The following is a 115,343-nucleotide window of genomic DNA, read 5'->3' as shown; positions in this document are numbered from 1 at the left end:
TCCCCCGCGAACGGCTGAAGGAGGTCGGCCAGCACTACTTCCTGTTCGGCGGGGTCAGCCCGATCAACGAACAGAACCGGGAGCTGCTGCGGGCGCTGCGCGAGGACTTCGCCCAGAACGGCCTGGACCTGCCCGTGTACTGGGGCAACCGCAACTGGGCGCCGTACCTCACCGACACCCTGCGCGAGATGGTCCGCGACGGGCACCGCCGGGTCCTCACGCTGGCCACCAGCGCGTACGCGTCCTACTCGGGCTGCCGGCAGTACCGCGAGAACCTCGCCGACGCGCTCGCCACCCTCGCCGACGAGGGCCTTGAGCCGCCGCGCGTCGACAAGATCCGGCACTACTTCAACCACCCGGGGTTCGTCGAGCCGATGGTGGACGCGACCCTCGCGGCGCTGGCCGAGCTGCCCGCGGCGGCCCGCGCCGAGGCGCACCTGGCGTTCACCACCCACTCCATCCCCACGGCCGCGGCCGACACCTCCGGCCCGGTCCCGGTGCACACCGAGGGCGGGGAGGGCGGCGCGTACGTGGCCCAGCACCGGGACGTGGCCCGGGTGATCGTGGACGCGGTGCGCGAGCGGACCGGCGTCGAGTACCCGTGGCGGCTGGTCTACCAGTCGCGCAGCGGCGCCCCGCACATCCCCTGGCTCGAACCGGACATCTGCGACCACCTGGAGGAGTTGCACGGCGCCGGGGTGTCCGGGGCCGTGATGGTCCCGATCGGCTTCGTCTCGGACCACATGGAGGTCAAGTACGACCTGGACACCGAGGCCCGGGCCAAGGCCGCCGAGCTGGGCCTGCCGGTGACCCGGGCGGCGACGGTCGGGGCCGACCCGCGGTTCGCCGCCGCGGTGCGGGACCTGGTCCTGGAGCGGGCCGCCACCGAGCGGTTCGCCGCGGCGCCCACGCCGGGCTCGGCCCCGCCCGAGCGGTGCGCGCTGGGCGCGCTCGGGCCCAGCCACGACGTCTGCCCGGTGGGCTGCTGCCCGGCGCGCACCCCACGGCCGGCCGCCGCCGGAGCCGAGTGACCGGCCGGCACCCGAGTCCGGCCGCGCCGGCCGCGGCGCCAGCGGCGCGGCCACCATCGAGGAACATCGTTGTCAGCCCAGCGCGAGGAGCACCGTGAACGACCAGCCGACCGGCCAGCTCAAGGCCGAACTCCTGACCGTCGCCCTGGAGGCGGCCCGCCGCGCGGGCGCGCTGCTGCGCGACGGCCGCCCCGCCGACCTGGGCGTGGCCGCCACCAAGACCAGCCCCATCGACGTCGTCACCGAGATGGACATCGCGGCCGAGCGGCTGATCACCGACTTCGTCGGCGAGCGGCGCCCGGACGACGGGCTGCTCGGCGAGGAGGGCGCGAGCCGGGCGGGCACCAGCGGCGTGCGCTGGGTGATCGACCCGATCGACGGCACGGTGAACTACCTCTACGGGCTGCCCTCGTGGTCCGTCAGCATCGCCGCCGAGGCGCACGGGCAGACCCTCGTCGGCGTCGTGGAGGTGCCGATGCGCGGCGAGACCTTCCGCGCCGTGGCCGGCGCCGGCGCCCACCTCGGCGACCGGCCGATACGGGTCCGCCCGGCGCCCCCCTTCGAGCAGTCGCTGGTCGGCACGGGCTTCAGCTACCTCACCGAGCGCAAGGTGGCCCAGGCCGAGGTCGTGCGGGCGCTGCTGCCGCAGGTGCGGGACATCCGCCGGGGCGGCTCGGCCGCCATCGACCTGTGCGACGTGGCCTGCGGCCGGCTCGACGGCTACTACGAGCGCGGGCTCAACGCCTGGGACTACGCGGCGGGCGACCTCATCGCCCGGGAGGCCGGCGCGCACACGGGTGGCCGCCCGGGCGAGCCGCTCTCCCCGGACCTGGCCGTAGCCGCAACGCCGGGCTTCTTCGGCCCCCTCCAGAGCCGCCTGGAGGCCCTGGGCGCCTGGCACGACTAGCCGCCCGGAGGGCGCCGCGCCCCGCGTCCGGACACCACGACGCCCCGGTACCGGGCGGGTACCGGGGCGTCGGGTCGGGTCAGGCGGTGGCGGTGGCGGTGACCTGGACGCCGTGCTCGGCGGCCAGTCGGCGGAGATCGTCCAGTTCCGCCTGCTCCACCTCGACCAGGAAGTCATCGCCCGTCTCGCGGGCGTGGGTCAGGTCGGTTTCGGTGGCCTCTATGCGCTGCAGAAGTCCTGCGGTGAACGCGTCCATGGTGCGCCCCCTCGTCGGTGGGTCGGCTCGGTGGCACGGGCTGTGCCCTGGAGGTCCCCGCTCGCTGGCGGGAGAACGATCACGTACGCCGTCCCTGAAAGCGGCGAACGCTGTGAAAACGACAAACGCAGTCGAGTGCCACAGTCAGGGCGTGATCGCGGGGTGTGCAGTCGTCTTCCCCAGCCCTCCACGCCGAGAAACCTCGCCCTTCCAAAGAAATCCTCGGCGCTTGCTCCGGCCCGAAGGGCCTCTTCCGGGCCCCCGCCAGGTCGTCCCTTACCGCCGGTTTATCGGGCTTGGGGGCAGGATGGAGACGCTCACCGGGCGTTTGCGTGGTGCGCCGCCCACCGGCAGATGTCCGTGGGGCGAGCGCGCGGCGAACGTCGGGCCAGCAGGCGGCGAACGCCGAGCACATTCAGTCGGCCCCAGCGGGCCAGCCGCCCCATCGGGGCGTAGGGAAAGGACAGCACCGTGCGTGTACTCGTCGTCGAGGACGAGCAGCTTCTCGCGGACGCGGTGGCCACCGGGCTGCGTCGCGAGGCCATGGCCGTCGACGTCGTCTACGACGGCGCCGCCGCACTGGAGCGGATCGCCGTCAACGACTACGACGTGGTGGTACTCGACCGCGACCTGCCCCTGGTGCACGGCGACGAGGTGTGCCGCAAGCTCGTCGACCTCGGCCTGCCCACCCGGGTCCTGATGCTCACCGCCTCCGGCGACGTCAGCGACCGGGTGGAGGGCCTGGAGATCGGGGCGGACGACTACCTCCCCAAGCCCTTCGCGTTCAGCGAGCTGATCGCCCGGGTGCGGGCGCTGGGCCGCCGGACGACCGTGGCGCTGCCGCCGGTCCTGGAGCGGGCCGGGATCAAGCTGGACCCCAACCGCCGCGAGGTCTTCCGCGACGGCCAGGAGATCCAGCTCGCGCCGAAGGAGTTCGCGGTCCTCGAGGTGCTGCTGCGCAGCGAGGGCGCCGTGGTCTCGGCGGAGCAGCTCCTGGAGAAGGCGTGGGACGAGAACACCGACCCGTTCACCAACGTCGTCCGGGTGACCGTGATGACGCTCCGCCGCAAACTGGGCGAGCCCGCCGTGATCGTGACCGTGCCCGGCTCCGGATACCGGATCTGACCGGGCATGGCCGCGACCCCTCCGCCCACCCCGCCGCTGCCCACCGCGCCCCCCAAGCCCCACTGGTCCCCCTCAGAGCTGGGCCGCCCGCTGCCCTGGCTGCGCCCGACCATCCGGATACGGCTGACGCTGCTGTACGGCGGCATGTTCCTGATGGCCGGCATCCTGCTGCTGTCGATCATCTACCTGCTGGCCGCCGACGCCCTGCACAAGGGCAACGAGCTGCCGTTCCAGATCATCAACGCCGACTACCGGGCCACCAGCGACGTCTGCGACCTGCCCGACCGCGGCAACAGCGCGCAGTTCAACCACGCCGTGGCGCAGTGCATGCAGGGGCAGCGCGAGATGGCGCTGGACGGCCTGCTGCGCAGGTCGCTGCTGGCCCTGCTCGGGCTGACCGTGGTCGCCTTCGCCTTCGGGTACGCGATGGCCGGGCGCGTCCTGTCGCCGCTGGGCCGGATCACGCGCACCGCCCGCCAGGTGGCCGGCTCGGACCTGTCCCGGCGCATCGAGCTGGGCGGCCCGGACGACGAGCTCAAGGAGCTCTCGGACACCTTCGACGAGATGCTGGAGCGGCTCGGCCGGGCCTTCACGGCCCAGCAGCGCTTCGTCGCCAACGCCTCGCACGAGCTGCGCACCCCCCTCGCGATCAACCGCACCCTCCTCGAGGTGCAGCTCTCGGACCCGGACGCCTCGCCGGAGCTCACCCAGCTCGGCAAGACGCTGCTGGCCACCAACGAGCGCAGCGAGCAACTGGTGGAGGGGCTGCTGCTGCTCGCCCGCAGCGACAACGAGATCGTGGACCGCAAGCCGGTGGACCTGGCGGAGGTCGCCACCCAGGCGGTCGACCAGGCGCGTACGGAGGCCCAGGCCAAGGGGGTGGAGCTGCGCGGCGAGCGGCAGCCCGCGGTCCTCCAGGGCAACGGCGTGCTGCTGGAGCGGGTCGCGCTGAACCTGGTGCAGAACGCGGTGCGCTACAACGCCCCCGACGGCTGGGTGCGGGTGGACACCGTGCTGGAGCGGGCGGAGGCGATGCTGGTGGTCTCGAACACGGGCCCGGTGGTTCCCGCCTACGAGGTGGACAACATCTTCGAGCCGTTCCGCCGGCTGCGGACGGAGCGGACCGGCAGCGACAAGGGCGTCGGGCTCGGCCTGTCGATCGTGCGGTCGGTGGTGCGGGCGCACGGCGGGCGGATCACGGCCGTGCCGCGCGAGGGGGGTGGACTGGTGATCCAGGTCTCCTTCCCGGTGTGACCGCGCGGGGCCGCGGGCTGGGTGCGGCGTGTGACGCGTCACCCCGGCGGGCGGTGGGGGCGCTCCCCAGGGGGCGCACGGGAGCCTGGGAATTTGTTCGCTTTTAGCGGAATTATCCCGACGGGGCGAGATTCATCGCCATGTGTTTTCGATCACACGGACGAATTTTCGGCCACGTACTCTCCGTAGCCGCGGAGAGTGGTGCAAAGCCGGGAAAATCCGGGTTTCCGGGGGCGCCGATCACGGGAAGTACCGGTGAGGGCGCGTGTGAAGGACCCCCCGCGCATCGTGTACCGTCCGACCGCCATCCAAGCCGATCACCTCTTCAGGGGGCCGGTTGGGTGTCGATTGAGTAACAGACCTTGATGTGAGGCAAAATCTCCGCCTCAGGTCGGGCACAAGTCCGGCCTCTCACGCGTTACGTGCGCTGGAGACACCGCAGATACCCAGAGGGGGAGAGCGACATGGCAACGGACTACGACACCCCACGTAAGACCGATGACGACGTCAACGAGGACAGCATTGAGGAGCTGAAGGCACGGCGGAACGACAAGTCCGCGTCCACCGTAGACGTGGACGAATTCGAGCAGGCGGAGGGCCTTGAGCTGCCCGGTGCCGACCTCTCGAACGAGGAGCTGTCGGTGCGCGTGCTGCCGCGCCAGGCGGACGAGTTCACCTGCATGAGCTGCTTCCTCGTGCACCACCGGAGCCAGCTGGCCGCCGAGAAGAACGGCCAGCCGGTCTGCCGCGACTGCGCGGCCTGAGGTTCGGCTCCCTTACGGTGCGGGACGTTTCCCAGCGGGATGACGCGAACGTCGAGCGGGGCCGTGCGGCCTCGCTCGCGGACGCCGTCGGTCGAGGCACGAAGGCCGCCGGCACCGGACTCAGGCGGACCGGTCGCGGCGTACGGGCGGGCGTGACCGCCGTCGCCGACCGGATCATCGCGAGTGCCCCCCGTGTTCCGGTGCGGGACCTCGCGACGCTGCGGGCGCAGTTCCCGGGGCTCGGCCCCGAGGAGATCGCGGACAAGCTCGTCGCGGGCGCCGCGGGCGCCACCTCGACCGTGGGCGCGGGCGTGGGCGCCGCGGCCATGCTGCCCGTTCCGCCCGCCATGCCCGCCGAGCTCGCCACCGAGATCGTCGGCGTGGCGACCATCGAGTTCAAGCTCATCGCCGAGCTGCACGAGGTCTACGGCGTGCGCGCGCCCGGCACCCTGTCCCAGCGCAGCGCCGCCTACCTCACGGCGTGGACCCAGGAGCGGGGCATCGACGTCGTCAAGCCCGCCAGCTTCAACGCGGCCCTGTCCGGGCCCGTCAAGCGCGAGCTGCGGCAGCGCATCGTCAAGCGCACCTTCCGCAACCTGCCCAACCTCGCGCCGTTCATGATCGGCGCGGCCGTCGGGGCGATGATGAACCGGCGCGAGACCAAGCGGCTCGCCGAGAAGGTCCGCAAGGACCTGCGGGCCCGCCAGATCCCCTGGGACCAGCTCCCGCCCCCGGAGCGGGCCGCACAGGCCGCGGGCGAGCTGTCGCCCGCCGGACCCGCTCAGACCCCCACCCCACCCCGACCGGCGGCACAGCTTCCGGCGCCTCCCAAGACGAGGCGGCGCCGCCTCGGCCGCCGCCGCCCCCGCGACTGAGCCGCCGCCCCCGCCACGGCCGCCGCACCCGCCACGGCCTCGGCGCCCACCCGCACCGCCCCTGCCAGGGGCTAGCTCGTGCGTACCGCGGCGATGGCCGCGGCCAGCTTCTTCGGGTGGCGCGTGGACAGGTACAGGTACGGCGTCGGGTCGGCCGGGTCGGTGACCTCGATCCGCAGCGCGGTGGGGATGTAGCTGCGCAGCAGCATGAACGCCCGCGGGTCGGCCTTGGGGCCGCGCCAGGCGACGGCCTCCGCCGGGTCGAGGACCTGGGCCTCGCCCAGCGCCTCCACCGGGATCTTCGCGTCCCCGGCGACCAGCGCACCCGCCACCACCCGGATGCGGACCGAGCCGTACGCGCTGATCGCGACGCTGGCCAGGGCCGATGCGCCGATCAGCCCGCCGAGCATGGCCAGGGTCCCCAGCGGCAGCAGGATCAGCGCCCCCGCCACACCGGTCAGGGCGGCGATGAACCACCAGAAACGGGGTGCGGTCAGGCGTTCCTCGTAAGGCTGCATGGTTTCCAGCTTGGCACGACGGAGCCCGCCGCCCACCAGCGCGGGTAAGGTCTGCACCCGTGAGTGGACGAACGACATCGCTGACGCCGCCGGTCGAGGCCGCGGCGCCGGTGCGACACCCCGAAGCGCCGGCGCCCGGTGAGCTGATCGGCGCGCACTACGACCAGTGCTTCGGCTGCGGCGACGCACAGCCGCACGGCCTGCACCTGGCGATCCGGGCGGGCGATGGTGTCGGCGTCACCGCGCGGTTCACGGTCAAGCGGGCCCACCAGGGCGCCCCCGGGCTCGCGCACGGCGGGGTGCTGGCCACGGCCCTGGACGAGACGCTGGGCTCGCTCGGCTGGCTGCTGCGGGTGATCGCGGTGACCGGGCGCCTCGAGACCGACTTCGTGCGACCGGTCCCGGTCGACACCGAGCTGTACCTGGACGCCCACGTGGTGGCGGTGCACGGGCGCAAGATCTACTCCACGGCGACCGGTCGGATCGGCGGGCCCGACGGGCCGGTCGCCGTCCGCGCGGACGCCCTGTTCATCGAGGTGAAGGTGGACCACTTCATCGAGAACGGCCGGCCGGAAGAGATCAACGCGGCCCTCTCCGACCCGGACCAGATCAAGGTCGCGCGTGCCTTCGAGGTGAATCCGTGAGCCGTGAGCCCGTAGACGTCCTGATCCGGCGGGTGGACCCGTCGGTTCCGCTCCCCGCCTACGGGCATCCCGGCGACGCCGGGGCGGATCTGGTCACCACCGAGGCGGCCGAACTCGCCCCCGGCGAGCGCGCGGTGCTGCCCACCGGGGTGTCCATCGCGCTCCCGGACGGGTACGCGGCCTTCGTACACCCCCGCTCGGGGCTCGCCGCCCGCTGTGGTGTCGCCCTGGTGAATGCTCCGGGCACGGTGGATGCCGGGTACCGTGGGGAGATCAAGGTGATCGTGGTCAATCTGGACCCGCGCGAGAGCGTGCGGTTCGAGCGGTTCGACCGGGTCGCCCAGCTCATCGTCCAGCAGGTGGAGAAGGTGCGCTTCCACGAGGTGGTGGAGCTTCCCGGCTCGGCGCGCGCCGAGGGGGGCTTCGGGTCCACGGGGGGCCATGCCGCGGTGGGCGGCTCATCGGGTGGGAATGGATACTCTTCGGTCGGTGCCGACCGGGAAGGACAGTGACGTGTTCGGACGTCGACGCAAGCGCAGTGAGGACGCCGTCGACCAGGTCGACAAGGGCGTGGCCGCCGAGGAGTTGGCCGAGGACACGGCGGACGACGTGGCCGACGACTCGGCCGAGGAGGCGGAGCAGGTAAGCCTGCCGCCCGCGCCGCGCCCCGACGGACCGTGGGACATCTCCGAGGTCAGCAACCCCGGTGAGGGCCGCGTGGACCTCGGCGGGCTGTTCGTGCCCGGGGTCGAGGGCATGGAGCTGCGGGTCGAGGTCGCCGGGGACTCGATCGTCGCCGCGACCGTCGTGCTGCGGGACAGCGCGGTGCAGTTGCAGGGCTTCGCCGCCCCCAAGAACGAGGGCATCTGGCGCGAGGTGCGCGAGGAGATCGCCGGCGGCATCACCCAGCAGGGCGGCGTCATCGACGAGGTGGAGGGTCCGCTCGGCTGGGAGCTGCGGGCCCAGGTCCCGGTGCAGCTGCCGGACGGCACCAACGGCGTGCAGCTCGTGCGGTTCGTCGGCGTGGACGGGCCGCGCTGGTTCCTGCGCGGCGTGATCTCGGGCCAGGGCGCGGTCCAGCCCGAGGCGGCCGGGCTCCTTGAGCAGATCGTCCGCGACACCGTCGTGGTGCGCGGCGACTCGCCGATGGCCCCGCGTGACCCGATCGTCCTCAAGCTGCCCGACGACGCGCAGATGGTCGCCGAGGGTGGCGTGCAGCAGGACGAGGCGGCCGGCTCGCGGTTCGCGGGCGGGGTCGACCAGCTCCAGCGCGGCCCCGAGATCACCGAGGTCCGCTAGCCCGAGCGTCCAGAGGCGGCCCAGGTCATGGCCGGAAACTGACCTTCAGCGGTGGGCTCCACTCCGTTTCGCGGAGTGGAGCCCACCGCTTTTGCGCAGGTGGTGGCGGTGCGCGTAGGGAATCCGTCAACGCGGCGCGGGTGGCCGTATGAGAGCCGTCAACGGACGACTCGGCGTGCTCTGCGGGGGGTTTGCTCTAGGGGTCCGAACGGCTCTACGAACCTCTAGGAGCTCACGATGGCCGACCTGGCCTTCGTCGTCACCACGATCGCGGTCTTCGCGTTGGTGGCACTCGTCGCCAAGGGGGTGACGAAGCTGTGACCGCCGAGAACGTCGTCGGCCTGATCGTGGCCGTCGCCCTGCTGGGCTACCTGGTCCTCGCCCTCGTCTTCCCGGAGAGGTTCTGAGCTCGACATGAGTCCTGTCCTCGCGGGAGTGCTCCAGCTCGCCGCCCTCGTCGGGGCGCTGGCCCTGGTGCACCGGCCCCTGGGCGACTACCTGGCCGCCGTCTACAGCTCCACCCGGCACCTCCGCGTGGAGAAGTGGATCTACCGCTGCATCGGTGCCAACCCGTCCGTGCAACTGCGCTGGCCCGCCTACCTGCGCTCGGTCCTCGCCTTCTCGCTGGCCGGCGTCCTCTTCCTCTACCTGCTCCAGCGCGTCCAGGGCAGCCTGCCGCTCTCGTACGGCTTCACCTCCATATCGCCGCACCAGGCCTTCAACACCGCCGCCTCCTTCGTGGCCAACACCAACTGGCAGTCCTACTCGGGCGAGCAGTCGATGGGCCACGTCGTACAGACCGGCGGGCTCGCGGTGCAGAACTTCCTCTCGGCCGCCGTCGGTATCGCCGTGGCCATCGCGCTGGTCCGCGGCTTCGCCAGGTCCCGCACCGGCGAACTCGGCAACTTCTGGGCCGACCTGGTGCGTGGCCTGGTCCGGGTGCTGATCCCGATGGCGGTCATCGGCGCGCTCGTGCTGGTCGCCTGCGGCGTCATCCAGAACTTCGCCGGCATCCACGAGATCGGCCAGTTCGACGGCGGCGTCCAGCAGACGAACGGCGGAGCGGTCGCCTCCCAGGAGGTGATCAAGGAGCTCGGAACCAACGGCGGCGGCTACTTCAACGCCAACTCCGCGCACCCCTTCGAGAACCCCAACGGCCTGTCCAACCTCTTCGAGATCTTCCTGATCCTGGTCATCCCCGTCTCGCTGACCCGCACCTTCGGCCGCATGGTCGGCAGCACCCGGCAGGGCTACGCCATCCTCGGCACGATGGGCCTGATCTGGCTCGGCTTCTCCGCGCTGATGCTGTGGACCGAGTTCCACCACGGCGGCGCGGCGCTCCAGGAGGCGGGCGGCGCCATGGAGGGCAAGGAGACCCGGTTCGGCGTCGCGGGCTCCGCCCTCTTCTCCGCCACCACCACGCTGACCTCCACCGGCGCGGTCAACTCCTTCCACTCCTCCAACACCGGCCTCGGCGGCGGCCTCGACCTGCTCGGCATGATGCTGGGCGAGATCGCCCCCGGCGGCGTGGGCTCCGGCCTGTACGGCATGCTGATCATGGCCGTCATCGCCGTGTTCATCGCGGGCCTGATGGTCGGCCGTACGCCCGAGTACCTGGGCAAGAAGATCGGCACCCGCGAGATCAAGTTCGCCGCCTGCTACATCCTGGTCACCCCCACCCTCGTGCTCGGCTTCACCGCCGCGTCGCTGGCCCTGGCCACACCGCCGGACTCGATCCTCAACACCGCCGGGAACTCCGTGCACGGCAGCGGCGCGCACGGCTTCTCCGAGGTCCTGTACGCCTTCACCTCCGGCGCCAACAACAACGGCTCGGCCTTCGCCGGGCTGAACGCCAACACGCAGTGGTACAACACCACGATCGGCCTGGCCATGCTGCTCGGCCGCTTCCTGCCGATGGTCTTCGTCCTCGCCCTGGCCGGCTCGCTGGCCGAGCAGCAGCCCGTACCGAAGACGGCGGGCACCCTGCGCACCGAGCAACCGCTGTTCGCCGGGCTCCTGGTGGGCGCGATCCTGATCATCACCGGGCTCACCTTCTTCCCCGCGCTCGCCCTCGGACCGCTGGCGGAGGGCCTGGCATGAGCCGCACACCCACCACGACCGACCTTCCCGAGGAAGCCATGCCCACTGCCACCACCACCCGCCCGGCACCGGGCGGCCCCGCGGCGCCGGGCGAGCACGCGGAGCCCGGCCGCGTCGCCGGCGGCCTCTTCGACGCGGGCCAACTGCTGCGCTCGCTGCCCGAGGCGCTGCGCAAGCTCGACCCGCGGGTGCAGGTCAAGGCGCCCGTCATGTTCGTCGTCGAGATCGGCTCGATCCTCACCACCGTGCTCGCCGTCGCCGACCCCGGCGACTGGTTCGGCTGGGCCATCGCCGGCTGGCTGTGGCTGACCGTGCTCTTCGCCAACCTGGCCGAGGCCGTCGCCGAGGGGCGCGGCAAGGCGCAGGCCGACACGTTGCGCAAGGCCAAGACCGACACCGTCGCCCGCCGCCTGGCCACCACCGGCCCCGGCGCCGCCGAGGAGCGGGTGCCCGGGACCGAGCTGCGCGTCGGGGACCTGGTGGTCTGCGAGGCGGGCGACGTCATCCCCGGCGACGGGGACGTGACCTGGGGCGTCGCCTCCGTCGACGAGTCGGCCATCACCGGCGAGTCGGCCCCGGTCATCCGCGAGTCCGGCGGCGACAGGTCGGCCGTCACGGGCGGCACGAAGGTGCTCTCCGACCGCGTCGTCATCCAGATCACCACCAAGCCGGGCGAGACGTTCATCGACCGGATGATCAACCTGGTGGAGGGCGCCGCCCGGCAGAAGACGCCGAACGAGATCGCGCTCAACATCCTGCTGGCCTCGCTGACCATCGTCTTCCTGCTCGCCGTGGTCACCCTGCAGCCGTTCGCGACGTACGCGGGCTCGCGGCAGGACATGATCGTGCTGGCCGCGCTCCTCGTGTGCCTGATCCCGACCACCATCGGGGCGCTGCTGTCCGCCATCGGCATCGCGGGCATGGACCGCCTGGTGCAGCGCAACGTGCTCGCCATGTCCGGGCGCGCCGTCGAGGCCGCGGGCGACGTGTCCACGCTGCTGCTCGACAAGACCGGCACCATCACACTGGGCGACCGGCAGGCGGCCCAATTCGTGCCGGTGGACGGCGTGCGCGAGACGGAACTCGCCGACGCGGCGCAGCTCTCGTCGCTGGCCGACGAGACGCCCGAGGGGCGCTCCATCGTCGTGCTGGCCAAGGAGCGCTACGGGCTGCGGGCCCGCCACGAGGGCGAGCTGGGCCACGCCGTGTTCGTGCCCTTCACCGCGCAGACCCGGATGTCGGGCGTGGACCTCACCGGCGACGACGGCGCGGTCCGCCGGGTCCGCAAGGGCGCGGCGGCGGCCATCACCGGCTGGGTGGTCGAGCGGGGCGGCAGCGTCTCCCCGGACGCGCGGGAGAAGGTGGACGGCATCTCCGCGGCGGGCGGCACCCCGCTGCTGGTCGCCGTCGACGACGTCGACGGACCACGGGTGCTCGGCGTCATCTACCTCAAGGACGTCGTCAAGGAGGGCATGCGGGAGCGGTTCGACGAGCTGCGCCGGATGGGCATCAGGACCGTCATGATCACCGGCGACAACCCGCTGACCGCCAAGGCCATCGCCGACGAGGCGGGCGTGGACGACTTCCTCGCCGAGGCCACGCCCGAGGACAAGATGGCGTTGATCAGGCGGGAGCAGGCCGGCGGCCAACTGGTCGCCATGACCGGCGACGGCACCAACGACGCCCCCGCGCTGGCCCAGGCGGACGTGGGCGTGGCGATGAACACCGGCACCTCGGCCGCCAAGGAGGCCGGGAACATGGTGGACCTGGACTCCAACCCCACCAAGCTCATCGAGATCGTGGAGATCGGCAAGCAGTTGCTGATCACCCGCGGCGCGCTGACCACCTTCTCGATCGCCAACGACGTCGCCAAGTACTTCGCGATCATCCCCGCGATGTTCGCGGGCGTCGCCGGCTACGAGGGCCTGGACACCCTCAACATCATGCGGCTCGCCTCGTCGCAGTCCGCGATCCTGTCGGCGGTGATCTTCAACGCGCTGATCATCATCGCGCTGGTGCCGCTGTCGCTGCGCGGCGTGCGCTACCGGCCGATGAGCGCCGACCAGATGCTCCGCCGCAACCTCGCCGTCTACGGCCTCGGCGGCCTGGTTGCCCCCTTCGTCGGCATCAAACTCATCGACCTGCTCATCTCCCTCATCCCTGGCATCGGGTGACACTCATGAACTCATCCCTCCGCGGCATGACCCGCCTGGCGACGGCGGGGCTGCGCGCCCTGCTGGTGCTGACCCTGGTGTGCGGCGTGCTCTATCCGCTGGCGGTCACCGGCATCGCCCAGGCCCTCTTCCCCGACCAGGCCGACGGCTCGAAGATCAAGGAGAACGGGAAGGTCGTCGGCTCCGAACTGATCGGCCAGAGCTTCACGCTCGACACCAAGGACAAGGACGGCAACCCGCTGCCCGACCCCAGGTGGTTCCAGCCCCGCCCGTCGGCGGCCGGCGAGAACGTCTACAACACCCGCTACTCCCTCACCGTCTCCGGCGCCTCCAACCTCGCCGCCGACAGCAAGGTGCTCAGGGACTCGGTCATCGCCCGCCGCGCCGCGATCGCCACGTTCAACGGCGTCCCGCAGCGCGACGTGCCGGTGGACGCGCTCACCGCCTCCGCCTCCGGCGTCGACCCGCACATCTCACCGGCCTACGCGGACCTCCAGGTGGGCCGGGTGGCCAGGGAGCACGGCCTGTCCCGGCAGGCCGTACAACGCCTGGTCGAGCGGCACACCGACGGCCGCCTGGCCGGCTTCCTGGGCGAGCCGCACGTCAACGTGTTGAAGCTGAACCTGGCCGTGCGGCGGCTGGCGGCGGGGGAGCGGGGCGACTGACCGGGGGCGAGCGGGCGGGGCGCGGGCCGGGCGTACGCGGGACGGCGGGACCGGTCGGGTACGTCCCCGCCCGTCGCCGCCGCGCCCCCGGCGCCCTCGCGCCGTCGTGACGGGCGGCCCCCGCGCGGCGGACGGGTGGTGCACGGGGCCTGGACTCCGGCCACCAGGCGCGTACCGTAGCGTCGGCGTGATCGGTTACGGCCGGCCGGGGGCCGGGAGGGGAGCGGCAGGCGATGAGCGAGCGGACGCTACAGCGGGCGGACATGGTGCGGGTGCGGGACCTGCGGCGGACCTACGGCAGCGGCCCGGCCGCCGTGCACGCGCTGCGCGGGGTCTCCTTCGACGTGCCGCGCGGCGAACTCGTCGCGCTCAAGGGCCGGTCCGGCTCCGGGAAGACCACGCTGCTCAACCTCATCGGCGGGCTCGACACCCCTGACGCGGGCGAGATCCTCGTGGACGACACCGATGTCGTCGGCCTTGGCGAGAACGGTCTGCTCCAGTTGCGGCGGGACCGGATCGGCTTCGTCTTCCAGTCCTTCGGCCTGATCCCGATCCTGAGCGCCGCCGAGAACGTCGGCGTCCCGATGCGGCTGCGCAAGGCGCCGGCGGCCGAGCGGGAGGAGCGGGTCGCCCTGCTGCTGTCCCTGGTGGGCCTGGCCGACCACGCGGAGCAGCGGCCCGGCGAGCTGTCCGGCGGGCAGCAGCAGCGCGTCGCCATCGCCCGCGCGCTGGCCAACCGGCCGGCGCTGTTGATCGCGGACGAGCCGACCGGACAGTTGGACGCGGAGACCGGGCTCGCGGTGATGGAGCTGTTGCGCGCGGTGGTGCGCAGCGAGGGCGTCACCGCCCTGGTCGCCACGCACGACGCCAACCTGCTCGGCCTCGCCGACCGGGTCCTGGAGCTGAGCGACGGGCACATCACCGAGGACCGCAGCCAGACCGGCTGACGGCCTGACCGGCTGCCTGCCTGACCGGCTGCCTGCCTGACCGCCCAGCCCGCTCGGCTCCCCGGGGCCGGGCGGGCCCACGACCCCCGTACGTGGGCCCGCCCGGCGGTCGGTGGCCCGGGGAGCGGTCACGGGCGCCCGGTCACCACACGTCGCCTTCGCGCCAGTCGCAGGTCAGCTCGCCGGCCAGGTCAAGCGGCACCCCGAGGGGGAGGACGAAGGTGCTCTCGTCGTCCTCCTCGGTGCGCAGCACGCCGGTGGGTGCCAGCACCGACGTGCGGCCCTGCCATCGCTGCCAGCCCAGGCGCTGGTAGAACACGTCGGCGCCGTCGGCCGCGGACAGGGCGCCCACCTCGTAGCCGCCGCGCAACACCGGGCCCAGGGCCGCCATCACGGCCGTCCCCTTGCCGACCCCGCGCCGGTCGGCCCGCACCGCCACGCCCTCCACGTAGCCGGCGCGCAGCGCCCGACCGCCGTGCAGCAGCCGCCGCTGCACCACGGCGCCGTGCGCGATCAACTCGCTGCCCTCCCACAGGAGGGCGTGCATCCCGCCGACCGTGTGGTCCCAGTCGGCGTCGTCGAAGTCGCCGTCGAAGGCGTCGTCGAGCAGGGCCCGTACGGCCGCCAGCGCGGCGGAGTCCAGCCCCGAGGTGTGTGTCACACGTACGTCTGCCATACGGGCGATGTTCGCAGGGCGCGGCCGGTCCGTCGCGTGGTTTACGGGCCGGCGGGCGACGCCCCCGGGCGACGCCGCACGGCGGGGCGGGCGGGGCCCGGCGCGGGGCGGCGTCAGAGCCGTGTCAAGACAGTTCCGCGCGGCGATGTCCGCGACGTTTGTCCGATTCGCTGGTCGTAGAGTCAACAGAGCGCACGTACGGTGCGCGGCACGAAAGACAATGAGGACATGGCACGCGGCAAGCTTCGGATCTACCTCGGTGCGGCACCGGGCGTCGGCAAGACGTACGCGATGCTCTCCGAGGGGCACCGGCGGGTCGAGCGCGGCACGGACCTCGTGGTGGGCTTCGTCGAGGACCACGGTCGGCCGCGTACCGAGGTGATGCTGCACGGCTTGGAGGCGGTACCCCGTCGTGAGCTCACCTACCGGGACGCCACGTTCACCGAGATGGACGTGGACGCCGTGCTCGCCAGGCGGCCGGCCGTCGCGCTGGTCGACGAACTCGCGCACACCAACGTGCCCGGTTCGCGCAACGCCAAGCGGTGGCAGGACGTCGAGGAGTTGCTGCGGGCCGGCATCGACGTCATATCCGCCGTCAACATCCAGCACCTGGAATCGCTGGGTGACGTGGTGGAGTCGATAACGGGCGTGCGGCAACGGGAGACGGTGCCCGACGAGGTCGTACGCCGTGCCGACCAGATCGAACTGGTCGACATGTCGCCCCAGGCGCTGCGCCGCCGCATGGCGCACGGCAACATCTACGCGCCCGACAAGGTCAACGCGGCCCTGTCCAACTACTTCCGCCCCGGCAACCTGACCGCGCTGCGCGAGCTGGCGCTGCTGTGGACCGCTGACCGGGTCGACGAGTACCTCCAGCAGTACCGCTCCGAGCACCGCATCCGCTCCACCTGGCAGGCGCGCGAGCGCATCGTGGTGGGCCTGACCGGCGGGCCCGAGGGTCGCACGCTGATCCGCCGGGCGTCCCGGATGGCGGCCAAGGGCTCGGGCAGCGAGGTGCTCGCCGTCTACATCGCCCGCAGCGACGGGCTGACCTCCGCCTCGCCCAAGGAACTGGCCGTCCAGCGCACCCTGGTCGAGGACCTCGGCGGCACCTTCCACCACGTGATCGGCGAGGACGTCCCGAGCGCCCTGCTGGAGTTCGCGCGCGGCGTCAACGCGACCCAGATCGTGCTCGGCTCCAGCCGCCGCAAGACCTGGCAGTACGTCTTCGGCCCCGGTGTCGGCGCGACCGTGGCCCGGGAGTCGGGGCCGGACCTCGACGTCCACATCGTCACCCACAGCGAGGTGGCCAAGGGCCGCGGGCTGCCGCTGGCCCGGGGCGCGCGGCTCGGCCGGTCCCGCATCCTGGCGGGCTGGCTGACCGGGGTCGGCGGGCCGGCGTTGCTCACCCTGCTGCTCACGGCCCTGCACGACGGCCCGGGGCTCGCCAACGACGTGCTGCTGTTCCTGTTCCTGACGGTGCTGGCCGCGCTGCTCGGTGGCCTGCTGCCCGCGCTGGCCTCGGCGGCCGTCGGTTCGATGCTGCTCAACTTCTACTTCACGCCGCCCAAGCACACCCTGACCGTGCAGGACCCGAAGAACCTCGTCGCCATCGTGATCTTCTTCGCGGTGGCCGTCGCGGTGGCCTCCGTGGTGGACCTGGCGGCCCGCCGCACCCACCAGGCGGCCAGGCTGCGGGCCGAGTCCGAGATCCTGTCCTACCTCGCGGGCAGCGTGCTGCGCGGGGAGACCAGCCTGGAGGCCCTGCTGGAGCGGGTGCGGGAGACCTTCGGCATGGAGTCGGTGGCGCTGCTTGAGCGGGAGTCCGACACCGCCCCGTGGACCTGCGCGGGCAGCGCCGCCGCCACCCCGGCCGCGCCCACCGCCGACGGCGAGCCGGCCGCCACCCGAGAGGGCTCGGCCACCTCCCAGGAAGGCCCGGCCACCTCCCAGGAGGGCGCGCCGGCCGCGAGCGCCGCGGCCCCCGGCGCCCCCGGCGCCCGCGTGCCGCTGCGGCCCGAGGACGCCGACGTGGACATGCCCGTGGGCGACCACCTGGCGCTGGCCCTCAACGGCCGGGTGCTGCCGGCCGAGGACCGGCGCGTGCTCGCCGCGTTCGCCGCCCAGGCCGCCGTCGTCCTGGACCGGCAGCGCCTGATGGGCGAGGCCGAGCAGGCGCGCGAGCTGGCCGAGGGCAACCGCATCCGCACCGCGCTGCTCGCCGCCGTCAGCCACGACCTGCGCACCCCGCTCGCCGGCATCAAGGCCGCGGTGACCTCGCTGCGCTCCGACGACGTCGCCTGGTCGGACGAGGACGAGGCGGAGCTGCTGGCCGGCATCGAGGACGGCGCTGACCGGCTCGACCACCTCGTGGGCAACCTGCTCGACATGTCGCGCCTGCAGACCGGCACCGTCACCCCGCTGATCCGCGAGATCGACCTCGACGAGGTGGTCCCGATGGCGCTCGGCGGCGTCCCCGAGGGCAGCGTGACCCTGGACGTCCCCGAGGAGTTGCCGATGGTCGCCGTCGACCCGGGGCTCCTGGAGCGCAGCGTCGCCAACATCGTCGAGAACGCCGTGAAGTACAGCCCGCCCGGCCAGCCCGTCCTGGTGGCGGCGAGCGCGCTGGGCACCCGGGTCGAGGTGCGCGTCGCCGACCGCGGACCCGGCGTCCCCGACAGCGCCAAGGACCGCATCTTCGAGCCCTTCCAGCGCTACGGCGACGTCCCGCGCGGCGCCGGCGTGGGCCTCGGCCTCGCCGTCGCGCGCGGCTTCGCCGAGGCGATGGGCGGCACCCTGACCGCCGAGGACACCCCGGGCGGCGGCATGACGATGGTCCTCACCCTGAGCACCGCCGCCGGCCGACCGCCGGCCGTCCCCGACCTCCCGGCCCAGGTCACCTCATGACCCGCACGCGCTCCGTGCGTACCCGCGTACGCACCCGGCCAGAAAGGCAGGCACCATGCTGAGCTCCTCCGAGGGGCAACCCCGGACCCCCGGTCGGGTGCTCGTCGTCGACGACGAGCCGCAGATCGTGCGCGCCCTGGTCATCAACCTGAAGGCGCGCAAGTACGAGGTCGACGCCGCCCCCGACGGCGCGACAGCCCTGCAACTGGCCGCCGCCCGCCATCCCGACGTCATCGTCCTCGACCTGGGCCTGCCCGACATGGACGGCGTCGAGGTGATCAAGGGGCTGCGTGGCTGGACCCGGGTGCCCATCCTGGTGCTGTCCGCGCGCCAGACCTCGGACGAGAAGGTGGAGGCGCTGGACGCCGGGGCCGACGACTACGTCACCAAGCCGTTCGGCATGGACGAGTTGTTGGCCAGGCTGCGGGCCGCCGTCCGGCGCGCCGAGCCCACCGGGCGCGGCGAGGACGCGGTGGTCATCGAGACCGACAGCTTCTCCATCGACCTGGCCGCCAAGAAGGCGCACCGCCAGGGCGCCGACGTGCGCCTCACGCCCACCGAGTGGCACCTCCTCGAGGTACTGGTCCGCAACGCGGGCCGGCTGGTCAGCCAGAAGCAGCTGCTCCAGGAAGTCTGGGGCCCCTCGTACGGCACCGAGACCAACTACCTGCGGGTCTACATGGCGCAACTGCGCCGCAAGCTGGAGCGCGACCCCTCGCACCCGCGGCACTTCATCACCGAGCCGGGCATGGGGTACCGCTTCGAGCGGTGAGTGGCCCACGGGCCGCGGGTACCCTGGGCCGTATGAGTGCCCCATCCCGCCCCGAGAAGCCGGCCGGCCCGCTGCGCCGGCTGCTCGACCGGCTGTCGACGTCGCAGGACGACCTGCACTCCGCGGAGCTGCGGCAGGACGCCGAGGACGCCGGGTGCGTCAAGATCGGCGAGTGCGGTGACCGCCAGGTCGTCAAGGTCACCGGTACGCTACGCACCGTCACGCTGCGGCCCCGCGCGGGCGTCCCCGCGCTGGAGGCGGAGCTGTTCGACGGGACGGCCGCGCTGGACGTGGTCTGGCTCGGCAGGCGCTCCATCGTCGGCGTCGAGCCGGGCCGCAGGCTGATCGCCTCCGGTCGGATATCGATGAGCCACGGCCGCCGCGTGCTGTTCAACCCCAAGTACGAACTCCGACCGCTCGGACAGGAGTAGCGGGTGACGTCTGACGACAAGTGGGCCTCCAACGGGGCCGGACCTCCCGGCGGGGCCGCACGCGGGGCGGAGCACGCCCCGGCGCGGGCCGGGGATGCCCCGGACGCGGCCGACGCGAGCGAGGCAGCCGACGGAGGGGAAGCGGCGCGCAGCAAGGCAGCCGCCGACACCGCGCTCCTCGAGGCGTTCGGCGGGGTGCGCGGCATGGTGGACACCACCGTGCCCGGGCTGGTCTTCGTCCTGATCTACACGATCAAGCGGGACATCCACGTCGCGGCCATCGCGGCGCTCGCGCTGACGGTGCTGCTCGCGGTGGCCCGGCTGGCCCGCAAGGAGACCCTCAAGCACGCCTTCAGCGGCGTCTTCGGGGTGGCCTTCGGCGCCGTCTTCGCGATGATGTCCGGCGACGCGAAGAACTTCTACCTGCCGGGCATGCTGTACACGCTCGGGCTGGCCGTGGCGTACGTGCTCTCCGCGATCTTCCGGTTCCCGCTGATCGGCGTGCTGCTCGGACCGATCCTGAAGGAGAACCTGTCCTGGCGCACGCGCAACCCGGGCCGGCTGCGCGCGTACACCAAGGCGACCTGGGCGTGGGGCCTGATCCTGCTCGGCAAGTCGGCGATCCTCTTCCCGCTGTACTGGTGGGGGGACGCCACCCAGCTCGGCTGGGTCAAGGTCGCCCTCGGCATCCCGCCCTTCCTGCTCTGCGTGTACCTGACCTGGATCTTCCTGGCCAAGGCGCCGCCGCCGATCGACGTGATCGCCGAGATGGAGGCGGAGGAGGCCGAGCGCGAGCGCGCCGAACGGGAGCGGGAGGCGGAGCGGGCGGTCACCGACGCGGTGGCCGAGAGCATGGCGCGGCAGACCACCGACGCGGTCCTGGAACGCCTGGCCACGGACCCGGACCGGGCCCGCCGCGACGGCTCCGCGCGCTGACGGCCAGCGGCCGGTGACCTGGTGAGGCGGTGAGGCGTCCCGCGGCGCCGCTGGCCAGGCACCTGCTGCGGGCGCGCGACCTGATCGACCGGGCCTACGCCGAACCGCTGAGCGTGGCGGCCCTGGCCCGCGGTGCGTCGGTCTCGCCGGCGTACTTCAGCCGCGGCTTCAAGGCGGCGTTCGGCGAGACGCCGCACCAGTACCTGATGAGCCGGCGGATGGAGCGAGCCAAGGCGTTGCTGCGCGACGGCGAGCGGTCCGTGACCGAGGTGTGCATGGCGGTCGGGTTCGCCAGCCTGGGCTCCTTCAGCACCCAGTTCCGGCGCTTCACCGGCGAGAGCCCGAGCGCCTACCGGGAGCGGTCGCGCCACCAGGAACCGCCGCTCGTCCCGGGCTGCTACCCGCGCATGTGGACCAGGCCGCGCCCCTGAACCACCGCGCGGGGACGAGTGGGCAGTTTTCGAGAAGCCCGGCCGGCCCCGCCTCCCTATCGTCAGGAGTGGTGATCGCGCGACCGCCGCGATCCGGACCGGGGAGGGGAGTGCGGCGATGGAGAAGACCACGTCCAGGGACGGCACGGTCATCGCGTACGACCGGGTGGGCGCGGGCCCGCCGGTCATCGTGGTGGCCGGGGCCTCGTGCGACCGTGGCGCGCAGGCCACGCTCGCGGGCGCGCTGGCCCGGCACATGACGGTGCTCAACTACGACCGGCGCGGGCGCGGCGACAGCGGCGACACTCCGCCGTACGCGGTGGACCGGGAGCTGGAGGACATCCGCGCGCTGGTGGACGCGGCCGGCGGCAGGGCGAGCCTGCTGGGGTTGTCGAGCGGCGCGGTGTTGGCGGCCAGGGCTGCGGCGGACGGCGTGCCGGTCGAGCGCCTGATCCTGTGGGAGCCGCCGTTCAGCGTCGACGCGGAGGGCCGGCGCCGCGCGCGGGCGTACGCCGCGCGGCTCCGCGAACTCCTCGCCCACGACCAGCGCGGCGACGCGCTCGCCCTCTTCCTGCGGCAGGTCGGCCTCCCGGAGGCGGCGATCGCCGGGCGGCGGCGGTCGCCGGACTGGGAGAGCGGCGTGGCCCTGGCGCACACCCTCGCCTACGACGCCGCCGTCATGGCGGACAGTACGCCTCCCACGGGCGTACTCGCCCAGATCGGCGCGCCCACGCTGGTGCTGGCGGGCTCCCGCAGCCCCGAGCCCCTGCGGCGGGCGGCCGAGCGGGCGGCGGCCTCGATCCCCGACAGCCGCCACCAGGTCCTGGCCGACCAGGACCATCACGTCGACCCCGAGGCGATCGCCCCGGTCGTGGCCCGGTTCGCGGGCGCGGCGGCCCGGGCGTGAGCACCGGCGAGCGGAGGCAGCCGTGATCACCGGTTTCGCCCTGATCTGTGTCAACGTACTGGACATGGAGGTGGCCCGGGACTTCTACGTCGACACGCTGGGCTTCGAGGTCGACGTCGACGTGGTCCAGGACGGTTTCCACTGGTTCGTCGTGCACGCCCCGCACCAGCCGGAGGTGCCGCTCATGCTGGTGGTGCCGGGCGCCCCGGCGGTCGACGAGGAGATCGCCGAGCGGATCCGCTCGCTGGTGTCCACCGGGCACGCGAGCGTGGGCGCGTTCGCCACCCGCGACTGCTGGGCCACCTACCGCGAGCTGAGCGCCCGGGGCGTGGAGTTCGTCGAGCCGCCGGAGGAGCGCTTCTACGGCATCGACGCCGCCTTCCGCGATCCGTTCGGCAACCACTGGCGGCTCACCCAGCGCAAGCCCCTGACCGGCCCGCCACCTTGCTGACCGGCCCGGCGCCCCCACGCGACGGGCACGCGGCCCCGCCCCCTCGCGTGGCTACCCGCCCGACAACGGGCCGCGCTGGCGGCAGCGGGTGGCGCGGGCGGCAGCGGACCGGCGGGCGGGCTCTCGCGAGGCGGCACAAGACGGCACAAGGCGCCGGGCGGAGCGGAGTACGCACTCCGCTCCGCCCGACGCCTTCGTCGTACCGCGCGCGCTCCGGGGCGCGGCCCCGGCAGGGTGGCCCCGGCGGGCGTGGCTGGCCCGTGCCTAGTCCACCGCGTCCTCGCGGCGCAGCGACAACAGGTCCTCAAGCTGCTCCTCGCGGGCCTGGGCCGCCACGAACAGCAGCTCGTCGCCGGCCTCCAGGACGTCGTCCCCGCTGGGCGTGAGGACCCGCGTGCCGCGGATGATCGTGACCAGGGACGTGTCCTCGGGCCAGGCCACGTCGCCGACCCGGGTGCCCGCGAGCGCGGCCTCCGGGGGCAGCGTCAGCTCCACCAGGTTGGCGTCGCCATGGCTGAAGCGCAGCAGCCGCACCAGGTCGCCGACGCTCACGGCCTCCTCGACCAGCGCCGACATCAGGCGCGGCGTGGAGACGGCGACGTCGACGCCCCACGCCTCGGTGAACAGCCACTCGTTCTTCGGGTTGTTCACCCGGGCCACCACCCGGGGCACGCCGTACTCGGTCTTGGCGAGCAGCGACACCACCAGGTTGACCTTGTCGTCGCCGGTGGCGGCGATGACCACGTTGCAGCGCTGGAGCGCGGCCTCGTCCAGCGAGGTGATCTCACAGGCGTCGGCGAGCAGCCACTCGGCCTGCGGCACCCGCTCCACCGAGATGGCGGTGGGCGCCTTGTCGATGAGCAGCACCTCGTGCCCGTTCTCCAGCAGTTCCCCCGCGATGGAGCGCCCCACGGCGCCCGCTCCGGCGATAGCGACCCTCATGCCGCCGCCTCCTTGTCCGCCTCGCCGCGCCAGCGGCTGCCGATCCCGCCAGCGGCTGCGCCGCGGCCCGCCTCGCCCGCGCCCCGGGCGCGCCCGCGGCTCACGAGCCGGCCTCCGGCCCCTTGGCGAACGCCGCCTCGACCGTCTCGACCTCGTTGGTGCGCATCATCACGTGGACGAGGTCGCCCTCCTGGAGCACCGTCTGCGAGGTCGGCAGGATCGCCTCGCCCAACCGGGTGAGGAAGGCCACCCGGACCCCGGTCTCCTCCTGGAGGCGGCTCACCTTGTGGCCCACCCACGCGGGCGAGGTGTGCACCTCCGCGAGCTGCACGCCGCCGCTCGGGTCGCGCCACAGCGTCTCCGCGCCCGAGGGCAGCAGCCGGCGCAGCATCTGGTCGGCCGTCCAGCGGACGGTGGCCACGGTGGGGATGCCGAGGCGCTGGTAGACCTCGGCGCGACGGGGGTCGTAGATGCGGGCGGCCACGTTCTCGACGCTGAACATCTCGCGGGCCACCCGGGCGGCGATGATGTTGGAGTTGTCACCGCTGCTGACCGCGGCGAACGCCCCGGCCTCCTCGATGCCCGCCTCGCGCAGCGTGTCCTGGTCGAAGCCCACGCCGGTCACCCGGCGCCCGCTGAAGCCCGCGCCGAGCCGCCGGAAGGCCGTCGGGTCCTGGTCCACGACGGCGACCGTGTGCCCCTGCCGCTCCAGGGTCTGGGCGAGCGCGGCCCCCACCCGACCGCAGCCCATGATGACGATGTGCATCGGCCTTTACCCCGCACTCCTGGTCGGCGCGCTGTCCTGCGTGAAAACCCTGCTCATATCTTCCTTCCAGGCATCCGGGGCGACAACGAGGCGGCTGGCCCCGGCGATGACGGTACGCGGCAGGAGCGAGTGTCGTCCGGCCAGACGTCCGGCACAACGGTAGCCGCACCGCCCAGGGCCCCGGCGCTGCCCCTGCGCCTGGCCACCCCGGCGCCCGGCGCCGCCCGGCCCGGCCCGGCGTACGCCACCCGACCGGGCCCGCCGCGCGCCGTCCCACTCACCGCTCCACCCGCCGTCCCAGCCGCTGTCCCACCCGCGGTCCACCCGCCGGCGCGCGCCGGCCGTCACCTCGCGTATCGGGGCGTCTCCGGTCGGCCGCGCGCCGACGGGCCGAGCGGGTCCGGCCGGCCCCGTCACCCGACGGGGGAGCGCACCCCGCTCCCGCGCCCGTGTCGAGGGCGGCACCGGCGCGTGCCCGATCCCGGAATTCCCGTGCCCGATCCCGCCAGAAGGCCACCTTGCCGGAGATCGTTCTGGCTAGGATGATCGCCCGTATTCCGCTTCGGCGGACGCGTTACCCACCCCCGTAGCATGAGGACTTGATGACACAACACATATCGGAGGTGGTGTTCTGGTGTGTGGCCGCCGCGCTGCTGATCGTCGCCGTGCTGCTGCTCCGCCAGCGGCAGATCACGACCGGCCTGCGTAAGCACAACGCCGCCCTGGAAGCCAGCCTGCGGGCCCGGGACGAGGAGGCGCGCCACCTGGTCGAGGTCAGGCTGCCGGCGGCCGAGGACTCCGGACACCAGTCGCTGCCGGCGCCCGGCCTCCTGGACGAGCAGTTGACCGGCACCGCCTACGCCTGGCACCTCCAGCAGGCCACCGAGCAGTTCGCCGGGGCCGTGGAGAAGGCTCAGACCCGCGCGGACCAGGCCGCGAAGGCCGCGCTCAAGGCGTCCATGCGGGCCCTGCAGGGCCTCGCGCACGAGCAGCAGCTCTCCATCTCCCGCATGCAGGACCGGCACGACAACCCCGACGTGCTGCGTGACCTGCTGGAGATCGACCACGCCAACTCCCAGTTCGGCCGCCGGGCCCAGGCCATCGCCGTCCTGTGCGGCTCCTGGCCGGGCCGCCAGCGCGCGGCGTCGCCACTGCTCGACGTGGTGCGCGGGGCCACGTCGCGGATCAGGGACTACCGACGGGTGCGCGTGCACGCCCAGGTTGACATCGCTGTCGCCAGCCGGGCTGTCGAGCCCGTCGTGCTCGCCGTGGCCGAGCTCCTGGACAACGCGGCGCGCCACTCGCAGCCCAACACCGCCGTCGAGGTCAACCTCCAGCCCGCGCACAACGGCGCCTGCGTCGTCATCGACGACGCCGGGGTCGGCATGGACGGCCAGGAGATCGAGCGCGCCACCCGGCTGCTGTCCGGCCGCCAGTCCGTGGACGTCTCCCGGCTCGGTGACCCGCCGCAGTTCGGCTTCGCCGCCATCGGCATTCTCGCCGCCCGCTACGGCTTCAACGTCTCGGTGGACACCCGCTCCCCGTACGGTGGCGTGCGCGCGGTGCTCTTCCTGCCGAGCGTGCTGCTCACGCACGTCACCGAGGACGGGCCGAGCTCGGTAGCGGCGGCCACCCCGCCCGCCGTCCCCTCGATCACCACCGCGGCCGGAGCGGCCCCCACCCACACCCGCACCCCCACCCAGGCCGGCCCGCAGGCCGCCGCGGCGCGACCCGCCGCACCGCGTACGCCGACCGACCACGAGGACGGAGAGCCGGTCATCCACGGTTCGACGGCGGGCGGCCTCCCCAAGCGCCGCCGCCGGCAGCCGGCCCCGGGCCGCGCGACCACCGCCGCCACGCCCGCCGCCCCGCTGCCCCCAGCCGAGCAGGCACCGGCGCGGACGGCGGAGGAGACGGCGCGCCGCATGGGTGCCTTCGCCCGCGGTACCAGGTCAGGGCGCGCCACCAACCCCAACGACGAGGAAGGGAACTCCCCGGCATGACCAGCGTGAACGATCACATGACCAACGACCTGGGCTGGATGCTCGACGAGGCCGTGCGGATGCCGGAGGCGAGCCACGCGATCCTGCTCTCGTCCGACGGCATGCTGCGGGCGCACTCGCAGGGCATCGGCAGGGACGAGGCGGAGCGACAGGCCGCCGCGCTGTCCGGGCTCCAGTCGATCAGCCGCAGCACCGCCGAGTTCTGCGCCGAGGAGAACACCCCCTGGCAGCAGACGCTCGTCGAGTTCGCCGACGGCTACGTCTTCCTGGTGGCCGCCGGGCAGGGCGCCTACCTGGCGGTCTCGGCCACGGCCGAGGTCGACATGGAGGCCGTGACGTACCGCATGCAGAAGCTGGTGGACCGGCTCGGCAAGGAGCTCACCAGCCCGCCCCGGCTTGGTAGTTCGGCATGACCCCGCCTCGGCGCGAGCGAGGTTTAGTACGGCCCTACGTCGTCACCGGCGGCCGGGCCTACCCGACCCGCAACACCTTCGACCTGGTCACGCTCGTCATCGCGCAGCACGACCGGCCGCTCAGCGAGCTGAACCCGGAGCAACGGCGGCTCGTGGAGCTGTGCCGGGGCGGCGCCCTGTCGGTCGCCGAGGTCGCGGGGCACCTGGAGCTGGCGGTCAGCGTCACCAAGGTGCTCCTCGGCGACCTGGTCGACAGCGGGCACATCGTCACCCGGGCCCCCATCCCCAAGGCCCAACTCCCCGAATCCCAGCTCTTGCAGGAGGTGCTCGATGGGCTCCGCGCCAGCCTCTGACGACGTCTACTTGCGGCAGACGGTCCGCACCGCGGCCAAGCTCCTGGTCGTGGGCCACTTCGCGGTCGGCAAGACCACGTTCGTCGGGTCCCTCTCGGAGATCAAGCCGCTGCGCACCGAGGAGACCATGACGCAGGCCGGCGCCCTGGTGGATGACCTGGCCGGGATCGACGGCAAGTCCACGACCACCGTCGCCATGGACTTCGGCCGGCTGACCCTCAGCGACCAACTGGTGCTCTACCTGTTCGGCGCGCCGGGCCAGAAGCGGTTCACCCGCCTGTGGCAGGACATGACGCAGGGGGCGCTCGGCGCCCTGGTGCTCGCCGACACCCGCCGCCTCGACCAGTCCTTCGACGTCATGGGCCTGCTGGAGGAGCACGACCTGCCGTACGCGGTCGCCGTCAACCACTTCGACGGCGCGCCGAGCTACCACGAGGACGAGATACGCGAGGCGCTCGACCTGCTGCCCGACACGCCGCTGGTCACCTGCGACGCCCGGGACCGCATCTCCTCCACCCACGCGCTGATCGCGCTCGTGCAGTACCTCCAGGTCCGCAACGCGCACCGCATGCACGTCTAGCCCCCATCGCGGCGACCAGCCGGCGCCGGACCGCCCGGCGGACGCGCACCCCCACCGCGCGCCCACCGCGGCGACCCACACCGCCGGCCCCGCCCCGCGCCCACCACCCGCTGCTGCCCGTACCCGACCGCTCACCCCCCGCGTCCGCGCCGAGCGGTCGGCCGGCGCCGCCCACCGTTTCCCGCCCCGTTACCCCGCCCCGCTTCCGTTCCACCCGCCCCTCCCGTTCCGATCAGGAGCACGAGTGACCTCTCACCCCGATGTCGGCACCGGCCCCCCGCCAGGCTGCCCCGCGCACGCCGGCCGGCCCAGCGGCGAGCCGATCTACGGTCCCGACTTCGCCACCGACCCGACCGCCGCCTACGAACGGATGCGCCGCTTCGGCTCGGCGGCCCCGGTCCAGCTCGCCCCCGGCGTGGACGCCACGCTGGTCATCGGCTACCAGGCGGCCCTGAGCGTGCTGCGCAGCCCGGAGACCTTCGTCAAGGACCCGCGCCGCTGGCGGGCCCTGGCCGACGGCACGGTGCCGATGGACAGCCCGGTCGTGCCGATGATGATGTACCGGCCCAACTGCCTGTTCGCCGACGGCGAGGAACACCGCCGGCTGCGCCAGGCCGTCACCGACTCCCTGGAGCGCGTGGACCCCAACGCGCTGCGCGGCTACGTCGAGGAGAGCGCGGACACCCTCATCGACCGGTTCTGCGCGCGCGGCGAGGCGGACCTGTTGGTCGAGTACGCGCGGGTCATCCCGATGCTCGTCTCCAACCGCATGTTCGGCTGCCCGCCCGAGATCGGCGAACGACTGCTCGCCGGCATGTCCGGGATCTTCGACGGGGTCAACGCCGAGCAGGCCAACGCCCAGCTCACCGAGGCCATCGTCGAGCTGGTGGCGCTCAAGCGCGCCAAGCCGGGCGCGGACGTCATCTCCTGGATGATGGCCCACCCCGCGGAGCTGACGGACGAGGAGATGCTCCACCAGTTGGTGGTGCTCATGGGCGCGGGCACCGAGCCCGAGCAGAACCTCATCGCCAACGGGCTGCGGCTGCTGCTGTCCGACGACCGGTTCGCCGGCAGCCTGGCCGGCGGCAGCCTGCCGGTGGACGACGCCCTGGACGAGGTGCTCTGGACCGACCCGCCGATGGCCAACTACGCCGTCCACTACCCGGTGCACGACGTGGACCTGGACGGGCTGCGGCTGCGCGAGGGCGAGCCGGTCGTCATCAGCTTCGCCGCCGCCAACACCGACTCCTCCCTCGCCTCCGACCAGCGCGCGGGCAACCGCGCCCACCTGGCCTGGAGCGCGGGCCCGCACGCCTGCCCGGCGCAGAGCAGCGCCCGGCTGGCCGCCTCGGTCGCCGTCGAGAAGCTGCTCGACCGGCTGCCGGACATCGAACTCGCCGTTCCCGTCGACGCGTTGGAGTGGCGGCCGGGGCCGTTCCACCGCGCGCTCAGCGCGCTGCCCGTCCGCTTCCCGCCGGTTCCCGCGGCCACTTCGCACGCATCCGTCAGTTCAGCGCCCGCCACTTTCGACGCGACCTCTGGAGAGACCTCATGGAAGCCCAGTCCTGCCCCGTCGCCATCGACCCCACCGGCCGCGACATCCACGGGGAGGGAGCCCGGCTCCGCGCCCGGGGGCCGGCGACGCTGGTGGAACTCCCTGGCGGGGTGGTGGCGTGGGCAGTAACGCAGCAGGCCATGCTCAAGGACCTGCTGGCCGACCCCCGCGTCTCCAAGGACCCGCGCCAACACTGGCCCGCGTGGATCAACGGTGAGATATCCCCCGAGTGGCCGCTGTTCACCTGGGTCGCGGTGCAGAACATGTTCACCGCGTACGGCAGCGACCACACGCGGCTGCGCACGCTGGTCTCCAAGGCGTTCACGCTGCGCCGCTCCAACGCGCTGCGCCCGCGCATCGAGCAGATCACCACGGACCTGCTCGACGGGTTCGCCGACACCCCGCCGGGCGGCGTCGTGGACCTGCGCGAGGGCTACGCCTACCCGATCCCGATCCAGGTCATCTGCGAGCTGTTCGGCGTCACGGACACCGGCATGCGCGATCGCCTGCACGCCTGCGTGGACTCCATCTTCCACACCTCGGCCGACCCCGACGAGGTCACCCGCACCTACGCCGAGATCTACCAGTTGCTCGGCGAGCTGATCACCGCCAAGCGCACCGCGCCCGCCGACGACATGACCAGCGGGCTGATCGCCGCCCGCGACGAGGACGGCGACTCGCGACTGAGCGAGCAGGAACTGCTCGACACCCTGCTGCTGATGCTCAGCGCCGGGCACGAGACGACCGTCAACCTGCTCGACAACGCCCTGCACGCGCTGCTCACCCACCCCAAGCAGCTCGCCCTGGTCCGCTCCGGCGAGGTGAGCTGGGACGACATCATCGACGAGACGCTGCGCGTCCAGGCCCCGGTGGCCAACCTCCCGCTGCGCTACGCGGTGGAGGACATCGAGCTGGCCGGGGTGACCATCCGCAAGGGTGAGGCCATCCTCGTCTCGTACGCCGCCGCCGGGCGCGACCCGGAGGTGCACGGCCCGGACGCCGACCAGTTCGACGCGACCCGGCCCAACAAGGACCACGTCTCCTTCGGGCACGGCGTGCACTTCTGCGTGGGCATGTCGCTGGCCCGCCTGGAGGCGACCATCGCGCTGCCCGCGCTCTTCGAGCGCTACCCGGACGTGGAGCTGGCCGTGGCCCCGGAGGAGCTGCTCCCGGTGGACTCCTTCATCTCCAACGGCCACCGCGGCCTCCCGGTGCGACTGCGCCGCCACCCCTAGGAAAGTCAGGGGGACCGCTGTACGGGTGGCGGGTGGGCGGCCCGCGAGCCGACCGCCTACGATCCTCTGCGTGTCCAAACTGACCGACCTGCCAAAACGGATCTTGATCGGCAGGGCGCTGCGCAGCGACAAACTGGGTGAGACCCTTCTCCCCAAGCGCATCGCCCTGCCGGTCTTCGCCTCCGATCCGCTCTCCTCCGTTGCGTACGCGCCGGGCGAGGTCCTCCTCGTACTGTCCGTGGCAGGCGTGTCGGCCTACCACTTCAGCCCGTGGATCGCCGTCGCCGTCGTCGTCCTGATGTTCACGGTGGTCGCCTCGTACCGCCAGAACGTGCGCGCCTACCCGAGCGGCGGCGGGGACTACGAGGTGGCCAACACCAACCTCGGTCCCAAGGCCGGCCTCACCGTGGCCAGCGCCCTCCTGGTCGACTACGTCCTCACGGTCGCGGTGTCGATCTCCTCCGGCGTGGAGAACCTCGGTTCCGCGGTGCCGTTCGTCATCGAGCACAAGACGCTGTTCGCGGTGGGCACCATCGTGCTGCTGACGCTGATGAACCTGCGCGGGGTCAAGGAGTCGGGCAAGCTCTTCGCGATCCCCACCTACGTCTTCGTCGCGGGCGTCTTCCTGCTGATCGCCTGGGGCGCCTTCCGCGGCCTGGTGCTCGGCGACTCCATGCACGCGCCCACCTCCGACTACGAGATCCACGCGGAGAAGACCGGCCTCGCCGGGTTCGCGCTGATCTTCCTGCTGCTGCGCGCGTTCTCCTCCGGCTGCGCGGCGCTCACCGGCGTCGAGGCCATCAGCAACGGCGTGCCCGCCTTCCGCAAGCCCAAGAGCAGGAACGCGGCCACCACGCTGCTGATGATGGGCACCCTGGCGGTCACCATGTTCTGCGGCATCATCGGCCTGGCCATGGCCACCGACGTGAAGATGGCGGAGAACCCGGCCAAGGACCTGCTGCACAACGGCGAGCCGGTCGGCGCCGCCTTCACCCAGGACCCGGTCATCTCGCAGGTCGCGGCGGCCGTCTTCGGCGACGGTTCGTTCCTGTTCGTGGTGCTCGCCGCGGCCACCGCGCTCGTGCTGTTCCTGGCCGCCAACACCGCGTACAACGGCTTCCCGCTGCTCGGCTCGATCCTGGCCCAGGACCGTTACCTGCCGCGCCAGCTCCACACCCGCGGCGACCGCCTCGCCTTCTCCAACGGCATCGTGCTGCTGGCGCTCGCGGCGGCGATACTCGTCTACATCTACGGGGCCGACTCCACCAAGCTCATCCAGCTCTACATCGTCGGCGTCTTCGTGTCCTTCACGCTCAGCCAGATCGGCATGGTCCGGCACTGGAACCGCCACCTGGCCAGCGAGAAGGACCCGGCCAAGCGCCGCCACATGATCCGCTCCCGCGCGATCAACACCTTCGGCGCCTCCTTCACCGGCCTGGTCCTGGTCGTCGTCCTGGTCACCAAGTTCACCCACGGCGCCTGGGTCGCCCTCCTGGGCATGGTCATCTTCTACGTGACGATGAGCGCGATCCGCCGCCACTACGACCGGGTCGCCGAGGAACTGGCCACCGACGAGGAGCCCGAGGACTCCGCGCGCCCCTCCCGGGTGCACTCCATCGTCCTCGTCTCCAAGATCCACAAGCCCACGCTGCGGGCCCTGGCCTACGCGAAGCTGATGCGCTCGGACCGGCTTGAGGCCCTGAGTATCAGCGTCGACCCGGCCGAGACCAAGGCGCTCCAGGCCGAGTGGAGCGAGCGCGGCATCGACGTACCGCTCAAGATCCTCGACTCGCCCTACCGCGAGATCACCCGCCCGGTGATCGACTACGTCAAGGGCCTGCGCCGGGAGAGCCCGCGCGAGGTGATCAGCGTCTACATCCCCGAGTACGTGGTCGGCCGCTGGTACGAGCAACTGCTGCACAACCAGAGCGCCCTGCGCCTCAAGGGCCGCCTGCTGTTCACCCCCGGCGTCATGGTCACCTCGGTCCCCTGGCAGCTCGACTCCTCCGAGGCGGCCAAGCTGCGGGCGCGCAAGCGCGCCGAGTGGAACCCGCCGGGGGCGGTACGCCGCGGCCCGGCGCCCCGAGCCTCGCGCCGCGAGAAGGCGGGCAGCGAGAAGTAGCCACCCGGCGTCGGCGGACACCTGACGCGCCGCGACGCGGCGGTGCCGGGGCCCGGGCCCGGGCACCGCCGCGCCGCGTGTGCCCGCGCGGAGGGCCGGGCGCCGGCGGTGGGCGGCCGGAGTCGGCGCGGGCACGTAAACTGGTGAACTTGGCGTTCTTCCGCCGCCCCACCAGCCGCTCCGGGCCGCCCCGGAAACCGCCCCGGCGACCCGCTCGCCCACAGCCCGCCCACTCCACGCATCCCCACCCCGCCCCGCCCGACCGCGAGCCCGACCCACCCCGTATTCCTCTTCCGTCAGGAGCCCGTCCGCCGTGACACACCGCACGAACCGTACGCACCGGCCGAGCGCGAGCCACGCGCGGCAGCGAGCCGCCGGCGCCGACACCGGGCACGGGGCCACCGCGGGCGCCGGCGAGCCCGCCTCGCTGGTCGGCGAGCGCTACGAGGTGGAGATCGGCCCCGTCGCGCACGGCGGGCACTGCGTCGCCCGGACCACCCTGCCCGGCGAGGAGCGGCCCCGGGTGCTGTTCGTCCGCCACACCCTGCCGGGGGAGCGGGTCGTGGCACAGGTCACCGAGGGCGACGCGGACTCCCGCTTCCTGCGGGCCGACGCCGTCGAGGTGCTGGAGTCCTCGCCGGACCGGGTGCCGGCGCCCTGCCCGTTCTCCGGCCCCGGCGCCTGCGGCGGCTGCGACTGGCAACACGTGGCACCCGGCGCGCAGCGCCGCCTCAAGGTCGAGGTGATCACCGAACAGCTCGCCAGGCTGGCCGGCCTCACCCCGCAGGAGGCGGGCTGGAACGGCACGGTCGAGCCGGCCCCCGGCGACAAGCTGCCCAAGGGCGAGGTGCCCGCGTGGCGCACCCGGGTGCAGTACGCGGTGGACCAGGACGGCTATGCCGGCCTGCGCCGCCACCGCTCGCACGAGGTCCAGCGCATCGACCACTGCCTGATCGCGGCGCCCGGCGTCAGCGAACTGGGCATCGAGTCCCGCGAGTGGCCCGGCGTGGCCGGCGTGCAGGCCATCGCCGCCACCGGCTCATCGGACCGACAGGTCCTGGTGGAGCCGGAGCCGGGCGAGCGGCTGCCGATCGTGGAGCTGGACAAGCCGGTGTCGGTGCTGCGGATCGACGAGCACGACGGTGGGGTCCACCGCGTCCACGGCCGCGGCTTCGTCCGCGAACGCGCCGACGGCCGCACCTACCGCGTCGGCTCCGGCGGCTTCTGGCAGGTCCACCCGAAGGCCCCCGACGTCCTGGTCGAGGCCGTGATGCAGGGCCTGACCCCGCGCAAGGGCGAGATGGCGCTCGACCTGTACTGCGGCGTCGGCCTCTTCGCCGGCGCGATCGCCGAACGGGTCGGCGAACGCGGCGCCGTGCTCGGCATCGAGTCGGGCAAGCGTGCGGTCGAGGACGCCCGCCACAACCTGCGCGACCTGGAGCGGGTCCGCATCGAACACGGCAAGGTCGAGACCGTGCTGCCGCGCACCGGCATCACGGAGGTCGACATCGTCGTCCTCGACCCACCCCGCGCCGGCGCCGGCCAACAGACGGTGACCCACCTCGCCTCCCTGTCCCCCCGCCGCATCGCCTACGTCGCCTGCGACCCGGCCGCCCTGGCCCGCGACCTCGCCTACTTCAAGGACGCGGGCTACCAGCCGCGGTTCCTGCGGGCGTTTGACCTGTTCCCGGTGACGCAGCATGTGGAGTGTGTGGCGATTTTGGAGCCGGTGAAGTAGGGGGGCTGGCGATTTGCGCGTGCGCGTTATGCGGCCGCCACTGTCGCGGCTAAGCTCCGTGGAGTGCGGCTCATGGCGCGAGCCTCTACGGCGACCGCCATCGCTGCGTCGCCATCTGCGCGCGCACCACGCAGACGGCCGTCGCTGCCTGCGGAGCCGGCAGTTCAGTCCTCGTGCATGATGATCTCCTGTAGACGAGGAAACAGTCGTGTTTGAACCAGCAAGTGAGGGCTTCTCGGCTCGATACTGAGAGTCGTTTTCGCAGCATGGGTTACCACGGCCAGAGCGGACGAGAGCGCCGATGCTGTGCGCGGACAGGCGCACGACCAGGCCACGACGAGCGTGCTCATTGGTTTCGACGGCAACGTCTTTCCACCTGCGAGCAATTCCTCGACGTTTAGGGCGGGTGCACCCGCAGGTGAAAGGAGTTCGCCCGCCCAGGAGAGGAAGGTCAACAGCGGCCCCTTCGCGCAGAGCTACACCAAGTGGCCACTCTTATGCCGGAACGTGCGGCGCATATCGGGATTCTGGGGCCCGACGGTGTAGCTCGAACCGAGGCGAAATCTCTGACGTAACCATTACGAGGTTCAGCAACTCCTCGGTCACGAAAGCTTTCAGATCACCGAACGCTACGCTTTATGGCCCGACATGTACAAGGCCGCCCTTGGACCTGGGGGCGTCTTGACGCTCCGCTGACCAGCACCGCATTAATCCCTTTCACCCTGTCCTCATGGACAGGGTGAAAGGCGTCTGTGCGCTTGTGGACAGCTCGGTCAGGGGCGCTGGTCGGTCGGCTCGTCGATCTTGGGCGGAGCCAAGGGCGAATCAGCACCGGATACCTGGTCGGATGCGATGGCTTCATGGCCGTGGAGTCGATAGACCATCTCATCGGGGCAACGATCCAGGCGGGCCCGGCGCCAGGCAACGTCGTAGGAGAGAGGGGACGAGCTGCGTCGTTGAACGAGCAGGGCTCGTAGGCTCGTCAGAGGAGCTAAAAATATGCGCCACAGGGCGAGCTTCATGGGTGCGCCCTTCGCGATGCTCTGTCAGGCCCGGACATGTCCGCTGGCGCGATGCTGTCGGGGAGACTGCCGCTGTTGAGAGCCCTGAGGGAGTCGGACAATACGAGCATGGCCTGCTGTCGTTTCTCAATGTCCGTGAACCCTTGGCCTACATGTTCCCACTGCTGCAGGAGTGGGAACCACCAGCGGTCGCAGGAGCGGATTAGACGAGCGAGACGCTGGAGTTCGGCAACATGATCGTCGCCTAGGGCGCCGGGGCCATGGTGTTCAAGTTGGTCTAGGACGACAAGATCCGGGTGATCGTAGAGGTTGTCCTTCAGGAAGCGCAGGCGGTTGATTCGTTGCTTGTCTGCGGCCTGCTGTGCCAGTAGCTCCTGGGCCGAGTTGGGCAGACCAAGAGCCGCGTAGACGTTCAGCAGGCAGTAGTGCGGAGTACGGCGAGACATCTGGCCGAGGGCGGCATTGATGGCGTCCTGTGCGGCGGGCACGTCCGAGGCTCCCTGATGCGCCGCTGTCTCGGTGGCCGTGGTGTGGACAGCGGCGCGTACCGCCTCATTCACATTGGGTGGTATACGCCAACGCGGGCGCCAGGTGATCGTGTACACGGCCTCGAACGCGACGCCGTCAGTAGCACTGGGCAAGAGGCGTGGCCGGACGGACGTACTGTGACGGACGGCGCGGTGCCACGGCCACCTCATGCGATGTTCTCTTCGAGCGGGAATACCGTGCGCAGACGGCCGTCGACGAGGTGGTTGTAAAAGTCGTCAGCCACGCTGACGTCCTCAGCCGTGGAGATGCCACGCAACGCGTTCATGAGCTTCATGCCGGCCTCGAACATGTTGTGGCCGCGGAGAGCCGGCAGAAGTTGTCCGCGCAACTGTGAGTAGGCGTTGGGGTCGCCTGCACAGGAGCGGATCCAATCCGTCAGGCGCGAGATGACCAGGGCAGCGGTGTCCGCAGAGGAGAGCAGGTCGTGGACGGCGCGCTGTACGTCGATTTCGGTAGGAGGCTCGCTCACAAGCCACGGTGCGCCGTCACGATGAACAGTCATCAGCGCGAGGAAGGCCAGTGAACCGCTGCGCGCGGAGACCTTGCCCTGCTGCCAGCCGTGGACCTCACCGGCAAGTCGTCGTGCGACGCAGGGGTGTTGCACGAGATCATCGAAGGCAGCCAGGACTTGGCTGACGATGGCGGTCTCGGTGTTCTTGTGGGCGACGCGGCGCAGCCGCACCATCGCCCGCTTGGCCAAAGACGCGGGGACGGAGGAGTCCTCCAAAACGCGTCGGCACAATGCGACCACAGTGGGTGCGTAACTCTTCTGTTCTGCCCACCCGTAGAGCGCTTCCCACACCAGACGGCCGACGTGTTCATCGCGAACGGCGCTTTCCAGGACCGCGCCAAGCACCTTTGGCTGACTGCGACCGGCGAGTTCGCCCAGCGTGGTGAGGTAATCCACCGTTCCGTGCCGCACGGTAAGTTCTGCCAGCGCGGCCACTGCGTGATCTTTCGGATCGGCGCTCTGAGCTGTCGCGACGAGCCAGTTGAGCAAGGGTTTGCGCATGACGTCGTAGTTGTCCCAGACGTACTCCAGCACTGCGCGTCCGTAGGCGGGCCGGTCGAAGACCACCGTGTCCTGCATGCCGACTTGGCCTCCGGCATCCTGGATGCGTCGGCGCATTCCCCGCCCCGCCAGGGCGCTGAGGGGCGGTGAGGTTCCTGGTGCTGCGCCGGGAGTGCCGGGGGGCTCGCCGATGGCTGCCAGCAGAGCGGCTGCACTGCGCGCGACAACAGGCATGGGCGCGGACTGCTGCACGGCCAAGGCCAGCAGGAGACAACGGTCCTCGACTGTGAGCGAAGGGTTGTCTTGGGTGTGCACGTTGTTCGTCTCGCCGAACCGGCCATCGAGTTCACCGCGCCAATCGGTCAGCGCCGCGATGACGCGGTCTTCCAGGGTGACCTGGGCTTCGGTCTCGTTGTCCGTCTGTACGAGCGACTGTTGGGAACTGGTGCGGGTGTGTTCCTTCCAGGCCGTCACGAGGGCGTGGGCGGCCCGCACAGCGGCCACCGCTGTCAGCCCGCGCAGGGAGGTGGTGGCCTTGGGGAAGGAGCGCAGTGACGTGACCAGTTGGTCGTAACCGTAGGCATGCAGATGCGCCTCAACGACATGCTGGGCATTGGGCGCCTCGCGTAGATGAACGACCTGAATGCCCTCGCGATCACTGAGACGGTGGTCCTTCCACAGGTCCTGCGCGACGGTCAGCGCGAGATAGGAACGGCAATCGCGGAGGTGGGACGCGTGGTTCGAGAGGGCGTTCAGGAAGTCGGCGGAGACCTGGTCGTTCTCCGGGTGCTTGAGATCGAGTTGGTATGCATGCGCCTTCTCCAGCGGCAGGCGCCCCTGACGAGGGGTGTCCCAATCGGCGTCCAACTGGACCACGGTGGTGTCATCAGCGGTGTGCTCGGCCAGCAAGCGCAGAGCGAAGGTGGTGGAGCCACATGAACGGGGCGCCACAATGACGATCACGGGCTGGTGAGGACGTCCGGTGGCGGGGTTGACGATCTGCTCCCAGACCGTGTCCCAGTGTGGGCTTCGAACGAACGGCTGGTCGAGCAGCCTCTGGTGACTGAACTCGACGCCCTCAAGCAAATCCCGCTTTCGAGTTTCCAGGATCAGTTCTTCGATGACGTTGGCGACGACACCGACGTCCCCATGGAGATGTGTTGCCGCACCGAAGGACGCGTGTGGGTGCGGCGTAGGCTGAACACCATTCGGCGACGGGGGAGCGGGGGACGGGCTGTCGAGGTTCGGGCCTGGGTGGTCGGGGGCGACGGTGCCTGGACGCCAACGTCGCTGCAGCCAGCTGTCAGGGCTGTTGGACTGGCTATCAGCGGGCTCGCTGGTCGGCCCGGTGGTCCCGGAGTGGGTGGGGTTGAGCGGGGAGTCAGACATACGGGAGCTCCAGATTGAGTGTGGAGAAGGCGGTAGGTGAGGTGGTTGGGTGCCTCACAGATGGCGACGCTCGATCCGCACGGTTCCGATGTGATTGGCGATCGTCGCGTCACTGACCTGTGCGTGGAACTGAAAGGTGCCGCCGCTGCTAGCAGCGGGTGTCATGGGCGCATCGCTCGGTTGCGGGACAGAGGCGGGACCATTGGTCGGCAATGCGTCGTCGGTGAGGTAGGGGCGCACGGCGGCTCCGGTCAAGCCCGGCACGTGGACCCGGCAATGCTGCGCGAAGTCGGGCTTGTCGCTGACGCGCGCTACCGCATCGAGGAAGTGGTACGAACCGAGATCCAGCGTGCGTCCCGCGTGCACGGTCCGCTGGTAGACGACCTCGGAGACCGCAGCCGCGAGGAAGGCGCCGCAGTCCTTCGCGGCGCTCAGTGCCTGGCGGGTTGCCTGGCTGTCGAGCAGCCGAGCGGTCTCGTTGATGGCAGCGCCGCGGTGGTCGGGGAGGGACAGAGGGCCGACGTGCACGCTGGCGCGTAGTCGTAGGAGTGGGCTGCTGGCCAGCCGCTGCCGGTCGTAGCGCACCAACGCCGCATTGAGCCGGCCCAGCAGAGGGTCCACGAGTCGCGCCAGTGCTGAGGGCGGGAACAGGAGGATCGCCCCATCGCCGCTGTCCTTGTATCCGTCGGGCAGTTCCTGCGGGTCGGGCAGCTCACATTCGGCGAGCACGGTCGCCACGATGTCATCCACGTCGCATCGGGTGGCAGCCATCTTCGCCTCGGTGATCTGGCTGTACTTCTCCATGTCGATTGCCACGAGGGCGAGTTCAGCGGGAACATCCACGGGCTTTATGTTGAGCGGCGCATCCATTGGCTCCGTCCTTTCAGCGCAGGCGGTTAGGGAAGTGCCCATGCTGATGCGGTGGGGCAACCATCGCTGCCCAGTAGTGGGCATGCCTCAAGTGCGGCCTGTCACGCCTGCGTACGCGCGTGCGACTGGATCGAACGAATGTCGCGAACGAGGAGCCCGCCACCGGGGGTGATGCGGACCCAGTCCTGCTCGCGCCAGGGCCTCAGGGTATTGACCACCGCATTGCGGGAGGCGCCGATCATCTGTGACAGCTCTGTCTGTGTCAGCCGCACGACCAGGTCTGAGGCGGAGGTGGACGCGGCTTCGACCAGCCGGGACAGGGCCGATGCCAAGCGCAGTGGCACAGATGCGGTTGCTAGTTCGAGCCGGACGGTTTCCGATTCCCTGACCCGGGCGATGGCATGGCGCAACAGGGGGCCGAGCAGGTCATGCTCCTCGACGAACGTGAGGAAGGCGGCGGCAGGGATGATGCGGATGTGGCAGGTCTCCGCAGCGATGACTGTGGCAGTGCGTGGCTGAGAGTCCAGCACGGCTAGCTCGCCGAGTAACTCGCCGGCGCCGCGCACGGCGAGGAGTGTTCTGCCCCGCAGTCCCCGGCAAGGGTGATCAACGTTGACCCGGATTCCAGCACGATCACGTGTGTTGCAGGGTCCCCCTGGCGGAGCAGCACGCTCCGAGCGGGCCTGACGCGCCTCGGTGCGAGCGCTTTCAGGCGTGCCCACAACTTGTCGCCGATCACCGTGGCATGTGGCTGGTACACACGTCCCCCTGTTGCACAGCCTCGACATAGTCAGGCGATCGTCTCAAGTTGTCAGAATGGCGCTCAATAGGCACATTCCAGCCATCGAGAGGGATGCTAGGGCGAAATCCACGGCCAGGCGGGCCGCCCGCAGCTTCCTGTCTGCCAGCCAGGCGAGCACCTGCAACCGGTGGGTCTCGACATGCCGTTCAAGCTCCCCACGCGCGGCAGCACACACACCGGCCCGGTCGCTAAAGACCGCCTCGCTCATCAGTTCGGTGTGTAATCCCGACCTCGGGACCACGGGTCGCAGAGTGAGCAACGCAGCCCCAATCGCGGCAATCAGTAGCAGGCACATGAGTACTAGGGAGATGGCCGCGAGCAGAGGCATGCCGTCTGTGGTCGATAGCACGGCAACCGCTACGGCCAACAAACCACCGGCTACTCCACACAACGCCGTGGCTTTCGTATCTGCCCGCTGTATCTCGACGAGAGCGCGCTCGGCGTGCCCTTGAAGTCGCTGCACCTCTGACAGGAGTCCCCATGGCTCGTGCATGCCGCCCACACACCCTTCACAGCTGTCGCGTGCTTGTTGTGACAGTGACCAGCTTGCTCGCGGTCGCCAAGGGGTGCTGCCCACCGCAGGGCATGAGGAGTGCCGGGCTCCTCACTCCTTGATCGTCCAAACGCGGTAGCCACGGAAGCGCGGTGTTGGCCAATGAGCGCGAGAGTGAGGGCGCGAGGTGAAGCTCGATGCCCGACGGCGGGGCGGGTGTCGCGACCGAGGAGGTTGCGGATGGGTGCGCCCTCGGTGGTATCCGTGGCCTGAGCATGTGCCTGCCTTGAGGAGTCAGAGCTGGGCGGCCGTGACGCTCATTTCACGCTGGGCCCTCTGAGAGCCCGTTCAGCGGGCCGAAGAACGGAGGGCTGGCTGCAAAGCCTCTCTCGTTCTCCGGTCCCGACGGGGTCTCGATAGCGCGTCAGACGGAGTGCGCGGCGCTTGTTAGGGCCGGCGAAATAGGGACTTCGGCACACGACATGTGTGAACGGCCTGGGGCGGGGCCCCGGATATGTTGCCCCCCAACAGCACACCCCTCGCCCCCTCACCCGCCCAGCCGCAGCGCCTCCCTCACCCGCTCGTTCCGCAACGGCACATAGCGCCCCTCAACGAACCGGCCCCCGCCGAATATCTCCATGAACGCGGCGGAAGCCTCTTCGTCCAGCAGGGAGGAATCCGCCTCAAGCGCCCGGTTGATGCTGTCCGTGACCTGCGTAGCCGTCAGCTTCTCCAGCGCGCTCCGCAACTCCGGCGCGGCATCGTCGTCCTCGATGCGGGCATGGCTGAGCGTCCGGACCTGATCGGCGATGAAAGCCGCGGCCGCCAGGAGCGCCAGCAGGCGTTTCTGGGCTTCCGCGCTGGTCATGCTCGTGCTGCGGTCCCCGAGGGCGATGTCGACCTCGTGGGAGAAGCCCGCGGCGCTGCCGTCCCAGGTGGCCATGTCCGTGGGGGTGCTCTGGCCCTCGGGCGTGTCCTTCTCGGAATTCCGGCGCCACCTGGTCCTGAGGTCGTTCAGCCGGCGCTTGACGATGGGCGCGGCCTTGATGACGGCGAGGGTTCCCGCGATGCCCACCGCCACGCCTATGGCCACCTTGAGCGCCGTTCCCGACGACTCCCGCTCGCCTTCGCCGTCGTCTTCGTCATCGGCGGTGTCGGGGTAGAGCGTGACATGGGTCTCGAGGTGGTGCGTGGCGTCGCCGCGCACAAGGGGGCTGTAACCGCCGGAAGTTCGAGACTGTGAGAGCCGTGTACCGGCCGGGCGCTCGACCCACATGCGTTCCCTGACCATCTCGGTCGGGTCATCGGACGTCATGCCGTAACTGTACGGGCGACCACCGACAGTGCCGCCGGCCCGGTCAGCCCACCAACCGACCAACCGGCCAGCCAGTCAGCCAGTCCGGGGCCGAGGCCCCGACCGCCCCGCCCCCTATCTGGCTGAATCGCGCACTCCGTTACCCCAGCCGTCTCCGTCACACTTGGCCCGTACGACACGCGCGCCACCCCCGCCACCTTCGCGGTGGCCCGTGATCGGGAGGCTCAGGCATGTTGCCAGACACGACGCCGGAGGGGGCGGAGGTCACCGCGTCGCGCGGGCGTGGTCGGCGGGGCGCCGATCGTGTGGCGTTGCGGGGGGATCTGAGGGCCGCCGTGCCCGATGCCGCCGCCGCGTTGGCGGTGACGGCGGGGGTGTTCGTCTTCCTCTACGTTCGGATGGACTCGGGGGCCTCGGCGACCGTCGCGGTCATGCCGTTCATGGACGACTCCCGCACCTACTGGATGTACCTGCTCAGCCAGGCGTTCGGCTGGTCGGGGCTGTTGTGGGCGTGGGGCACCGTCGTGCTCGGGTTGCTGTTGTCGGGGCCCGGGGTCGCGCGGTTGCCGGTCTCCCGGCAGGCGTTGGAGCGGTGGCACCGCACCACGAGCCTGACCACGATGGCCCTCATGGCGGCGCACGCGATCATGTTCGCGGCCGAACTCGTCCGCTATGAGACGAAGTTGGGGTGGGCCGACCGGCTGTGGGCCGGGTTCGCCGACAGCTTCGTGCCCGGCTGGTACGACTCCGGGACCGGTCGGACGGCCATTCCGATCGGACAGGGCGCCCTCTACCTGGCCGTGCCGCTGGGGCTGCTGTTCTACGTACGGCACCGCATCGGACCGAACGCCTGGCGGCGGCTGCACCGGTTCGTGATCGTGGTGTACGTGTTGAGCGTGTGGCACACGCTGCTGTACGGCACCAACGTCTGGTATGACGAGTGGCCGCGCACCGTGTTGTGGCTGCTCCAACTGCCCATCGCTGCCCTGTTCCTGCTGCGGCTGGTGCGGCCCGCGCGGCGGGCCGAGCGGTTGGGGGGACCGGATCGGCGGGCGGTTGGGCCCCGGCAGAGTTGGGTGGGACGGGCCGCGGGGCGGGTCGCCGTCGTGCTGGTCGGTGCCACCGTCGTCGGGGTGATCGCGGTGGTCGTCTCCGGACACGACGGCGGGCGCGCCCGGCCGGCCGATCCGCCCGCGGCGGTGCCGCACGAGCAGGAGGGAACGCCGTAGCCCGCACCGCCCGGACGAGCCCGCACCGCCCGGACGAGCCCGCACCGCCTGGACGAGCCCGCACTGCCCGGGCGAGCCCGCACCGCCCGCACGAGCCCGGAGCACCCGGCGCCCCCGAACGGTGCGGGGCCGGGGCCCGCCGCTACCCCTCCCGGGTCGCCCGCAGGATGAGCCGTCGGGCGTCCTGGTCGTAGGGGCGGCCGTCGAAGTCGCCGAAGATCTCGATACGGCCGAAGCCCGCCTCCCGTGCCATCCGCCGCAGCTCCACGGCGCTGTAGACGAACCACACCAGCGAGGCCCGGGTGACCCGGTCGCCGCGTACCAGCACCCAGTCGCTGCGCAGCCGGGCCCAGTCGTCCAGGACGGTGTCGGTCTGTACGAGCAGGTCGTCGCCGCGCCGCACCACCTTCGGTGGCGTGACCCGGCCGGCCAGCAACTCCTTGCCCGCCAGGTCCAGGAGCAGGGTGCCGCCGGGGGTCAGGCTGTCGTGCATGGTGCGCAGGGCCCGCGCGTTGTCGGCCGGGTCCTCGAAGTAGCCGAACGAGGTGAACATGTTCAGCACCACGTCGAAGGCGCCGGGTTGGGAGTACGCGCGCACGTCGGCCTCCACGTAGGTGGCCGGCGCCGACCGCTCGGCCGACAGCGCGCGAGCCCGCTCCAGCATGGCCGGGCTGCGGTCCACGCCGGTCACGGCGTAGCCGCGGCGGGCCAGCGGCACGGTGAACACGCCCGGTCCGCAGCACAGGTCGAGCACGCGTGCCCCGGCGGGCAGGTTCAGCAGCGGTGAGGTGTCCAGGAGGTCCTCGGCCTGGGCGAACCGCTGGTCGGAGAAGAGGAAGTCGTAGAACTCGGTCCAGAAGTCATCGTCCTGGAATCCGCCCGTGTGCGTCATGGGACGTCGGTGCTCCTTCGGTGTCGCCGGGTTGGGTGGGGAGCCGTGCCGTACGGCCGCGCAGCGCGAGCAGCAGTGGGGGGAGCAGCAGGCACTGGGCCGCGGCCAGGAGCCAGAACCAGCCGGTGTCGCCGGCGCGTTCGCCGAGGCCGTACAACTGCCCGCCCAGGACGCCGCTCGCGCAGGCGCCCAGGCCCGCGGCCAGTCGCTGTTGGCCGAAGACGACCGCGTCGGAGCGGTCGCTGCGGCGCAGGGCCTCCAGGTCGTTCTTGAGGAAGAGCACGATGTCGCCGAGGGTGATCAACGCCCCGCCGGCCAGCAGCGCCGGCCGGGTGCCGATGGCCAGCACGGCTAGGCCCGCGGCCAGGCCGGCGAAGCCGACGGCGAGCGCCAGGGCGTACGGCATGCTCCGGATCAGCCCGGAGGCGAGTGGTTGGACGACGATGACCAGCGCGAAGCAGAGCAGCAGCACCAGGCTGTAGAACTCGCTCGAAGCCCGCTCGACCGCGTAGACGGCCAGGTAGTGCTGGAAGTGGAAGTAGAGGTAGAAGGAGACGGCGCAGGCGGCGAACGGCAGGATCGGCAGGCCGGACAGCAGACCCCGTGGCGCGGACTCGGTGGCCGGCAGCCGCTCGCCCTGTGGCGTGGGCAGCCGGGCGTGGCCCGCCGTGACCGCGACGAACAGCGCCGTGACGGCGAGGAAGAGCCAGCCGGGCGAGGAGAGCACGAACGGCCCGGCGATCAGCGGGCCCACGGCCATGCCCGCGTTGAGCGCCGCGTTGCCCGCCGACAGGTACGCCGGGCGACGCTCCTCGTCCACGCCGTGCACCAGGTACGCCTTGTTCGCCGGCAGGTAGAGCGCCGCGCCGCAGCAGGTGAGGATCAGCGCCGCGACGGCCAGCGGCGGCCACCGCAGCGCGAGCAGTAGGCCCACGAACCCGGCCGTGCGCACCACCAGCGCGCACAGCATGGTGCGCCGCAGCCCGATCCGCTCCGCGAGCGCCCCGCCCACGATCCCGCCGGAGAACTGCACGAGGGACGCCGCGGCCAGCACCAGGCCGACGGCGCCGAGCCCCATGCCGAGCCGTTCGTGCAGGAACACCGACATGAACGGCAGCACCATGAAGCTGCCGAGTGGGATCAGGAACGAGCTGAGCAGCAGGAAGCGCAGCGGGCCGCTGAGCGCGGCCAGGGTGGCGCGCAGGCCCTCGCGCGGGGGCTCAGCCATCGCCGGGCGGGTTCTCCGCCTGGTCGGGGAGGGGCGTGGTGCGTACGCGCAGCGCGTTGGCGGCGGCCACGGCCCGGTGCGTGGCGAGCTCGGCGGTCTCGGCCTCGGCGTAGACGATGCCCGCGTAGCCCCGGCTGTCCGTCAGGTGCTCGATCCGGTCGCCGGGGCGCTTGGTCGGGTACCAGGCCGGCGCGCCGGGCATGTCCGCCAGCCGCTCCACGCCGGTGACCTCGGTGAACACGCCGGGCTCGGCCGGGTAGCCGAGGACGAAGGCGACGGCGGGACCGCCGGGCAGTTCGGCGTCGAGCAGGCGGGGGCGGCGGCCGACGGCCGTCTCGATCATCGCCTCGTACACGTTGGTGCCGAGCGCCCGGCACAGGCCCTCGCCGACCAGGGCGCCCCCGATGCGCGGGTTGACCTCCACCACCTCCGGGCCGTCGGTGGTGAGCACGAACTCCAGGTGGGCGAAGCGGTCGGTGTAGCCGATGGCGGCCAGCACCCGGTCCAGCCACCGTTCGAGGGCGTCCCGCTGCTCGTCGGGGAAGGCGACGGGGAACGCGGTGACCTCCTCGCGGAAGGACGGTTCCGCCGACATCAGCCGGCTGGAGACGCCGAGCAGTCGGGTGCGGCCGGCCCAGGTGAGGGTCTCGGCGCTGTAGACCGGGCCGCTGAAGTACGGCTCGGCGAACAGGCGGCCGGTCAACCGCCGGCCGGCGGCCGTGTCCAGCGCGGCCTGCCACTCCCGCTCGTCCCGGACCAGGTAGACGTTCTGGCTGCCGGTGCCGGCCGTGTCCTTGAGCACGGCCGGCAGCCCGACCTCTTCCAGGAGCGCGGCCCGTAGCGCCCGGTCACGCGCGGCCTTGGCGGCCTCCACGGCCCGGCCTCGGGTGAGGCCCGCCGCGTGCAGCCGGTTGCGTACGGCGGCCTTGTCGCGGGTCAGCCGCAGCGCCGCGGCGTCGAGCCCCGGCAGGCCGAACCGGGCGGTCAGCTCGGCGCCGACCAGCGTCCAGGTGTCGGTGGAGCTGATCAGGCCGCGCAGCCCGGGGGTCGCGGCCAACTGGTCGGCCACCCGCTCGGTGTCGAAGGTGTCGACCTCCACGACGTCGAGCGCGCCGGCGGGCAGCCGTTCCAACTCGTACGCGTAGTACGACGGGTCGCGGGTCAGCAGCCGCAGCCGCTCGCCCAACGTGTTGGCGGCGCGCACCAGGTGGCCCAGGCCGAAGGTGAGCGATTCCAGGCAGACCACGCTCATGCCGCCTGCTCCTTCCAGTGGGCCGGGCACGCGCCGCGGTTCCAGGCCATCGCGGACCAGGGCATGGACATCCGCGCGGGGTCGGTGATCTCCACGGGGCCCAGCGAGGCGACGTCGAGGGCCTCGGCGTGCCGGGCGAAGACGCGCTCCACGTACCGGTGGCCGGTGTCGGCGGCGATGACCAGGTGCAGCCGGTCCGGATGGCGGCGGACGTCGTCCGTGGCGGCCAGGTAGGCGGCGCCGGTGGACAGGCCGGCGAAGACGGCGTGTTCGCGCAGCAGGGCGACGGCGCCGGAGAGGGCGTGTCGGAAGTCCATCCAGTGGATGGCGTCGTAGAGGTCGTGCCGGACGTTGTCGAAGACGATCGAGGAGCCGATGCCCGCGATGATGGCCTCCGGGTCGTGGTGGTCCTGGCTGCCGAAGGTGACGCTGCCGAACGGCTGCACCCCCACCAGGCGCACCGACGGGTCCGTGCGCCGCAGGTGCGCCACGAGGCCGCCGGTCGAGGCGCCCGAGCCGACGCCGCCGACCACGGTCAGCGCCTGGCCGGGGAAGGCCGCCGCGAGGGTGTCGGCGACCTCGCGGTAGCCGAGGTAGTGGATGGCGTCGTGGTACTGGCGCATCCAGTGCACGTCGGGGCGCTCGGCGATGATCTCCCGCACCCGTCGCACCCGCAGTTCCTGGTCGAGCTTGAGGTCGGCCGATGGCCTGACCTGTTCCACGGTGGCGCCCAGGATCTCCAGTTGGGCGCGGGTCGTGGCGTCCACGGTGGTGGAGGCCACGATGTGGCAGTGCAGGTGGTAGCGGTGGCAGGCCAGCGCGAGGGCGTGCGCGTAGATGCCGCTGGAGCTGTCGACGAGCGTCTGTCCCGGGCGCACCGTGCCCCGGTCCAGGAGGTGGCGGACGGCCGCGAGCGCCGAGTAGATCTTCATCGACTCGAAGCGGATCAGGACCGTGTCATCGGTGAGTCGGACGAGGTCGGGGACCTTCAGGGCGTCGGCGATGTGGGGGTGGATCACCCGTAGCCTCCTTGGGCGAATGAGCACTGGTGGCCGAGCGAGTGGAAGAAGGCGGACAGTTCGGACTTCGCTTCGGCGGGGGGACGGTGGGCGAAGAGGTAGCCGATCAGGGAGCCGGTGTGGGCGACGAAGATCCCGTCGGCCCCGAAGTGCTCGCGGTGGGCCAGCACGCGCGCGAACGTGCGCTTGGGCAGGACCTGTTGGGAGAGCGTGGCGCTGGTGGTCGCCGCCCGGGCGACGGCGGCCGGGTCGGCGGACTCGAACCCCTTGAGCAGGTCGGTCAGGCACCGCTCGTACTCGCTCGCCCGCCGCGCGTAGTGCCGCAGCAGCGGCGCGGTGACGGCGCTGGTGTCCACGGTGCCGGGCTCGGTGACGAACGCGGTGTGGAAGCCGATGCCCGTGCCCAGCGTGCGCACCACCTGGTGGCGGGCGCTGAGGTGGAGCGCGAACTCGTCGAGGAAGACGCTGTCGGCCCGCTCGATCGCCGCCAGCACGCCGGTCACCACACCCTGGTCGTAGGGCAGCCCGAAGAGGCGGAACAGGCAGCGCAGCGTCGCCACGATGTCGGCGGTGGAGCTGGCCATCCCCACGCCGACGCGCAGTTCGGAGTGGGTGCTCCAGTGGCCGGGCGGCAGCCGCAGGCCGAAGTGGTCCAGGAAGAGGCGGACCGCGCGCGCCGCCTTCTCGCCCGGCGGCAGGGCCCCCGGGCGGCCGGCGCCCGGCGTGAAGTACGCCCAGGAGTGGCGGTCCACGGGGAACGACACGAGGGCGATGTCCGGGGCGCCGCCGGCGCGCAGCGGCCCCTGGTACAGCTCGCCCAGCGTGCCGTGACAGACGCCGGCGGCGGTGCGGGGACCGGGAACGATGCCGGGATCGGCGCCGGAGCCGGCGGCCGACGGGCCGCCCCGGGCGGCGGGGGGTGCCGACGGCGCGGGTCTGGGCGCGGCCGGGTGTGGATCGGCCGGTGGCTGGCCCGGGCGCGGACTTCCGTGACCATGCACGCGTCCTCCCTCGTCGTCCCGCGCCCCGAGCGCCGACCGGAAGGGAGGGGGCGGTTCGGCGGGCACGACGCCCGGTCAACCGCCTGTACCGCCGACCCAGTCCTCGAGGTCACCGTGCACAGCACGCGCGACAGGGCGCGTGCGCAGTTGGCAGGTCTTCGGACTCGTGGAACACCTGCCGGACTTCCGACGGGCACCTACTGACCGCCGCGCACCGAGACCCTGGGGCCGGGCGCGCCGACGGCGTTCGCTCACACTCACCGTTGCGGGACAGTCCCGGACTCACACCGGGTTCCCTCTTGCGCCGCGCCACTGGACGTGGCGCGAACCGACTGCGCGTATCAGCGTAGGGGCGCTCGCGCCACTTGCGACAGGGCGTGTTCCAGCCTTGTCCTGATGTGGCTGGGTGTCCTGATGCGAACGGTGTACGAGGTGCGCGAGGGGCTGGGCCCGCCGGTGCCTGGGGCATCGGCGACCGCGTCGTGGCCGGTCAGCCGCGTCCGACCGGGCGCGTGCGGGGCACCGGCCGTACGCGCCGGGGGCGGGCCCCGCCTCCCGGCGTCCGGTGCGCGGCCCCGCGAGCGTCCGCCAACTGCGGCGCAGCGCCGTGCTCGTGGGCGCCCTGGGGCGCTCGGGCCCTGCGGGTCAAGCGGGTCAATTGAGCCGTGACCGAAAGGAAGCGGCTGCTGTGCCCGTGCGGGCACTCGGCCGGGCGACACGCGCTCTCGCGACGCCCCCGAACCCGTGGCGGCCTCGGTCTCGCGGGAGCCGGCGCCGACCCGGCGGGCGGCTCCGCGCAGCCCGGCGTCACCCCCTTGGCGCGGCGCCGTCCATGATCGATAGTGGCGCGGAGCCGCGTACCCCGCGACCGCCCGCCACCCTCTCCCTTCGGAGGCCCACTCATGGAAACGCCCGCTCGCACGCGCGTGTCGGCCTACGCCATCGCCACCACGGCCGACCAACTGCTGCTGACGCGGCTCTCCGACGCCTCACCCGTCTTCGCCCCCGGACTGTGGCACCTGCCGGGCGGCGGCATCGACCCGGGGGAGCAGCCGCGGCAGGCGCTGGCGCGGGAGGTGTACGAGGAGACGGGCCTGGAACTGCTGGACGCGCACCTGGTGGGCGCGCGGAGCTACGCGGCCCACCGACTCGGGGTGCGCTGGCACCTGGTGGGCCTCTTCTACGTCGCGACGCTGGCGCCGGGCCCGTTGCGGGTCACGGAGCGGGACGGGTCGACCGGCGCGGTGCGGTGGCTGCCGCGCTCCGGCCTGACCCCCGTGACCCTGTCCCCGGCCGCGCGCGACGGCCTGGCCCTGCTCGCGGCACCGGACGGGTCGGCCGGCCCCCTGGCACCGACGCCGGACGGGCCGGCGGCGCGGGACACCCCCACGCCGCGTTCCTGAACACCGCCGCACGCCGCGCGTCCGCGCGCACCGCACGAACGCCCGGCTGGCTCGCCGCTCAGGCCGCGCCGTGCGGACCGGGCAGGTGACTGTCGTCGATCCACGAGCCGTGGATGCCGCCCGGCACGCGGTGCGGGAGATCGACGGTCGCCAGCGGGCCCGAACCCAGGTCGGCGGCGTTGAGGACCAGGAGGCGCGAGGCGTCGTCGGCGAGGTCGCTGACCAGGGTCAGCAGATACCCGTCGTCCTCCCGGACGCCCCCGTCGGCCGGCACGAACACCGCCTCGCCCGGCATCTGTCCCGGCCCCAGGCGCGACAACTCCCGGCCGCCGGCGTCGTGGTCGTACTTGACGACGGCGTACTCGGTCAGCTCCGGCCCGGGAAAGGCCACCCCGTACACGAACCGGTTCGCGCTCCCGGTGAACTCCTCGTTGATCGTCGGGAACTCGCTGACCAGCCCGTCCAACGGCTGCTCCGTGGCGCGCCCGGTGACCGGGTCGAGGACCCAGCGGTGGGCGGTGGCGCCGACGACCGGATCGGGCGCGTGGCCGGGCGCCCCGGTCCACCACTTCCAGGACTGCTCCCACCCGGCGCGGTCGTAACGCGGCCCCGTGAGGACGACGCGCCCCCGCTCGTCCTCGTACGCGTTGGCCACGTGCAGCAGCGCCCCGGGCGCCACCTCGTACCACCGCACGACCGCCGGTCCCGAGCGGGGCATCACGCCGATGCGCGGCGGGTGGTCGTCGCTCCAGCGGTACGGGATGCCCGACGGCTCGGCGGGGTCGAAGACCACGGGCAGGTCGAGCCAGACGACGTGCCGCGCGGTGAGCCCGAAGTCGTGCATCAGGGTCGGGCCGGCGCCGGGGACGACCTCGCTGCGCACGATCCGCCCCTGTGCGTCGGCGACGTGGTAGACGAGGTACGGCGGCACCGGGCTGTAGCCGAAGAAGTGCAGTTCACCGGTGGCCGGGTCGGTCTTGGGGTGCGCGGTCATGGCCGTGGTCAGCGCGCCGCCGAAGTCGAAGGCCCCGACCGTGTCGAGCTGGGGCGTCACCTCGTACGGGAGGTTCGCCTCCTGGAGGGCGAGGATGCGGCCGGCGTGCTCGACCACGTGCGTGGCGGCGCTGCTGACCCGCGGGTCGGGGACGCCGTCCGGGCCCTTCTCGGGGACGCCTTCGAGGGCGGGGGTGCGCACCCAGCGGTTGCGGTACCACTCCGCGCGCCCGTCGCGCAGCCGCAGCCCGTGCAGCATGCCACTGCCCCGGAACCAGTGCGTGGGCGTGTGGCCGGGCCTGGGGTTGTGCCCGTTGCGGAAGTACCGGCCGTTCAGCTCGGGCGGCAGGGTGCCGTGCACCGTGAGGCCGTGCGCGGTGACCTCGTCGACCAGCGGCGTGTAGTGCCCGCTGACATACGGCTTGGGCGGCGTGGGGGTGGTGGGGGTGAACATGACGGCTTCCCTTCGCTGTGGGTGTGTGGTTAGTGAGTCACTATTCGGGACGGGGTCGGGTGCTGGTGGTGGCTGGAGGTGGCGCGGGGGTCGGCTGGGCTGGGTCGGCTGCCTGCTCGTGAGCGCGGGATGTGGTGGAGAGTGGTGAAATGGCTGCTAGTCAGGCCGTTTACCGGAGTGGTCGGGCGCGCGTGTGGGGTCTTGCGGGAGTGGGAGGGGTGGCGTGGGTGCGTGCGGTGGTTGAGCGATCCCCGACGTCTCGGACGGCCGTTACGAAGGTCGTGGCGGGCCGGCCACAACAGTAAGAGTAATAAACCACTCACACCTTGCGGGGTCAAGCGTCACCGATGACTGGCGGGTGGAACGCGCGACCTGCCGTGGCGGGTGGGCCTGACATGACTGTGGGACTCGCGCTCAACGCGGCGGACGCCGCCAACCAGGTCGACGCCACCGTGGACCTCGCCAGGGAGGCCGCCGCCGCGGGGCCGCGGTCGGCCTGGTTCGGCCAGACCTTCGGCGCCGACTCGCCCCAACTGGCCGCCATCGTCGGGCGCGAGGTCCCGGAGCTGCGGGTGGGCACCTCGGCTATCCCGGTCTTCGGGCGGCACCCGCTGCCGGCCGCCGGGCAACTCGCCTTCTCCGAACGGATCCCGTCCTACGCGCGGGTGATCGAGCTGTCGGGCGCGCGGCGCGCCGTCGACGTGTCGGTGATCGGCGACGAGTCGGCGCTCGCCGCCGAGGTGCGGCGCTACCGGGACGCGGGCGCGACGGAGGTGGTGTTCTCCGGCACGGAACTCGCGGGCCCGGCCAGCCGCCGCCGCACCTGGGCGGTCCTCGGAGAACTCGCGGGCTGACGGTCCCCGTACGGCTGGCTCCGTGGGACTACCGCGCCGCCGAGGCCCGGTGCGCCAGCCACCACGCGTCGTAGGCCCGGCTGCACCCGAGCCGGTCGTCGTAGGCGGCGATGAGGTGGTGCAGGACCTCGTCGATGTGCTGGTGCGCGATGCTGTGCCGCCGGTAGAGCAGGCGCAGCTCCAGGTGGAGCGGGTCGCCGGCGAGGGCGCGGACGGCGATGGTGCCGGGGCGGTCGGTGCTGGTGCTGAACGCCGGCGCGATGGCCCGCTGGTCGGTGATCAGCTCCAGGACGGTGAACAGGCTGACCGTGCTGTGTCGTTGGTCGAGCGTGACGGCCGCCTCGTGGCAGACCTGCCGCAGGTAGCTGGTCCACAGGGTGTGGCCGGGCGGCTCGTCGACCCAGGGGTGGTCGGCGAGCCGCTCCAGCGGCACCGGGCCGGGGCCCGCGGCGAGCGGGTGGTCGTGGGCGAGGGCGACGAAGACGGGCTCGCTGGCGTGCACCGTCACGCCGGCCACGGGTTCGGGCACGGTGAGTTCTCCGGTCGGCGGTACGTAGACCAGGGCCAGGTCGCACGCCCCGACCGCCAGCCCGTCCACGGCGGTCTGGGCGTTCATGTCCTCGCGGAGTTGGACCTCGGGGCACCACGGCAGGCCGCGCAGCCGGCGGGCGAGCGCGACGTGGGGGTAGCCACAGTGGCCGCCGATGGTGAGCGGCTCCCGTGCCCCGCGCCGCGCGCCCCACGCCTGGGCCCGCTCGCGGATGCCGCTCATGCCCCGCAGCACGCTGTGCGCCTCGGCGAGCACGTCCGCGCCGAACGGGGTGGGCACCGACCCGTGCTTGCTCCGTACGAACAGCGTGTCGCCCACGCACCGTTCGATGCGCTGGAGCAGTTTGGACAGCGCCGGTTGGGACATGCCGAGCTGCCGCGCGGCCAGGGTGAGGCTGCCGGTGTCGCTGATGGCGGCGATGGCGCGCAAGTGTCGGACTTCCAGTTCCACGCGAACCTCCCGTGCGACCGCGACCCGTCTGCCGGGCCCCGGCCCGTGGCCGACGCGGGGCCGGTCAGCCACTGTGCGCGACCGTGGGCCGCGCGGGGTAATCCCAAGTCGCCATCAGGGATGCCTATACGTCCCGCCGACCTCCGCGACCCGCGCGGCCGGGCTCGAATCCCCCGTACGCCGCCGGTCGCCGCTCCCTCGGCGATGCGCGCTGCCACCGCCACGCGGGACGCCCCGACCGGCGGACGACGAGCACCGGGGCGTGACGAGAACCGGCGGACGACGAGCACCGGGGCGTGACGAGAACCGGCGGACGACGAGAGACGGGGCGTAACGAAAGCCGGGGCACGGACCGCGGTGTGCGGTCGCGTGCCCCGGCGGGGGGATTGGGCCCCTGCGCGCTTCTCAGGCGTGGCGCGAGGCGGTGGACGAGGAGACGGACTCGCTGGGGGAGGAGTCCTCGGTGGCGCGGTCGCTGAGATCGCCGAGTGCCTCGGACTGGCTCAGCGCCTTGCCCCAATCGATGCCTGGCAGGTCGCTGTGGACCAGCGGAGCGCCCACAGCCGTGACGGCACCTGCGACCACAGATGCCACGGTGAACAGGTCGAGCATCTTCATGTTCGGACCAACGGCCGATGGCATGGCGAAGTCACGCCCATTTAGCACCCGATAGGACTGGTTTACCCGGGCCGACTTGTCCCCTTCGGTCGCTGTGTCCCACCCGTCTCACTCGCCCCAGCTCGCCGTTGGGTGGCCGGCGACGCGGCGTACGACGCGCAGCAGGTACTCCTCGCGCCGTCGGGAAGTGCACCGGAGAGCGTCCCGCCCGGCAACCGGGTTACGCCCGAGCGGGTGCCCGCCACAGCCGGCCGTCGGGGCCCGGCCGGGTGGACGCCGGGCTGCGGGCCCGACTGGGCGTTTGGCCGGGGCCCGGCCGCGGTACTCGCCGCCCGTGTTCTCCTCTTCGCGCCACTCGCCCGTACGCCGCCCGCGCTCCGGCCCCCGACCCCGGCCGCGCGCCGCGCCCGCCCTCGCGGGCGCGGCACCCCGCCTGTCGGGTGGTGGGCCGCGATGACGGGCGGGCCCGGGGGCGACGGCGAGGGCCGTACCCCGCGCAGCGGAGCGCCGGAGGCACCGTACGCGGCGGCTCCCGCCGCCCCGGCGGCCGACCGGCCCGACCCGCTCGGCGAGGGCGCGCCCGACGCGGCGGACGCCGCCCCCGTCGCCCCGTCCTCACCCGTGCGGGAGGCTTCCTCGTCCGCCTCGCCCGTGCGGGAGGTGCGGCCGACGCGCGTCGTGGTCGTCCCGGAGGGGCCGCTGCTCGTGGACGGGCCGGTCGAGGTGGAGCTGGGCGACGGCCGTGTCGCGTACTCGGACCGCCCGCAGGTGGCGCTGTGTGTATGCCGGCGCAGCCGGTCCTACCCCTGGTGCGACACCAGCCACCGCCGGCGCGGCCCGCACCGGCGGGCCACGCCCACGGACACGGACTGACCGTCACGCCCGCGCTCGTCCGCCGCGCACGGACGCTCCGGAGTCTCGCCGCACGGCCCTCCGCCGCCGCGCTTTCCCTCGCGGGCCGAGCGCCGCGCGGCGCGGCGGTGGGCGCGTGCGACCGGCCGGTGGCCGCTAGCTGCGTTGGTCGCGCGCGCCGGCGGGCGGGAGGGGCCAGCGGAGTGACGAGGCGCCGGCCTGCCAGCGGTCGCGAATCCACGCCGTGAACCGGCCGTCCACGAAGTTCGCCGCCTGGATGCCGAAGACGACGTCGCCGCGCAGCTCGGGCTGCTCGTCGAGCAGCCCGCCGATCACCTCGCGGCGCATGAGCTGCTCGTGCACGGCGTCGGCCTCGACGTGCTCGCTGTAGAAGACGCGGCACGCCTGCGGGGCGTCGAGCCGTTCCAGTACCTGGAGCATTCGGCGCGCGCCGGGCGACGAGGCGATCTCGCCCGCCGCGAAGTGCCCGACCAGCGCGGCCCGGTGGGTGCGGTGCAGGCCCAGGCAGGACATCAGGTTGACCACGGCGAGCGTGCTGCCGGGCACCGCCTCCACGTACCCGCCGTACCGGGCGTCGAGGCCGGCCGCCGCCATCAGGTCGGCGAAGAGCCGGGAGTGCACGCGTTCGGCCCGGCCCGCGCCGAACTCGTCGTACTCGACCGCCACCAGCGCCGCCTTGGCCCGCCCCGTCAGCCGGGGAATCACCCACGCCTGCGGGTCGGACTCCTTGAGCTGGTAGATGGAGCGGTGCGCGAACAGCTCTCGCACCTGCTCCCAGGTGCCCTCGCGGCGCAGTTGGTGGGACAGGCCCGAGCCGTCCACCGGCTCGACGAGCAGCGCCTCCAACTCCGCGTCGAGGTCCGTGCCGCCCGCCACCCCGTCCCGTACCCGGTCCAGGAAGGCGCGCTCCAGCGCCGCGCGCAACCGCAACAGGTCCACCTGCCACTCCCAGTCCGGGTCCACTCCGGCGAAGCCCTGGTAGTGGAGCTCGTAACAGGTGTGCAGCGCGAGCTGGAGGTCGTCGCCGAGCGGGTCGGCGCGGGAGGCCACGCCGAGCGCCGCCGCCACCTGTCCCGGGCACCCCTCGGCCACGGGACCGCGCAGCACGGTCGTCACCAGCTCGGACAGGGCGCCGCAGGCCGCCGGCAGCGGGGCCGCCCGTGGCGCCGGGGCGAGGGGGGAAGCGGCGGCTTTGACGGGGATCATGGGCGTCCTCCAGGGCTGGACAGGTCCGTTCCGAGTGCCCCGGTGCGCCCGGTCCACGCGTACGGGTCACCCGTGCGGGCCCGGCGGGGACCGCGTGTCGGCGCGTGGCCCGCGTGCTCGGGCCACACCTGTCCCCGATCGCCGCGCGTGCCGCGACAGTGTGGGGGCGGCGGGCAATGCTGGGGCGGTGAGCGGCAGCGAGGCCGGACGCGGGAGACGGGTGGAGGCGGACGTGCTGACGGTGGGCGTGGAGGAGGAGTACTTCCTGGTGCATCCGGAGACCCGGGCCGTCGAGCCGGCCGGGCCGCGCGTGCTCGCCCGGGCCGCGGCGGACCTCGGCGACGCGGTCTCGGGCGAGTTCACCGAGTACCAGATCGAGGTGAAGACCGCGCCGTGCGTGACGTCGACCGAGGTGCACCGGGAGCTGACGCGGCTGCGGGCCGCCGTGGCGCGCGCCGCGGCGGCCGAGGGGCTGCGGGTGTGCCCGTCGGGCACGCCGGTGCTCGGCGGCGCGGGTCCGGTCGTCGTCGGCGACCACCCGCGCTATCAGGCCAGCGTGGACCTGTTCCGATCGATGATCGACGACTACGCCATCAACGCGCTGCACGTCCACGTCCACCTGCCCGACCGCGAACTGGCCGCGCTGGTCGGCAACCACCTGCGGCCCTGGCTGCCGCTGCTGGTCGAGATGAGCGCGAACTCCCCCTTCCACGGCGGCCGGGACAGCGGCTACGCGAGCTGGCGCTCCGTGATCCGGGTCCGCTTCCCCTGCCTCGGGCCGCCGCCGTACGTCGATTCCTTCGCCGACTACGAGCGGACCGCGCGGGCCATGGCCACGGCCGGCGCCATGCCCTTCGGCGAGCTGCCGTTCTGGGACGTGCGACCGCACCCGACGCTGCCCACCCTGGAGGTGCGCTGCATGGACGTGCCGGCCGACGCCGCCGACTCCGCGGCCCTGGCCGCGATCGTGCGGGCCCTGGTGGTCACGGCGGCGGCGCGGGTGCGCGCCGGCGACCCGGGCCCGCGCGCGGGCGGTGAGCTGCTGCGCTCGACGTACTGGTACGCGACCCGCGACGGCTGGCCCGGGCTCGGCACGGACGCCGTCACCGGTGACGTGCTGCCCGCCCCCGAACGCGGTCGGCGGCTCCTCGCGCACGTCGGCCCGGCCCTGGACGCGCACGGCGACCGACAGGTGGTCGCGGACTTCCTGGGCCGACTGGAGCGCCACGGCTCCGGGGCCCACCGACAGCGGGCCGCGGCCCGCCGGCCGGGCGGCCTGGCCGCCGTGGTGGACGACCTGGTGGGCGCGGCCCCCGAGGGCGGGCGTTGACCGGGGCGCCGCGCGCGGCGCCAGGTTCACCGAGACGGTCGTACTGACCGGGCGCCTCCTGGGTACCCGTGTGAGCCTGCTAGGGGCGGTGCCACCGCGGAACGGGCGGGGCGACAGCGACCCACTTGGCGGCACTGGAGGAGTCGATGGAGAACACACCGACCGTGCGGAGCCCCGCTCCCACCGCCCCCGCGGCGGCCGGCGGCCCGGGCGACCTGCGACGCGACGGCTACGCCCGCTACCGCCCGGAGGACCTGGGCCTGTCACTGGCCGCGCACGCCGGGGACCTGGCCCAGCTCACCGCGGCCTACGCGGACCTGCCGGCCGACCCGTACGCCCCGACGACGCACCGCTACCGGCGCTACTCGCACGCCGTCTACCTGCCCTGGACGCGGCAGCTCTCGTTCGCGCCCGGCGCCCCGGACGCCACGTACGGCACGGTCACCGAGTACTGGCAGGACGGCCACAACCCGGAGTACCCGGACCTGCGGCGCCGGCTGCCCGACATCCCCACCGCCCTGCAGGCCAACGCGCTGCTGCTGCACCTCATCCACGCCGACCTCGCGCAGGTCGAGTGGGTGGCGGACCTGCGCCGGGTGCCGCTGTACGTCGGCGTGCACCTGATCAAGCTGGCGGTCACGGACCGGAGCCAGGTCGCCGTCTCGTCCCCGGACTGCCTGCACCAGGACGGTGGCTCCCGGGCCACGTTCACCTTCGCCCACCTGGTCAGTTGCGCCAACGTGGCCGGCGGCGAGAACGTCATCGCCCGCCCCGAGTGCGCCGGCAACCGCCCCGAAGAGGTGCCGCCCGAGGCCCTGCACGAACGTTTCACGCTGCGCGAACCGCTGGACGGCTACGCCGTGCACGACCACCGGGTCAGCCACTACGTCGCCCCCGTCCGGCTCGGTGCCGATCCGGGCCACGGCGATCGCCGCATCCTCATCATCGGCCTGGCCCCCTACGCGCCACGGCTGTGAGCCCACGGCGCATCCCGATCAGTGGCAGCACCGGCCGCGCGGGCGGTGCACGACGTAAGGAACGACAGGTGGGCACGGTGTTGGTGAAGGCATGGGGCGTGTACGGGCCGCAGGGGGACTCGCTGCTGTTGCAAGAGGCGTTGCACCGCGCGTCCGTGCCCAGTGGCGCGCACGCGTTGGACGTGTGCACCGGCACCGGGCTTATCGCGCTGACGGCGGCCAGACTGGGCGCGGTGCGCGTGCGCGCCGTGGACACCTGCTACCGCGCCGTGCTGACGGCCCGCTGCAACGCGTGGCTGAACAGGCTGCCCGTCCACGTCGAGCACGGCGACTTCCGCTCCTGCCTGACGCACCGCCAGCGCTACGACGTGATCACGGCCAACCCGCCGTACGTCCCCTGCCCCGTGGACGCCGACCACGAGCGGGGGCGGGCCCGGGCCTGGAACGCGGGCCTGGACGGCCGGCGGTACCTGGACCAACTCTGCGCCATGGCACCGCACCTGCTGACCCCGGAGGGCATGCTGCTCATCGTCCACTCCGCGCTGTGCGGTCCCGAGCAGACCCTCGGCCTGCTCGGTCAGGCCGGCCTCAAGGCGTCCATCGTGGCCCGCCGCCACCAGCCCTTCGGCCCCGTGCTGCGCGCCCGCGCCGAGTGGCTCACCGAGCGCGGGCTGATCGAGCGCGGCCAGCGGGAGGAGGAGTTGGTGGTCATCCGCGCCGACCGGGTGCCGCCCGCGCCCGCTCCCCACCCCACCGGGGGCGCACGGGAGCACTCGGGCGCGCCCTGAACCCCGGCGGGCTCCGACCGGCCGCCTAGGCTGTTCGATATGAGCCTGCCAGCCAACCCGCCAGCGGCACACCCCGCCGCCCCCGCGGCAGCACACCCCGCCGCCCCCGCGGCAGCACACCCCGCCGCCCCCGCGGCTATCCCTCTCGATCTCAGCGGACGCACCGCGCTGGTCACCGGCGCGGCCAGCGGCATCGGTCGCGCCTGCGCGCTGCGGCTGGCCGCAGCCGGCGCGCGGGTCCGCGCGGTGGACCGGGACGCCGACGGCCTCGCCGCCCTGCACGCCGCCGCCACGCAGACCGGGACCGGGGCTGAGTCCGGGGCCGGGGCCGAGAAGGCGGCCGGGGCCGGGCCGCTGGCCGGGGAGCTTCAGCCCCACCCGCTCGACCTCACCGACCTCGACGCGGCCGAGCGGGCGGCCGACGGCGTCGACGTGCTGGTCAACAACGCCGGCCTGCAACTCGTGCGCCCGCTCCACGAGTTCCCGCCCGAGGACTTCGCGACCATGCTGACGGTCATGCTGACCGCCCCCTTCCGGCTGATCAGGGGCGCCCTGCCGCACATGTACGCCCAGGGCTGGGGTCGCGTCGTCAACATCTCGTCCGTCCACGGCCTGCGGGCCTCCGCCTACAAGTCCGCCTACGTGGCGGCCAAACACGGCCTGGAGGGCCTGTCGAAGGTCACCGCACTCGAAGGCGCGCCGCACGGCGTCACCTCCAACTGCGTCAACCCCGGCTACGTGCGCACGCCGCTGGTGGAGCGGCAGGTCGCCGACCAGGCCGCGACCCACGGCATCCCGGCCGACCGCGTGGTGACCGACGTGCTGCTCACGCGCCCCGCCATCAAGCGCATGGTGGAGCCCGCCGAGGTCGCCGAGGCCGTGGCGTACCTGTGTGCCCCGCAGTCCTCGATGATCACCGGCACCTCGCTCTCACTCGACGGGGGTTGGACGGCGAGCTGAGGGCACGCCAGCGCCCCGCGCGCGCCGGCACGAGCGCCCGCGCGCGGACGGGGCGCGGAGGAGGCCGGCGGCGGCGCGGGGGAGTGGCACCGGCCGCTCTCGCGTCGTACGAGAGGCTCCCGGCCCGGCGGGTACGGCCACCCGCCGGCCGGAACGCCGGCCACCCTCGCGCGGGCCGGCGGGTTACGACTCGGCGGCCTGCGGTTCGGCGTTCCGCGGCTCGACGTCCGGCGATGCGGCTTCCTGCGACGCGGCGTCCCGCGATGTGGCGGCCACGGGCTCGGTGGGCGCTTCGGGAAGTCCGAGGATGCGTCGGGCGCTGAGCACCATCGTGGTGCGCAGCGCGAGTTCCTCCGGCTTCGTGTGCTCGCGACTGAAGAGCATGTAGCAGTTGCGCTCGACCATCCAGTGCGCCGCCACGGCCAGCGCCCGCGCGTCCCCGCCCGGTTTGACCAGCCCGCGGGCGCGGTCGCGTTCGAGCATGGCGGCCAGCTCGTCAGCGCCCGCCTCCAGCACGTCCCGCCACGCTATGCGCGCCTCCAGGTCCCGGCCCACGTAGTCGATCGCGGCACAGAACAGGGAGCCGTGCTCCACCCAGGTGTCGAGAACGTTGTTGATCAGCCCCTCGAGCGAGGCTTCCAACGTGATGTCCTCGTTGCCCGCGGCGGCTGCCGCGGTCGACAGCATGCTGCCCATCACGCGCTGCACGGCGGCGTCGATGATGGCCTGCTTGCTGTCGAAGTAGAAGTACACCGAGGGGCGGGACAGGCCCGCGCCCTTGGCGATCTCCTCGATGGTGATCTTCCTCGCCGGTCGGTCGCGCAAGAGGCGGACGACGCTGTCGAGGATGGCTGCCTCCCTGCGGTCCCCCCGGCTCAGGCGGGGGCGCCTGCGCCCCCGGACCCCGGCCGAGGGAGGCAGCGTTCTGTGCGCTGCTTCGTCCCCGTTGTCGTCCATGCGGCTCACCGTAGCTGTTCGAATGGCGCGTAACGCAGTTTCGACAAAACTCAACACGGCGTTGAGTTTTGCCCCACTGGCATGTGATGCTCGTAGGCAGAGGCGGTGGTGTCGGGGGAAGCACGCAAACGGGGGGCTCGCCGCCGCCTCTTCCAACTCGCGCTGCCCTGAGACCGTTTGGTCTCGGGGAGGCGCCCCGCGTGGAGTCGACGCGACGCGTCGGTGACTTTGGCGAACGGGGGGTCGGCGGGGGATTCTCCCGCGTCGGCACGGCCGTTGAGTCACCAGACGCCCATCGCCGAGACGACGCGCCGGAACGTCGGTGCGAGTTGGCCGCGCTGGTGGCTGGAGCGGTACGGGGGAGGCGCCGACGGGGGTCGGCCCTTCACGCTCCGGCCACATGGCGTCGGGTTCGGACGACGGGACCGCGGAGCCGGTCGCGCGCGGCGTCGGGGGACGCGAGCGCGGCGGCCACTCCGGTGCCGCGCGGGGCTCGTGCCCCGGCTCCCCGGTCCCGTCCCCTCCCCGTTGCCTACGTCACTACCTGCGCCGATACCTGTGTCGGTGCGCGAATCGAAGCTGAGCTTGTCCCTAGAATCGCCCGATGCACATATCCAGCGAGCACGCCTGCGGGGTGGACCGGTGAACAGCCACGACGTCACCGACGAACAGTGGGAGGGGCTCGCCGAAGTCGTCCCGCTGCGAAGCAACAACGCCTGGCCGTCCTGGCCGCACCACCGGGCCCTGCCCGAGGACGAGGCCGAACAGGACCAGCGCCAGTTCGTCGTCATCCGCGTACAGACCTTCGCCGACGCGCGCGAGGTCGCCGAGTACCTGATGGCCCAGATCCCCGTCCTCCTCGACCTCACCAGCGCCGAGGCCGACGTGGCCAAGCGCATCCTCGACTTCTCCAGCGGAGTCGTCTTCGGCCTCGGCAGCGGCATGCACCGGGTCGACACCAACGTGTTCCTGCTCGCCCCCCTCGGCACCGAGGTGGACGAACCCGAACTGCGCCCCGCTTTCACGACCGTGACGGGCGCTTCCGTCCCCCGATCGTAGGAACGCGACGACGAGCAAACGGTTCGGCGAAACGCGGCGGCGATACCTTCCGCGCCATGAACGCATCAGGCCAGCGGCCCGCCGTATCCGAACTGAGGCTCTCGGCCTACAAGACGCACCGGCGCGCGGTCTTCCCGCTGGGTCCGGTGACGCTGTTCACCGGACCCAGCGGCAGCGGCAAGACCAGCGCCCTGGAGGCGTACGCGGCCCTGGCCCGACTCGCGGCCGGCGAACCACTGGCCGACGTCTTCCCCGACCCCGCCGGCTGCGTACCCCACCAGGCCCGCCCCGACAGCCAGGGACGACGCGGCTTCCGCATCGGCTGCACCGTCGACGGCCCGGTCGGCCCCGTCCACCTCGACATCGCCGTCCAGGCCGAGCCCGAACTGCGGATCGTCGGCGAGCGCATGACCGGCGCCGGTGAGGTCCTCCTGGAGACGGCGCTGCGCGACCCGGGCCGCCGCACCGTGCAGGCGGCCTGGTACACCGCCGGAGCCGTGCCCGTCACCCGCGCCCCGCTCCCCGACGACCGACTGGCCACCGCGCTGCTGCCGCTGCGCGTCGCCGGCAAGACCGCGGGCCAGCGGCTCGCCCTCGCCGCGGCCGAACAGGTCGTCGTCGCGCTGCGCTCCGTCTTCCCCTGCGACCCACGGCCCGAGGCCATGCGCGGCCCCGCCATGCGCTCCGACGGCCACCTCCGCAGCGCCTGCGACAACCTCGCCGCCGTCCTCTACCGCACCCGCAAGGAGTGCGGCACCCGGCACGCGGCCCTGGTCGCCGCCGTACGCGACGGCTGCGCCGGGCCGGCCGTCACGGAGCTGACCGTCGAGGGCGCGGCCGGGCGCGACCACGCCCCGGACACCCCCGCCCCCGTGGCCACCGGCGGCAACCGACGCGGCGGCACCGCCGTCCGCGCCCCCGCCGACGAGCAGGCCCAGGCGTCGGAGCGGCGCGCCACGACACCGGCCCCACGCGGCCCGATGGGCGCGGGCAGCGCGCCACGCGGGCGCTCCGGCGCCGGGGTGCGCGCCGTGCTCGGACTCGGCGAGTTCGGACAGATGCCGGTGGACCGGCTCGGCGACGGCGAACTGCGCTACCTGGGCCTCGCACTCGTGCTGCTCACCGGCCCCGGAGTGCTGGACGTGGACCCGGTGGCCGACGTGCTGCCCGCCCTGCAGACGCTGACGGTGCTCGCCGACGGCTTCGACCGGTGCCTGGACCGACGCCAGGCCCGCCTGCTGCTCGAACTGGCTGGCCGCATGTGCGAACGGGGCCACATCCGGCTGGTGGGCACCGTGCGCGAGGTGCCCGTCGCGCCGCCGACGCGCGAGGGCGACGGCCACCACGCGGGCCCGGGCGGCGACCACCGCCGCGACGGCCTCGCGGCCCCGCGCGCGTCGGCCCGCGCCGGCGCGCCGGCCGACGACAGGAGGGGGCCGGTCGGCGCCCCGGGGCGGCCCGTCACCCAGGAGGGCGACTTCGGGGTCCCCGGGCTGGCGGTGGTAGACCTGGGGCGTGACCAAGGCTCCCGAACCCGCCCCTGACCTGCCCGCCCTCCAGCGACGGCTCGCCGACTTCGCGGCGGCGCGCGACTGGCAGCGCTTCCACACACCGAAGAACCTGGCCTCGGCGCTGAGCGTCGAAGCGGCCGAACTCGTGGAGATCTTCCAGTGGCTGACGCCGGAACAGTCGGCCGCCGTGATGGCCGACCCCACGACGTCGGCGCGCGTCGAGGACGAGGTGGCCGACGTGCTCGCCTACCTGTTGCAGTTCTGCCTGGTGCTGGACATCGACCCGCTGCGGGCCCTCTCCGCCAAGATCGACCGCAATGAACTACGCTTCCCGGCCCGGCGAGCGGCGCCTCCCACCAACAAAGATCATCACTCTCTGTAGTGAGAAAGTTATCCACAGCGTAACTGTTGTCCACAGATTCCTGAATTCCCCTAGCTTTCCCGCCTGATGTTCATCACTCTGGGTAGCGGATAGATAACCCACACGGCACGGGCGAAGAGGGGCGTGGGACATGGAGGCGATGCGGCTCATCGAGGCCACCCGACTGGCTTTGACGCGGGCTGACGCCGTGCAGGACGTCGTCGTCGAGGCATGGCAGGCACAGGCGCTCGCTGAGGTCATCGGAAGCTACTTCGCGGGCAGCGCCTCACCCACGGCGCGCTGGGAAGCACAGGGCCTCAGCGAGGCGGGCGGCCGAGCATGCGGCGCACTGGGGCGCCCCGCTCTCAACCACCCCACGCTGCGCACCGGGGCGATACGCGCCGTGCAGTTGACGGAAGTGCGCGACCCCCGGCGCGTGCTCCTCGCGCTGGGGGTGTTGCTCGGCGACGTCGGCATAGCCCTGGTGGAGGTGGCCTGCGTGGCGGAAGAGGGCCTGTACTGGCAGTGCGTGGAGGCCGTGGACGCCGCGGACGAGTCCAGAGACCGCGTCTTCGGCATGCTCCGGGAACTCACGGCCTACCGGGAAGGCGGCGCCGCCTGACCGGCGACCGCCACCCCACCCCCGCCCGCGCCGCCCGTGGCCTTCCCCGCATTCCCTTGCCCTCGATCCCTTCCACCAGCCGCGCCCAGGGAGCCAGTGAGCCGTACGTCGCCGCTCGCCTGCGGCTCGGGCCACCGGCAGCAGACCCACCACCGCCCCAGACCACCACCGCTCCAGACCACCACCGGCCCAGATCATCACCCACCCCGACGAGCGACCGCCGCCCCCCGACACAGCAGCCGCCGACCACACGCCCGGCGCCCACCACCCGCGAACCCGCGGGCCCGCGAACCCGCCGCCGCGACCGCGCGCGACACCGACCGCCCGGCCACGGGCCGGCGGATCGCGGGGGCTGACACGGGCTGGGGGCACGTCGGCGCCATGCCCCGAAGCAGGCAGGATGGAGCCCATGGACCTACGCATCTTCACCGAGCCCCAGCAGGGGGCCAGCTACGACACCCTTCTCACCGTTGCCAAGGCCACCGAAGACCTGGGCTTCGACGCCTTCTTCCGCTCCGACCACTACCTGCGCATGGGCAGCGTCGACGGCCTGCCGGGCCCCACCGACGCCTGGATCACCCTGGCCGGTCTCGCCCGTGAGACCAGCCGCATCCGTCTCGGCACCCTGATGACCGCGGGCACCTTCCGACTCCCCGGCGTGCTGGCCATCCAGGTCGCCCAGGTGGACCAGATGTCCGGCGGACGGGTCGAGCTCGGCCTCGGCTCCGGATGGTTCGAAGAGGAACACCGCGCCTACGGCATCCCCTTCCCCAAGGAGAAGTTCGCGCGCCTTGAGGAGCAACTGGAGATCGTCACCGGCCTGTGGAACACGCCCCTCGGCCAGACGTACACCCACAACGGAACGCACTACCAGCTCACCGACTCGCCCGCCCTCCCCAAGCCCACCCAGTCGAAGGTGCCGGTCCTCATCGGTGGCCACGGGGCGGTGCGCACCCCGCGCCTGGCCGCGCGGTACGCCGACGAGTTCAACATCCCCTTCGCCTCCGTCGAGGACAGCGACCGGCAGTTCGGCCGCGTGCGGGCGGCGGCCGAGGCGGCCGGCCGCAAGGCCGACGACCTGGTGTACTCCAACGCCCTGGTGGCCTGCGTCGGCAAGGACGACAGCGAGGTGGCCCGGCGCGCCGCGGCCATCGGCCGGGACGTGACCGAACTCAAGGCGAACGGCCTGGCCGGCTCGCCGGCCGAGGTGGTGGACAAGATCGGCCAGTACGCGGCGATCGGCGCGTCCCGGATCTACTTCCAGATCCTCGACCTCGACGACCTCGACCACCTGGAGCTGATCTCCTCCCAGGTGCAGTCGCAACTCGGCTGAGGAACGCGCCATGACATCCGCCGCCGAGCCGCCCCCCGAAGGGACACCACCCAAGCCCCCGCCCCCGCCCGAGGGCCCTGGCCTCCCGCTGGCCGAGGCGCTGGCACGCGGGACGGTCGTGCTCGACGGCGGCCTCTCCAACCAGTTGGAGGCCCAGGGCTGCGACCTGTCGGACGACCTGTGGTCGGCGCGACTCCTCGCGGACGACCCGGCGCAGATCGAGGCCGCGCACGCGGCGTACGTCAGGGCGGGCGCCCAGGTCCTGATCACCTCCAGCTACCAGGCCAGCTACGAGGGGTTCGCCCGCCGGGACCTGGGCCGGCGCCAGGTGGACGAGCTGTTGCGCCGCAGCGTCCACCTGGCCCGCCGGGCGGCGGCCCAGAACGAGGCGGCAGGACGGGCGGACCCGACAGTGGGGGAGGTGTCCGGCGGAGGCGGGGACGGCGGCATAGGCGCGGCACACGCCCTGGTGGGACGCGAACCCGAGCGGTCGAGCGAGCATCAGGCAGCGCCCGGAGAGTTCGCTGCCGCACGGGAGGGCACGGTGTGGGTGGCGGGCTCCGTCGGCCCGTACGGGGCGATGCTCGCCGACGGCAGCGAGTACCGGGGCGGGTACGGGCTGAGCGTGCGAGAACTCATGGGCTACCACCGCCCGCGCGTCGCGGCGCTGGCCACGGCGCGACCGGACGTGCTGGCACTGGAGACGGTGCCGGACATCGACGAGGCGGAGGCGATGCTCTGGGCAGCCGAGGACTGCGGGGTTCCGGTGTGGCTCTCGTACAGCATCCGGGGCCACCTCACCCGAGCTGGCCAACCACTGGAACGGGCGTTCGCGCTCGCGGCGGACAACGAGCAGGTCATCGCGGTCGGGGTGAACTGCTGCACGCCGGCCGACGCGGACGGTGCGGTGCGACTGGCGGGGCTGGTCACCGGCAAACCGGTGGTCGTCTACCCGAACAGCGGCGAGGACTGGGACGCGACGGCGAGGGACTGGCGAGGCCGCAGCACCTTCGACCCGGCGCGGGTCGCGGCATGGCGGTCCGAGGGAGCCCGACTCGTCGGCGGCTGCTGCCGAGTGGGCCCGGACCAGATCGCCGACCTGGCGGCGGAAATTCGGGGGTGAGGGGCGAGGGGGAGGGGAGGGGGCGGGGGAGCCCCCCCCACCCGGTGGCCCGCAGCGAGCGGACCCGGCAACGCACCCGCGACAGCGGCCAGAGCCCCCATCCCCCCAGCCCCCCCAGCCCCCCGGCCTCGGGAAATCGGTGGGAGCGTGGCGGGTGGGCGGGCGATACTCGGGCGTGTGTTCTTAACCCTCACCACGACCGGTGATACCGAGCAGCCCGCGACCGACCTCGGGTTCCTGTTGCACAAGCATCCCGAGAAGGTGCAACGCTTCACCACCTCGCACGGGGTGGCGCACGTCTTCTACCCGGAGGCGTCGCCCGAGCGGTGCACGGCCGCGCTGTTGCTGGAGGTGGACACGGTGGCCCTGGTGCGCGGCGGCCGGGGGAAGCGCCCCGGCAGGGGTGCCGGCGCCGCGACCGCGATGCCGCTCGGCCAGTACGTCAACGACCGCCCGTACGCGGCCTCCTCGTTGCTCGCCGTGGCGTTGCGCGCGGTGTTCTCCAGTGCGCTCCAGGGGCGCTGCGCGGCGCGGCCCGAGTTGGTGGAGCGGCCGTTGCCGTTGCGGGTCGAGGTGCCGGCGTTGCCGTCGGAGGGCGGGGCCGAGCTGGTGGAGCGCATGTTCGCGCCGCTGGGTTGGCAGGTGCGGGCGACGCCGGTGGCGTTGGACGAGCGCTTCCCCGAGTGGGGTGCGGCGCGCTACGTGCGGCTGGTGCTGACGGGCGAGGCACGGCTCGCGGACGCGTTGCGGCAGCTCTACGTGTTGTTGCCGGTGCTCGATGACGCCAAGCACTACTGGGTCGCGCCCGACGAGGTGGAGAAGCTGCTGCGGTCTGGGGAGGGGTGGCTCGCGGGCCACCCGGAGCAGGAGTTGATCGCCCACCGGTATCTGGCCCGGAGCCGCGCGCTGACCCGGGACGCGTTGGAGCGGCTCGAACTGGCCCGGCTCGCCGCCGCGGACGACACCCCGCCCGAGAGCGTGGACAATGCCGTGGACGAGCGCGCCGACACCACGCAGGCGCCGAGCCCGTTGGCCGTGCGGCGCCGTGAGGCGATCGTGACCGTACTGCGCGAGGTGGGGGCCGCGCGGGTGCTCGACCTCGGCTGTGGCCAGGGGCAACTCCTGGCCGAGCTCATGGGCGACGCGCGCTTCACGGAACTGGTGGGCGTCGACGTCTCGCAGCGCGCGCTGGGTTCGGCGGCGCGGCGGCTGCGCCTCGACCAGCTTTCGGAGCGCCAGGCGGCTCGTGTCAGGCTGATGCAGGGCTCGTTGGCGTACACCGACGGCAGGTTGCGGGGGTATGACGCGGCGGTGCTCAGCGAGGTGGTGGAGCACGTCGATCCGCCGCGGTTGCCGGCGTTGGCGCACGCCGTGTTCGGGGCGGCGCGCCCCCGTACGGTGGTGATCACGACGCCGAACGCGGAGTACAACGTGCGGTGGAGCGGGTTGGCGGCGGGGCAGATGCGCCACGCCGACCACCGCTTCGAGTGGTCCCGCCAGGAGTTCGGCGCCTGGGCCGAGGGGGTGGCGCGCCGGTACGGCTACGGCGTGGAGTTCCGGCCCGTCGGTCCGGACGACCCCGAGGTGGGCCCCCCGACCCAGCTCGCGCTGTTCACGCTGAACCCGCCCGCCACGGCCCCGACCGCGGCCGGTGACCGGGCCGAGGTCGGGGCCGCGTCCGTCACCACGACCGGCACCGGCGCCACGACCGACGCCGAAACTGGCACTGGCCCTGGCACCGCCACCGCCTCCGACGCTGACCAGGAAGTTGTCACTGTGACCGTGCCGCGCGATGAGGTGACCGCATGACCGACGAGACGACCGACGAGACGACCGACGAGACGACCGACGAGCGGGTTCTCGCCGTGCCCGACCTCGCCCTCGTGGTGCTGGTCGGGGCCACCGGTTCGGGCAAGTCGACCTTTGCCGCGCGGCACTTCAAGCCGACCGAGGTGATCTCGTCGGACGTGTGTCGCGGGCTGGTCAGCGACGACGAGAACGACCAGGGGGCCAGCGCCGACGCGTTCGAGTTGCTGCACTTCATCGCGGGCAAGCGGCTCGCGGCCGGGCGGCTGACCGTGGTGGACGCCACCAACGTGCAGTCGGACAGCAGGAAGCAACTGATCGCGCTGGCGCGGCAGTACGACGTGCTGCCGGTCGCGATCGTGCTCGACGTGCCGGAGGGGGTGTGCGCCGAGCGCAACGCGGCGCGGCCCGACCGCGCCGCGCTGCCCCGGCACGTGATCCAGCGCCACCGGCGTGAGTTGCAGCGCTCGCTGCGCCACCTGGAGCGCGAGGGTTTCCGTACGGTGCACGTACTGCGCGGCGTGGCGGAGGTGGAGGCCGCCACCGTCACGCGGGAGCGGCGCTACAACGACCTGCGGCACCTGAGCGGCCCGTTCGACATCATCGGCGACGTGCACGGCTGTCGCGGCGAGTTGGAGAGCCTGCTCGGCGACCTCGGGTACGAGCTGCGCCGGGACGAGGAGGGGCGCGCGGTGGGGGCGGCGCACCCGCAGGGGCGTACGGCCGTCTTCGTCGGCGACCTCGTCGACCGTGGCCCGGACAGTCCGGGCGTGCTGCGCCTGGTCATGGGCATGGTGGCGGACGGGTCGGCCCTGTGCGTGCCCGGCAACCACGAGAACAAGCTGGGCCGCTACCTCGCGGGCACCACCGTCAAGCTCGCGCACGGCCTGCCGGAGACGATCGAGCAGTTGGAGCGCGAGGACGCCCGCGATCCCGACTTCCGGGCCCGGGTCGCGGCGTTCATCCGTTCGCTGGTCAGCCACTACGTGTTGGACGGCGGCGCGCTGGTGGTCGCGCACGCCGGGCTGCTGGAGAAGTACCACGGCCGCCAGTCGGGCCGGGTCCGCTCGTTCGCGTTGTACGGGGAGACGACGGGCGAGACCGACGCGTTCGGGCTGCCGGTGCGTTACCCGTGGGCCGAGGACTACCGGGGCCGGGCCGCGGTGGTCTACGGGCACACTCCCGTGCCGCGGGCGACCTGGCTGAACAACACCATCTGCCTCGACACGGGGTGCGTCTTCGGTGGCGCGCTGACCGCGCTGCGCTGGCCGGAGCGGGAACTGGTGAGCACGCCGGCCGAGAAGGTCTGGTACGAGCCGGTCAAGCCGCTGGTCAGCGAGGCCCCGGGGGGCACGGACGGCAGGCCGCTGGACCTGAACGACGTCGCCGGCCGGCGGGTGGTGGAGACGCGGGAGCTGGGCCGGGTCGCGGTGAAGGAGGAGAACGCGGCGGCGGCGCTCGAGGTGATGAGCCGGTTCGCCGTGGACCCGAGCCTGTTGGCCTACCTGCCGCCGACGATGGCCCCGTGCCCGACGTCGTCGCGGGAGGGCTACCTGGAGCATCCGGCCGAGGCGTTCGCCGCCTACCGGGCCGACGGCGTGCGGCAGGTGGTGTGCCAGGAGAAGCACATGGGCTCGCGGGCGGTGGCCCTGGTGTGCCGGGACGCGGGCGTGGCCCGCGAGCGCTTCGGCGCGACGACCGCCGAGGTCAGGGGCGTGCTGCACACGCGCACCGGGCGGCCGTTCTTCGCCGATCCGGCGCTGACCGACCGGGTGCTGGGCCGGCTGGCCGAGGCCGTCGACGGCGCCGGTCTGTGGGCGGAGCTGGACACGGACTGGCTGCTCGTCGACGCCGAGCTGATGCCGTGGTCGCTGAAGGCCGAGGGGCTGCTGCGCGGCCAGTACGCGGCCGTCGGGGCGGCGTCGCGGGCCGTGTTCCCCGGCGTGGTCGACGCCCTGGAGGCGGCGGCCGGGCGCGGCCTTGAGGTGACCGAACTGCTGGCGCGGCAGCGGGAGCGCGCGGCCGACGCCGAGGCGTTCACCGAGGCGTACCGGCGCTACTGCTGGCGCGTGGGCGACTCGCCGGAAGACCGCGCGGGCCGGTCGGCGGGCCAACTCGCCGGTCGGCCGGCCGGTGGGCCCGCGGGTGGCGTGCTGGACGCGCCCGCGCCGGGCGCCGACGGGCGCGAGGGCCTGGGCGGCATCCGGTTGGCACCGTTCCAGTTGCTGGCCGGGCAGGGGCGCAATCTCGCCCTGCTCCCGCACGACGACCAACTGGCCCTGATCGACCGGCTCGTCGCGGCCGAGGCCGATCTCCTGGCGGCGGCCGGGGGCGCGAACGCGGGCGGGGCGGCGGCCGGGGCCGAGGTCGGGGACGCGCGCGGCGTCGCCGCCCCCGGCCGCGGTCACGGGCTGCTCGCGTCCACGCGCCGGCTCTACGTCGACACCGAGGACGAGGCGTCGGTGGCGGCCGGCATCCAGTGGTGGCTGGATCTGACGGCCGCCGGTGGTGAGGGCATGGTGGTCAAGCCGGTGCGGGCGGGCGCGCGGACCGCGGGCGGCAAGCTCGTACAGCCCGGCCTCAAGTGCCGGGGGCCGGAGTACCTGCGCCTGGTGTACGGCCCGGAGTACGCGCGCCCGGAGAACCTGGAGCGGCTGCGCGAGCGGCACCTGCCGCACAAGCGTTCGCTGGCGCTGCGCGAGTACGCGCTCGGCCTCGAGGGCCTGGAGCGGCTGGCGGGCGCGGAGCCGCTGTGGCGGGTGCACGAGGCCGTGTTCGCGGTCCTGGCCCTGGAGTCGGAGCCCGTCGACCCCAGGCTGTGACCCCGGTTGAGCGCCCGGTCGCGGCTCCGCTCCGGGCGCGGCCTCCGGCCGTGTCACCTGGCCCCCGCCTCTCGGGCCCGTACGCGACGGCCATGGCGTACGGGCCGCGCCCCGGTCGTGACACCGGTTCCCGGCGACGGGCGGGCGGTGGTGGCGTCAGCGGCCGGCTGCCGCCGGTCGCTGACGCCACCCGGCTGGTGGCCGCCGGTGGCTGGGGCGGTCGGGGGGCGCGGGGTGGCGTGCGGGGCGAGGCGTACGGGTTTCCGACACCTGTCGGCAAGTGCGCCGCGCCCGGTGTCGCCGGCTGTCCGGGCTGGCGGGGGCGTCGGGCCGGCGGTGTGGGGCCGGGCGGTCCCCGTGGCGGTGCCGCACCGCTCCTCGGGGTGGCGGCGCGGTGGTTTCCGGCCCGCTGACGGGTGCGCGCCGGCGGCGCGCGGCGCGCGCGGACGGCGTCGCGACCGATGTGCACGGGGCCGGCTTGGGGTGAGGATAGGTGCATGGGATTCCATGTCGACTCCGAGGCCGGGCGGCTCCGTCGCGTCATCTTGCACCGTCCCGACCTGGAGCTGAAGCGACTCACACCGACCAACAAGGACGCGCTCCTCTTCGATGACGTGCTGTGGGTGCGCCGGGCCCGGCAGGAGCACGACGGGTTCGCGGACGTGTTGCGCGACCGGGGCGTGGAGGTGCACCTCTTCGGCGACCTGTTGGCCGAGAGCCTCGCGCTGCCCGAGGCCCGCGCCCTGGTCCTCGACCGGGTCTTCGACGAGAAGGAGTACGGCCCGCTGGCCACCGATCACCTGCGGGCCGCCTTCGACGAGTTGTCCGCGCCCGAGCTGGCCCAGGCCCTGGTCGGCGGGGAGACCAAGCGGGAGTTCCTGGAGCGGCGCCCGGAGCCGGTCTCGGTGCGCTTCCACGCGATGGAGCCGGACGACTTCGTCGTCCATCCGCTGCCCAACCACCTGTTCACGCGCGACGCTTCGGCCTGGGTGTACGACGGGGTGTCCATCAACGCGATGCGCTGGCCGGCGCGTTGGCACGAGACCGTGCACTACGAGGCCGTCTACCGGCACCACCCGCTCTTCGCCGACCAGGACTTCCACGTGTGGTCGGAGGGGCAGGCGGCGTACCCCTCCACCATCGAGGGCGGCGACGTGCTGGTGATCGGCAACGGCGCGGTGCTGATCGGGATGAGCGAGCGGACCACGCCGCAGGCGGTGGAGATGCTGGCGCGCGGCCTGTTCGCGGCGGGCTCGGCGCGCACGATCGTGGCTCTGGACATGCCGAAGGGGCGCGCGTTCATGCACCTGGACACGGTGATGACCATGGTGGACGGCGACACCTTCACGCAGTACGCGGGACTGGGGATGCTGCGCTCGTACACGATCGAGCCGGGCGCGGAGGAGAACGACCTCAAGGTCACCGACCACCCGCCCGAGCACATGCACCGGGCCATAGCCGCCGCGCTGGGCCTCGACGCGATCCGGGTGCTGACCGCGACCCAGGACGTGCACGCGGCGGAGCGGGAGCAGTGGGACGACGGGTGCAACGTGCTGGCCGTCGAGCCGGGCGTGGTGGTGGCGTACGAGCGCAACGCCACCACCAACACCTACCTGCGCAAGCGCGGCATCGAGGTGATCACCATCCCGGGCAGCGAGCTGGGCCGTGGCCGGGGCGGGCCACGCTGCATGAGCTGTCCGGTGGAGCGCGACGCGGTGTGAGCGGGGCTCGGCGTGAGCGTGGCGCGGCGTGAGCGGGGCACGGCGTGAGCCCGGCCGGGGCTCCGCGTGGTCGGCCGGCGCGCATCCGGTCAGGCCGGCACCCGGTCGGACCAGTCGGGCCGGCCATGGGTCGGGCGGGCGGCCACGGGCCCCGGCTCGTGGGCGCTGTGTCCGGGCCCGAGCCGAGCGCGGGGGAGTGAGGGGAAACGAGGGGCGGGGGGACGCGGACCCGGGACACGACAGGGCGGGACGCGAGGGAAGGGAACGCGGCCGGAGTCGGAGGCGGGGAGAGGCGGGGATATGACGTGGCGCGGCCGGCCGGGCATCCTGAGCGTGGGCGCGGAGGTGCCGGGGCTCGGCGGCGGGCACGGCGCGGCCGGACGGGGCGCGGACCGCGGTTGCATATAAATGTTGCTGCTCGTATATGCTTCCGAAGTTCCCGAACGCTGTGACCTAGGAGCCTGCCATGGCGAGCGACCTCTTCGGCCGTCACTTCCTCAAGGAGCTGGACTTCACCGCGGATGAGTTCGTGCGCCTGGTGGAGCTGGCCGCCGAGCTGAAGGCCGCCAAGCGAGCCGGCGCCGAGGTGCGGCGACTGGCCGGTAAGAACGTGGCGCTGATATTCGAGAAGACCTCGACCCGTACCCGCTGCGCCTTCGAGGTCGCCGCGGCCGACCAGGGCGCCTCGACCACCTACCTCGACCCGACCGGCTCGCAGCTCGGCCACAAGGAGTCGGTCAAGGACACCGCGCGGGTGCTCGGCCGGATGTACGACGCGATCCAGTACCGGGGCGCCGGCCAGGCCGTCGTCGAGGAGCTGGCCGCCCACGCCGGGGTGCCGGTCTACAACGGCCTGACCGACGAGTGGCACCCCACCCAGATGCTGGCCGACGTGCTGACCATGACGGAGCATGCGGCGCGGCCGCTCACCGAGATGGCGTACGCCTACCTCGGTGACGCCCGGTCGAACATGGGGCACTCCTACCTGATCACCGGCGCGCTGCTCGGCATGGACGTGCGCGTCGTCGCCCCGCGCGCCCTGTGGCCCGCCGACGAGATCACGGCGCACGCCCGACGGCTCGCCGCCACTTCGGGGGCCCGGATCACGCTCACCGAGGACATCGACGAGGGCGTGCGCGGCGCGGACTTCGTCGCCACCGACGTCTGGGTCTCGATGGGGGAGCCACGAGAGGTGTGGGACGAGCGGATCGCGCTGCTGCGCCCATACGCCGTGACCATGGACGTGCTGCGCGCCACCGGCAAGCCCGAGGTCCGGTTCCTGCACTGCCTGCCCGCCTTCCACGACCTCGGCACGGGCGTCGGCCGGGACATCCACGCCCGGTACGGGCTGACCTCGCTCGAGGTCACCGACGAGGTCTTCGAGTCCGCGCACTCGGTGGTCTTCGACGAGGCGGAGAACCGGATGCACACGATCAAGGCGATCATGGTCGCCACGCTCACGCGCTGAGCCGGCAGCCTCGCCCATGAGTGAATAGTCATACGCTGCAATGAGCGATCATGCAGTGTGGGCGGCTAGAATGGTCGTATTGCGTACGCGATGAGTGCGTACGGGGTGGGGTTCGGGCGCACCGGCTCGGGCCCCACTTCGCTGCGCTGGCCCGGCCGGCGTAGCTCGCGCGCGCCGGGCCCCGTCCCGCCCGCGCCGCGGCTCCGGCCGCGCGCCGGATCGCGCTCGTCCCGCGCCCGGCCGCGAGACGAGCGCGCTCCCCCCACCGCACCGCCAGCCAGACCCAGAGAAGAGAACCACCCCATGCACGCGCCCAAGCTCCGCATCAAGTCCCCCGATGTGCTGATAGCCGAGTCCGGCGCGGACCGCGCGGGGCACGGCCTGCGGCGCACCATGGGCCTGTTCCAGCTCGTGTGCTTCGGCGTCGGCGCGATCGTGGGCACCGGCATCTTCGTGGGGCTCTCGGACACGGTCGCCGAGGCCGGCCCGGCCACCGTGCTCACCTTCGTGCTGGCGGCCGTGACCTGCGTGCTGACCGCGTTCTCCTTCGCCGAGCTGGGCGGCGCCATCCCCGTCTCCGGCAGCTCCTACTCGTACGCGTACGCCACCCTCGGCGAGGGCGCGGCGTTCATCACCGGCTGGTGCCTGCTCCTGGAGTACGGGGTGTCCGTCTCCGCCGTCGCGGTGGGCTGGGGGCAGTACCTGAACGAGCTGCTGCACAGCGTCTTCGGCTGGCAGTTGCCCGCCGCGCTGTCCAACCCGCCCGGCGAGGGCGGCGTCGTCAACGTCCCGGCCGTGGTGGTCATCGCGCTGGCCGCCTCGCTGCTGGTGCGCGGCGTGCGGGAGAGCGCCCGCGCGACCGCGGCGATGGCGGTGCTCAAGATCGGGGTCCTCGCGCTGTTCTGCGCCATCGCCTTCGCGGCCTTCGAGGGAGGCAACCTCACGCCGTTCGCGGCGCACGGGCTCGCCGGGGTGACCTCCGGCGCGTCGGTCGCCTTCTTCTCCTACATCGGCTTCGACGCGATCACCACCGCGGGCGAGGAGGTGAAGAACCCGAGCCGCACCGTGCCGCTGGCCATCATGGTCTGCATCGGCGTGGTCACGCTGCTGTACTGCCTGGTCGCGCTGGCCGCCATCGGCGCGCTGTCCGCGGACGAGGTGGCGGGCAAGCCGGCCGCCCTGTCGCTGATCGTCAACCACGTCACCGGCTCCACGGTGGGCGGCGGCGTCATCGCCTTCGGCGCGATCGTCGCCATCGCCTCGGTGGTGCTCACGGTGACCTACGGGCAGACCCGCATCCTGATGTCGATGTCCCGGGACGGCCTCATCCCGGGGGTCTTCCAGCGGATCTCGCCGAAGACGGCGACGCCGGTGGCCGGCACCTGGATCGTGGCCGCGGTGTTCGCGGTGCCCGCCGCGGTGGTGCCGCTCAAGGTGGTGCTCGACCTGACCACGATCGGCACGCTGTCCGCCATGGTGATCGTCAACGTCAGCGTGATCGTGCTGCGCCGCTCCCGCCCGGGCCTCGCCCGCCCCTTCCACACCCCCCTCTTCCCGCTGCCCCCGCTCCTCGGCATCGCCTGCTGCGGCTACCTGATCTACGGGACGGGCACCGCGACCTGGCTCCAGTTCGGCGTGTTCCTGCTGGTGGGGACGGTGCTGTACGTGGCGTACGGGCGACGCCACTCCCGGCTGCGCGGCGCCCACACCGGCGCCGCCGGTACCGAAGCCGACGGAGGGGCCAAGGCGGACGAGGCAGGCGAGGCGGCCGAGGCGGGCGGGACCACGGAACCGGCGGGGGAGCGCGCGCCGGTCGCCACCCACGGCGGTTGATGACGGATCGCGCGCCCGTACGCCTCCGGCGCGGCGCCGGCGCACGGGTGATCGCGGGCCCACCTCCGTATCGCGTACCCGTGACGGAAGTCACGAACGGGTGATAGCTTCGAAGGGCTGCGGGCACCTGCCGTACGGCTCGAGGAGGCCATGCGTATGAGTCCGTTCACCGGGTCGGCGCCGCGCACGCGGGAGTGGGAGCACCTGCGGCTCACCCTCGACGGCGCCGTGGCCACCGTCACCCTCGCCCGTCCCGACAAGCTCAACGCGCTGACCTTCGGCGCCTACGCCGACCTGCGGGACCTGTTGGCCGAGCTGTCCCGGACCCGCTCCGTGCGCGCCCTGGTGCTGGCCGGCGCGGGGCGCGGGTTCTGCTCCGGCGGCGACGTGGACGAGATCATCGGGGCGACGCTCGGCATGGCGACCGACGCGCTGCTCGACTTCAACCGGATGACCGGACAGGTGGTGCGGGCGGTGCGGGAGTGCCCGTTCCCCGTGATCGCGGCGGTGCACGGGGTGGCCGCGGGCGCCGGCGCGGTGCTCGCGCTGGCCGCCGACTTCCGCGTCGCCGACCCCAGCGCCCGGTTCGCCTTCCTGTTCACCAAGGTCGGCCTCTCCGGCGGCGACATGGGCGCCGCCTACCTGCTGCCCCGCGTCGTCGGCCTCGGGCACGCCACCCGGTTGCTGATGCTCGGCGAGCCGGTGCGCGCGCCCGAGGCCGAGCGGATCGGCCTGCTGAGCCAGCTCACCGAGGAGGGCCAGGCGGACGCCGAGGCGACCCGGCTCGCCCACCGCCTCGCCGCGGGCCCCGCGCTCGGCTACGCGCAGACCAAGGCGCTGCTGACCGCCGAACTCGACATGCCGCTCGCCGCCGCCATCGAACTCGACGCCGCCACCCAGGCGCTGCTGATGAACAGCGCCGACTACGCCGAGTTCCACGCGGCCTTCACCGGCAAGCGCCCGCCCGCCTGGCAGGGGCGGTGACGGTGCCGGCGCCGGCACCGGTGTCGCCGGGCCTGCCGGGCCTGTCGGGCCGCACCGTCGCCGCGCGGGTCGCGGTCATCGGCGGCGGGCCCGGCGGCCTGTACGCCGCCGCGCTGCTCAAGCGGCTGCGCCCGGAGCGCGAGGTGAGCGTGTGGGAGCGGGGCGAGCCGCGGACCACGTTCGGCTTCGGCGTGGTGTTCTCGGACGAGACGCTGGGCGGCATCGAGCACGCCGACCCCGTGGTCTACCGGGAGCTGAGCGCGGAGTTCGTCCGCTGGGACACCATCGACGTGGTGCGCGGCGGCCGGGTGCTGACCTCCGGCGGGCACGGCTTCGCCGCCCTCGGCCGACAGCGGCTCCTGGAGATCCTCCACCGGCGCTGCCGCGCCCTGGGCGTACGACTCCACCCGCGCACGCCCGCCCCGCCCGCCGCCGCACTCGCCCGCGACCACGACCTGGTCATCGCCGCCGACGGGGTGCACAGCACCACCCGCGCCGCGCACGCCGACGTCTTCGCGCCCCACATCACCCCGCACCGCTGCCGCTACATCTGGCTGGCCGCCGACTTCGCGCTGGACGCGTTCCGCTTCGAGATCGCCGAAACCGAGCACGGAGTGCTGCAACTGCACGGCTACCCCTACGCGCGTCCCCGGACCGGGGCGGCGCCCGGCGGCGACGGCGGCGACGGTGGGCCCGCGGCCGGGGCCAGCACGATCATCGTCGAGGCCCGCGAGGAGGTGTGGCGCGCGGCCGGCCTCGACCGATGCGACGAGGCCGACTCCGCGCGGGCGTGCGCCGAGTTGTTCGCCGACGCGCTCGGCGGCCGGCCGCTGCGCGGCAACGCCTCGCGCTGGACGGCCTTCCGCACCGTCACCAACGAGCGCTGGTCACACGGGCCCGTCGTGCTGCTCGGCGACGCCGCGCACACCGCGCACTTCTCCATCGGCTCCGGCACCAAGCTCGCCATCGAGGACGCCCTCGCGCTCGCCGCCTGCCTGGAGGAGCACCCCACGGTCGCGCGGGCACTGGCCGCGTACGAGGCCGAGCGGCGGCCCGTGGTGGCCTCCACGCAGCGCGCCGCCCGCGCCAGCCTGGGCTGGTTCGAGGACCTCGCCCACTACCTGCGCCAGCCGCCCCGCCAGTTCGCCTTCAACCTGCTCACCCGCAGCCGCCGGGTCACCCACGAGAACCTGCGGCTGCGCGACGCGGGGTTCGTGGCCGCCGTCGAGCGCGAGGCGGGGCTGCCGCCGCACACACCGCCCATGTTCGCCCCGCTCAGGCTGCGCGGCCTGACCCTGCGCAACCGGGTCGTGGTCTCCCCGATGGACATGTACTCCGCCGAGGACGGCACCCCCGGCGACTTCCACGTCGCCCACCTCGGCGCCCGGGCCCTGGGCGGCGCGGGCCTGGTGATGACCGAGATGGTGTGCGTCAGCCCCACCGGACGGATCACCCCCGGCTGCCCGGGCCTGTACGCGGCCGAGCACGAGGCGGCCTGGCGGCGGATCACCGGGTTCGCGCACGCCGCGTCGCCCGGCGTCGCCGTCGGCGTGCAACTCGGGCACAGTGGCCGCAAGGGCTCGACCCGGCTGATGTGGGAGGGCATCGACGACCCGCTGCCGAGCGGCAACTGGCCGCTGGTGGCGGCCTCCCCGCTGCCGTACCGGCCCGGCGTGAGCCAGGTCCCCCGGGAGTTGGACGCCGCGGGCCTGGCCGAGATCCGCGAACAGTTCGTCTCCGCCGCGCTGAGCGCCGCCCGCGCCGGCTTCGACCTGCTCGAACTGCACTGCGCGCACGGCTACCTGCTCTCCGGCTTCCTCTCCCCGCTCACCAACCGGCGCACCGACGGCTACGGCGGCGACCTGGCCGGCCGGCTGCGCTACCCGCTGGAGGTCTTCGACGCGGTGCGCGCCGTCTGGCCCGCTGACGCGCCCATGACCGTGCGCATCTCCGCGACGGACTGGGCCGCCGGCGGCACCACGGCCGACGACGCGGTCGCCATCGCCGCGGCGTTCGCCGCGCACGGCGCCGACGCCATCGACGTCTCCACCGGACAGGTCGTCGCCCACGAGGAGCCCGAGGCGGGCCGCTCGTACCAGACGCCGTTCGCCGACCGCATCCGCAACGAACTGGGCGTCCCGGTCATCGCGGTCGGCGCCATCTCCTCCTGGGACGACGTCAACTCGCTGCTGCTCGCCGGCCGCGCCGACCTGTGCGCCCTGGCCAGGCCGCACCTGTACGACCCGCACTGGACGCTGCACGCGGCGGCGGAACAGGGCTACGAAGGCCCGGGCGCACCGTGGCCCGCGCCCTACCGGGCCGGCAGCCGCAAGCCGCCCGCCGGGCGCGCCGACGAGCCCAGGCCACGGCTGACACTGCACACCGCCGCGCCGGGCGTGCCGCGCGGCCGGCCCCGGTAGGCCGTGCCCGGGGGTCGTCCCCGGTAGGCCGTGCCCGGGGGCCGGCCGCGGTAGGGCGGCGGGCGGGCGGAGGGGTCAGCCGTCCGTGGCGCGCACGGTGCTCATGACCTTCTTGATCTCGGCGTCGGTGAGCGCGTTGGGGACGCCCTGGTCCGCGTAGATCACCCAGCCGTGCATGGTGCCGTCCGGCAGCTTCTGCGCGATGCTGTGCACGACGGCGGTCGCGGGCACGCAGGCGCTCGGCCGGTGGGTGACGGTGACCTTGGCGGTCGCGGTGTACCCGTCGATGCCGCCCCGCTTCCACGGCTTGGCCTGGCTGACCTCGATCCTGGGCTTGTGGTCGGGGCCGCCGTACGCGGCGAAGCCCCAGTTGCCCGCCCAGTTGCGGGCGTTCTCCTGCAACGTGCCGTCCTTGCCGCCACCGGTGGTGCCGACGGTGGCGAGCTGGCCCTTGCCCGCCTCACCCAGCGCCTTGGGGTTGGGGCTCGACGCGCAGCCGCCCTCGCGGTAGTTGGCGGCGCCGGTCATCACGACGATCGGCTGGCCGTCCTTGTCGAGGTAGGACAGCGCGGTGTCCTCGTCGATCACCTTCCACCGGTCCGCCTTGCCGGGGACGTCGTAGCGGAAGTGGTGCTCCGCGCGGCTCTGCGTCTGCCACCCCGCGACGACCGGCTGGTCGCCGGAGGGGGTCGCCATGGCGCCCGGGTCCGAGGCGCCGGAGGAGGCGGGCGCGGGCGAACCGGTCGCGGGCGCCGACTGGCTGGCCTTGGCGCCGTCGTCCGTGCCCCCGTCGGCGTTGTCGTTGCACCCGCTCAGCGCGAGGACCAGGCCGAGGCCGGCCGCGGCGAGCACGCCCTTGTTCCGACGCGGCAGCGCGGATATGGGTCGCTGGTGCTGACGGTGCTGCTGGGGGCTGTGTGACATAGGCATGATCAGTAGCCTAGGTGGTGCCCGACGCCGTTCGCGCAGGTGGTGGGGGTTCACTTCGCTACGGGGCCGCGCGGCGGGGCCGACTCGCTCCCCAGTCGCCCGGCCCGAGTCGCCGCCGAGCCGACCGCCCGAGCCGGCGCCCCGGCGGCGGCTCCCGCGCGGCCGTCACTCCGGCCGCGCCGCCCTGGGCAGCAGCATCATCAGCGCCGCCGCCGCGCAGTAGCACGCGGCCTGCCAGGGCAACACCGCGACCAGGGCGTCGCCGTACGCGGCCAGCGGCCCCGCGCCCCGGTCGAACCCCGTCTCCAACGCGGCGAAGAACACCGCCCCCAGCGCGGCCACGCCCAGGGCGTTGCCCAGTTGGCCGACGGTGGTGAGCACGCCACCCGCGGCGCCGGCGTCCCGCTCGGGCACCCCGGCGAGGACCACGTTCACCAGCGAGGGCGCCGTCAGCCCGAGCCCGAGCCCGCCGACGAACAGCGGCGCCGCCAACTCCACGTACGAGGGCGCCGCGCCGTCCCGTACGACCAGCAGCAGGTGCGCCTGGGAAACGGCCAGCACGAGCGCGCCGGACACGAGTAGCGCCCGCCCGGCGCGCGCCGCGCACCGCACGCCGACGCCGGAGGTGAGGATCGAGCCGATCGCATACGGGAGGATGACCAGCCCCGTCTGCCAGGCCGAGCGCCCGGTGCCCCACTGGAGGTACAGGGACAGCATGAGGAAGAACGAGCCGATCGCCCCGAAGAACAACGTGGCGACGGCCAAGCCCGCTGCCACCGCCCGTACGCGCAGCAGCGCCGGATCGAGCAGCGGCTGACCGCCCCGCGCGGCCACCGCCCGCTCCCGCAGCCACAGCAGCGCGGCGACGGGCACGGCCGCGGCCAGCACCGCGAACCCCCACCACGGCCAGCCCCAGTCGCGGCCCTGCACCAGGGGCAGCAGCACCAGGACCGCCAGGACCGCGGCCAGGGCCGCGCCGGGCAGGTCGAGCCGCGCCCGACGCGGCACGCTCGACTCGGGCAACACCCGGGCACCGAGCACGAGCCCGCAGACCCCGACCGGCACGTTGACCCAGAAGATCGCGCGCCAGCCCAGGCCGAACAGGTCCGCCTCCACGAGCAGCCCGCCGAGCAGCGGACCCGCGACCGAGGCGAGCCCGAGCACCGCGCCGTAGGCGCCGAACGCCCGGGCCCGCGCGGCCGGCGCGAAGACCGAGCGGATGATGCCGAACACCTGGGGCACCATCAGCCCGCCGGCCAGGCCCTGCGCGACGCGGGTGGTGATGAGCGCGGCGGGGTTGGGCGCGAAGGCGCAGGCGGCGGAGGCCGCGACGAACGCGGCCAGCCCGATGAGGAAGGCCCGCCGCCGGCCGAACTGGTCACCCAGTCGGCCACCGGTGATCAGCCCGGCGCCCAGCGCGAGCGTGTACCCGGCCACCATCCACTGCACCGCGGCCTCGCTCGCCCCCAGGTCGCGCGCGATGGCCGGGGCCGCGACGCTGACGATCGTGGCGTCCAGCAGTTCCATGAACGCCGCGACCAACACCACGACCAACGCGACCACCGCCGACCCGCCGGCGGCGCCCGCCCCGTCGCGGTCGGCGGGCGGGACAGGCGGCGGGGACGGACTGGACGCGTCGGCGGACCGGCCGCCCGGGAAGGGGAGTTGACTACTCATGCCATCACCGTGACAGCGGAAGTGGCCAGCTACCGGCCGCTTCTCGTGCCAGGGTGGCCGCCATGGTCGAGACCACGGCGGCACGCCTGCTGCTCCTGCTGTCCCTGTTCCAGTCGCGTCGCGAGTGGCCCGGTGCGGCGCTGGCCCAGCGGCTCGCGGTGAGCCCGCGCACCGTACGCCGGGACGTGGAGCGGTTGCGCGCGCTCGGCTACCCGGTGCACGTCACCAAGGGCCCGGGCGGCGCCTACCGGCTGGGCGCGGGGGCGCGACTGCCGCCGTTGCTCTTCGACGACGACCAGGCGCTGGCCATCGCCGTCGCGCTCCAGACCGCCCCGATGACGGTCGCCGGCATCGCGGAGGCCGCCGACCGCGCCCTGGCCACCATCCGCCAGGTGCTGCCGACCTCGCTGCGCCACCGGATCGACGCGGTGCGCGTCACCGCGATCGACAACGCCTGGGACTTCGCCGCACCCCCGGTCGCCCCCGACCTGCTGCTCGCCCTGGGCACCGCCATACGCCACCACTCCGTGCTGACCTTCGCCTACGCGAGCGCGACGCCCCCGCCCGACCCGGCCCCCACGGCCCCACCCGTCACCGTCCCGCACCCGCCGGAGGCGGCCTCGACCGGTCCGGCCGCCACCGATCCGCCGCCGATCGATCCTCCGCCGAGTCACCCGACGGCCGGGGCGCGGCGCGTGGAGCCGCACCAACTCGCCGTGTGGTCCGGGCGTTGGTACCTCCTCGCGTGGGACATCGGCCGTGGCGCGTGGGCCGCCTTCCGGGTGGACCGGATCGCCCTCGGCCCGGCCACCGCCGCCCGCTTCACGCCGCGCCCGCTGCCGAGTACGGACCCCGCGGCGTTCATCACCGGCGAACTCGACCGGGGCGACACCCCCGACCACTGGCCCTGCCGCGGCCAGGTGCTCCTCGACGCGCCGGCCGCCGTGATCGCCCGCTGGGCGCCGGGCGGCGCGCTGGTCGAGGAGGTCGGCCCGAACCGCTGCCGGCTCACCCTCGGCGCCTGGTCGTGGACCGGACTCGCGGCCCTGTTCGGCACCTTCGGCAGCGACATCGAGGTGGTCGGCCCGCCCGAACTGGCCGCCGCCTGCGCCACCCTGGCCCGCCGCTACGCCGCCGCCAGCCGCTGCCTGCCGGACCCGGCGGCGGACCGGACGCCGGACCCGGCGGCGGGCACCGTGGCACGGGAGTGACCCCGCGCGGGCCTCAGCCCGCCGCCCCGTCCCGCGCGAACGCGGCGCCCGCGTCCCGCAGTCGCTCGTGCAGTCCGGCGAAGACGCGGGCCGAGCGCTCGCCCGGCCAGTTTTTCGGCAGCAGCGCGGGCGGCAACCCCGGGTCGGCGTAGGGGAGCGCGCGCCAGGAGTCGAGGGCCAGCAGATAGTCCCGGTAGGCGTCGGCCGGTGGCACGGTGGTCCGCCGCGACCAGCGCCGGAGCACCGGCTCGTGGGTGGCGAGGAACGCGTGGTGCCGGGCGGCCAGCGCCTCCAGGTCCCACCACCGGCGCACCGCGTCCGCCGTCGCCTCGAACCCCGCGTGCGCCCCCCGGAACAGGTCCACGTACCCGTCCAGGCCGAGTCGGCGCAGGGTGTGCCGGGTCTCCTCGTACAGGTGGGCAGGAGCGATCCACACGCCGGGGGCGGCGGTGCCGAAGCCGAGCCGGGCCAGTCGGGAGCGCAGCAGGTGCCGCTTGTTGCGCTCGTGTTCCGGCACCGAGAAGACCGCCAGCAACCAGTCGCCGGCCGCGGCCACCCCGCCACCCGGCACGCCGGCGGCGCCGGGCGCGTCGGAGGCGTCAGCGGTATCGGGAGCATCGGGAGCATCGGGGGCGCCGGCGGGGCGCGTGGTCAGTCGGTAGGCGCCCAGGCGGCCGTAGATGCGCCGGTCGCCGTCGTCGAGGAGTTGGACGGCGTCCGGCGACGGCGCGTAACCGGCCGCGCCCCGCGCCGTCTTCGCGGCGACCAGCAGCCCGCGCCGCTTGAGCCGGGAGACCGCGGAGCGCACCGACGGCGGGTCCACGCCCACCGCGCCGAGCAGTCGGATCAGCGCCGCCACCGGCACCGTCTCGGGTTCACCGCCGGCGCCGCGGCCGTAGGCGCCGTAGTACGTCACGATCAGGGAGCGCGGGGTGTGCTGCTGGGCGAGCGGATCGGTCACGCGGTCACTGTAGAGCCGTCCCGGACCCGCCCTCGCGCAGCCGGTACCGCTGGAGCTTGCCGGTGGGGGTGCGCGGCAGCGCGGGCAGGAACCGGAACTCGCGGGGGCACTTGTACGGGGCCAGTTCGGCCCGGGCGAACTCCCTGAGCGCCGCCGCCGCGTCGGGCCCCGGCGGCGCGCCCGGGCGCAGCACCACGTGCGCGACGACCACGGCGCCGCGCACCTCGTCGGGCCGCCCGGTGACCGCGGCCTCGACCACGTCGGGGTGGCGCAGCAGCGCCTCCTCCACCTCCGGGCCCGCGATGTTGTACCCGGCGGAGATGATCATGTCGTCCGTGCGGGCCACGAAGCGGAAGTAGCCGTCGGGCTCGCGGACGTAGGTGTCGCCGGTGAGGTTCCAGCCGTCGCGTACGTACTCCCGCTGCCGCTCGTCCGCGAGGTAGCGGCAGCCGGTGGGGCCGCGCACCGCGAGCAGGCCGGGTTCGCCGTCCGGCACCGGCGCCCCGTCGCCGCCCACCACGCGCGCCTCGAAGCCGGGCACCGGGACGCCGGTGGTGCCGGGGCGGATGGCGTCGTCGGCCGCGGCGATGAAGATGTGCAGCAACTCGGTGGCGCCGATGCCGTTGATCAGCCGCAGCCCGGTCGCCGCGTGCCAGGCGTGCCACAGCGCGGCGGGCAGGTTCTCGCCGGCCGACACGCAGCGCCGTAGCGAGGAGACGTCGTGCCCCGCCAACTGCCCCAGCATCGCCCGGTACGCGGTGGGCGCGGTGAACAACACCGAGACGCGGTGCTCGGCGATGTCACGCAACAGCTTGGCCGGGCCGGCCCACGGGTCCAGGAGCGCCGACGCGCCGGTCCGCAGCGGGAAGATCACCAGGCCGCCGAGGCCGAAGGTGAAGCCCAGCGGCGGGCTGCCCGCGAAGACGTCGTCCGGTCGGGGCCGCAGCACCCGCGCCGAGAACGTGTCCGCGACGGCCAGCACGTCCCGGTGGAAGTGCAGGCACCCCTTGGGCCGCCCGGTGGTGCCCGAGGTGAAGGCGATCAGTGCCACGTCGTCGGCGGCCGTCGGCACCGCCTCGTAGGCGGCGGGCCGGGCGGCGGCCAGGCGCAGCAGGTCGTCGGGGGCGGACGAGCCGTACGCGGCGATCCGCAGCCCCGGCACGCCGGCCTGCTCCAGGTGGTCGAGGCAGTCGGCGGCGCACACCGCGTGCCGCACCCGGGCCAACGCACAGATGGTGGCCAACTCCTGGGGGCGCTGGTTGGCCAGCACGGTCACCGCGACGGCGCCCGCCTTGAGCACCGCGAGCCAGCAGGCGGCCAGCCACGGCGAGGTGGGGCCGCGCAACAGCACCCGGTTGCCCGGCCGTATCCCGAGGTCGTCGGTGAGCGCGTGCGCGAGCCGATCGACCCGCGCCCGCAGTTCGCCGTACGTCCAACGCTGCCCGTCGGCGCCGCGCAGCGCGACCCGGTCGGCCCCACGTCTGCCGTCGGACTCGGCGAGCAGTTCGACGGCGCAGTTGAGCCGGTCCGGGTAGCTGGGCGCGGGCGGATCGCGCAGCAGGGCGGGCCACGCGTCCGGGGGCGGCAGGTGGTCCCGGGTGAAGGTGTCGGTGTGCGCCGACGGCGTGAGCTCCATGGCGGATGCGCCCCCTTGGACCGATGGGGAAGTGCGGCAGTCCTGTCCCGAAGATGCTTCGTCAGCGTAACGTGTTGGTGACGGCAGTCAACATGTCGCGATAAAGGAGGGGTGTCGATGAGCGCCTTCGCCCTCGATCCGCAACAGCGCCAGTGGTGCGCCACGCTGCGCACCGTCGCCGCCGACCAGTTGCGCCCACTGGCCGAGCGCGGCGCGCCCGGACGGGTGAACCGGCCCCTGGTGGCGGCCCTCGGCGAGCTGGGCCTGCTGCGCCGACTCTTCCCCACGGCCACAGCCGACCCGGGTGCGGAACCGAAAGGCGGTGCCGGCATGGAAGCCGAGCCCGGTCCCGGCGTTCGTGCCGGCGAGGGTGCCGGCGGTGGGCCGAGCGCGGCGCGCGCCCTCGACCTGTGCCTCCTGCGCGAATCGTTGGCCACCCAGTGCGCGGAGGCCGAGACCGCCCTCGCCCTCCAGGCCCTCGGCTGCTACCCGGTGGTCCAGTCCGGCACCGCCGAGCAGCGCGCCCGCTGGCTGCCCGAGGTCATCGCCGGGCGCGCGGTGGCCGCGTACGCGCTCAGCGAGCCAGCGGCCGGCTCCGACGCCGCGGCCCTCACCCTCGCGGCGCGCCCGGTGGGCCCGGCCCGCCCGACGCACGCGACCGCTCCCGAGGCCGCGACCGCTCCCGAGGCCGCGACCGCTCCCGAGGCCGCGACCGGAACCGCGACCGCGACCGGGGGCGAGAGCTGGGAGCTGACCGGCGAGAAGTGCTGGATCTCCAACGCCCCCGAGGCCGACTTCTACACCGTCTTCGCCCGCACCACACCCGGCGCCGGCAGCCGTGGCATCACGGCCTTCCTGGTACCCGCCGACCGCCCCGGACTCGGCGGCGAACCACTGGAGATGCTCAGCCCCCACCCCATCGGCCGGCTGACCTTCGACGCCGTGCCGGTCACCCGCGCCGACGTGCTCGGCGAGGTGGACGCCGGGTTCAAGGTCGCCATGCGGACCCTGAACCTGCTGCGCCCCAGCGTCGGCGCCTTCGCCGTCGGCATGGCCCAGCGCGCGCTCGACCTGGCCCTGGTCCACGCGCGAGAGCGCACGGCGTTCGGCGGGCCGCTGCGCGACCTCCAGGCCGTCTCCCACCAACTCGCGGAGATGGCCACCCGCACCGAGGCCGCCCGCCTCCTCGTCTACGCGGCGGCATCGGCCTACGACAGTGGCCAACCCGACATCGCCCGCCGCTCGGCCATGGCCAAGCTGCTGGCCACCGAGACCGCGCAGTACGTCGTCGACGCCGCCGTCCAGATCCACGGCGCCCGCGCGCTGGAGCGCGGCCACCCGCTGGAGCACCTGTACCGCGAGGTGCGCGCGCCCCGGATCTACGAGGGCGCGACGGAGGTCCAGCGCACCATCATCGCCAAGGAGCTCTACCGATGACCCCCTCGCCCCCCGCCGACCAGTCACAGCCATCCGCGCCGCAGCCCGACCCGCACCGCGCGAGCCCACCCGACCACCCCACCGCCCCGCCGCTGCGCCGCGTCAACCCCGCCGAACTCGCCCCGCCCACCGGCTTCTCGCACGCCGTCACCGCCACCGGCGCCACACTGGTCTTCCTCGCCGGACAGACGGCACTGGACGGCGCGGGCCGACTGGTGGACGGGCCGCTCCCCGACCAGTTCGAGCGCGCCCTGAGCAACCTCCTCACCGCGCTCCGCGCCGCCGGCGGCCGGCCCGAACACCTCGCGCGGGTCACGGTGTACGCCACCGACGTGGCCGACTACCGCGCCCACGCGCCCGAACTCGGCCGCGTCTGGCGCCGCCTGGCGGGCCGCGACTACCCGGCGATGGCCGTCGTGGGCGTGGTCCGCCTGTGGGACGAGCAGGCACGCGTGGAACTGGACGGCATCGCGCTCCTGCCGTGACGGGGCCGCGGGTTCGCGGGCCGGGTGTCGTCGCTGACGGGCCGCGGTCGCCGGTGGGCGACGGGCGCCGGCGCCGCGCCGCAGGCCAGCGCCGTGCGGTGCGCCGAGCGGAGCAGTCCGGCATACGGCTCGGGGCGTACCGCCCCGGCGCGAGTCCACCCCTGGGTGTGTGCGGACATAGCACCACCGTTGGATGTGCCACCGCCGCCCGGCGGCATAGCGTCCAAGACGTAGCACGGCCGGTGCGGGGGAGGGACACAGGCACCGGCCGCCCGCACGGGGGTGCGTGGCGTGGCGGCGCGCGACCAGCGCCGCCCCGCCACGCGTGGCCCGCGCCCAGCGCACGAGGGACCGGGAGGAACGCCCCATGGGAAAGCCGAACGCCAGCGAGCCGAAGGAGAAGAGGAGGAGCGAGGCGCTGCCGCCCCCGTTACGCCGGCTGCCGCCGCCACTCCCGTACCAACAGGTAGCCGAGGTAGGCGCCCCCGACGGCCATGGTGTAGATCCCCACCGGCAGGTCGTCGAAGAGCGGCAGTTGCTGCGCGGCCAGGTCGGCCGCGACCAGCAGCAGGGCACCGAGCAGCGTGGACACCGCGAGTTGTGGCCCGGTGCTGCGCGTGAGCCGCTTGGCGATCTGCGGAGCCGTGAGGGAGATGAACGCGATGGGACCCGCGACGCTGACCGCGCCCGCGGAGAGCGCGATGGACAGCAGCACGGCCGCGGTCTTCGTACGGCCCGGGTTGGCGCCGAGTCCGGTGGACAGGTCGTCGCCCATCTCCCCGATGGTCAGCGGCCGGGCCAGCAGCGCGGCCAGCGGGAGGCAGCCGAGCAGGACGATCCAGATGACCGTGGCGTCGTCCCACGAGCGGGCGGCGAGGCTGCCGTTGACGTACGCGGCCAGGGAGCTGGCCTTGTCCCGCTCCACGGCGTAGACGACGTACTGCGTGACAGCCGTCGCCATGGCCGCCACGCCGATGCCCGCGACGACCAGTCGGCCCGGGCTGCGGAAGCCGGTGCCGGTCGAGACGTAGACCAGCCCCATCGCCAGCAGCGCGCCGAGCAGCGCGCCCACGGACGCCGGCACGACGTCGGGCAGGAACAGCGCGACGGTCGCCGCGCCCGCGCCGGCACCGGCGCCGAGCCCGATGACGTCCGGGCTGCCCAGCGGGTTGCGGGTGACGGACTGGAAGAGCGCGCCGGAGAGGCCGAAGGCCGCGCCGGTGGCGATCGCGACGGCGAGACGCGGGCCGCGCAGCCGGTCGAAGACGAAGGCGTCCTTGCCGGTGGCCTCGCCGAGCAGCACGCTCGGGATGTCGGCCAGTTCGATGCCGAGCCGGCCCATGGTCAGCGTCGCCGCCGCCGCGACGCCCAGCAGGACCAGCGTCGCCAGGCCGACCACCACGGCCGAGACGTGGAAGGGCACGGCGACCCGGGTTCCGATCCGCAGCGTCCCGCGACGCGGCCCGGAGCGCCGGGTCAGCGGCTGGGTGGTCGTCATCACGCCCCCCTCATCCGACGTACGGCCAACAGCAGCGCGGGCGCCCCGACGCAGGCGGTGACGACGCCCACCATGAGTTCCTGCGGGCGCAGCACCACCCTGCCGATCACGTCGGCGAGCAGCAGCAGCGAGGGACCGGCCAGGGCCGAGAACAGCAACTGGAGCCGGAAGTCCGCGCCCACCAGGGCGCGTACGAGGTGGGGCACGGCGAGCCCGACGAACGCGATGGGGCCCACCGCCGCCGTCGCCGACGCGCTCAGCAGCGTCGCGGCGAGCAGGCCGGCGCCCTTGACGCGGGCGGGGCTGATACCCAGCGAGGTGGCCTTGTCGTCGCCCATGGCCATGGCGTTCAGGCTCGGCCCGAGGAGGAGCGCGACCGCGAGGCCGACCCCGGCGAAGGGCAGGACCGACCAGAACACCTCCCAGCCGCGACCACCGAGCGCGCCCACCACCCAGTAGCGGTAGGTGTCGAAGACCTTGGGCCGGGAGAGGGTGACGGCCTGGATGAACGCGGCGAGCACGGCACTGAGCACCGCGCCGGCCAGCACCAGGCGCACCGGGTTGGTACGGCCGCCCGCCGTGCCGATCACGTGTACGGCGACGCCCGCGAGGAGCGCGCCGGGCAGCGCCCACCACATCGTCTCCCGCTGCCCGGTGGCGCCGAGGTAGGCGGTGGCCGCGACGATGCTCGCCGAGGCGCCCGCGTTGATGCCGAGCAACCCGGGTTCGGCCAGCGGGTTGCGGGTGACGCCCTGCATGAGCGTGCCCGCGACGGCCAGGCAGACACCGGCGAGCACGCCGATCGCGGTGCGCGGGTAGCGGCTCTCCACGACGGTGCGCACATAGCTGTCGCCGCGCCCGGTGAGCACGTCGAGCACGTCGGAGGCGGCGGTCGGCTTGCTGCCGTACATGACGCTGGCGAACAGGGCGACCGCCAGCAGGAGCAGGCATCCGATCAGGGCGAGGGAGAGCCCGGCAGGGCCCCGACGCTGTGCGCCGGGGCCCTGCCGGGCAGCAGAGGCCGTGGTCACGCTCGCAGCTCCGCGGCTACTTGCCGGACTTGGCGACGGCCGCGTCGATCAGGGGCAGGTACCGCTCGATGCTGTACGGCACCGTCAGCGGGTTGAGCATCGAGGAGGCGGTGACGAAGGACTGGTCCTTGCTGGAGACGAGAGCGCCCTTCTTCACCGCGGGGATCGCGGCGTACAGCGGCTGCGCCTCGATCTCCTCGCGGGTCTTGTCGTCGGTGTAGAAGGTGAAGGCGACGTCGCTCTTCTTGAGCTTGTCGGCGTTCTCCAGGCCGATCAGCGCCGAGTCGGTGCCCTCGGTCTCCTTGAAGGTGTTGACGACCGGGTCGACCTTCAGGCCCAGCTTGGAGACCATCTCCACGCGCTGCTCCTGCGGCTTGAAGACGCCGAGGGTGCCGGGGCCCGAGGTGTAGATGTAGGAGAACGTGACGTTCTTGTAGTTCGGCTTCTTCGCGGCGGCGTCGGCGAGCTGCTTGTCGATCTTCGCCGTCAGCTCCTTGGCCTTCTTCGGCTGGCCGAGCGCCTTGGCGATGAGGTCGATCTGCTGGTCCCAGTCGGTGCTCCACGCCTTGTCCGGGTAGGCGACGGTGGGAGCGATGTCCTTGAGGATGTCGTACTGCTTCTGCGTGATCCCCGACCACGGGGCCAGGATGACGTCGGGCTCCAACTCCGTGATGGCCTCGATGTCGAGTTCCTCACCGCCGGTGAACTGCTTGGGCAGCTTCTTCCCGGACTTGGTGACCGCCTCGTGGATCCACGGCAGGTAGCCGGTCTTGTCGCTGCCCCACTCGTACTTCTCGATGCCCACCGGTACGTTGCCGAGCGCGATGGCCGTCTCCGCGGAGCCCTGGCCCAGGGTCACGACGCGCTGGGGCTTCTCCTTGATCTCGGCCTTGCCGAGCGCGCTCTTGATGGTGACCGGGAAGGCTCCGGCCTCGGCCGGGGCGCCCGCGTTCGCCGCGTCCTTCTTGCCGTCGTCGTCCTTGTCGTCCGAGCCGCAGCCCGTGACCAACAGGGTCAGCGAAACGGCTCCGGCCGCGGCCACGGCGGCCCGGCGGCGCAGGGAGGTCAGCAGAATGGGCATCGCGGAAGATCCTCGTTCTCAGGCACCAGGCGTCGAAACCGCCTCCCACCGGCCCGCCCCAGGGTCAGGTTTCGGCCTGGGGCGAGAGCGCGACGGCAGGCAGCCGACGAAGATTTTAGGTGAGCCTAACCTACGTAGACCGCGACGAACATCGCCCCCTACCTGCCCCGCAACCGGCAGCCCGGGCGCGCGGCGGTCCCGAAGGGCGCAAAAACGCCGACTCGACCAGGAATTCCTTTGGCTGATAAGGGCGTTGCGGCCAGAAGGCGAAGTGATCTACGGGCGACGGTGGGCGTGGGGGAGAGGCCGCCGACGCGGCACACCGCCCCCACTCCTCGCGGCCACGGGCCGACGCAAGGCGCGGGGGCGGCGGCATCTTGCCGGCACGCCTGGCCGCTAGATGTCCCGGAAGATCTCGATCTGGGCGCCGATCGAGTTCAGCCGCTCGGCCAGGTCCTCGTAGCCGCGGTTGATCACGTAGACGTTGCGCAGTACCGACGTGCCCTCGGCCGCCATCATCGCGAGCAGCACCACCACGGCGGGCCGCAGCGCGGGCGGGCACATCATCTCCGCGGAGCGCCACCGGGTGGGGCCCTCGACCAGCACCCGGTGCGGGTCGAGCAGCTTGACGCTGGCGCCGAGCCGGGTCAGGTCGGTGAGGTAGATCGCGCGGTTGTCGTAGACCCAGTCGTGGATCAGCGTCGAGCCCTGCGCGCTGGCCGCGATCGCCGCGAAGAAGGGCACGTTGTCGATGTTGATGCCGGGGAACGGCATCGGGTGGATCTTGTCGAGCGGCGCGCTCAGCTTGGAGGGGCGGACCGTCAGGTCGATCAGCCGGGTGCGGCCGTTGTCCGCCGGGTACTCCGCGCTGCGCTCGTGGTCGAGGCCCATCTCCTCGAGGACCGCCAGCTCGATCTCCAGGAACTCCACCGGGACGCGTCGGATCGTCAGCTCCGACTGGGTCACCACGGCCGCCGCGAGCAGGCTCATCGCCTCGACCGGGTCCTCGGACGGCGCGTAGTCCACGTCGCGGTCGATGTGCGCGACGCCGTGCACGGTCAGGGTCGTGGTGCCCACGCCCTCCACCCGCACGCCCAACTGCTCCAGGAAGAAGCACAGGTCCTGGACCATGTAGTTGGAGCTGGCGTTGCGGATGACGGTGACGCCGTCGTGCCGGGCGGCGGCCAGCAGGGCGTTCTCGGTCACGGTGTCGCCGCGTTCGGTCAGCACGATGGGCCGGACGGGGGAGACCTCGCGGTTGACCTCGGCGTGGTACGTACCCTCGGTCGCGGTGACCTCGAGGCCGAAGTGGCGCAGCGCCGTCATGTGCGGCTGAACGGTGCGGGTGCCCAGGTCGCAACCGCCCGCGTACGGGATGCGGAACCGGTCGAGGCGGTGCAGCAGCGGGCCGAGGAACATGATGACGCTGCGGGTCCGCCGGGCGGCGTCGGTGTCCATGGCGGCGAGGTTCAGCTCGGCCGGCGGCACGATCTCCAGGTCGTTGCCGTCGTTGATCCAGCGGGCGCGTACGCCGATGCTGCCGAGCACCTCCAGGATGCGGTAGACCTCCTCGATCCGGGCGACCCGACGCAGCGTGGTGCGGCCCGCGTTGAGCAGCGAGGCGCACAGCAGCGCCACGCACGCGTTCTTGCTGGTCTTGACGTCGATCGCGCCGGAGAGCTGCCGGCCTCCGACGACCCGCAGGTGCATCGGGCCCGCGTAGCCGAGGGACACGATCTCGCTGTCCAGGGCCTCGCCGATGCGGGCGATCATCTCAAGGCTGATGTTCTGATTTCCGCGTTCGATGCGGTTGACGGCGCTCTGGCTGGTGCCGAGTGCCTCCGCTAGCTCCGTCTGCGTCCAGCCGCGGTGCTGGCGGGCGTCGCGGATGAGCTTCCCGATGCGGGCGAGGTAGGCGTCTGTCATGAGATCAATATTATCTCAGATATGAGATGTGCTCATGTTGTGGTGGTGCACGGCGTGCCGCGCGGGACCCGCGATGAGCGGGCGGCACAGCGAGCGCACTGAGGCGACTGTGACACGGTCCGGCGGCCAGCGCCCGCGCTACCGAGACCGGTCCCTTCCGGCCGCGGCGAGCACCGCGCGGGCCAGGGGCGCGGCCGGTGCGTCCCTGTCCAGAGTTGCCGCGCGGTGGGCACTTCGCGCAATGAATTGCCAAAACACTGTCATTGTTGCGCCGGTCGAGTGCCTCTTACGGTGCTGGTGGCTGGAACGCATACGCCACGCACAGGCGAGTCGCTGTCCGTACTTCCGTGAGTCGCCGTACTTCCCGTAAGTCGCCTGCACTTCCTGAAAGAGGTCTCACCATGCGCAATTCCCTTGCCCATCGTGCGCGATCCGTCGTCACCCGCCGCCCGCGGCGGACGCTCGGCGCGGCGATCGGCGCGGGTGCCGTGCTGTTCGGCGTGCTCGCGGTGCCGAGTGCCGGCGCCGCCGATGAGAAGGGCTCGCCCGAGACCGCGTCGTCGGTGCGGTTCCCGGCCAGCCCGCGCGCCGGGCACGCGGCCCCGGCCTCGGACGAGATCTCCAAGGTGCGGGTGACCCGGAACGAGGTGCCGGTCAAGCCCGGCAGCAAGACGAAGGTCACCGTCACGGTGGACTCGCCGGAGGCGGGCCACATCTGGGTCTACCTGGACCGCGTCCACGTCGGCGACATGGGCAAGCAGTGGGCCAACGGTCCGCACCCGGGCCTGACCGCCAAGCCCAACAAGAAGTGCGTGTTCTTCACCGACCCGGAGAAGATCGGCATCGGTACCGGCTTCAAGTGTCCGACGCCCAAGGGCCACTCGAAGGTCGTCTTCACCGCCAAGGTGCCCAAGAACCTCCCCTCCGGCTCGGTGGCGTTCTTCGACGCCTACCACCAGATCGGCTCGTCCATGTGGAACGCCGGTTCCTTCTCGGGCGGCTTCGGCGTCAAGTAACCCCGAGACCCGTGCGCCGCCCCACCCACGCGGCGCGCCCCGCGACATCGCCCCGCGTCCCCCGACGCGGCCCAAGCCCGGCGCGGACGGACACCCGCTCGCGAGCCCCCTCGCGTCCGTCCGCGCCGGAACCCGGCACAGTCGGAAACCGGCACCACCGGACCCGGCACGGTCAGAACTCGGCACAGTCGGAACCCGGCACGGCCAGAACTCCGCACGGCCGGAAGCCGACACCGTCAGCACCCGGCACAGCCGGCCCCCGTACCGGAGCCGTAGCCGCTACGTCCCACCGTGCCCGCCCGCACGGCCCGGCGCGACGAACATCAGCCCGCAACGCCCCGTACGAGGCCCGCCGGCACGCTCCCCGACGCGCTCGCTCCACCCCGCCCGCCCGGAAACGCGCCTGCCCGGAAACGCGTCCGCCCGGAAGCGCGCCTGCGCGAACAGTGGCCGGAGGTCAGCCGCGCACCAGCACGGCGACGTCATAGCGCTCGCACACGGCGCGCGCCGGCTCGTCCGCGAGCGCCACGGCGTCCGCCCGCATGCGCTCCAGGCCCGCCGCGAAATCCGCCAGTGACAGGTGGCCGAACTTCGACTGCGGCCGGTCGCGCAGCCGCGCCGCGTACTCACCCAGGCTCGCGGCCACGGGCTGCGCGAAGGACGTGACCGTACGGGCGGTGAAGCCCGCCTCCGCGAAGTCGGCCAGCACCTCCGCCTGGCCGGGGAACCGCGCGCCGTCGGTGGCGCGCAGCCGTGGCCAGTAGTCGTAGACCAGCGCGTCCAGCCGCTCCCGGAAGGTCGTCCGGAGCACCACGACGCCGGCCGGCCGCAGCACGCGCGCCAACTCGCGCGCCGCCGCCGGTCGGTCGGGCAGGTGGTGGACGACGCGGGAGAGGAGCGCGATGTCGAACGCCCCGTCGGCCAGCGGCAGCCGTTCGGCGGTGCCGGCGACGAGGCGGGCCCGACCACCCGCCGTCGCCTCGCGGGCCGCGCGGAGCATGGCCAGCGAGGGCTCGACGCCCACCACGCGCGACGCCCGCTGGTACCGGTCGAGCGCCGCGCAGAACATGCCCGTGCCCGCGCCGACGTCGAGCCAGGCCGGCGCGGGGCGGGGCGCGAACGACCCGACGAACCCCGCCCACGCCCTCAGCGACGCCTCCGGCATCGCGTTCCCGCTGTGGTAGGCGCCGGCCAGGCGCGTGTCGTCATGGACCCGGGTCATCGCCCGATCCTCGCCGGCCACGCCGCACCACGGCAAGACCACCCAGGCCGGCGCGGGCCCTTCGCGACGCGGGCGCTGACGCGCCGACGAACCGGACGCGCCGACGAACCGGACGCCCGGCGGCTCGGGGCGGCCCGGGGTGGCGTCGAGCGGCGCCCGGCGGGCCGAAAATGACCTGCCGTCGGCCGCGCGCTTTGCGAGGATGCGGCCATGCCAGCGACCAGGATGCACGCCGACGAGGTCCTGACCGACTCCGCCTTGGTGCGCCGCCTGGTGCGGGGGCAGTTCCCGGAGTGGGCCGAACTGCCCGTCACCCCGGTCGACTCCTACGGCACCGACCACGCCGTCTACCGCCTCGGTAACCACCTGTCCGTGCGCCTGCCGCGCATCAGCGGGGCCACCCGACAGGCGGTGCGCGAAGCGCGGTGGCTGCCCAGGCTCGCGCCGCTGCTGCCGCTCGCGATCCCGGTCCAGGTGGCGACGGGCCGCCCCGCCGAGGGCTATCCGTACGCCTGGTCGGTCTACGAGTGGCTGCCCGGCGAGAACGCCAACGGCACGCTGGCGGACCTGGAACGGGCGGCCGTGGACCTCGCCGCGTTCATCACCGCGCTGCGCCGCGCGGACCCGACCGGCGCCCACCGGCGCTCGACCGGCAGCCGGGGCGCGCCGCTGGCCGAGCTGGACGAGCAGGTGCGTCGCTCGATCGCCCAGCTCGGCGACCGTATCGACGGCGCCGCCGCCCTCGCCTCCTGGGAGGAGTCGCTGCACGCCCCCGTGTGGTCCGGCCCCGAGGTCTGGCTCCACGGCGATCTGCTGCCGGGCAACCTGCTGGTGACCGACGGGCGGCTGTCGGCCGTCATCGACTTCGGCTGTCTGAACGTCGGCGACCCCGCCTGCGACCTCCAGCCCGCGTGGAACGTCTTCGCCGGGGCCAGCCGGGAGCGGTTTCGGGCCGAACTCGCCGTCGACGACGCCGCCTGGCTGCGCGGTCGCGGCTGGGCGCTCTATCAGGCGGTGTCGGCGCTGCCCTACTACTGGGACACCAATCCCGGCATGATCCGCCAGGCCACGAACGCCCTGACCCAGGTGCTGGCCGACACCGGCACCCAGTGACCACACCGGTTGGCCGGCCGGCGGAATTCGGTCGCCACCGTGGGTGATCGCTTCTAGCCTGCGGCGTATGAAGGTACTCGTGGTCGGTGCGACAGGGACGATCGGCAGCGCGGTCGTCGAGGCGTTGGAGCCCTCCCACGAGGTGGTCAGGGCCTCACGCGGCGGGCCGGTGAAGGTGGACCTGGAGGTTCCGGCGTCGCTGGACCTCTTGTTCGCCGAGGTCTCCGGACTCGACGCCGTGGTGTGCTGCGCCGCCAGCGGTCCGCTGGTGGACCTGGGGACCGTGACCGACGAGGCCGTCGCCGACGGCGTGCGGGGCAAGCTGCTGGGGCAGGTGGCGTTGGCCCGGCGAGCGGTGCGCCACCTGCGGGACGGCGGCTCCATCACGCTGACCGGTGGCACCTTCGCCACGCCGCTGGCCGGTGGGTCGCTGGGAGCCCTGGTCAACACGGGCCTGGAGGGCTTCGTCCGCAACACGGCCGCGGAGCTGCCCCGGGGGCTGCGGATCAACCTCATCAGCCCGGGCTGGATCAGGGAGACCCTGGAGGGCCTGGGACGGGACGGAGCGGACGGCACACCCGTCGCCCGGGTGGCCGAGGCGTACGTGACGGCGGTGGAGAGCCCCGTGCAGGGCCAGGTCTGGCGCTCGTGACGGCCGGTCCCGCGCGGTCGCGGGGGCCGGGGCGTGCCGCGACGGCCTCTCCGTGGCTTCCCCGTCACGGCCCCCCATCCACTCGTGCGCGGGCGCGAGAGCGGTGGGGAGCCGTGGTGCGGTGGCCGGGGCGGTCAGTGGAAGCGGCGGACGAAGACGTCTGACGTGCCGTTGGTGTCGTCGGGCACGATGTCGTCGGCCGCCGACGTGAAGACCACCTCGCGGCCGTGGGCGCTGACCGCGTCGACGCCGGCGGAGGCGGGCTGCCGGGAGACGATCTCGTCGGTGCCCGTGCCCAGGTCGCGCAGCGCCAGCGACGGCTGGTCGGGGTCCGCCGGGTCGTTCGGGGCGTACAGCAGGTAGCGGCCGGTGGGGTCGATGGCCAGGCCCCGGGCGTTCGGCACCAGGTGGGCGGTGCCCGAGCGCACGTCGTGGACGGGGGTGTCGGGGCCCGAACGGTAGACGACCTTGCCGCCGTCCTCGCTGAGCTGGACGAGCGTCGCCTCCTTGGACGGGCCCTCGATCGGGCCGTGGGTGACGCCGTCGGTCCGGTCCCGTACGAAGACGTCGCCCGCCTCACCGTCCTGGTAGGCGACATGGCGGCTGTCGCCGCTGAGGGACGGCCGCGACGGGCGCCGGTGGTCGAACTCGGCGATGGTCTCCTTGGCGCCGGTGAACACGTCCTGGAACTCGACGCGCTGGTGGGACGTCGGCGCTCTGGGGGTGACGACGTAGACGGCGTGGTGGCCGTCCCCGTTCAGCGAGAGCTGGCCGCAACCGGGCCCGCAGTCGAGGCCGCCGATGGCTCCCGTCCGCACCTGCCACAGGTAGATCTTCACGTCCCGCATCCACGGCACCGGATAGCCGAGGTAGGCCCCGTCACCGCTGACGACCGGCGGCTCGATCGGGTCGTAGTGCCCGATCCGCCTGATCTCGTCCGTCCGCTGGTCGCGGAGGTAGACCTCGTCGCCCTCCTGCGGGCGGTCGGGCGTGAGGTTGTCCGCCGCCGACGCGAAGACGACGTGACGGCCGTCGGGCGTGATCGACGCGTCGCCGGAGCCGCCGTCCGCCGGGGTCCCGTCGGCCGCGAGGCTGATCCTCCGGACGCTCGTCTCGCGGTCGCCCGCGCCGCGCACCCCGGCCGTGGGCTCCGCCGAGGCGGCCCCGGGTATCACCGCCGTGACCGCACAGAGCGCGATCACCGTGCCCCGGGCGGCTCTGACACGTCGAGTGGTGCCTCGGTTCGCGTTTCTCCTCATATTCCCCCCACGTATAAGGCACAGAACCCCCTCCGATTCCTCACCAGAGGGCCACAGGCATGCAACCGTGATGGCGCTGTGGGGTCAATGCGTCACATGGCGTACGAGGGTCGCGTCCCGGCCACGGCAAGCGGAACCGGCGCGCGCCGGATCCTCGTGGTGACGGGGTGGCGATCGCCGCCGAACCCGGCGGAATCCCCGGCGGGCCGTGGGGGACACGGGCAACCAGCGCATGACCGTTCGCCAGCGATGTACTAGAGTTATCTCGACATCGAGATATCTGCCGAGAAGGCGTACCGCTGTCGCGCTAGTGAGGTGTGCCTAAGTTAGGCGTACCTTAGCGGATCGGCAAGGTCCCGGGGCGGCAGGATGCGGTGGTACGCGCGAATTCATGCATGAAGGAGACTGTCGTGTCGGCGAACAGCTTCGACGCCCGCAGCACGCTGCGCGTGGGCGACGAGTCGTACGAGATCTTCAAGCTGGACAAGGTCGAGGGCTCCGCCCGCCTGCCCTACAGCCTGAAGGTGCTGCTGGAGAACCTGCTCCGTACCGAGGACGGCGCGAACATCACCGCCGACCACATCCGTGCCGTGGGCGGCTGGGACTCGCAGGCGCAGCCGAGCCAGGAGATCCAGTTCACCCCGGCTCGCGTGATCATGCAGGACTTCACCGGCGTGCCCTGCGTCGTGGACCTCGCCACCATGCGTGAGGCCGTCAAGGAACTGGGCGGCGACCCCGCGAAGATCAACCCGCTGGCGCCGGCCGAGCTGGTCATCGACCACTCCGTCATCGCCGACAAGTTCGGCACCCACGAGGCGTTCGCGCAGAACGTCGAGCTGGAGTACGGCCGCAACCGGGAGCGCTACCAGTTCCTGCGCTGGGGTCAGACCGCCTTCGACGAGTTCAAGGTCGTCCCGCCCGGCACCGGCATCGTGCACCAGGTCAACATCGAGCACCTGGCCCGCACCGTGATGGTACGTAACGGGCAGGCGTACCCCGACACCCTCGTCGGCACCGACTCGCACACCACGATGGTCAACGGCCTCGGCGTGCTCGGCTGGGGCGTCGGCGGCATCGAGGCCGAGGCCGCGATGCTCGGCCAGCCGGTCTCCATGCTCATCCCGCGCGTCGTCGGCTTCAAGCTGACCGGTGAGCTCAAGCCCGGTACCACCGCCACCGACCTGGTGCTGACCATCACCGAGATGCTCCGCAAGCACGGCGTGGTCGGCAAGTTCGTGGAGTTCTACGGCGAGGGCGTGGCCGCCACCTCGCTCGCCAACCGCGCCACCATCGGCAACATGTCGCCGGAGTTCGGCTCCACCGCCGCGATCTTCCCGATCGACGCCGAGACCATCAAGTACCTGAAGCTCACCGGCCGCTCCGAGCAGCAGCTCGCGCTCGTCGAGGCGTACGCCAAGGAGCAGGGCCTGTGGCTGGACCCGGCCGCCGAGCCGGACTTCTCCGAGAAGCTCGAACTGGACCTGGCCTCGGTCGTCCCGTCGATCGCCGGCCCCAAGCGCCCGCAGGACCGCATCGTCCTGGCGGGCGCCGCCCAGCAGTTCGCCAAGGACGTCCTCAACTACGTCGAGGCGGGCGTCACCGGCGGCGACGACCGCAAGCCGGGCGTGCCGCAGCAGACCGCGCCGCACGGCGTGGCCTCCCCGGTGGACGAGGCGAGCGCCGAGTCGTTCCCGGCCAGTGACGCCCCGGCCTACGGCAGCGACGACAACGGCGCCGGCGCCCCGCAGCACGCGGACGGCACCGGCGAGCGCGTGCCGTCGAACCCCGTCACCGTCACCGCCCCCGACGGCTCGACGTACGAGATCGACCACGGCGCCGTCACCGTCGCCGCCATCACCTCGTGCACCAACACCTCCAACCCGTACGTCATGGTCGCCGCCGCGCTGGTGGCCAAGAAGGCGGTCGAGAAGGGCCTGACCCGCAAGCCGTGGGTCAAGACCACCCTGGCCCCGGGCTCCAAGGTCGTCACCGACTACTTCGACAAGGCGGGCCTGACCCCCTACCTCGACAAGGTCGGCTTCAACCTGGTCGGTTACGGCTGCACCACCTGCATCGGCAACTCGGGCCCGCTGCCGGATGAGGTCTCCAAGGCCGTCAACGAGAACGACCTCGCCGTCACCTCGGTCCTCTCCGGCAACCGCAACTTTGAGGGCCGGATCAACCCCGACGTCAAGATGAACTACCTGGCCTCCCCGCCGCTGGTCGTCGCGTACGCCATCGCCGGCTCCATGAAGGTGGACATCACCAAGGAGGCCCTGGGCGTCGACACCGAGGGCAAGCCGGTCTACCTCGCGGACATCTGGCCCACCGAGGCCGAGGTCAACGACGTGGTGGCGAACGCCATCGGCGAGGACATGTTCTCCAAGTCCTACAGCGACGTCTTCGCGGGCGACGCCCAGTGGCAGGCGCTGCCGATCCCCACCGGCAACACCTTCGAGTGGGATCCGGAGTCCACCTACGTCCGCAAGCCCCCCTACTTCGAGGGCATGGCGATGGACCCGTCGCCGGTGCAGGACATCGCCGGCGCGCGCGTCCTGGCCAAGCTGGGCGACTCGGTCACCACCGACCACATCTCCCCGGCCGGCGCCATCAAGGCCGACACCCCGGCGGGCAAGTACCTGACCGAGCACGGCGTCGAGCGGCGTGACTTCAACTCCTACGGCTCGCGCCGTGGCAACCACGAGGTCATGATCCGCGGCACGTTCGCCAACATCCGGCTGCGCAACCAGATCGCGCCCGGCACCGAGGGCGGCTTCACCCGCGACTTCACCGTCGAGGACGGCCCGGTCTCCTTCATCTACGACGCGTCGCAGAACTACCAGGCCGCGGGCATCCCGCTGGTCGTCCTCGCGGGCAAGGAGTACGGTTCCGGCTCCTCCCGTGACTGGGCCGCCAAGGGCACCGCGCTGCTGGGCGTCAAGGCCGTCATCGCCGAGTCCTACGAGCGCATCCACCGCTCGAACCTGATCGGCATGGGCGTCCTGCCGCTGCAGTTCCCCGAGGGCGCGACGGCCGAGGCCCTCGGCCTGACCGGCGAGGAGACCTTCTCCATCACCGGCGTGACCGCGCTGAACGACGGCAGCACGCCGCGCACGGTCAAGGTCACCACCGACACCGGCGTGGAGTTCGACGCGGTCGTGCGCATCGACACCCCCGGCGAGGCGGACTACTACCGCAACGGCGGCATCATGCAGTACGTCCTGCGGTCGCTGATCCGCAAGTAAGTAATCGGCCGGGCGCGCCGGAGCGGAAATTCCGGCTCCGGCGCGCCTATTGGTCTGGACTAAGTCTGCGGAAGGCCGGTGGAAACCGACCTTCCGTTTCGACTTTCGGGCCCGGATCGAACCGGTTCGCGCGTCGGCGCTGAGCCGGTTCCGCCCGGCCCGGGTAAGCAGAAGCGGGCCGCATTCCCCCGGGAATGCGGCCCGCTTCCGTGTCTGTCGGCCGGGCCTGTCCACGGGCCCGTGAGGCCGCCGGGCTGCCCGAACGGGCAGCGCTCATACGCCGTGTGGCCAGGCGAAAAGCGGGTCCCGTCGGGATGCCTCTGGGGCCTGGGGGTCGGGCGCGCAAAAAGCCGTTCGGGCGCGCTGACGCCCCACCTGGACCATGGCTCGCGCCCGTATGTCGCGAGGTCTCAACTCGGGAAAGACTGCTGACAATTTCTGCTTTCGATCTTGCCCCCTGCGCGTTGAGTGGACTATACCTGTCGCGTCTGAGTCGCCGTAGTTCACGGCAGTGGGCCCGATGGTGAAGCGGCGCGTCTACCTGGCGTGCTGTCGTCATCGACGTCCCGGCGCATATGCAGAGCACATATCAGCTCCAACTGACCCGCGGTGTCGGGTCGTTCGCCATAGGCGGACGCGGTACGGGAGATCTGACACCGCCTGAGTCCTGTAGAAGGCGAGGACCCCAGATGGGATTCACCTCTGAATTCGGCCGTCGTGATCTGGTCAAGCGAACGGCTGCGATCGGGCTGATCTCCGTTCCCACCATGACGGCGTTGAGCGCGTGTGCAACGGGTGGCGGCGACGACACCAAGCAGGTCGAAAGGGGCAAGAAAACAGCGAAGAATCCGCTGGGGGTCAACGAGAGCGCCGGTCTTGACGTCGTCATCTTCGACGGCGGCTTCGGCGACGAATACGCCAAGGCCGCACAGGCGGAGTACGTGAAGGCGTACCCGAAGTCCGACGGGAAGATCAAGCATTCGGCGACGCAGAAGATCCAGGCGAAGCTGGCGCCGCGGTTCAACGGGGGTACGCCGCCGGATCTGATCGACAACTCGGGTGCGGAGCAGATGGATTTCGGCACGTTGGTGTCGAAGGACCAGCTCACGGATTTGCGGGAGTTGTTGGACGCGCCGTCGCTGGATGATCCGAACAAGAAGGTGCGGGACACGCTGCGGCCTGGCGTGTTGGAGATGGGGCAGTTCGAGGGGGACGAGGTCTGGGTCCTCTACTACGCCTACACCATCTACGGGGTGTGGTATTCGAAGTCGTTGCTGGCCAAGCACGGCTGGGAGTATCCGCAGACCTGGGACGAGATGTTGAAGTTGTGCGCGGAGGCGAAGAAGCAGGGGATCGCGGGGTGGACGTATCCGGGGAAGTACCCGTACTACCTGCCGTTCAGTCTGTATCCGTTCATCGCGAAGATCGGTGGCCGCGAGACGCTGGATGCCATCGACAACCTGGAGCCGAACGCGTGGAAGCACGACGCGGTGAAGGCCGCGTTCGAGGCGTATCACGAGTTGCAGGCCAAGGGGTACATCCTCAAGGGCACGCCGGGGCTGGATCATATTCAGTCGCAGGTGGCGTGGAACGAGGGGAAGGCGTTGTTCATCCCGAACGGTTCGTGGGTGGAGAACGAGACGAAGAAGACCACGCCGAAGAACTTCGACATGGGTGTGGGTGCGCCGTCGTCGTTGGATTCGGGGGACAAGCTGCCCTACGGGACGATCTGGGCCTCGGGTGGTGAGCCGTTCATCGTGCCGAAGAACGCGAAGCACCCGTGGGGTGGCATGGAGTTGCTGCGGATCATGTTGGGCACGAAGTCGACGCAGAACTTCATCCAGCAGGTGTCGTCGTTGTCTTCGCTGAACGGTGGCACGGAGGGTTTGCAGTTGCCGCCGGGGTTGGCGTCGGCGCAGGAGTTGTGGAAGAAGGCGGGGGATAACGTCGTCAATCCGCGGTTGCAGGACTGGTATGTGACGTTGCAGAAGGAGAAGATCGGGGTGGCCGCGCTGGGCGAGATGATGGCGGGGCGTATGTCGCCGAAGGAGTGCATGGCCAAGTGTCAGAAGTTCGCGGATGAGACGGCGAAGGACTCCGCGGTGAAGAAGTACCGGCACAAGTGAGGATGCGCTGGCAGTGGCGTATCCCGCGGGCGAGGAGTGGGGTCGGTAGCAGTGCGGCACGGTAAGTACGGCTTCATCGTGGGGTTTTTGGCCCTGCCGTTGGCGATTTACGCGGTCTTTGTGATCTCGCCGTTCGTCCAGGCCATCTACTATTCGTTCACGAATTGGAGTGGTCTGAGCTCGGATCTCCAGATGGTGGGGTTCGATAATTACCGTAAGTTGCTGGATGACGATGTGTTCTGGCATGCGTTGCGGAACAATCTGGTGTTGTTGCTGGTGTTGCCGTTGGTGACGCTCGGTATGGGGTTGTTCTTCGCCTTCATGTTGAATGTGGGTGGGCGGCGTAAGGGGGCGGTGGTCTCGGGTGTGCGGGGGTCGTCGCTGTACAAGGTGGTGTACTTCTTCCCGCAGGTGCTGTCGATCGCGATCGTGGCGTTGATCTTCCAGTTCGCGTACAACCCGAACAGTGGGGCGTTGAACTCGTTCCTGTCGGGGATCGGGTTGGACTCGGTGCAGCCCAACTGGTTGGGTGATCCGAGCCTGGCGCTGTGGTGTGTGATGGCGGTGATGGTGTGGAGCAACGTCGGGTTCTACGTGGTGTTGTTCTCGGCGGCGATGAGCACGATTCCCCGGGATTTCTACGAGGCGGCGTTGTTGGATGGCGCGAACCGGTTCACGACGTTCTTCCGGATCACGTTGCCGCTGCTGTGGGACACCGTGCAGACCGGTTGGGTGTACATGGGCATCCTGGCGTTGGACGCGTTCGCGGTGGTGCAGATCATGACGGTCGGTCCCGGTGGTCCTGACTACTCGACCGAGGTCCTGACGTGGTTCGTGTACACGAAGGGCATTCGGGACGGGCAGGCCGGTTACGCCACCGCGCTGGGTGTGGCACTGCTGATCGTCACGATGATCTTCGCGGCGATCGTCATGCGCCTCGGCCGCCGAGAAAGGCTGGAGTTCTGAGATGAGCCCGTTGTCTCACCCGTCTGCTCGCCCGAGCGAAAGCCAGCAGGGCCCGAACGCCGACCGACGCCGTGAAGTGGGGAGCGAAGCACCGTGACCGGACTGCCACCGAGCCACGCCCCCGACATGTCGGGCGTGAGCAAGGAAGATCCCACCACGCCCGTGAAAGTCGCGCCGCCGACGGTGTCGGGTGCCGGGCCAAAGCACGGGGACCGCACCGGTGGGGTGCTCAACGTGTTCTCGCACGGGATCCTGGCCGTGTGGGGGCTGTTGGTCACGCTGCCGCTGTTGTGGGCGGCGATGAGTTCCCTCAAGACCGACCGGGAGATCTTCACCTCGCCCTGGTCGCTGCCCTCGTCGCTGCATTTCCAGAACTGGTCCGACGCGTGGAACACCGCGAACATGGGCCGGTACTTCCTGAACTCGGCCGTCGTCGTCGCCGGTTCCCTCTTCGGCACCATGCTGCTTGGCGCCATGGCCGCCTACGTCCTGGCGCGGTTCGAGTTCCGTGGGAACCGGTTCATCTACTACCTGTTCGTCGGCGGCATGAGCTTCCCCATCGTGCTGGCGTTGGTGCCGCTGTACTTCGTGTTGCAGAACATGGAGATGCTCAACACCAAGCACGGCCTGATCCTGGTCTACATCGCGTACTCGCTGCCCTTCACGGTCTTCTTCCTGACCTCGTTCTTCAAAACCCTGCCCACCTCCGTGGCAGAGGCGGCGATGATCGACGGGGCCTCGCACACGCGCACGTTCTTCCAGGTCATGCTGCCCATGGCCAAACCAGGACTGATCAGCATCGGCATCTTCAACTTCCTGGGCCAGTGGAACCAGTACATGCTGCCCTACGTACTCAACCAGGGCGAGGAAAAGGACAAACTCCTCCCCCAGGGACTGGTGGAACTCGCCGTCTCCCAGGGATACAAAGGCAACTGGGCCGTCCTCTTCTCCGGCCTGCTCATCGCCATGATCCCCGTCCTCGCCGTCTACATCATCTTCCAACGCCAGGTCCAGGCCGGCCTGACCGCCGGAGCCCTGAAGTAGTCGTACCCGGCTGACCACGGCCCCGGACCCGCCCCGCGCGGGACCGGGGCCGCTGCCATGCCGTCCGGGCACCGCGTCGTGATCACGGGGGTCGGGCGGCAGCGCGGCCCCCTCCCGCGTTACGGTGTGCCGCTGCCGTTACGGTGTGCCGCCGCGCGGTGCCGCCGGCGTGATCGACGTCGCCGGCGCCGCGAAACCGCCGCTACCCAACGGGCCGCTGTCCGACGGGTGGCGGTGGTGCGTCGAGGACTTGACGAGTGGCAACCTGTACGGCTCAGCTTAGAGTTCACATGTTGGAGACATCGCCGGACCTCACCTGCGGTCCGGCCGGCGACCGGCCGTCGCGCCGTACGCCGAGGCGGGAGTGGATGGGCGTGGAGACTCCGGGATCGCAGTCGTCGCTGCACCGGGCCAACCTTGAGCGGGTCGTGCGCGCGGTGCGCATGGCGGGGTCCCTCACGCAGGCGGAGATCGCCCGTACGACGGGGCTCTCGGCCGCCACGGTCTCCAACATCGTCCGCGAGCTGAAGGACGGCGGCACCGTCGAGGTGACCCCGACCTCCGCCGGCGGTCGGCGGGCCCGCAGCGTCGCGCTGAGCGGCGACGCCGGCATCGTCGTCGGCGTCGACTTCGGCCACGCCCACCTGCGCGTCGCCGTCGGCAACCTGGCCCACCGGGTGCTCGCCGAGGAGACCGAGCCGCTGGACGTGGACGCCTCCGCCGCGCAGGGCATGGAACGCGCCGAGGCCCTGGTGGGACGGCTGATCGAGGCAAGCGGCATCGCGCCGGACAAGGTGATCGGCGTCGGGCTCGGCGTGCCGGGCCCCATCGACGTGGCCACCGGAACGCTGGGCTCCACCGCGATCCTGCCGGGCTGGGCCGGCGCCAACCCGCGCGACGACCTCGCGGCGCGCCTCGGCGTGCCCGTGTACGTGGACAACGACGCCAACCTGGGCGCGCTCGGCGAACTGGTGTGGGGGAGCGGCCGTGGCGTGGCCGACCTGGCGTACATCAAGGTCGCCAGTGGCGTCGGCGCGGGCCTGGTGATCAGCGGCCAGATCTACCGCGGGCCCGGCGGCACGGCCGGCGAGATCGGCCACATCACGCTGGACGAGTCGGGCCCGGTGTGCCGGTGCGGCAACCGCGGCTGCCTGGAGACCTTCACCGCCGCCCGCTACGTGCTGCCGCTGCTGCACTCCAGCCACGGCCCCGACCTGACCATGGAGCGCATGGTGGCGCTCGCGCGGGAGGGCGACCCCGGCTGCCGCCGGGTGGTCTCCGACGTCGGGCGGCACGTGGGCAGCGGCGTCGCCAACCTGTGCAACCTGCTCAACCCCAGCCGGGTCGTGCTCGGCGGCGACCTGGCCGAGGCCGGCGACCTGGTGCTCGACCCGATCCGCGACTCGGTCGCCCGGTACGCCATCCCGAGCGCCGCCCGGCAGCTCTCCGTGCTGCCGGGCGCCCTCGGCAGCCGGGCCGAGGTCCTCGGGGCGCTGGCCCTGGTGCTCAGCGAGATGGGCGACTCCACGCTCCTCGACGGCGCCGTCGCCACCGGCGCGCCGGCCCTGACCTGATCCGACCGGGCCTGTCCTCACGCAGCGGCGCCGCCCCGGCTCCTACCGGCTTCCGCGCACCCCCGCGCGCCCCGCGCCCGTACCCCGCGCCCGCACCCCGCGACCGCGCGGCCCCCGCGCCGTAACCTCCGCCTCGCCCGCCAGCGCCACCCCGCCCGAGCCGGAGACCAGGTCCCGGCCCGCCCGCCCGGGCGGCATGCGCCGCGCACCCGAGCCCAGCCCCGCCGTGGCCCGTCCAGCCTTGGCCCGCGCCCGCCCGCCGCCACCGCTGGCAGCCAGCCACCCGCCGTGCCCACCGCGCCCGCCTGCCCGTCTGCCTGCGACGAAGCTCTCTCGCCGGCCCCCGGCAAGGGCGCGCTCGCCCTGCCGACCGGCACCGCGCGCACCGCTGGCCGCGACGCTCGCGTCCCGCTCGATCCTAAGTTCACAGGCGTAATGAATGGCATCGTTGCCATCTCGTTAAGGATTTACTTCTTGACGCTTGTGTTACCGCCGAGTTGACTTCCAGCCACCTCGGCCGCAGTGACGGCCGCGTCAGGGAGGTACCCCATATGAACGCGACGCTCCGTCGTGTCGTCGTCGCCACCGCCGCGGTCAGCCTGACCGTCGGCCTTGCCGCGTGTGGCAAGGCCAAGGAGGCGGACGGCCGTGAGTCCAAGGACCGGAAGAAGGGCGACGCTCTTACGATCGGGCTCCTGCTGCCGGAAGACCAGACCGCGCGCTACGAGAACTTCGATCAGCCCTTGATCGAGAAGCGGGTCAAGGAGCTCTGCTCGGCCTGCGACGTCAAGTACGTGAACGCCAAGTCGGACGCGTCCGTCCAGCAGCAACAGGTCGATTCGATGATCACCAAGGACGTGGACGTGATCATCCTCGACTCGGTGGACTCGAAGTCCATCGCCAGTTCCGTCGAGAAGGCGCACGACGCCGACATCCCCGTCGTCGCCTACGACCGGCTGGCCGAGGGCCCCATCTCCGCCTACACCTCCTTCGACAACGCGGAGGTCGGCAAGGTCCAGGCCAGGTCGTTGCTGAAGGAGATCGGCGGCAAGGCCAAGAGCGGCCAGATCGTCATGCTCAACGGCTGGGAGGCCGACCCCAACGCCGCCATGTACAAGCAGGGCGCGCTCTCCGTGTTCAAGGGCAAGGTCAGGATCGGCAAGTCGTACGACGTGGAGAAGTGGCTGCCGAACCTCGCCAACGACAGCATGAACGGCGCCATCTCCTCGCTCGGCAAGGACAAGATCGTCGGCGTCTACTCGGCCAACGACGGCATGGCGGGCGGCGCCATCACCGCGCTGCGGCAGGGCGGCTTCGACAAGCTGCCGCCGGTCACCGGGCAGGACGCGGAACTCGCCGCCGTGCAGCGGATCATCGCCGGCGAGCAGTTCATGAGCGTCTACAAGTCGTACAAGATCGAGGCCAGGACGGCGGCCGAGATGGCGGTGGCCCTGGGCTGGGGCGAGGACGTGCCGGCGGGGACCACCGTGGACAGCCCGACCGAGAAGGACGTACCGGCCACCCTGATCCCCCCGGTCGCGCTGACCGTGGAGAACGTCAAGGACACGGTCCTCAAGGACGGCCTGTACCCGCTGGACAAGATCTGCACGGCGAAGTTCAGGAGCGCCTGTGAACGGGCCGGCCTGCGGTAGCCGACGTACCGACCGCGGCCGGTATCCCGCGGCTCACCCGAGTTCCGTACCCGCCGCCCCCGTCCGGGCGCGGCGCATCCCCCGCCCCGGGTAGGGCGGTGAAGGAGATGGTTGACGTGACCGCTACGCCCGTACTGGCGTTGCGCGGGATCTCCAAGCGATTCGGTGCCGTCCAGGCGCTCACCGACGTCGATCTGGAGGTCCGGGCCGGCGAGGTGGTCGCCCTGGTGGGCGACAACGGCGCCGGCAAATCCACCCTGGTCAAGACGATCGCCGGGGTCGGCCCCGCCGACGACGGCGTCATCGAGTGGCGGGGGCGTCCGGTGCGGGTCGACCGCCCGCACGACGCCCAGGCGCTGGGCATCGCGACCGTGTACCAGGACCTGGCGCTGTGCGACAACATCGACGTCGTCGGCAATCTCTTCCTCGGCCGGGAGATCACCCGCGCCGGCATCCTCGACGAGGTCGAGATGGAGCGCCGCTCGCGCGAGCTCCTGGACACGCTCTCGATCCGCATCCCGAGCGTGCGCATCCCCATCGCCTCGCTCTCCGGCGGGCAGCGGCAGACGGTGGCCATCGCCCGCTCCATGCTGGGCGAGCCCGGCCTGGTGATCCTGGACGAGCCGACCGCGGCGCTCGGCGTCGAGCAGACCGCGCAGGTGCTCGACCTGGTGGAGCGGCTGCGCGAGCGCGGCCTCGCGGTGATCCTCATCAGCCACAACATGGCCGACGTCAAGGCCGTGGCCGACCGGGTGGCGGTGCTCCGGCTGGGCCGTAACAACGGCACCTTCGACGTCAGGACCACCTCACAGGAGGACATCATCTCCGCGATCACCGGCGCCACCGACAACGCTGTCACCCGCCGTAAGGCCCGTACCTCGAACGCGGAGGACCACGCGTGAGCACCGACCTGAACAAGTCAGCCGACGAGCCACGCGAGGGCGCCGACACCACGGGAACGGACGCCGGCCGGCCGGCCGCGCCCCCCATCGAGGGCGCCCCCGCGGCCCCCGGCGCGGTCACCGCCGTCGACCCCCGCCTCCTCGTGCGCGAGGAGGGCGTGCGCGGGTACGTGCGGGAGTTCGGCCGCAAGCTGCGCGGCGGCGAACTCGGCTCGGTCCCCGTCGTGGTCGGCCTGGCCATCATCTGGGCCGTCTTCCAGTGGCGGGACTCGGCCTTCCTGTCCCCGAAGAACCTCTCCGACCTGTCCATCTACATCGTCGGCACCGGGATGATCTCGGTCGGCATCGTGCTCGTCCTGCTCCTCGGCGAGATCGACCTGTCGGTCGGCTCGGTCAGCGGCCTGGCCGCCGCCGTCCTCGCCGTGCTCTACGTCAACGAGGGCCTGGCCGAGTGGCAGGCCATCCTCATCGCCCTCGCCTCCGGCGCGGCGGCCGGGGCCGTGCACGGCTTCTTCTTCGCCCGCATCGGCGTTCCGGCGTTCGTCGTCACCCTGGCCGGGTTGCTGGCGTGGAACGGGCTGATGCTCCAGGTGCTCGGCACCACCGGCACCATCAACCTCGACCGCGACAGCTTCATCGTCCACCTGACCAGCCACTACTTCGTCTACATCGCCGTCGCCTACGGAGTGGCCGGGCTCGCCGTGGCGCTCTTCCTCGCCGCCCAGCTCCTCGACGCCAGACGCCGCCAGGCCGCGGGCGTGCCCTCCCGGCCGCTCGGCGAGATCCTGGCGCGCACCGCCGTGCTGGCCGTGCTGGCCTTCGCGGCGGCCTGGCGGCTCAACGAGTACAAGGGCCTGCCGCTGGCGCTGCTGATCTTCCTGGTGGTGCTGATCGGCTACGACGTCCTGCTGCGCCGCACCCGCTTCGGTCGCCAGGTCTTCGCCGTCGGCGGCGGCGTGGAGGCCGCGCGGCGGGCGGGCATCAACGTCGCCCTCGTCCGCATCGCCGTCTTCTCGATCTCCGGCCTCATGGCCTCGGTCGGCGGCCTGTTCATCGCCTCCCGGATCGCCGCGGCCAACCAGGGCGCCGGCACCGGAAACCTGCTGATGGAGGCCATCGCCGCGGCGGTCATCGGCGGCACCAGCCTCTTCGGTGGCCGGGGCAGCGTGTGGTCGGCGCTGCTCGGCATGCTCGTGATCGGCTCCATCGCCTCCGGCATGGCGCTGCTGGGCATCGAGGCGTCCGTGCAGTACATGATCACGGGTGGCGTGCTGCTCGCGGCTGTGGTAATTGACTCCGTTTCGCGTCGCACGCAGCGCTCGGCCGGGCGCGGCTAGCACCCCCAGCGGCCCCACGGAGCCCCGCCGCACGCCGGTGGGGCCCCGTGGGGCCGCGTTCGGGCCCGCCCCGGGGCGCTAGGGGGCCCGCGCGGGGCTCGCGTTCCAGCGCGCCGGGCGCACCCCGCGCCACGGCCCGCCGGGCGCGTGGGACCCCCGCGCGGGCGGACCGCCAACGACCGAGAACTGGACCACTCGCGTGAGTTACATCGCATTGGCCCAGCATCACCGTCAAGTGCGGAACATTAGACTCGTCAGACCGACAAGGCTCGACAGCTCTACACCAAGGAGGCGCAAGTGCCGAAGGAGCCGCGTGCAGCGCGTGCGGAGGCAGCGGACGGGTGGCGACTGCTGAGCCGTGTGAAGCGGCCTCGCGACCTCGACCGACTGAGCCTCGCGCAACTGGACGAGCTGGCGGCGGAGATCCGCTCCTTCCTCGTCGAGGAGGTCGCCAAGACCGGCGGCCACCTCGGACCCAACCTCGGTGTGGTCGAGCTGACCATCGCCCTGCACCGGGTCTTCGACTCCCCGAAGGACCGGGTGCTCTGGGACACCGGACACCAGTCGTACGTGCACAAGCTGCTTACGGGCCGTCAGGACTTCTCCAAACTCAAGGGCAAGGGCGGCCTGTCCGGCTACCCCTCCCGCGCCGAGTCCGAGCACGACGTCATCGAGAACAGCCACGCCTCCACGGTCCTCGGCTGGGCCGAGGGCATCGCCAAGGCCAACGAGCTGCGCCGCAAGAACGACCACGTGGTCGCCGTCATCGGCGACGGCGCGCTGACCGGCGGCATGGCCTGGGAGGCGCTGAACAACATCGCCGCCGCCAAGGACCGCCCGCTGGTCATCGTCGTCAACGACAACGAGCGCTCGTACGCGCCGACCATCGGCGGCCTCGCCAACCACCTGGCCACGCTGCGCACCACCGACGGCTACGAGCGCTTCCTCGCCCGTGGCAAGGACCTCCTGGAGCGCACCCCGGTCGTCGGCCGCCCGCTGTACGGCACGCTGCACGGCGCCAAGAAGGGCCTGAAGGACTTCATCGCGCCGCAGGGCATGTTCGAGGACCTGGGCCTGAAATACGTGGGGCCCATCGACGGCCACGACATCGAGGCGCTGGAGTCCGCGCTCGAGCGGGCCAAGCGGTTCGGCGGCCCGGTCATCGTGCACTGCCTGACCGAGAAGGGCCGCGGCTACACGCCGGCCCTCCAGGACGAGGCGGACCGCTTCCACGCCGTCGGCAAGATCCACCCCGACACCGGGTTGCCGATCTCCTCCTCCGGCGCCGACTGGACCTCGGTCTTCGGCGAGGAGATGGTCAAGCTCGGCCAGGAGCGCGACGACATCGTGGCCATCACGGCGGCCATGCTCCAGCCGGTGGGCCTGGAGAAGTTCGCCAAGGCGTTCCCGGACCGGGTCTTCGACGTGGGCATCGCCGAGCAGCACGGGGCCGTCTCCGCGGCGGGACTGGCCACCGGCGGCCTGCACCCGGTCTTCGCCGTCTACGCCACCTTCCTCAACCGCGCCTTCGACCAGGTGCTGATGGACGTGGCGCTGCACAAGTGCGGGGTGACCTTCGTCCTGGACCGGGCGGGGATCACCGGCACCGACGGCGCCTCGCACAACGGCATGTGGGACATGTCCATCCTCCAGGTCGTCCCGGGGCTGCGACTGGCCGCCCCGCGCGACGCGGACCAGGTCCGCGCCCAGCTCCGGGAGGCGGTCGAGGTCACCGACGCGCCGACCGTGGTGCGCTACTCCAAGGGCGCGGTGGGCCCGGCGGTCAAGGCCGTCAACCGGATCGGTGGCATGGACATCCTGCGCGAGCCGGCCCCCGAGGGCCGGGCCGCCGGCCGGGCCGACGTGCTGCTCGTCTCGATCGGCGCGCTCGCCCCGATGTGCCTCGAGGTCGCCGACCTGCTGGACAAGCAGGGCATCTCGACCACGGTGGTGGACCCGCGGTGGGTCAAGCCGGTCGACGAGGCGATGCCGGTGCTGGCCGAGCGGCACCGGGTGGTCATCACGGTCGAGGACAACAGCCGGGTGGGCGGCGTGGGCTCCGCCATCGCGCAGGCGCTGCGCGACGCGGGCGTGGACGTGCCGCTGCGCGACTTCGGCATCCCGCCGCGCTTCCTGGACCACGCGTCCCGCAAGGAGATCCTGGCCGAGATCGGCCTCACCGCGCCGGACATCGCGCGCCAGGTGACCGGCCTGGTGGCCAAGCTCGACGGCCGGTACGAGGCGGACGAGGCCGGCGCCCGCTCGGGCTCGGCGCAGCCCGCGCGCGACTAGCCTCCCGCCGGGCCGCCCCACGGCGCGCCCGCCCGACCGACCATGCCGGGTCGGCCCGCACGGCACACCACGCCGCGCGCGGCCGGCCCGGCATCGCGTTGCCGGGGCCCGCGCGGGCCCGAGCGCGGGCCGTGCGCCGTGGGCCGCACCGGGCCGTGCGCCGTGGGCCGCACCGGGCCGTGCGCCGTGGGCCGCGCCGGGGCGCGGCACCCAGGCCCGGGGCGTGGGCCGGGTGGTCCAGCGGGGGCGCCGCGCCCCGCGTCCCATCGGGTGAACCGGGGCGGTGTCGGCGGTGTGCGCGGTCGGCTGGCCCGTGTGGTGCGAGAGCTTGACGCGGACGCGCGATCGAGCCAGGGCGGAGGAACGCCGATGAGCACACGGGCACCCAGGAGGGGCCGGGGAGGCTACTTCCGCACCAAGACCGTCGAGCAGTCCATCCGCGACACCGAGGAGCCCGAGCACGCGCTGAACAAGTCCCTGTCCGCCCTCGACCTGACCGTCTTCGGCGTCGGGGTGGTCATCGGCACCGGCATCTTCGTGCTCACCGGACAGATCGCCAGGGACACCGCGGGCCCCTCCGTCGCGCTGGCCTTCCTGGTCTCCGGCCTCGTCTGCGCGTTGGCCGCCCTGTGCTACGCGGAGTTCGCCTCCACCGTGCCGGTCGCGGGCTCCGCGTACACCTTCTCGTACGCCTCGCTCGGCGAACTGCCCGCCTGGATCATCGGGTGGGACCTGATGCTGGAACTGGCGCTCGGCTGCGCGGTGGTCGCCGTCGGCTGGTCGGGCTACGTGCGTTCGCTGATGGACAACGTCGGCTGGCACCTGCCCGACTGGCTGTCCGGGGCCGGCCAGGCGGAGGGGTTCGGCTTCGACCTGCTCGCCTTCGTCCTGGTCGGACTGGTGACGGCGGTGCTGGTGGCGGGGATGAAGCTGTCCGCGCGGGTCACCTCGCTGGTCGTGGCGATCAAACTGGCGGTGGTGTTCCTGGTGATCGTGGCCGGCGCGTTCCTCGTCGAGGCCGACAACTACCGGCCGTTCATCCCACCGGCCGAGGGGACCGCCGACCAGGGCTCGGGGCTGGCCGCCCCGCTCATCCAGGTCATCTTCGGGTACGAACCGACGACCTTCGGCGTGCAGGGCGTCTTCACGGCGGCGGCCGTCGTCTTCTTCGCGTACATCGGCTTCGACATCGTGGCCACCGCCGCCGAGGAGACCCGGAACCCGCAGCGCGACGTGCCGCGCGGCCTGTTGGGCTCGCTGGCCATCTGCACGCTGCTCTACGTCGCCGTCTCGCTGGTGGTCACCGGCATGCGGAAGTACACCGAACTGACCGTGGACGCCCCGCTCGCCGACGCGTTCAAGGCCAGCGGGCACCCGTTCTACTCCGGCCTCATCAGCTTCGGCGCCGCGGTCGGACTGACGACGGTGTGCCTGATCCTGCTGCTCGGCCAGACCCGGGTGTTCTTCGCCATGAGCCGGGACGGGCTGCTGCCCCGGGCCTTCTCGCAGGTCCACCCGCGCTTCGGCACGCCCTACCGGTCCACCGTGCTGCTCGGCGCCGTGGTCGCCGTCATCGCCGGCTTCACCAGCCTGGCCGAACTGGCGGAGCTGGTGAACATCGGCACGCTGTTCGCCTTCGTCGTGGTCGCCATCGGCGTGGTCATCCTGCGCCGCACCCGCCCCGACCTGCCGCGCGGCTTCCGCGCCCCGCTGGTCCCCGCGCTGCCGGTGGCCTCCGTGCTGG

Annotated in this window: 98 protein-coding genes and 1 riboswitch (2 of these 99 running past the window's edge); of the genes, 66 read left to right on the top strand and 32 right to left on the bottom strand. The window is 72.6% G+C overall.

What is annotated here, in order from left to right:
* Positions 1-1,031: the 3' portion of a ferrochelatase gene (locus AC3CHW_RS07125; RefSeq protein ID WP_488469930.1), read on the top strand. It extends 145 nt beyond the left edge of the window; the window shows 1,031 of its 1,176 coding nt (coding positions 146-1,176); its start codon lies beyond the left edge, outside the window; its stop codon occupies positions 1,029-1,031.
* 94 nt (positions 1,032-1,125) lie between these two features.
* Entirely contained in the window at positions 1,126-1,938 is an 813-nt protein-coding gene (locus AC3CHW_RS07120; protein WP_187060646.1) for an inositol monophosphatase family protein, read from the top strand.
* A 79-nt stretch (positions 1,939-2,017) separates the two neighbouring features.
* Here the strand turns inward: AC3CHW_RS07120 and AC3CHW_RS07115 are convergent, their stop codons facing one another.
* A complete protein-coding gene (locus tag AC3CHW_RS07115; RefSeq protein WP_398611857.1) occupies positions 2,018-2,194 on the bottom strand; it encodes a hypothetical protein in 177 nt (58 codons plus the stop codon).
* Positions 2,195-2,665: 471 nt separating this feature from the next.
* On the opposite strand from AC3CHW_RS07115, the gene AC3CHW_RS07110 reads away from it, so the two are divergent.
* From AC3CHW_RS07110 to AC3CHW_RS07095, 4 genes are all read left to right on the top strand, one after another.
* Positions 2,666-3,319, top strand: coding sequence for a response regulator transcription factor (locus AC3CHW_RS07110; RefSeq protein ID WP_176164527.1), 654 nt, complete (start codon positions 2,666-2,668; stop codon positions 3,317-3,319).
* A 6-nt stretch (positions 3,320-3,325) separates the two neighbouring features.
* Positions 3,326-4,573: a sensor histidine kinase gene (locus AC3CHW_RS07105; RefSeq protein ID WP_488469929.1), complete on the top strand. Its 1,248-nt coding sequence runs from the start codon at positions 3,326-3,328 to the stop codon at positions 4,571-4,573.
* A gap of 464 nt (positions 4,574-5,037) precedes the next feature.
* Positions 5,038-5,337: a DUF4193 domain-containing protein gene (locus AC3CHW_RS07100; protein WP_381160275.1), complete on the top strand. Its 300-nt coding sequence runs from the start codon at positions 5,038-5,040 to the stop codon at positions 5,335-5,337.
* Positions 5,325-6,212 (top strand): hypothetical protein, encoded by an 888-nt coding sequence (locus AC3CHW_RS07095; RefSeq protein WP_488470988.1) that lies wholly within the window; start codon positions 5,325-5,327, stop codon positions 6,210-6,212. The genes AC3CHW_RS07100 and AC3CHW_RS07095 overlap by 13 nt, the downstream gene beginning before the upstream one ends.
* A 71-nt stretch (positions 6,213-6,283) precedes the next feature.
* Here the strand turns inward: AC3CHW_RS07095 and AC3CHW_RS07090 are convergent, their stop codons facing one another.
* Positions 6,284-6,730 (bottom strand): DUF3093 domain-containing protein, encoded by a 447-nt coding sequence (locus AC3CHW_RS07090; RefSeq protein ID WP_176164530.1) that lies wholly within the window; start codon positions 6,728-6,730, stop codon positions 6,284-6,286.
* 59 nt (positions 6,731-6,789) lie between these two features.
* Here AC3CHW_RS07090 and AC3CHW_RS07085 point away from each other — a divergent pair, with 59 nt between their 5' ends.
* The 8 genes from AC3CHW_RS07085 (at position 6,790) to AC3CHW_RS07050 (ending at position 14,559) form a co-directional block, all read left to right on the top strand.
* Entirely contained in the window at positions 6,790-7,374 is a 585-nt protein-coding gene (locus tag AC3CHW_RS07085) for a PaaI family thioesterase (protein WP_176164531.1), read from the top strand.
* On the top strand, positions 7,371-7,886 hold the full coding sequence (dut, locus tag AC3CHW_RS07080) for a dUTP diphosphatase (RefSeq protein ID WP_176164532.1): 516 nt from the start codon (positions 7,371-7,373) through the stop codon (positions 7,884-7,886). Before AC3CHW_RS07085 ends, dut begins: the two co-directional genes overlap by 4 nt.
* A 1-nt stretch (position 7,887) precedes the next feature.
* The gene (locus AC3CHW_RS07075) at positions 7,888-8,673 is read left to right on the top strand and encodes a DUF3710 domain-containing protein (RefSeq protein WP_176164533.1); all 786 of its coding nucleotides are present in this window, start codon (positions 7,888-7,890) and stop codon (positions 8,671-8,673) included.
* Positions 8,674-8,990: 317 nt separating this feature from the next.
* Positions 8,991-9,080 (top strand): K(+)-transporting ATPase subunit F, encoded by a 90-nt coding sequence (kdpF, locus tag AC3CHW_RS07070; protein WP_037896654.1) that lies wholly within the window; start codon positions 8,991-8,993, stop codon positions 9,078-9,080.
* 7 nt (positions 9,081-9,087) lie between these two features.
* The gene (gene kdpA / locus AC3CHW_RS07065; RefSeq protein WP_398611860.1) at positions 9,088-10,773 is read left to right on the top strand and encodes a potassium-transporting ATPase subunit KdpA; all 1,686 of its coding nucleotides are present in this window, start codon (positions 9,088-9,090) and stop codon (positions 10,771-10,773) included.
* Between the two features lie 38 nt (positions 10,774-10,811).
* Positions 10,812-12,947: a potassium-transporting ATPase subunit KdpB gene (gene kdpB, locus AC3CHW_RS07060; RefSeq protein ID WP_488470987.1), complete on the top strand. Its 2,136-nt coding sequence runs from the start codon at positions 10,812-10,814 to the stop codon at positions 12,945-12,947.
* Between the two features lie 5 nt (positions 12,948-12,952).
* Positions 12,953-13,612 carry a potassium-transporting ATPase subunit KdpC gene (gene kdpC / locus AC3CHW_RS07055; RefSeq protein ID WP_488469928.1) on the top strand — a complete coding sequence of 220 codons (660 nt, stop codon included), beginning with the start codon at positions 12,953-12,955 and terminating at the stop codon, positions 13,610-13,612.
* A 233-nt stretch (positions 13,613-13,845) separates the two neighbouring features.
* Positions 13,846-14,559 carry an ABC transporter ATP-binding protein gene (locus AC3CHW_RS07050; RefSeq protein WP_459248596.1) on the top strand — a complete coding sequence of 238 codons (714 nt, stop codon included), beginning with the start codon at positions 13,846-13,848 and terminating at the stop codon, positions 14,557-14,559.
* A gap of 142 nt (positions 14,560-14,701) precedes the next feature.
* Here AC3CHW_RS07050 and AC3CHW_RS07045 read toward each other — a convergent pair whose 3' ends face one another.
* Positions 14,702-15,235, bottom strand: coding sequence for a GNAT family N-acetyltransferase (locus tag AC3CHW_RS07045; protein WP_187087333.1), 534 nt, complete (start codon positions 15,233-15,235; stop codon positions 14,702-14,704).
* Between the two features lie 228 nt (positions 15,236-15,463).
* Here AC3CHW_RS07045 and AC3CHW_RS07040 point away from each other — a divergent pair, with 228 nt between their 5' ends.
* The 7 genes from AC3CHW_RS07040 to AC3CHW_RS07010 all read left to right on the top strand — a co-directional run bounded on the left by AC3CHW_RS07040 (position 15,464) and on the right by AC3CHW_RS07010 (position 22,070).
* Positions 15,464-18,142 (top strand): sensor histidine kinase, encoded by a 2,679-nt coding sequence (locus AC3CHW_RS07040; RefSeq protein ID WP_488469927.1) that lies wholly within the window; start codon positions 15,464-15,466, stop codon positions 18,140-18,142.
* Positions 18,143-18,197: 55 nt separating this feature from the next.
* Positions 18,198-18,914 (top strand): response regulator, encoded by a 717-nt coding sequence (locus tag AC3CHW_RS07035; protein WP_488469926.1) that lies wholly within the window; start codon positions 18,198-18,200, stop codon positions 18,912-18,914.
* A 32-nt stretch (positions 18,915-18,946) separates the two neighbouring features.
* A complete protein-coding gene (locus AC3CHW_RS07030) occupies positions 18,947-19,345 on the top strand; it encodes an OB-fold nucleic acid binding domain-containing protein (protein ID WP_187061130.1) in 399 nt (132 codons plus the stop codon).
* Positions 19,346-19,348: 3 nt separating this feature from the next.
* Positions 19,349-20,281, top strand: a complete 933-nt coding sequence (locus tag AC3CHW_RS07025) for a DUF3159 domain-containing protein (protein ID WP_488469925.1) — start codon at positions 19,349-19,351, stop codon at positions 20,279-20,281.
* Positions 20,282-20,310: 29 nt separating this feature from the next.
* Positions 20,311-20,712 carry a helix-turn-helix domain-containing protein gene (locus AC3CHW_RS07020; protein WP_398611866.1) on the top strand — a complete coding sequence of 134 codons (402 nt, stop codon included), beginning with the start codon at positions 20,311-20,313 and terminating at the stop codon, positions 20,710-20,712.
* Positions 20,713-20,830: 118 nt separating this feature from the next.
* The gene (locus AC3CHW_RS07015) at positions 20,831-21,619 is read left to right on the top strand and encodes an alpha/beta fold hydrolase (protein ID WP_488469924.1); all 789 of its coding nucleotides are present in this window, start codon (positions 20,831-20,833) and stop codon (positions 21,617-21,619) included.
* Positions 21,620-21,641: 22 nt separating this feature from the next.
* Complete coding sequence (locus AC3CHW_RS07010) at positions 21,642-22,070, top strand: VOC family protein (RefSeq protein WP_488469923.1); 429 nt, start codon at positions 21,642-21,644, stop codon at positions 22,068-22,070.
* A gap of 264 nt (positions 22,071-22,334) precedes the next feature.
* On the opposite strand, the gene AC3CHW_RS07005 is transcribed toward AC3CHW_RS07010, so the two are convergent.
* Together AC3CHW_RS07005 and AC3CHW_RS07000 are read right to left on the bottom strand one after the other, a co-directional pair.
* The gene (locus AC3CHW_RS07005; RefSeq protein ID WP_176164542.1) at positions 22,335-23,012 is read right to left on the bottom strand and encodes a potassium channel family protein; all 678 of its coding nucleotides are present in this window, start codon (positions 23,010-23,012) and stop codon (positions 22,335-22,337) included.
* A gap of 100 nt (positions 23,013-23,112) precedes the next feature.
* Positions 23,113-23,778, bottom strand: a complete 666-nt coding sequence (locus tag AC3CHW_RS07000) for a potassium channel family protein (RefSeq protein ID WP_176164543.1) — start codon at positions 23,776-23,778, stop codon at positions 23,113-23,115.
* A gap of 602 nt (positions 23,779-24,380) precedes the next feature.
* Here AC3CHW_RS07000 and AC3CHW_RS06995 point away from each other — a divergent pair.
* From AC3CHW_RS06995 to AC3CHW_RS06960, 8 genes are all read left to right on the top strand, one after another.
* Positions 24,381-25,781: an ATP-binding protein gene (locus tag AC3CHW_RS06995; protein ID WP_398611819.1), complete on the top strand. Its 1,401-nt coding sequence runs from the start codon at positions 24,381-24,383 to the stop codon at positions 25,779-25,781.
* Entirely contained in the window at positions 25,778-26,194 is a 417-nt protein-coding gene (locus AC3CHW_RS06990) for a roadblock/LC7 domain-containing protein (protein WP_254391634.1), read from the top strand. Before AC3CHW_RS06995 ends, AC3CHW_RS06990 begins: the two co-directional genes overlap by 4 nt.
* Positions 26,191-26,547: a DUF742 domain-containing protein gene (locus AC3CHW_RS06985; RefSeq protein ID WP_176164545.1), complete on the top strand. Its 357-nt coding sequence runs from the start codon at positions 26,191-26,193 to the stop codon at positions 26,545-26,547. The genes AC3CHW_RS06990 and AC3CHW_RS06985 overlap by 4 nt, the downstream gene beginning before the upstream one ends.
* Positions 26,525-27,127 (top strand): GTP-binding protein, encoded by a 603-nt coding sequence (locus AC3CHW_RS06980; protein ID WP_176164546.1) that lies wholly within the window; start codon positions 26,525-26,527, stop codon positions 27,125-27,127. Before AC3CHW_RS06985 ends, AC3CHW_RS06980 begins: the two co-directional genes overlap by 23 nt.
* Positions 27,128-27,371: 244 nt before the next feature.
* Positions 27,372-28,811, top strand: coding sequence for a cytochrome P450 (locus AC3CHW_RS06975; protein WP_488469922.1), 1,440 nt, complete (start codon positions 27,372-27,374; stop codon positions 28,809-28,811).
* On the top strand, positions 28,793-29,917 hold the full coding sequence (locus AC3CHW_RS06970; RefSeq protein ID WP_398611818.1) for a cytochrome P450 family protein: 1,125 nt from the start codon (positions 28,793-28,795) through the stop codon (positions 29,915-29,917). Before AC3CHW_RS06975 ends, AC3CHW_RS06970 begins: the two co-directional genes overlap by 19 nt.
* A 70-nt stretch (positions 29,918-29,987) precedes the next feature.
* The gene (locus AC3CHW_RS06965; protein WP_398611817.1) at positions 29,988-32,039 is read left to right on the top strand and encodes an APC family permease; all 2,052 of its coding nucleotides are present in this window, start codon (positions 29,988-29,990) and stop codon (positions 32,037-32,039) included.
* Positions 32,040-32,466: 427 nt separating this feature from the next.
* Positions 32,467-33,777 carry a class I SAM-dependent RNA methyltransferase gene (locus tag AC3CHW_RS06960; protein WP_488470986.1) on the top strand — a complete coding sequence of 437 codons (1,311 nt, stop codon included), beginning with the start codon at positions 32,467-32,469 and terminating at the stop codon, positions 33,775-33,777.
* Between the two features lie 773 nt (positions 33,778-34,550).
* Here the strand turns inward: AC3CHW_RS06960 and AC3CHW_RS06955 are convergent.
* The 7 genes from AC3CHW_RS06955 to AC3CHW_RS06925 form a co-directional block, all read right to left on the bottom strand.
* Complete coding sequence (locus AC3CHW_RS06955; RefSeq protein ID WP_488469921.1) at positions 34,551-34,799, bottom strand: hypothetical protein; 249 nt, start codon at positions 34,797-34,799, stop codon at positions 34,551-34,553.
* Complete coding sequence (locus tag AC3CHW_RS06950; protein ID WP_488469920.1) at positions 34,796-35,359, bottom strand: hypothetical protein; 564 nt, start codon at positions 35,357-35,359, stop codon at positions 34,796-34,798. The genes AC3CHW_RS06955 and AC3CHW_RS06950 overlap by 4 nt, the downstream gene beginning before the upstream one ends.
* Before the next feature lie 134 nt (positions 35,360-35,493).
* Positions 35,494-37,749: a hypothetical protein gene (locus tag AC3CHW_RS06945; RefSeq protein ID WP_488469919.1), complete on the bottom strand. Its 2,256-nt coding sequence runs from the start codon at positions 37,747-37,749 to the stop codon at positions 35,494-35,496.
* A 54-nt stretch (positions 37,750-37,803) separates the two neighbouring features.
* Positions 37,804-38,619, bottom strand: coding sequence for a hypothetical protein (locus AC3CHW_RS06940; RefSeq protein WP_488469918.1), 816 nt, complete (start codon positions 38,617-38,619; stop codon positions 37,804-37,806).
* 101 nt (positions 38,620-38,720) lie between these two features.
* Positions 38,721-39,185 (bottom strand): Crp/Fnr family transcriptional regulator, encoded by a 465-nt coding sequence (locus AC3CHW_RS06935; RefSeq protein WP_488469917.1) that lies wholly within the window; start codon positions 39,183-39,185, stop codon positions 38,721-38,723.
* 237 nt (positions 39,186-39,422) lie between these two features.
* On the bottom strand, positions 39,423-39,914 hold the full coding sequence (locus tag AC3CHW_RS06930; protein ID WP_488469916.1) for a Pycsar system effector family protein: 492 nt from the start codon (positions 39,912-39,914) through the stop codon (positions 39,423-39,425).
* 547 nt (positions 39,915-40,461) lie between these two features.
* On the bottom strand, positions 40,462-41,229 hold the full coding sequence (locus AC3CHW_RS06925) for a hypothetical protein (protein ID WP_488469915.1): 768 nt from the start codon (positions 41,227-41,229) through the stop codon (positions 40,462-40,464).
* 230 nt (positions 41,230-41,459) lie between these two features.
* On the opposite strand from AC3CHW_RS06925, the gene AC3CHW_RS06920 reads away from it, so the two are divergent.
* Positions 41,460-42,458: a ferric reductase-like transmembrane domain-containing protein gene (locus tag AC3CHW_RS06920; protein WP_488469914.1), complete on the top strand. Its 999-nt coding sequence runs from the start codon at positions 41,460-41,462 to the stop codon at positions 42,456-42,458.
* A gap of 142 nt (positions 42,459-42,600) precedes the next feature.
* Here the strand turns inward: AC3CHW_RS06920 and AC3CHW_RS06915 are convergent, their stop codons facing one another.
* The 5 genes from AC3CHW_RS06915 to AC3CHW_RS06895 are packed head-to-tail and all read right to left on the bottom strand — an operon-like array spanning position 42,601 to position 47,850.
* On the bottom strand, positions 42,601-43,350 hold the full coding sequence (locus AC3CHW_RS06915) for a class I SAM-dependent methyltransferase (protein WP_488469913.1): 750 nt from the start codon (positions 43,348-43,350) through the stop codon (positions 42,601-42,603).
* Positions 43,319-44,578 (bottom strand): MFS transporter, encoded by a 1,260-nt coding sequence (locus tag AC3CHW_RS06910; protein ID WP_488469912.1) that lies wholly within the window; start codon positions 44,576-44,578, stop codon positions 43,319-43,321. Before AC3CHW_RS06910 ends, AC3CHW_RS06915 begins: the two co-directional genes overlap by 32 nt.
* The gene (locus AC3CHW_RS06905) at positions 44,571-45,830 is read right to left on the bottom strand and encodes an ATP-grasp domain-containing protein (protein WP_488469911.1); all 1,260 of its coding nucleotides are present in this window, start codon (positions 45,828-45,830) and stop codon (positions 44,571-44,573) included. Before AC3CHW_RS06905 ends, AC3CHW_RS06910 begins: the two co-directional genes overlap by 8 nt.
* The gene (locus AC3CHW_RS06900; protein ID WP_488469910.1) at positions 45,827-46,849 is read right to left on the bottom strand and encodes a cysteine synthase family protein; all 1,023 of its coding nucleotides are present in this window, start codon (positions 46,847-46,849) and stop codon (positions 45,827-45,829) included. The genes AC3CHW_RS06905 and AC3CHW_RS06900 overlap by 4 nt, the downstream gene beginning before the upstream one ends.
* Complete coding sequence (locus AC3CHW_RS06895; protein ID WP_488469909.1) at positions 46,846-47,850, bottom strand: GHMP family kinase ATP-binding protein; 1,005 nt, start codon at positions 47,848-47,850, stop codon at positions 46,846-46,848. The genes AC3CHW_RS06900 and AC3CHW_RS06895 overlap by 4 nt, the downstream gene beginning before the upstream one ends.
* Before the next feature lie 132 nt (positions 47,851-47,982).
* Positions 47,983-48,198: riboswitch (cobalamin riboswitch) on the bottom strand.
* 554 nt (positions 48,199-48,752) lie between these two features.
* On the opposite strand from AC3CHW_RS06895, the gene AC3CHW_RS06890 reads away from it, so the two are divergent.
* Positions 48,753-49,253 carry an NUDIX hydrolase gene (locus tag AC3CHW_RS06890; RefSeq protein WP_488469908.1) on the top strand — a complete coding sequence of 167 codons (501 nt, stop codon included), beginning with the start codon at positions 48,753-48,755 and terminating at the stop codon, positions 49,251-49,253.
* A gap of 58 nt (positions 49,254-49,311) precedes the next feature.
* On the opposite strand, the gene AC3CHW_RS06885 is transcribed toward AC3CHW_RS06890, so the two are convergent.
* Entirely contained in the window at positions 49,312-50,700 is a 1,389-nt protein-coding gene (locus AC3CHW_RS06885; protein ID WP_488469907.1) for a carotenoid oxygenase family protein, read from the bottom strand.
* Between the two features lie 395 nt (positions 50,701-51,095).
* On the opposite strand from AC3CHW_RS06885, the gene AC3CHW_RS06880 reads away from it, so the two are divergent.
* Positions 51,096-51,554: an LLM class flavin-dependent oxidoreductase gene (locus AC3CHW_RS06880; protein WP_488469906.1), complete on the top strand. Its 459-nt coding sequence runs from the start codon at positions 51,096-51,098 to the stop codon at positions 51,552-51,554.
* A 28-nt stretch (positions 51,555-51,582) separates the two neighbouring features.
* Here AC3CHW_RS06880 and AC3CHW_RS06875 read toward each other — a convergent pair whose 3' ends face one another.
* Positions 51,583-52,554 carry a LysR family transcriptional regulator gene (locus AC3CHW_RS06875; protein WP_459250722.1) on the bottom strand — a complete coding sequence of 324 codons (972 nt, stop codon included), beginning with the start codon at positions 52,552-52,554 and terminating at the stop codon, positions 51,583-51,585.
* A 405-nt stretch (positions 52,555-52,959) separates the two neighbouring features.
* Entirely contained in the window at positions 52,960-53,172 is a 213-nt protein-coding gene (locus tag AC3CHW_RS06870) for a hypothetical protein (protein WP_176164562.1), read from the bottom strand.
* A 453-nt stretch (positions 53,173-53,625) separates the two neighbouring features.
* Between AC3CHW_RS06870 and AC3CHW_RS06865 the strand changes: the two genes are divergently transcribed.
* On the top strand, positions 53,626-54,045 hold the full coding sequence (locus AC3CHW_RS06865) for a CDGSH iron-sulfur domain-containing protein (protein ID WP_488469905.1): 420 nt from the start codon (positions 53,626-53,628) through the stop codon (positions 54,043-54,045).
* Between the two features lie 135 nt (positions 54,046-54,180).
* Here AC3CHW_RS06865 and AC3CHW_RS06860 read toward each other — a convergent pair whose 3' ends face one another.
* A complete protein-coding gene (locus AC3CHW_RS06860) occupies positions 54,181-55,251 on the bottom strand; it encodes an iron-containing redox enzyme family protein (protein ID WP_488469904.1) in 1,071 nt (356 codons plus the stop codon).
* A gap of 187 nt (positions 55,252-55,438) precedes the next feature.
* Between AC3CHW_RS06860 and AC3CHW_RS06855 the strand changes: the two genes are divergently transcribed.
* The 4 genes from AC3CHW_RS06855 (at position 55,439) to AC3CHW_RS06840 (ending at position 59,306) form a co-directional block, all read left to right on the top strand.
* Complete coding sequence (locus tag AC3CHW_RS06855; RefSeq protein ID WP_488469903.1) at positions 55,439-56,581, top strand: carboxylate-amine ligase; 1,143 nt, start codon at positions 55,439-55,441, stop codon at positions 56,579-56,581.
* 146 nt (positions 56,582-56,727) lie between these two features.
* Positions 56,728-57,558 (top strand): 2OG-Fe dioxygenase family protein, encoded by an 831-nt coding sequence (locus AC3CHW_RS06850; protein WP_398611792.1) that lies wholly within the window; start codon positions 56,728-56,730, stop codon positions 57,556-57,558.
* Between the two features lie 68 nt (positions 57,559-57,626).
* Positions 57,627-58,346, top strand: coding sequence for a HemK2/MTQ2 family protein methyltransferase (locus AC3CHW_RS06845; RefSeq protein WP_488469902.1), 720 nt, complete (start codon positions 57,627-57,629; stop codon positions 58,344-58,346).
* A 45-nt stretch (positions 58,347-58,391) separates the two neighbouring features.
* A complete protein-coding gene (locus AC3CHW_RS06840) occupies positions 58,392-59,306 on the top strand; it encodes a 3-hydroxybutyrate dehydrogenase (protein ID WP_488470985.1) in 915 nt (304 codons plus the stop codon).
* Positions 59,307-59,489: 183 nt separating this feature from the next.
* On the opposite strand, the gene AC3CHW_RS06835 is transcribed toward AC3CHW_RS06840, so the two are convergent.
* Positions 59,490-60,263: a TetR/AcrR family transcriptional regulator gene (locus AC3CHW_RS06835; RefSeq protein ID WP_488469901.1), complete on the bottom strand. Its 774-nt coding sequence runs from the start codon at positions 60,261-60,263 to the stop codon at positions 59,490-59,492.
* Between the two features lie 642 nt (positions 60,264-60,905).
* Between AC3CHW_RS06835 and AC3CHW_RS06830 the strand changes: the two genes are divergently transcribed.
* The 13 genes from AC3CHW_RS06830 (at position 60,906) to AC3CHW_RS06770 (ending at position 79,326) form a co-directional block, all read left to right on the top strand.
* Positions 60,906-61,322, top strand: a complete 417-nt coding sequence (locus AC3CHW_RS06830; protein WP_176164568.1) for a cell division protein SepF — start codon at positions 60,906-60,908, stop codon at positions 61,320-61,322.
* Between the two features lie 56 nt (positions 61,323-61,378).
* A complete protein-coding gene (locus tag AC3CHW_RS06825; RefSeq protein ID WP_488469900.1) occupies positions 61,379-62,866 on the top strand; it encodes an AAA family ATPase in 1,488 nt (495 codons plus the stop codon).
* The gene (locus AC3CHW_RS06820; RefSeq protein WP_488469899.1) at positions 62,838-63,215 is read left to right on the top strand and encodes a nucleotide pyrophosphohydrolase; all 378 of its coding nucleotides are present in this window, start codon (positions 62,838-62,840) and stop codon (positions 63,213-63,215) included. Before AC3CHW_RS06825 ends, AC3CHW_RS06820 begins: the two co-directional genes overlap by 29 nt.
* A gap of 130 nt (positions 63,216-63,345) precedes the next feature.
* Positions 63,346-63,816, top strand: coding sequence for a DUF6099 family protein (locus tag AC3CHW_RS06815; RefSeq protein ID WP_176164570.1), 471 nt, complete (start codon positions 63,346-63,348; stop codon positions 63,814-63,816).
* A gap of 409 nt (positions 63,817-64,225) precedes the next feature.
* The gene (locus tag AC3CHW_RS06810) at positions 64,226-65,149 is read left to right on the top strand and encodes an LLM class F420-dependent oxidoreductase (RefSeq protein WP_217189367.1); all 924 of its coding nucleotides are present in this window, start codon (positions 64,226-64,228) and stop codon (positions 65,147-65,149) included.
* A 10-nt stretch (positions 65,150-65,159) separates the two neighbouring features.
* Positions 65,160-66,272, top strand: a complete 1,113-nt coding sequence (gene mmuM, locus AC3CHW_RS06805) for a homocysteine S-methyltransferase (protein WP_488469898.1) — start codon at positions 65,160-65,162, stop codon at positions 66,270-66,272.
* Between the two features lie 177 nt (positions 66,273-66,449).
* Entirely contained in the window at positions 66,450-68,081 is a 1,632-nt protein-coding gene (locus AC3CHW_RS06800) for a 3' terminal RNA ribose 2'-O-methyltransferase Hen1 (RefSeq protein WP_488469897.1), read from the top strand.
* The gene (locus AC3CHW_RS06795) at positions 68,078-70,900 is read left to right on the top strand and encodes a polynucleotide kinase-phosphatase (protein ID WP_488469896.1); all 2,823 of its coding nucleotides are present in this window, start codon (positions 68,078-68,080) and stop codon (positions 70,898-70,900) included. Before AC3CHW_RS06800 ends, AC3CHW_RS06795 begins: the two co-directional genes overlap by 4 nt.
* A gap of 497 nt (positions 70,901-71,397) precedes the next feature.
* Positions 71,398-72,621: an arginine deiminase gene (locus AC3CHW_RS06790; RefSeq protein ID WP_488469895.1), complete on the top strand. Its 1,224-nt coding sequence runs from the start codon at positions 71,398-71,400 to the stop codon at positions 72,619-72,621.
* A 466-nt stretch (positions 72,622-73,087) separates the two neighbouring features.
* On the top strand, positions 73,088-74,089 hold the full coding sequence (argF, locus tag AC3CHW_RS06785) for an ornithine carbamoyltransferase (RefSeq protein WP_488469894.1): 1,002 nt from the start codon (positions 73,088-73,090) through the stop codon (positions 74,087-74,089).
* Positions 74,090-74,392: 303 nt separating this feature from the next.
* Positions 74,393-75,922, top strand: a complete 1,530-nt coding sequence (locus AC3CHW_RS06780; RefSeq protein ID WP_488469893.1) for an amino acid permease — start codon at positions 74,393-74,395, stop codon at positions 75,920-75,922.
* A 156-nt stretch (positions 75,923-76,078) separates the two neighbouring features.
* Positions 76,079-76,906: an enoyl-CoA hydratase family protein gene (locus AC3CHW_RS06775; RefSeq protein ID WP_176164578.1), complete on the top strand. Its 828-nt coding sequence runs from the start codon at positions 76,079-76,081 to the stop codon at positions 76,904-76,906.
* Positions 76,907-76,926: 20 nt separating this feature from the next.
* Complete coding sequence (locus tag AC3CHW_RS06770; protein ID WP_488470984.1) at positions 76,927-79,326, top strand: bifunctional salicylyl-CoA 5-hydroxylase/oxidoreductase; 2,400 nt, start codon at positions 76,927-76,929, stop codon at positions 79,324-79,326.
* A gap of 75 nt (positions 79,327-79,401) precedes the next feature.
* Here AC3CHW_RS06770 and AC3CHW_RS06765 read toward each other — a convergent pair whose 3' ends face one another.
* A complete protein-coding gene (locus tag AC3CHW_RS06765) occupies positions 79,402-80,256 on the bottom strand; it encodes a DUF8017 domain-containing protein (protein WP_488469892.1) in 855 nt (284 codons plus the stop codon).
* A gap of 165 nt (positions 80,257-80,421) precedes the next feature.
* Positions 80,422-81,933 carry an MFS transporter gene (locus tag AC3CHW_RS06760; protein ID WP_488469891.1) on the bottom strand — a complete coding sequence of 504 codons (1,512 nt, stop codon included), beginning with the start codon at positions 81,931-81,933 and terminating at the stop codon, positions 80,422-80,424.
* Positions 81,934-81,995: 62 nt separating this feature from the next.
* Between AC3CHW_RS06760 and AC3CHW_RS06755 the strand changes: the two genes are divergently transcribed.
* Entirely contained in the window at positions 81,996-83,144 is a 1,149-nt protein-coding gene (locus tag AC3CHW_RS06755) for a helix-turn-helix transcriptional regulator (protein WP_488469890.1), read from the top strand.
* Positions 83,145-83,157: 13 nt separating this feature from the next.
* Here the strand turns inward: AC3CHW_RS06755 and AC3CHW_RS06750 are convergent, their stop codons facing one another.
* Positions 83,158-84,105, bottom strand: a complete 948-nt coding sequence (locus tag AC3CHW_RS06750; RefSeq protein ID WP_488469889.1) for a PaaX family transcriptional regulator — start codon at positions 84,103-84,105, stop codon at positions 83,158-83,160.
* Between the two features lie 4 nt (positions 84,106-84,109).
* Positions 84,110-85,741 carry an AMP-binding protein gene (locus AC3CHW_RS06745; protein ID WP_488469888.1) on the bottom strand — a complete coding sequence of 544 codons (1,632 nt, stop codon included), beginning with the start codon at positions 85,739-85,741 and terminating at the stop codon, positions 84,110-84,112.
* A 117-nt stretch (positions 85,742-85,858) separates the two neighbouring features.
* Between AC3CHW_RS06745 and AC3CHW_RS06740 the strand changes: the two genes are divergently transcribed.
* Complete coding sequence (locus tag AC3CHW_RS06740; protein WP_488469887.1) at positions 85,859-87,178, top strand: acyl-CoA dehydrogenase family protein; 1,320 nt, start codon at positions 85,859-85,861, stop codon at positions 87,176-87,178.
* Positions 87,175-87,663, top strand: coding sequence for a RidA family protein (locus tag AC3CHW_RS06735; RefSeq protein ID WP_488469886.1), 489 nt, complete (start codon positions 87,175-87,177; stop codon positions 87,661-87,663). The genes AC3CHW_RS06740 and AC3CHW_RS06735 overlap by 4 nt, the downstream gene beginning before the upstream one ends.
* Positions 87,664-88,093: 430 nt before the next feature.
* On the opposite strand, the gene AC3CHW_RS06730 is transcribed toward AC3CHW_RS06735, so the two are convergent.
* The 4 genes from AC3CHW_RS06730 to AC3CHW_RS06715 form a co-directional block, all read right to left on the bottom strand.
* Positions 88,094-89,161, bottom strand: coding sequence for a FecCD family ABC transporter permease (locus AC3CHW_RS06730; RefSeq protein ID WP_187063178.1), 1,068 nt, complete (start codon positions 89,159-89,161; stop codon positions 88,094-88,096).
* On the bottom strand, positions 89,161-90,192 hold the full coding sequence (locus AC3CHW_RS06725; protein ID WP_488469885.1) for a FecCD family ABC transporter permease: 1,032 nt from the start codon (positions 90,190-90,192) through the stop codon (positions 89,161-89,163). Before AC3CHW_RS06725 ends, AC3CHW_RS06730 begins: the two co-directional genes overlap by 1 nt.
* 16 nt (positions 90,193-90,208) lie before the next feature.
* Positions 90,209-91,273 (bottom strand): iron-siderophore ABC transporter substrate-binding protein, encoded by a 1,065-nt coding sequence (locus AC3CHW_RS06720; RefSeq protein WP_488469884.1) that lies wholly within the window; start codon positions 91,271-91,273, stop codon positions 90,209-90,211.
* Between the two features lie 396 nt (positions 91,274-91,669).
* Positions 91,670-93,199, bottom strand: a complete 1,530-nt coding sequence (locus tag AC3CHW_RS06715) for a helix-turn-helix domain-containing protein (protein WP_176164589.1) — start codon at positions 93,197-93,199, stop codon at positions 91,670-91,672.
* A 401-nt stretch (positions 93,200-93,600) separates the two neighbouring features.
* Here AC3CHW_RS06715 and AC3CHW_RS06710 point away from each other — a divergent pair, with 401 nt between their 5' ends.
* Complete coding sequence (locus AC3CHW_RS06710; RefSeq protein WP_488469883.1) at positions 93,601-94,215, top strand: hypothetical protein; 615 nt, start codon at positions 93,601-93,603, stop codon at positions 94,213-94,215.
* A 457-nt stretch (positions 94,216-94,672) separates the two neighbouring features.
* On the opposite strand, the gene AC3CHW_RS06705 is transcribed toward AC3CHW_RS06710, so the two are convergent.
* Positions 94,673-95,437 (bottom strand): class I SAM-dependent methyltransferase, encoded by a 765-nt coding sequence (locus AC3CHW_RS06705; protein WP_488469882.1) that lies wholly within the window; start codon positions 95,435-95,437, stop codon positions 94,673-94,675.
* Between the two features lie 210 nt (positions 95,438-95,647).
* Between AC3CHW_RS06705 and AC3CHW_RS06700 the strand changes: the two genes are divergently transcribed.
* Together AC3CHW_RS06700 and AC3CHW_RS06695 are read left to right on the top strand one after the other, a co-directional pair.
* Positions 95,648-96,550, top strand: coding sequence for an aminoglycoside phosphotransferase family protein (locus AC3CHW_RS06700; protein WP_488469881.1), 903 nt, complete (start codon positions 95,648-95,650; stop codon positions 96,548-96,550).
* 67 nt (positions 96,551-96,617) lie between these two features.
* Entirely contained in the window at positions 96,618-97,202 is a 585-nt protein-coding gene (locus AC3CHW_RS06695; protein ID WP_488469880.1) for a short chain dehydrogenase, read from the top strand.
* A 134-nt stretch (positions 97,203-97,336) separates the two neighbouring features.
* On the opposite strand, the gene AC3CHW_RS06690 is transcribed toward AC3CHW_RS06695, so the two are convergent.
* A complete protein-coding gene (locus AC3CHW_RS06690) occupies positions 97,337-98,377 on the bottom strand; it encodes a TolB-like translocation protein (RefSeq protein WP_488469879.1) in 1,041 nt (346 codons plus the stop codon).
* 494 nt (positions 98,378-98,871) lie between these two features.
* Between AC3CHW_RS06690 and AC3CHW_RS06685 the strand changes: the two genes are divergently transcribed.
* The 10 genes from AC3CHW_RS06685 to AC3CHW_RS06640 all read left to right on the top strand — a co-directional run.
* Positions 98,872-101,706, top strand: coding sequence for an aconitate hydratase (locus AC3CHW_RS06685; protein ID WP_488469878.1), 2,835 nt, complete (start codon positions 98,872-98,874; stop codon positions 101,704-101,706).
* Positions 101,707-102,395: 689 nt separating this feature from the next.
* Entirely contained in the window at positions 102,396-103,832 is a 1,437-nt protein-coding gene (ngcE, locus tag AC3CHW_RS06680; RefSeq protein WP_488469877.1) for an N-acetylglucosamine/diacetylchitobiose ABC transporter substrate-binding protein, read from the top strand.
* Between the two features lie 51 nt (positions 103,833-103,883).
* Positions 103,884-104,798, top strand: coding sequence for a carbohydrate ABC transporter permease (locus AC3CHW_RS06675; protein WP_187063069.1), 915 nt, complete (start codon positions 103,884-103,886; stop codon positions 104,796-104,798).
* A gap of 126 nt (positions 104,799-104,924) precedes the next feature.
* Positions 104,925-105,842: a carbohydrate ABC transporter permease gene (locus AC3CHW_RS06670; protein WP_488470983.1), complete on the top strand. Its 918-nt coding sequence runs from the start codon at positions 104,925-104,927 to the stop codon at positions 105,840-105,842.
* 374 nt (positions 105,843-106,216) lie between these two features.
* Entirely contained in the window at positions 106,217-107,416 is a 1,200-nt protein-coding gene (locus AC3CHW_RS06665) for an ROK family transcriptional regulator (RefSeq protein WP_176166487.1), read from the top strand.
* A gap of 551 nt (positions 107,417-107,967) precedes the next feature.
* The gene (locus tag AC3CHW_RS06660; protein ID WP_488469876.1) at positions 107,968-109,068 is read left to right on the top strand and encodes an ABC transporter substrate-binding protein; all 1,101 of its coding nucleotides are present in this window, start codon (positions 107,968-107,970) and stop codon (positions 109,066-109,068) included.
* A 107-nt stretch (positions 109,069-109,175) separates the two neighbouring features.
* Positions 109,176-109,970, top strand: a complete 795-nt coding sequence (locus AC3CHW_RS06655; protein ID WP_187062495.1) for an ATP-binding cassette domain-containing protein — start codon at positions 109,176-109,178, stop codon at positions 109,968-109,970.
* The gene (locus AC3CHW_RS06650) at positions 109,967-111,307 is read left to right on the top strand and encodes a sugar ABC transporter permease (RefSeq protein WP_398611186.1); all 1,341 of its coding nucleotides are present in this window, start codon (positions 109,967-109,969) and stop codon (positions 111,305-111,307) included. Before AC3CHW_RS06655 ends, AC3CHW_RS06650 begins: the two co-directional genes overlap by 4 nt.
* Before the next feature lie 348 nt (positions 111,308-111,655).
* Complete coding sequence (gene dxs / locus AC3CHW_RS06645; protein ID WP_459250689.1) at positions 111,656-113,599, top strand: 1-deoxy-D-xylulose-5-phosphate synthase; 1,944 nt, start codon at positions 111,656-111,658, stop codon at positions 113,597-113,599.
* Between the two features lie 369 nt (positions 113,600-113,968).
* Positions 113,969-115,343: the 5' portion of an amino acid permease gene (locus tag AC3CHW_RS06640; RefSeq protein ID WP_488469875.1), read on the top strand. 140 nt of this gene lie beyond the right edge of the window; 1,375 of the gene's 1,515 nt are visible here — the first part of the coding sequence; the start codon lies at positions 113,969-113,971; its stop codon lies beyond the right edge, outside the window.

The sequence above is a fragment of the Streptomyces sp. MGP-BFMKR1 genome, assembly GCF_057766585.1.
The sequence above is the reverse complement of the archived record's forward strand: the minus strand, read 5'-3'. Positions and strand labels throughout refer to the sequence as shown.

Coding starts and splice junctions, on each gene's coding strand:
- AC3CHW_RS06740 (WP_488469887.1), top strand. CDS start 85,859: ATGAGCGCCTTCGCCCTCGATCCGCAACAGCGCCAGTGGTGCGCCACG.
- AC3CHW_RS06850 (WP_398611792.1), top strand. CDS start 56,728: ATGGAGAACACACCGACCGTGCGGAGCCCCGCTCCCACCGCCCCCGCG.
- AC3CHW_RS06940 (WP_488469918.1), bottom strand. CDS start 38,619: ATGGATGCGCCGCTCAACATAAAGCCCGTGGATGTTCCCGCTGAACTC.
- AC3CHW_RS06655 (WP_187062495.1), top strand. CDS start 109,176: ATGGTTGACGTGACCGCTACGCCCGTACTGGCGTTGCGCGGGATCTCC.
- argF (WP_488469894.1), top strand. CDS start 73,088: ATGGCGAGCGACCTCTTCGGCCGTCACTTCCTCAAGGAGCTGGACTTC.
- AC3CHW_RS06955 (WP_488469921.1), bottom strand. CDS start 34,799: ATGAAGCTCGCCCTGTGGCGCATATTTTTAGCTCCTCTGACGAGCCTA.
- AC3CHW_RS07090 (WP_176164530.1), bottom strand. CDS start 6,730: ATGCAGCCTTACGAGGAACGCCTGACCGCACCCCGTTTCTGGTGGTTC.
- AC3CHW_RS06700 (WP_488469881.1), top strand. CDS start 95,648: ATGCCAGCGACCAGGATGCACGCCGACGAGGTCCTGACCGACTCCGCC.
- AC3CHW_RS06775 (WP_176164578.1), top strand. CDS start 76,079: ATGAGTCCGTTCACCGGGTCGGCGCCGCGCACGCGGGAGTGGGAGCAC.
- AC3CHW_RS06985 (WP_176164545.1), top strand. CDS start 26,191: ATGACCCCGCCTCGGCGCGAGCGAGGTTTAGTACGGCCCTACGTCGTC.
- AC3CHW_RS06695 (WP_488469880.1), top strand. CDS start 96,618: ATGAAGGTACTCGTGGTCGGTGCGACAGGGACGATCGGCAGCGCGGTC.
- AC3CHW_RS07035 (WP_488469926.1), top strand. CDS start 18,198: ATGCTGAGCTCCTCCGAGGGGCAACCCCGGACCCCCGGTCGGGTGCTC.
- AC3CHW_RS06915 (WP_488469913.1), bottom strand. CDS start 43,350: ATGACGCACACGGGCGGATTCCAGGACGATGACTTCTGGACCGAGTTC.
- AC3CHW_RS06735 (WP_488469886.1), top strand. CDS start 87,175: ATGACCCCCTCGCCCCCCGCCGACCAGTCACAGCCATCCGCGCCGCAG.
- AC3CHW_RS06710 (WP_488469883.1), top strand. CDS start 93,601: ATGCGCAATTCCCTTGCCCATCGTGCGCGATCCGTCGTCACCCGCCGC.
- AC3CHW_RS07115 (WP_398611857.1), bottom strand. CDS start 2,194: ATGGACGCGTTCACCGCAGGACTTCTGCAGCGCATAGAGGCCACCGAA.
- AC3CHW_RS06980 (WP_176164546.1), top strand. CDS start 26,525: ATGGGCTCCGCGCCAGCCTCTGACGACGTCTACTTGCGGCAGACGGTC.
- AC3CHW_RS06810 (WP_217189367.1), top strand. CDS start 64,226: ATGGACCTACGCATCTTCACCGAGCCCCAGCAGGGGGCCAGCTACGAC.
- AC3CHW_RS06780 (WP_488469893.1), top strand. CDS start 74,393: ATGCACGCGCCCAAGCTCCGCATCAAGTCCCCCGATGTGCTGATAGCC.
- AC3CHW_RS06720 (WP_488469884.1), bottom strand. CDS start 91,273: ATGCCCATTCTGCTGACCTCCCTGCGCCGCCGGGCCGCCGTGGCCGCG.
- AC3CHW_RS06670 (WP_488470983.1), top strand. CDS start 104,925: ATGTCGGGCGTGAGCAAGGAAGATCCCACCACGCCCGTGAAAGTCGCG.
- AC3CHW_RS06930 (WP_488469916.1), bottom strand. CDS start 39,914: ATGCACGAGCCATGGGGACTCCTGTCAGAGGTGCAGCGACTTCAAGGG.
- AC3CHW_RS06660 (WP_488469876.1), top strand. CDS start 107,968: ATGAACGCGACGCTCCGTCGTGTCGTCGTCGCCACCGCCGCGGTCAGC.
- AC3CHW_RS07105 (WP_488469929.1), top strand. CDS start 3,326: ATGGCCGCGACCCCTCCGCCCACCCCGCCGCTGCCCACCGCGCCCCCC.
- AC3CHW_RS06765 (WP_488469892.1), bottom strand. CDS start 80,256: ATGCCTATGTCACACAGCCCCCAGCAGCACCGTCAGCACCAGCGACCC.
- AC3CHW_RS06865 (WP_488469905.1), top strand. CDS start 53,626: ATGACGGGCGGGCCCGGGGGCGACGGCGAGGGCCGTACCCCGCGCAGC.
- AC3CHW_RS07000 (WP_176164543.1), bottom strand. CDS start 23,778: ATGCACATCGTCATCATGGGCTGCGGTCGGGTGGGGGCCGCGCTCGCC.
- AC3CHW_RS06755 (WP_488469890.1), top strand. CDS start 81,996: ATGGTCGAGACCACGGCGGCACGCCTGCTGCTCCTGCTGTCCCTGTTC.
- AC3CHW_RS07050 (WP_459248596.1), top strand. CDS start 13,846: ATGAGCGAGCGGACGCTACAGCGGGCGGACATGGTGCGGGTGCGGGAC.
- AC3CHW_RS06825 (WP_488469900.1), top strand. CDS start 61,379: ATGAACGCATCAGGCCAGCGGCCCGCCGTATCCGAACTGAGGCTCTCG.
- AC3CHW_RS06815 (WP_176164570.1), top strand. CDS start 63,346: ATGGAGGCGATGCGGCTCATCGAGGCCACCCGACTGGCTTTGACGCGG.
- AC3CHW_RS06745 (WP_488469888.1), bottom strand. CDS start 85,741: ATGGAGCTCACGCCGTCGGCGCACACCGACACCTTCACCCGGGACCAC.
- AC3CHW_RS07005 (WP_176164542.1), bottom strand. CDS start 23,012: ATGAGGGTCGCTATCGCCGGAGCGGGCGCCGTGGGGCGCTCCATCGCG.
- AC3CHW_RS06910 (WP_488469912.1), bottom strand. CDS start 44,578: ATGGCTGAGCCCCCGCGCGAGGGCCTGCGCGCCACCCTGGCCGCGCTC.
- AC3CHW_RS06890 (WP_488469908.1), top strand. CDS start 48,753: ATGGAAACGCCCGCTCGCACGCGCGTGTCGGCCTACGCCATCGCCACC.
- AC3CHW_RS06760 (WP_488469891.1), bottom strand. CDS start 81,933: ATGAGTAGTCAACTCCCCTTCCCGGGCGGCCGGTCCGCCGACGCGTCC.
- AC3CHW_RS07030 (WP_187061130.1), top strand. CDS start 18,947: ATGAGTGCCCCATCCCGCCCCGAGAAGCCGGCCGGCCCGCTGCGCCGG.
- AC3CHW_RS06995 (WP_398611819.1), top strand. CDS start 24,381: ATGACACAACACATATCGGAGGTGGTGTTCTGGTGTGTGGCCGCCGCG.
- AC3CHW_RS06945 (WP_488469919.1), bottom strand. CDS start 37,749: ATGTCTGACTCCCCGCTCAACCCCACCCACTCCGGGACCACCGGGCCG.
- mmuM (WP_488469898.1), top strand. CDS start 65,160: ATGACATCCGCCGCCGAGCCGCCCCCCGAAGGGACACCACCCAAGCCC.
- AC3CHW_RS06795 (WP_488469896.1), top strand. CDS start 68,078: ATGACCGACGAGACGACCGACGAGACGACCGACGAGACGACCGACGAG.
- AC3CHW_RS06870 (WP_176164562.1), bottom strand. CDS start 53,172: ATGAAGATGCTCGACCTGTTCACCGTGGCATCTGTGGTCGCAGGTGCC.
- AC3CHW_RS06705 (WP_488469882.1), bottom strand. CDS start 95,437: ATGACCCGGGTCCATGACGACACGCGCCTGGCCGGCGCCTACCACAGC.
- AC3CHW_RS06990 (WP_254391634.1), top strand. CDS start 25,778: ATGACCAGCGTGAACGATCACATGACCAACGACCTGGGCTGGATGCTC.
- AC3CHW_RS07100 (WP_381160275.1), top strand. CDS start 5,038: ATGGCAACGGACTACGACACCCCACGTAAGACCGATGACGACGTCAAC.
- AC3CHW_RS06925 (WP_488469915.1), bottom strand. CDS start 41,229: ATGACGTCCGATGACCCGACCGAGATGGTCAGGGAACGCATGTGGGTC.
- AC3CHW_RS06920 (WP_488469914.1), top strand. CDS start 41,460: ATGTTGCCAGACACGACGCCGGAGGGGGCGGAGGTCACCGCGTCGCGC.
- AC3CHW_RS06885 (WP_488469907.1), bottom strand. CDS start 50,700: ATGTTCACCCCCACCACCCCCACGCCGCCCAAGCCGTATGTCAGCGGG.
- AC3CHW_RS06860 (WP_488469904.1), bottom strand. CDS start 55,251: ATGATCCCCGTCAAAGCCGCCGCTTCCCCCCTCGCCCCGGCGCCACGG.
- AC3CHW_RS06835 (WP_488469901.1), bottom strand. CDS start 60,263: ATGGACGACAACGGGGACGAAGCAGCGCACAGAACGCTGCCTCCCTCG.
- AC3CHW_RS06905 (WP_488469911.1), bottom strand. CDS start 45,830: ATGAGCGTGGTCTGCCTGGAATCGCTCACCTTCGGCCTGGGCCACCTG.
- kdpB (WP_488470987.1), top strand. CDS start 10,812: ATGCCCACTGCCACCACCACCCGCCCGGCACCGGGCGGCCCCGCGGCG.
- AC3CHW_RS07045 (WP_187087333.1), bottom strand. CDS start 15,235: ATGGCAGACGTACGTGTGACACACACCTCGGGGCTGGACTCCGCCGCG.
- AC3CHW_RS06730 (WP_187063178.1), bottom strand. CDS start 89,161: ATGACGACCACCCAGCCGCTGACCCGGCGCTCCGGGCCGCGTCGCGGG.
- ngcE (WP_488469877.1), top strand. CDS start 102,396: ATGGGATTCACCTCTGAATTCGGCCGTCGTGATCTGGTCAAGCGAACG.
- AC3CHW_RS06790 (WP_488469895.1), top strand. CDS start 71,398: ATGGGATTCCATGTCGACTCCGAGGCCGGGCGGCTCCGTCGCGTCATC.
- AC3CHW_RS06880 (WP_488469906.1), top strand. CDS start 51,096: ATGACTGTGGGACTCGCGCTCAACGCGGCGGACGCCGCCAACCAGGTC.
- AC3CHW_RS06715 (WP_176164589.1), bottom strand. CDS start 93,199: ATGACAGACGCCTACCTCGCCCGCATCGGGAAGCTCATCCGCGACGCC.
- kdpC (WP_488469928.1), top strand. CDS start 12,953: ATGAACTCATCCCTCCGCGGCATGACCCGCCTGGCGACGGCGGGGCTG.
- AC3CHW_RS07015 (WP_488469924.1), top strand. CDS start 20,831: ATGGAGAAGACCACGTCCAGGGACGGCACGGTCATCGCGTACGACCGG.
- AC3CHW_RS07040 (WP_488469927.1), top strand. CDS start 15,464: ATGGCACGCGGCAAGCTTCGGATCTACCTCGGTGCGGCACCGGGCGTC.
- kdpA (WP_398611860.1), top strand. CDS start 9,088: ATGAGTCCTGTCCTCGCGGGAGTGCTCCAGCTCGCCGCCCTCGTCGGG.